This is a genomic window from Novosphingobium resinovorum (assembly GCF_001742225.1).
Classification (GTDB): Bacteria; Pseudomonadota; Alphaproteobacteria; order Sphingomonadales; family Sphingomonadaceae; genus Novosphingobium; species Novosphingobium resinovorum_A.
The window spans coordinates 690775-803489 of record NZ_CP017076.1 but is presented as its reverse complement, the minus strand read 5'-3'; the positions used below and the strand labels follow the sequence as shown (position 1 = coordinate 803489).

The window sequence follows — 112715 nt, the reverse complement described above, 5'->3', positions numbered from 1 at the left end:
AACGAGAACGTCCAGCTCTATCTCGACGCCAACAACCTTACCAACGAGGCAGGCATCCGCTACCAGGGCGTCTATTCGCGCCCGATCGAACATGAACTGTTCGGCCGCCGCTACCTCGCGGGTGTGCGCGTCAACTTCTGAGCGTGACACGGGGAGGCGTCGGCAGGCGTCTCCCCGCCGCAGAGCGGACCAGCATGAGCAAGACCAAGACCATCCTTGTCGTCGAGGACGACCCGGCCACGGCCGACTTCCTCGCCTCCGGCCTCGAGCAGGAAGGCTACCGCGTCGATCGCGCGGCCGACGGCCCGTGCGGGCTGGAACGGGCGCAGGCGGGCGAGTTGGACGCGATCGTGCTCGACCGGATGCTTCCCGGGATTGATGGCCTGACCCTGCTGGAGACGCTGCGCGCGCAGGGCTGCGATACGCCGGTCATCATCCTCTCCGCCATCGGCTCCACGGACGAGCGGGTGCGCGGCCTGCGTGCCGGTTCGGACGACTATCTGGTCAAGCCTTTCGCCATGCCCGAACTGCTCGCCCGCCTGGAAGTGGTCCACCGCCGCCGCGCGGGCTCGCCCGCAGTAACGACCCGGCTGATTTGCGAGGACCTGACGCTGGACCTGCTCACCTCCCGCGCCGAGCGCGCCGGGCAGGTGCTCCTGTTGCAGCCGCGCGCGATCCAACTGCTCGAATTCCTGATGCGTAACCAGGGGCAGGTCGTCACCCGCTCGATGATCTTCCAGAAAGTGTGGAACTACGACTTCGATCCCGGCACCAATGTGATCGACGTCTATGTCAGCAACTTGCGCAAGGAAATCGACCGCCCCGGCCTCGTCCCCTTGCTGCGCACCGTGCGCGGCTCCGGCTACCGGCTGGGAGCGGCGCGGTGAACCTCGCCTCGCTCTTCCCCCGGCGCGGACGGCGTGCGCCCTGGCGATCGACTGCGGGCCGTTTCCTGCTGCTGTACATGGCGCTGTGCTTTGCGTGCACGGTCCCGGCGCTGCTCTACGTCTATTTCGAGACCGACCGCATCCTGCTGTCGAACTTCCAGCGCCCGCTGGAGCATGAGCAGGGGCATCTGCTCAGCCACTACAATCGGGGCGGCATTCCCAACCTGAGCAAGGCGGTCGCCGACCGGGCAGGGCCGGAATACAAGGACGACACCGCGATCCTGCTCGTCGATGCGCGGGGGCGCAAGCTGGCGGGCAATATCGTCGCCTGGCCCCGGGGCGTGCGCGCGCCTGCGCAGTGGCAGACCAGCCTGCTGCACCGGCTGGGCCGGGTGCGGGGGGAAGAATTCCTCGTCCTGACCACGCGCTATCCCACCGGCGAGCAGCTCCTGCTGGGGGGGCTGCTGGACAACCGCATCCAGATGCAGCTGGCGCTGCTGCGCGGCCTTGCCGGGGCTCTGGCACTGGCGATCCCGATCGGCCTGCTGGGCAGCATCGTTCTGGTGCGCGAGATGAACCGCATGGTCGAGACGATCTCCCGCGTCGGCGAGCATGTCGGCGCCGGAGACTTGCGCCGCCGCGCGGAAACCGACGGCAGCGGCGATCCGGTGGACCGCCTCAAGGCGTCCCTCAACGCCATGCTCGACCGGATCGAGGCACTGGTGGAGGAACACCGCACCCTGACCGACGCTCTGGCGCACGACTTGCGCTCCCCGCTGACCCGCATCCATATTCAGGTGACCGAGGCGCTGGCGGCATCGCCTGACCCGGCTTCGCACGCGCGGTTCGAGGCCATCGCCCACGAAGTCGGTATCGTGCTGCACATGCTGGAAAGCGCACTGGAGATCAGCCGCGCCGAAGCAGGGGTGGGGCGCGGCACGTTCGAGCGGTTCGACCTGGGCGCGATGCTGGCGGACCTTCGCGAGATATACCAGCCTCTGGCCTGCGCCGGCGGGGTGAAGATCACCGGCACTTGCGCGCCCGGCCTCGATGTCCATGGCAATCGCGCTCTTGTGGCGCGGGCTCTGGCAAACCTCATCGACAACGCGCTCAAGTACGGCGCCGAGGGCGGCGTGATCGTGCTGGAGGCCGAGGCCGTCGGCGCCGAAGTGCATATCTGCGTCGCCGACCGTGCGGGCGGCATCCCGGCCGCGCGGCGGGATGAAGCAATGCGCAAGTTCGGCCGCCTCGACGCCGCCCGCAGCACGCCGGGCACCGGCCTCGGCCTCAGCCTGGCGAGCGCGGTGGCCTCGCTCCACGGCGGGCGGCTCGAACTGGAGGACAACGATCCCGGCCTGCGCGCCCGCCTCGTCCTTTTGCGCCAGTCGGCGCCGTTACCCGATCAGCAAGGAGCTTGATAATGACCGCCTTTCAAAAGACCCGCCGCATTCTGGCAGGAGCCGCCGCGCTTCTGCTTTCCGGCACCGCAAGTCATGCCGTGGCGCAGGAAGCGCGCAATGTGATCCTGTTCATCGGCGATGCGGGCGGCCTGCCCACGCTCAATGCGGGCGGCATTCTCGCCAATGACAAGCCGCAGTCGCTGTTCATTCATTCGATGCCCTATGTAGGCTTGTCCGATACCTCGTCGCTCAACCAGTGGGTGACGGACTCCGGCGCGGGCATGACGGCGATCATGACCGGCCGCAAGACCAACAACGCCATGGTATCGGCCGTGCCTACGGGACAGGCCGGGGCGGTGGCATCGGTCAAGACCTTCCTCGAATATGCCGAGCAGCGCGGGCTTTCCACCGGGGTCATGACCAACATGAAGATCTGGGACGCGACCCCGGCCGCCACTTTTGCCCATGTCGGCGCGCGCAAGGACAAGGACGAGATCTTCCGTCAGATGCTGAAGCCCCGCTTCGGTGACGGCGTCGATATTCTGATCGGCAAGGGCCGGGCAGACGCCGCCGCCTCCTTCGCCAAGCAGCAGACCACGCCTGAGCAGGCCTTCGCCGCAGCCGGCTATCGCTACGGCGAGGACACTGCGATCGTGCGCGACGCAGCGCGCGCGGCGGTGCTGCGCGATGCCGACTTCGCGCCGATCCCGGCCGTGGAGGCGACGATTGCGCAGCTGGCGCGCAATCCCAAAGGTTACTTCCTGATGGTCGAGTGGGACATGCACACCGACGATCCGAAGAAGGGCCTCGGCCACGTCAGGGAGATGGACGAGATGATCCGCCGTATCAGCCAGATTGCCGGCAAGGATACGCTGTTCCTGTTCACCGCCGATCACAGCTTCGGCCTGCGCATGAGCGGCGGCACGCGCGGCGAGCCTCTGGCGGGGCAGTATGACGCCGAAGTCGCCAAACCGGGCGTCACCGATACCACGAACGACGTCATCAGCGTCCATGGCGGCCATACGGGAGAAGAAGTGATCGCCGCGGCCTCGGGCCCCGGCGCGGACAAGGTTCACGGGTTCTTCCCGAACACCCGGCTGTTCGACGTCATGCTTTCGGCGATGGGCTGGAAGCCGGAAAAGTAAAGCGGAGCTGGCGAAGGGGAGGTCGCCGCAGATGCAGGTGACCTCCCGTCCTACGGATGACCTTGTGACCCAGTTGCACTTCCGGCGGTTACAAAGGGTTTTCGGGGACCTTCATGCGTTCACGATGATGCCGCCGTTGGGATGCAGCACCTGCCCGCTGATGTAGCTGGCGTCCTCGCACGCGAGGAACAGAAAGGCGGGTGGGACTTCATTGGGTTGTCCGGTGCGTCCCATCGGGGTTCCCTCGCCGAAGTGCTCGAGCTTTTCAGGGCTGGCGCCGCCGCTGGGGTTCAGCGGCGTCCAGATCGGCCCCGGAGCCACGGCGTTCACGCGGATGCCCTGCTCGATGAGGTTTTCGGACAGCGAGCGGTTGAAGGCGGTGATCGTCCCCTTGGTCGAGTTGTAGTCCAGCAGTTCCTTGCTGCTCCGGACATCGTCATACTGGTGCAATTGACGATGGCGGAGCCCTTCGAAAGGTGCGGGCGCACTGCCTGCGCCAGGAAGAACATGCAGAAGATGTTGGTCTGGAACGTGCGCCGCAGCTGCTCTTGGGAAATGTCGGCTATGTCCTTGTCGGGATGTTGTTCGCCGGTATTGTTTACGAGGATGCGGCAGAGAAGCATGGGCTGGGCGCCGAACAGGCCACCTTGTTTGGCGCCGGCTATCCCGGGCTTGCGGACATCGTCACTGCCGTCCTGTGGTCGACGATGGCCGATCGTTTCCCGTCGATCGCCCGTCTCCTCCCGGAACACGCGCCGCGAGTGGACGCCCTGACGCAGCGCATGCAGGCCGTGCCGAGCCTTGCGCGGCTGGCCAGCGACAGCAGGGAGGTATACGGCGATGCCTATTGCGGCGGCCAAATCGAACGATCGTTGCGCGAAGTCGCCTGCTGACCGCCAGCCTGCCAACGGTCAGCCATTGCGGCCGGGCTTCACGGCAGCGCGTAGGCGATTACCTGATCTCCGATCGGCGTTTCCATGAAGTGATGACCGCCCGGAGCGATAACCAGATACTGCTTGCCATTGACCGTGTAGGTCATCGGCGTGGCCTGGCCGCCGGCAGGCAATACGTCCTTCCACAGAACCTTGCCGGATTTCAGGTCGATGGCGCGAATCAGGTTGTCGGTCGCGGCGGCGACGAAGATCACGCCGCCTGCCGTCACCACCGAGCCGCCGTTGTTCGGCGTACCGATCGTCCAGGGCAGCATCGAGGGAATGCCGAAGGGACCATTGGTGCGCGCTTCGCCCAGCGGCTTGTCCCAGATCGTCTTGCCGGTCGCCATGTCGATGGCGCGGATGCCGCCATAGGGGGGCTGCTTGCACAGCATGCCCGTCAGCGGCAGGCGCCAGCCCGCGTTGACGTCGATGGCATAGGGCGTGTGCGCCTGCGGATCGCCAGCGCCTTCGGCCCCGCCGATCTCGCCGCGCGCCTGATCGCGCGGAGCCCAACCCTTGCGGTTGGCCTCGGCACGCGGCACGAGGCGGACGTAGTTGGGCATGTCGTTGTAGTTGGCGACGATCACGCCGCGGCGCGGATCGACCGCCACGCCGCCCCAGTCGGTGCCGCCGTTGTAGCCGGGATACTCGATCGAACGGCGGTCGCTTTCGGGAGGGGTGAAGAAGCCCTTGTAGCTCGCCTTGCGGAACTGGATGCGGCAGATCATCTGGTCGATCGGCGACATGCCCCACATGTCGCGCTCGGTCAGGTCTGGCTTGCGCAGGGTATGCCAAAGCGAGACGCGCTGCGTCGCCGCACGCTGGTCGGGCTCCACACCGCCGCCCGGCGCCTTGATCGAGCCCACCGGCGTCAGCGGCTGCCCGGTGCGGCGGTCGAGCACATAGATGTCACCCTGCTTGGACGGCAGCACCAGTGCGGGCTTGCCCTTGTAATCCACCAGGCTGGCCTGCGCGCCGAAGTCGTAGTCCCACACGTCGTCGCGCACGGCCTGGAATTTCCAGCGCGGCTTGCCGGTGGTCACGTCGAGCGCCACCAGCGAGGTCGCGAAATCGCGCTCCTGCGGGCGGCGCAGGCTGGAATAATAGTCCGCTGCCGCATTGCCCATCGGCAGGTAGACCAGGCCGAGCTGTTCGTCGCCGCTCGCGATCGTCCACATGTTGGGCGTGCCGCGCGCCCAGGTCTGGCCCTGTGGCGGATAGCCCTTCCAGTCCGGGTGCATCATGTCCCATGCCCAGCGCAGCTTGCCGGTTACGGCGTCGTAGCCCCTGATCACGCCCGAGGGCGCCCAGCGATCCTGCCCGTCGAGCACCTGATGGCCGGTTACGACGACGCCGCGCACAATGGTCGGCGGCGAGTTGATCGAGACGTAGCCCGGCGGCGTGTTGCCCATGCCGATCTTGGTATCGACCTCGCCATTGGTGCCGAAGGCGGCGCAGCGCGCGCCGGTACGGGCATCGATGGCGAACAGACGTGCATCGAGCGTGCCGTAGATGATCCGCTGCGCACAGGGCTGGTCGGCCGGTGTGCCGGGCACCACGAAGTAGCTCACGCCGCGGCAGGCAGCGGTGTAGGGGATGGCGTCGTCCGAGACCCTGGGGTCGAACTTCCAGCGCTGCTTGCCCGTTGCCGGATCGAGCGCGATCACCCTGTTCTTGGGCGTGCATACGTAGAGCGTGTCGCCGACCTTGAGGGGGGTGTTCTCGCCGCCGTACGTGCCCGCGATCTTTGCGGAAGAAGGCATGTCGCCGGTATGCGTGAGCCAGACGCGCTTGAGGTTCTTGACGTTATCCGGCGTGATCTGGCCGAGTGGCGAAAAGCGGCGTGCCGCATCGGTACCGCCGTAGGCGGGCCAGTCGTCCCCGACGGAGGCGAGCGAGGGGTCGCTCATCTCGAAGCGCAGGCCGGGCAGGCCTTGCGCGGGGCCGGTATCCGCCATGCTCCCGAAGATCATCGCGGAAACGGCCGTCAGCACCACAGCCGCTGCACTGGTGCCGAGCCCCAGCTTCCAGCGGTCCGGGCGAAAGGAGAGTGTCGGCATCACCAGCAGCGTCGCCACCAGCAGCACCAGCGGCGCGAAGATGCGCGGGACGAGCGCCCAGTTGTTGGCGCCCACTTCGGCAAAGGCCCAGATGACGGTCAGCACGAAGATCGCGCAATAGAACCAGCCGCCAAGGATGTTGCGGCGGATCAGCAGGCCGCCCGAAGCGAGCATCGCGATACCGGTGAGGACATAATAAGCCGAGCCGCCCAGCAGCGCGAGCCAGATGCCGCCTGCCGCCAGTACAAGGCCGATCAGCGCCATGATGGAGCCCAGGACCAAAGGCGCAAAAGGCCGCGCCCTCGATTGCAGGCTTGCCGGTTCCATCATTCACACTCCAGAAATATTTGGGAACTTCGCTGTCGAGAATGGTCCGGGAACCCGTTTGTTCCTCGACCGGGTGCAGCTTGCAGGCTGCGTGTTTTATGGGCTTATGCGGTTCCCGCCGAACCGGCGACGATAACGGGTCCGGAGCCGGGCACTTCAGTCCTTGTGCTCAGGAAGGCCCTTTCGTTTGGTCGCGGCGAAGTGCTCCAGTTGCGCTTCGCTCATCGTTGTTTCCATATCTTTGGAGGCTCCCTTGAGCTTCGATTTGGGGGTATCGCCGCGCTTGGCGGACAGGGCTGCCCCTGCGGCTTTCTGCTGAGCTTTGGAACGGGCAGGCATGCGTGCTCTCCATCATCGATCCATGTGCATGTATGTAAGGAAGGCGCTGCCGGTCGGGTTCCCGTTCGAACCTGCGAGCCGGTCCCGGCGCGATCATCCTCGACAATCGCAATGGGTTGCGCCGGGGATTGCACGGATTGACGAGGACTATCACCTCGTCGCCCGGATCGATCGTGGCCATGAAGGCCATGAAGGATGCCTGGGTCAGGCCGTTGGTGACGATGATCTGATCGGGAGAAACAGTCGTGCCGTTGTGGGGCTGCAGGCGTTCTGCAAGGGCAGAGCGCAGCTCCGGAATCCCTGAAAAATCGCTGTAGTGCACCTCTCTGTCGGCGGTAACGAGTTCTGCTTAACCCTGTCCCGGGTTCGCGGCGGGCCGGAACGAGAAACGCGGCGCTTCATCGGGCGGACCACCGTGTTCGAACAGCAGACGATCCACTAACGGACAGCGGGAGTCGATCCTGGAACGTCCGTTGTGAGGGCGCTGGTGACAACACGGACGTTTCGTAAGATCATGACCTCAATGGATTTGCAAACGATCTTCCGCGCGGTGCTGGCGCTGCTTTACGCGGTAGCTGGAGCGCTCCATCTGGCCGTGCCTGCGCCGTTCGTCGCGATCGTTCCAGGCTGGGTTCCCGCACCTGAAGCGGTTGTCATGTTGACCGGTATTGCGGAAATTGCCGGCGCTGCCGGTATAGGACAAGGATGGGTGCCTCGGCTTCGCGCTGCTGCGGCATGGGGACTTGCAGCCTATGCATTGTGCGTCTGGCCTGCGAACGTCCAGCATATGCTTCTCGATCTTGCAAGGCCCCGGCATGGACTGGGACTTGCCTATCACATACCACGCCTTGCCTTGCAGCCGGTACTCATCTGGTTGCCGTTGTGGGCGGCGAAAGTCACTGCTTGGCCGTTCCGGCCCCGCTGAGCCTTGCCATCCCGTTCCCGTGCACGCGTCAGGCGGGTCGGAACGTCAGCGCAGCCCCGTTCATGCAGTAGCGCAAACCGGTAGGCGGCGGTCCGTCGTCGAAGACGTGGCCCAGATGCCCGTCACAGCGCATGCAGCGCACCTCCTTGCGCACCATGCCCATCGAGCGGTCGGCGACGACCTTCACCGCGCCGGGGAAATGGTTCCAGAAACTGGGCCAGCCCGTACCGCTTTCGAACTTGGTGGTTGAGGAGAACAACGCGAGGTCGCAGCCCCCGCACAGAAAACGGCCCTTGCGATGCTCTTTCAGCAAAGCACTCGAATAGGGACGCTCGGTGCTTCCCTGGCGCAGTACCGCATAGGCCGGAGGGGATAGCCGCTTTCGCCATTCCGCGTCCGACAGCCTTAGGGGGGCATCCGGAGCGGCGACCGCTCGCCCGCCGATCAGGGCAGCGGTGCCTGCAGCGACCACCGACAAGGAGAAGCCGCGGCGGCTCATCGGGAAAACGTGCGGAATCATGGCTTTTGCATATCCTGTGGGTTGAGAGTGTGCCGATGTCGTGGTCAAAGCATCAGACCGGTATCGTATCAACGCTCCTGTGACGGACTGGCGCCTCGCCCGGAGACGAGGACGGGACTGCTTCGATAGAGCGCAGGAAACGTTGCCTTTAGTGCAGCGACCTTGGGCAGGTCGTTTCGGCGGATATAGGCCGAATCCGGATGCAAGGTCAGGTAGTCCTGATGATAGCCCTCGGCAGGGTAGAAACCCTTGAACGGTTCCACGCTGGTAACGATCGGGCGCTTCCAGGCGCCGGTCTTGCCAAGTTGGGCGAGGTATCGATCGGCCGTCGCGCGCTGGCCGGGCGAAAGGGGAAACAGCGCGCTGCGATACTGGGTGCCGCGATCCGGGCCTTGCGCATTGAGCGTCGTGGGATCCGCGACCACCGAGAAAAACACATGCAGGAGTTGCCCGTAACTGACCTGCCGGGCATCGTAAGTGACCTTCACCGCCTCGGCATGGCCAGTGCCCCCGCGCGATACCACCGCGTAGTGCGCGCTGCCCCGATCGCCGCCTGCATAGCCCGATACCGCGCTGCTCACGCCGCGGACATGCTGGAATACCCCCTGAACGCCCCAAAAACAGCCGCCAGCGAACACGGCAGTTTCGCGCCTGCCTGCCTCGGGCGTCTCGAATGCCGGTGGCGGGATGCGGAACACGGCCTGGGAGGAAGCGGCTTCGACGCTGCTCTCGCGGAGAAGCGCGGCGAAGCCGGCTACCGTCCCGGCAACGGTGACAACGATCATGGCGGTGTTGGCGATACGGTTCATGGGCGGGGCTTTCGGCTTGCGTCGTCTGTAAACAGGATACGACGAAACATGCCGAAAGGATGCAGGCGGTCGTCGAATTCGCCGTCAAAGAGCACTGCGTCGATCATTCATGCATCATTATGGTGCGCGGGAGTTTATGGATCGCAACACCAAACCCGCCCACGTACGAGAGCGGGGCGCGCTTCGGCATCTGCGGCAAGGCGACGACACCACATGATTCTCTTCCTGCTGGCTTATCTGGGGGGTGTGCTGACGATCATCAGTCCGTGCATCCTGCCCGTGCTGCCTTTCGTCTTTGCGCGCGCCGACGGGCCGTTCCTGCGCAGCGGGTTGCCGCTGCTACTGGGCATGGCGTTGACCTTCGCCGCCGTCGCGACGCTGGCGGCAGTCGGGGGTGGATGGGCCATCCAGGCGAATGCGTATGGGCGGATCGCGGCACTGGCCGTGCTCGCCGCTTTCGGGCTTCTGCTGCTGTTTCCTTCCCTCGCCGACCGGGTGACGCGGCCGCTGGTGGCATTGGGAGGAAGGCTGTCGCAATCGGCCGACCGCGCGGATCATGGCGCATCGAGCTTTTTCGCGTCGCTCCTGCTGGGTGTCGCCACCGGCCTCCTTTGGGCACCTTGCGCAGGACCGGTGCTCGGCCTCGTGCTTACCGGGGCAGCGCTGCAGGGTGCGAGTGCGCATACGAGCCTGTTGCTGCTGGCCTACGCGGCAGGGGCCGCGACTTCCCTGGCACTGGCCTTGCTGGTGGGCGGAAAAGTCTTCGCGGCGATGAAGCGTTCGATCGGCGTAGGCGAACGCATCCGCAAGGCGCTGGGTGTCGCCGTCCTGGTTGGCGTCGTCGCTATAGCGCTGGGGCTGGACACCGGGCTGCTGACCCGCCTGTCGCTGTCGGGCACGGCGCGTTTCGAGCAGGGCTTGCTGGACCGGTTTCACCAGGACGACGCGATGTCCTCAGCCGCCATGGGCAAGGGCGGGCAACTGGTGGAAGAAGGTCGGTTCCCTTCGCTTGCGGGAGTGACCGAATGGATCGGCTCCCCGCCGCTGACCCCGGAATCACTGCGCGGGAAAGTCGTCCTGGTCGACTTCTGGACCTACAGCTGCATCAACTGCCTGCGCTCGCTGCCTTACGTGCGGGCCTGGGCGGAGAAGTACCGCGACCAGGGGCTGGTGGTGATCGGCGTCCATACACCCGAGTTCGCCTTTGAAAAGGATCCCGCCAACGTCCGCAAGGCGGTAGGTGACCTCGGCATTGCCTATCCTGTCGCGATCGACAACGATCATGGCGTGTGGCGCGCGTTCCGCAATCGCTACTGGCCGGCGCACTACTTCATCGATGGCAAGGGCCGCATCCGCTACCATCATTTCGGCGAGGGCGACTATGCGCAGTCTGAAAGGGTGATCCAGCGGCTGCTCGCGGAGAACGGCAGCGCGGTGGGTAATGCGGGAACGGTCACGGTTTCGGCGACCGGAGCCGGAGCCGCCGCGGGGCAGGGGAAGGCGCGATCGCCTGAAACCTACCTCGGCTACGGCAAGGCGATGCGGTTCGCCTCGCCGGGCGGTCTTGTCCGAGATACCCGCCATGACTACGCGGCTCCCGCTAGCCCGCAGCGCGACGCCTGGGGCCTTGCCGGTGAATGGTCGGTCGGCCGCGAACAGGCTTCGCTCGACGCTGCAGGAGGACGCATCGTCTATCGCTTTCACGCTCGTGACGTGCACCTTGTACTCGGTCCGACGCGAGCGGGCCGGGCGGTACGGTTCCGGGTGACGATCGATGGCCAGGCGCCCGGAGCCGATCACGGCGCCGATGTCGATCCGCGCGGCAACGGGTCGGTCGATGGCCAGCGGCTCTATCAATTGGTCAGGATGCAGGGCGGCACGGCGGAGCGTACTTTCGCAATCGAGTTCCTCGACCCCGGAGTTCAGGCGTTTGCCTTCACGTTTGGCTGAGGTGCACCAGCGGTTGTGTGCACATTGGTGCACGGGCAACAAAACGTCATGGTAAAGCGGCGCAACTAACGGTTGCTCCTCGCAGTTTGCCCTTCCGACAGCGGCTGAGTTGGCCGTCTGATAAGGAGGATTTCCATGAGGGCACTGTACTTTGCGCCTTTGGGCGCGATGGCGCTCGCTCTTGCCGCGCCGGCTTTCGCGCAGGACGGGGATGCGGTGGACTGGAGCGGCCCGTATGTCGGCGGCTCGATCGGTTACACGTTCCAGCAGAATGACAGCAACGAGCATCTGCGCTTCGACACCAACGCCGATGGCAACTTCAACGACACCGTCACCACGACGACTGGCGCCAATGCCTTTTCTCCCGGCACATGCGGCGGTGCGGCGCGCGGCGCGACGCCTGACAGCGGCTGCCGCGGCGACAAGGATGCGCTGAGCTGGATGGGCCACGTCGGCTACGACCGGCAGTTCGGCAGCATCGTGGCGGGTGTGGTCGCCGAAGCGGGCAAGACGTACATCGACGATGCGGTGAGCGAATATTCGACGACGCCTGCCTACTACACCATGCGCCGTCAGATCGACTGGAACGGCAATCTGCGTGCCCGGCTCGGCGTGACAACGCGCAGCGGCATCATGCCCTATGTGACGGGCGGCCTGTCCTACGCCAAGGTGAGCAACAGCTTCACCACCAGCAACGGGGCGAACAGCTTCACCGAAGTCAACCGCAAGGAAGATGCCTGGGGCTGGAACGTCGGCGGCGGCGTGGAAGCCAAGGTCGCGCGGAACTTCTCGATCGGCGCGCGCTATCTCTATACCCGCTACAATGCCGACGATTACCGTGTCGATGTCGGCGCGGGCACGGCTCCGCCGACCAACCCCTTCCGCATAACGCCTTCCGGCGGGGCAAGCATCAATCGCGGCGACAAGTTCGATACCCAGAGCGTGATGGTGACCAGCAGTCTGCGTTTCTGATCAGTTCGATTGCAAGACATGGCCGCCGCGTTGAACTCTCGACGCGGCGGCTATTGCGACAGGAAAGGGGCGCAATGACGAATGGCGCTTCAACCTGATGGAGTGATCCGCCAGACCGTGTTCGACAAGTCGTCGGCGACCCCCAGCGTGGGGCGGACCGGATCGTAGGTCGCGCCCACCGCACACCCCCGGGACTTGCCGTCGAAGCCTATGAACCCGATCACGAATTCGCGCGGCTTGCCGGAAGGACGGCCGGTCGTGAAGGGAAACCATACCACCTTGTATCCCAACCAGTTGGCGGCGATGCCAACTGCCGTGCTCGCCTTCCGCCCCATCTCGGGCTTCTACGGATGGACGCGCGGGTCTGCGTGATTGCCGTAGTAGCTATAGGGCCAGCCATAGAACGCGCCCGGATTAACCGAAGTCATGTAGTCCGGCACGAGATCGGCGGCACGCAGATCGCGCAAGGCCGCGTCAGTCCAGCGGATCTCGTCGTTGCTGACGCGGGATGCAGGGTCGTCAGGCGCTTCGGAAGCAGGACCGCATGCCGCCAGCGCTCAAGTCACGGGCAGCAGCGAAGAAGCGATCGACCTATTGCGCACGGATATCTCTTTGGAAGACTTCGATTACAATCGGTTGTAGCGGCATATGTTGCTTGCGGCGCAAAACGATGCGTATCGACCGGCTGCGCGGGAGCAGCTCGAACGGCAGCGACAGCGCGCCTGTGAACTCGCCGCGACGCCCATTCGTGAACGATCTCGGACGAACGCTCGGTGGGGCGGGCAGCCTTGGCCTCAGGTGTCTCGGGACTGCCGGTCACGCCTGGCCGCTTTGGGGAGGCTCACGGCTTTCCAGCAGGCGCTTTAGCGCGGCGAGATCCTTCTCGACCATCGCGGCGTCCTGATCGAAATCGGCTTCGCTCATGCCCGGCTGCCGGAATAGCGTGAACGCCACCTGTGTGCCGGTCCCGTTCTCGATCATGCGCAGCGGGATGTAGATGACGGGCTTGCCCGGCAGCGTGACCCAATGGTCGAGCACGCCGAATTCATTGGGAGGGCTGAACCTGATCGTGGCCTCCCCCAGCGGTGTCTCTGCCCGCCACGTCTCGCCTTCACGGTGAAGAGAGGACGACATGCCTGCCGCCCATTCCGGAAAGTTTTCGGGCTGGCTGGCAAAGGCGTAGGCCTCTTTCATGGAACGATCGATCGTCAGGCCGATCAGGCGGGCTTCGAGACTTGCCATCGCACAACTCCTTTGCCGGTATTCCGCGCGCGCCTCTGGGGGCCGGGGCAAAGGCGCTGGCCGATCGTATCGTCAAAGTTTGCTGGGCGACATCGGGAAAGCTGCCGTCATGTCCCGATGAGCATGATCACGCGCCGGATGGCGAGAGCTGGCCGGCGTAGGCCACTATGATTATGACCGTGATCGCACAGGCAGTTTCCAGGGCCAGCGACCATTTGAGCATTGTGACAGCGCTCGGCGAGCCCGCGACAACCGATGGAACAAAACGCCATCTGTTGAGAGCGGCAAAGCCAAGCATTGCGCCGAAAAACAGGATTTTGGCGCCGATAAGCGAAAGCCAAGATCCGTATGACAAAGTGCCGAGGCCGTCTTTTGACGGATCAGCGATCAACCAGGCGTTAACGAGACCGGAGCCGATCAGCGCGGCGACGACAATGGTTCCGGCGTCGGCGAATTCGGCAAGATCGCATATCACCTGTGCGGGCTCCAACCCGCAGAACAGCCGCGTGGTGAACGACAGGAGCGCACCTAGCCAGAGCGCCGCGGCGAACAGATGGATGACGTCGCTGGCGTGAAGCAATGTTCCCGATGATCCTTCACCCGCGCCAGCGTGACCTGCCCAGGCCGATGTCGCAAGGGCGAGAAGCGCGAAGACGGAAAGTAGCCACGGAGTGGGACGCCATGCGAGCGCAGCGCAAAACAGCACCAGAAATGCCAGGCGTGTCTGCACTACGTTTCCCAACGGTGTTGCCCGCAGGACCATGAAGACGGTTTCGGTGTCGAGCTCGTGCAGTTCCACCCCTGCCATGGCTGCCACATTGACGATCGCCCATGCTGCGGAAGCGACGATGGCAATGACCGCTATGCACAGGAGAACGATGCGCCGGGCCGGATCGTATGGCGGCCTGCGCCGGATCGTCCCGTAAAAGGGTAGCCCCGCCGCTCCCAACAGAAACAAGTAACTTGTGAAACGGGCGACGACGAGGGCGTTCACGCAAGCGCCCTTAGCGAACCGTGAAAGTATAGGAGCCCTCGACCCGGTGCTGGTCGGCGGCTACGGCATGCCAGGACAGCATATAGCTCCCGGTCGGTAGGGGGCGGGGGAGGGCGACCGAAAGGATCTTGCCGTTTGCCTTGGCGGTAATGCCCTTGATCGGCATCGGCTTGTGATCGGCCATGCCCGGCATACCCGTCATGACGAGGTCGACACCTGATAGCGGCCCGACGAGATCTTCTGAAAACGTGAGCGAGATCGCATTGGCCTTGCCAACCGTCGCGTTTACCGCCGGCATTGCGTTCACGAGCTTGGGATGGGCGAATACGATGGAAGGGGCGGCGGCAACGGCAACGGCAAGGGCCAGGGCGGCGGCGGTGAGGGAAACCAGGCGCATGGAATGTCCTTTATCCAGTCGGGGAAGGATTCCGACCGACTTGCACCTGAAGATACGCGGCTGTCCGTTGCATCCCTCAAACACCGCTGGAGAATTTTCGCGCCTTCCGGCACTGAGGGATGTGCGCAGGCTTCGCGTATAAAGAGATGTGATGGATCATGGCGAGACTGGGCAGATGAACGACCTTGAGGATATGTTCGGCATCTTGCGTGACGAGCGAATGCCCGATGCACTGTCCTCTATCAACGGCGCCGTGCTGGCCGGGGTTGCGGCCGGGCAGCAGCGTCTGGCGGTTCGTCGTGGTCTGCTGACGGGGTGCGGCGTGGCGATCATAGTAGGGCTGTTTGGCGCTTATTCCCAGCAACCGTCCGTCCTCGATCTGGGGCGCAACGACCGCGACGCGTTACTGACGATACCCGATGCCGCGCCCTCCCGAATTCTGAAAGTCTGAGCATGGTGTCGCTTTATCGGTATTGCGTCGTAGCGGTTGCAACGGCCCTGATGACGCTGGCGGCGCTGTGGATCGGACAGAGCCTGCGGGCAAACATGTCGGGTGAAAGCGGTCTGCATGTTGTGCTTCATCACGATCTCACGCTGGATGCGGAACAAGGGCGTCGTATCGACAAGCTGGAGCAGGATTTTTCGGTACACCGCCGCAGAATCGAAACCGAGATGCGCGCCGCCAATGCCGATCTGGCCGCTGCGATCACCCGCGAACATGCCTATGGCCCCGATGTGGAAAAGGCGATCGACCGCTCGCACATGGCCATGGGTGAATTGCAGAAGGCGACGCTGCAGCATGTCTTCGCCATGCGCAGGGTGCTGCGTTCCGACCAGACCGGCCGTTTCGACAAGGCCGTGGCAAAGGCCCTGACGTCGCCGCCGCAGGACTGACGCCGCGGTGACGGGTTCCGCTTCCAAGGACGATTCCAGAGACGATGCAGCCGCCGTGGCGGCAGCGCTGGCGGGGAAACAGTTCGGGTTCGACGCGCTTATGGAGGCGCATCGCAGCGCGGTGTTCCGCATGGTGCGCGGCTATCTGGACCATGAGGCCGATGCGCTGGACGTCACGCAGGACAGCTTCGTGGCCGCGTTCCTGTCGCTGCATCGCTATGATCCGGCACGGCCGTTCCGCGCCTGGCTTCTGCGCATCGCGCTCAACAAGTGCCGCGACTGGACGCGGCGGCGCGCGGTGCGGCGGCTGTTCGCCTTCGCGCTACCGATCGAGGATGCCGCGCACGTGCCCGATGCACAGCCCGATCCGGAGGCGGCGTTGAAGTCCCGGCAGGAAGTCGCGCGGATTCACGCCGCCATCGCAGCCCTGCCCGATACGCTCAAGGAGCCGCTGCTGCTTTGCGCCATGGAGGGGCTGCCGCAGGACGAAGCCGCCGCGATCCTGGGCGTCAGCCGCAAGGCGGTGGAAACGCGCATCTACCGCGCGCGGCAGAAATTGTCGCACCTTGTCGAGGGATAGCGCGTCCGCTGACGTATTGAGAGGCATGACTTCGCCGGACTTCACCACCATCGCCCTCGATCGCCGCCGCCTTCTCGCCATGGGCGGGGCGCTGGCGGGTACTCTCGGCTTGTCCAGGCTGTTCCCGGCATGGGCGCGCAGCGGAACCGCCGGAATCGCCCATGCCTCTGCCGGATCGGGCGTGCTATCGGGCGAGAGCATCGCGCTGCAGATCGCCGAAAGCCACTTCGCCACCGGTAGCCGCTCGGGCCATACGGTGACCGTCAACGGCACTTTGCCCGCTCCGCTGCTGCGCCTGCGCGAAGGACAGACGGTGCGCATCGCCGTAACCAACCGGCTGCGGGAGCAGACATCGATCCACTGGCATGGCCTGCTGGTGCCGTTCCAGATGGACGGCGTGCCCGGGATCAGCTTCCCCGGCATCGACCCCGGCGAGACCTTCACGTACGAGTTCGCGCTGCGTCATTCGGGTACGTTCTGGTATCATTCGCATTCCGGCATGCAGGAGGCGATGGGCCTGTTCGGCCCGATCGTCATCGACCCCGCCGCATCCGATGCGTTGGCCTTCGAACGCGAACATGTGCTGGTCCTGAGTGACTGGAGCCCGATCCACCCGCACGAGCAGATGCGCCGCCTCAAGATGTTGAGCGGCTATTTCAACCGTCAGAAGCAGACACTGGAAGGACTGGTGGCGGGCCGCGACCAGTCGCTGTCCGATCGCGTTGCCTGGGGCCAGATGCGGATGGATGCCAGCGACATCTCCGACGTGACGGGGTCGACGTACAGCTTCCTGATCAACGGCCATGGCACGGCGGAGAACTGGACCGGGCTGTTCGCTCCGGGGGAGCGGGTACGCCTGCGGGTGATCAATGCGTCGTCGATGACCAATTTCAACTTCCGTATTCCCGGCCTGCCGCTGATGGTGGTGGCGGCGGACGGCAACCTGGTCCAGCCGGTCGAGACGGACGAAGTGCAGATTGCCATCGCCGAAACGTACGACTTCATCATCGAGCCGGGAGCCGAGCAAAGCTATGGCATCATTGCCGAGGCGCTCGATCGTTCCGGGCAGGTCCGCGCGACCCTGGCACAGCGTATGGGTCTGGCTGCGTCGGTGCCGCAGCTTCGCAAGCGCCCGCTCCTGACCATGCGCGACATGGGCATGGACATGTCCGGCATGGACATGGGGCAGGACGGCGAGATCGACCTGTCCAAGCCCGCGAACGAGAGCATGTCGGGCCATTCCATGAAGATGCGCGATGCTTCTGTGGCGCCGTCCGTGAAGATGGGACCGGGTGTCGCCACGCTATCGCCGATGCCGGTGGACCGGCTGGCGGATCGTCCCACCGGGCTGGAGAACGTCGAGCATCGTGTGCTGACGTATGCGGACCTGCATTCGCGCGATCCAAACCCCGATCCGCGCGTGCCGACGCGGCAGGTGGAGGTGCACCTGACCGCCAACATGGAGCGCTACATGTGGTCGATGGACGGCACCGCAATGTCGCAAAACCCAGCGCCGATCCCCTTCCGGCTTGGCGAGCGGGTGCGCGTCACCCTGATCAACGACACGATGATGCCGCATCCGATCCACCTGCACGGGCACTTCTTTGAACTGGTACAGGGCGATCCCGGACACCGCGCGCGCAAGCACACGGTCAACGTCCTGCCAGGCGGCAAGGCGGCGTTCGACCTGACGGCGGACGCGGAAGGCGACTGGGCCTTTCACTGCCACATGCTGCTGCACATGCATGCAGGCATGATGCGCGTGGTCACTGTACGGCGCGATTCGGCGCAGGGAGAAGGCTGATGGCGCTGCGCAAGGCACTGCTGCCGATCCTTCTCGCGGCCGCTCCCGTACCGGCTTGGGGTCAGGATCACGCGGGGATGGACCACTCCATGATGGACATGTCGGCGAACGAGGCGCCCGCGGATCAGCCGGGCGATGCGCCAGCGCCGCTGCCGCCGCAGGACCACGCCGCCGACCGCGTGTTCGCACCCGAACGGATGGCCGCATCGCGCAGCGCGATGATCGGCGAGATGGATTTCAGCACTTTCGCGCTCCAGATCGACCGGCTGGAATACCGGGCGGCCAACGGCAAGGATGGCTTCGGCTGGGACGGGCAGGCCTGGTACGGCGGCGATATCGATCGCGCGGTGCTTGCCAGCGAGGGCGAGGGCACTTTCGGCGACCGGGCTGAACGTATCGAACTCAATGCCTATTGGCGTCATGCGCTGGACCCGTGGTTCAATCTGCAGCTGGGCGTGCGCCACGATTTTCGCCCCGATCCCCGGCGGACTTACGCCCTGATCGGGATCGAGGGCCTGGCGCCTTACTGGTTCGACGTTACCGGGCAATTGCTGGTGTCCGAAAAAGGCGATGTCCATGCGCGCGGCAAGGCGGGCTATCAGCAGCGCATCACCCAGTCGCTGGTGGTGGAGCCCGAAGCCGAAGTCGATTTCGCGTTTCAGGATGCACCCGCACTGGCGGTCGGATCGGGGTTCGAGCGCCTCGAACTCGGCGCTCGGCTGAGGTATGAACGCAACCGCTCCCTCGCGCCTTATGTCGGTGTACACTGGGAGCGCAAGCTGGCCGGAACCGCACGACTGGCCCGCGCCGCCGGCGAGGATGTGTCCGGCCTCTCCGCCGTCTTCGGCTTCAGGGCGATGTTCTAGGGCGCGATGACTTTACCTTGAATGACCAACGGTCATTCAAGGTAAAGTCATCTCTCTTTAACGAAACGCAAGTGCCGACAAAAAGCCCAGCCCGGGATCGTCCGGGCTGGGCGTCAGGTGAGGGTTGTTCGCCTCAGTGCTTATGAGGAGCGGCCGGGAAAACGAGCGCCTGCATGTTCGGGTAGAACGCATGCAACACTTCGCTGTCGCCTTCGATGCGCTGGACGACCAGCGAGATTTCATGATGCCCTGCCGGAAGCGGCAGTACGAATGAACCGTCGGCGGACTGCCGATCGACTTGGTACTTGTCGCCGATCATGGTTTTGGCTGTGCCCAGGTTGACACGCTTGATGACGATCGGATCCTGCCCGTCGAACTGGATCGATACGCGGACCGAGCAAGGGCAGCCTTCGGGGGTCACGGTCGCAAGGCCGCTGGTGAACTGAACGAGCACGTTGGACGCCGTCTTGAGATCGACGGCGACTTTGCCCAGGGTGACGGGGTCGCCCTTGTTGATGAGCACATGCTTGCGGTTGGGCGTGTTGTAGAAAGCGATCTGCGGGGTCGAGATCGCATAGGAATCGGGCAGTTCTGCATCGGCATGGCCCGGATGCGCCGACGCGGTTGCTGAAATGGTCAGGGACGCGGCGGCGAAGGCGAACAGGCCGGCTTTAAGCGAATTCATGGATGCTGCTCCGATGCTTGTATTCGTGCAGGGATGTTACGGTCGGTCGCGCGGCGCACAATTCATTAGCGCTTCTCGATCCATGCGCAGGTGTTATGCATGCGCGGACAGGACCTCTTCGCGCATGCGGCGCCTGTCTTCCCAATGAGAGACGACGCAAGTGGCGATGGTGTCGCCCAGGACATTGGTGGCCGGGCGCCCCATGTCCATGAAATGATCGATCGCCAGCGAGAGCAGGCTTGTCACGCTGAACCATGCCAGCGCGCGGCCACCGATCCTTCCAAGCGCAGCGCCATTCCCCATGTGGGCAGATCCGGCCACTCGCTTTGCCTGCGCAACGAGCCGGCCACGCGGTTCAATACAATCGATGGTCGGGAACGGCGCCATGTCTGGATGTTATGCGGCCCGGCGTCGGGGGCTTTTCTCGATGAGGCGGCCACGCGCACCTTCCCTCATGGAAAGGAGCTAGCCCATAACGAAGGTTTATGGACCGCGAACAAGTCGCCAATTGAGGTCGCTGTCCTGACCCTGCATGGTGGCTTTCACGCAAGAGGACACCGATGAAGGATCTGACGCAACTCGTTCATCGCCCGCAGGTGGACCGGGCAGGCTTTTCCAGCCTTGCGGTGCCAACCCATCGTGCATCGACCATCGTGTTTCCGAACGCCGACGCCTATGCCCAGCGCCGTCTGCGCGAGCCTGACGGCTACGCGTACGGACTTGACGGGACGCCGACCACGCGCGTGCTGGAAGCGCAGATCGCTGCGCTTGAGCAGGGCGCGCGCTCGATCCTGTTGCCATCGGGGCAGGCGGCCATCGCGCTGCTGTTCCTGAGCGTGCTCAAGCCTGGCGACACCGTGCTGATCCCGGACACCGTCTACCCGCCGGTACGCGCCTTGTGCGCCGATGTGTTGGCGGCGCAGGGCATAAGGCACCGGATCTATCCTCCGCTCGCGGGCAGCGGGATAGAAGATTTCATCGACGACAGCGTTCGCTTGATCTGGACTGAGTCCCCCGGCTCCGCGACCATGGAAGTGGAGGACTTGCCCACTATAGTTTCCGTTGCGCGGCGGCGGGGCATACTGACAGGCTGCGATAATACCTGGGCGACCCCGCTGCTGTTCAAGCCGCTTGCGGCCGGGATGGATTTCTCGGTCGAAGCTCTGACGAAGTACGCGGCCGGCCATTCCGATGTCCTGCTCGGGAGCGTGACGGTGCGCGACCGGGACTGGCACGTCCGTCTGCGGGCGGTGGCCAAGGTCTTGGGGATCGGAGTATCGCCCGATGATTGTGCTCTCGTATTGCGCGGTATCGAGACGCTGGGCGTGCGCATGGCCCATATAGGCAAGGTTTCGACCGGCATTGCCGGGGCATTGTGCTCTCATCCCGCCGTATCGAGAGTGCTGCATCCGGCGCTTCCCGATTGTCCTGGCCACGCTTTCTGGAAGCGCGACATGACGGGCGCCAGCGGTGTATTCAGCCTTCTCCTGCAGCCGGAACTGGACGCCCTGCTGGACGACGCGCTGGCCGCGATGCGGATATTCGTGATCGGTGCATCCTGGGGGGGGACGCGCAGTCTCGTTGCGCCGATGACGGTGCGCGGACGGCTCGGCGGCAATCCCGAAGGGCGCCTGCTGCGCATCAGCATCGGCCTGGAGGATCCGGACGATCTTCTCGCCGATCTCCTTGGACTGCTCGACCGTCTGGGGGCAGCTAGCACCACGGCAGCGCCATGACCGTTGCCCGCGCATTCCTCTCCCTTGCGTGCCTGGTGGCCGGCAGTGTGCTGCTGGGGGCCTGCTCCGAAGGCCCGACAGCACCGGCCGCGGGTGGGCCCACGCTCGCCGAAGTTCGCGCGCGCGGATATGTGCGGTGCGGCGCGGGCAAGGACACCACCGGCTTCAGCGCTCCCGATTCGCACGGCCGCTGGCGGGGGCTGGATGTCGATACCTGCCGGGCGATCGCAGTGGCTGCGCTCGGCAGCCGGGACAAGGCGCGCTTCGTGCCGCTGACCGGCCAGCAACGGATCACCGCGCTGCTCACCGGCGAGATCGACGTGCTTCCCCGCACCACTACATGGACTCTGCAGCGCGACGCGGGCGGCATCAATTTCACGATACCCAATTATTACGACTACACCGCGTTCATGATTGGTGCCGACAGTGGCGCCAGGACGCTGCGCGACCTCGATGGTGCCACAGTATGCGTGCAGACCGGGTCGCTGACCGAGATCGTCTTCGCAGATGTCGCGCGGCGTACTCATGTCACGATGCATCCGGTGATCTTCGACAATGTGCAGAGCACGCGGCAGGCGTTCCTGGCAGGCCGCTGCGATGCGCTGGCGACCGACCAGTCTGCGCTGATCGCGCTGAGGGCGATGAAGCCAAAGCATCGTTTCGCCATCATTCCCGCCAGCGACGATATCGCTCCGCTGACCCCGGCCGTGCGGCATGGCGACGACCAGTGGTTCGACATTGTAAAGTTCTCGATCGAGGCGATGATCGTGGCCGAGCACCTGGGGATCAACCGCGCCAACGTCGAGGGCATGCGCGGTTCGCGCGATCCGGTGATCCGGCGCTTTTTGGGCGTGGAGCCGGGCAACGGGCGCGCGCTCGGCCTGCGCGACGATTTCGCCTATCAGATCGTGCGGCAGGTCGGCAACTACGCGGAAGTCTACGATGCCAACCTCGGCGCAGGCACCGGGCTGAACATCCCGCGAGGTCCCAACCGGCTGCGCCGCGACGGCGGGCTGATGCTGCCTATCGGATTCTACTGATGGACAGGAAGATCGCTTCTCGGGACCTGGTGCGCTGGTGGCTGCCGCAGGCGCTGTTCGCGGTCCTCGTGCTTGCGCTTGGGGCGAGCTTGCTGGCCGTAGCGGCACATAACCTGTCGGTCCGCGGCATGGTGCTCGATTTCGGTTTCCTCGGGAGCACGGCGCGTTTTCCGATCTCCGAAACGATACTCGCCTATTCGCCTTCGGACACTTTCGCGCGCGCGCTCGTCGTCGGGCTGGGCAACACGGTGCTGCTGGCGCTCGTCGTGATTGTCTTCTCGACCTTGCTGGGCATTCCGCTCGCCCTGGCCCGACGCTCCGAGCATCTTTTGGCGAGCGGAAGCGCGCGCGTCTTCATCGATGCCGTGCGCAATACGCCGCTCGTCGTGCAGTTGCTGTTCTGGTACGGTGTTCTCACGGTGACGCTGCCCGAGCCGGGCCGCGCGCTTCAGGCGGTTCCCGGCATTTTCCTCAACGATCGCGGTCTCTACGTCACCTCCTTCGGTATCACCGGCACGGCGCTGCCGCTTTTACTGGTAGTCGTCGGCGGGCTGCTGACGGTAGCCGTGCTAGCATGGCGGGGCCGCCTGCATCTGGCGAGCGTGGTGACGCTGGCGACCGTGATATCCGCGGGTGTTCTGTGGCTGTCGCTCGGCCTCGGCGTCGCGCCCGACGTGCCGCACCTGGATCACTACAATTTCGTCGGCGGGCTGAGCATTACGCCGGAATTTGCGGCGGTTGCCTTCGGCAGCGTGCTTTATGCGAGCGGCTTTGCCGCCGAGATCATCCGTGCCGGCATCGCGGCGGTGCCTTGCGGGCAATGGGATGCCTGCCGCGCCATGGGTCTTGGCGACCGCCAGAGCCTGCGCCTTGTCATTGTGCCTCAGGCCCTTCGGGTGATGGTGCCGCCGATGACGAACCAGTTTGCCGCCATCCTCAAGAATTCGACGCTGGCCCTTGTCGTGGGATATCCCGACCTGAACTCCATCGCGAATACGACGATGAACCATACCGGTCATGCGCTGGAATGCGTGGGGCTGGTCGCGCTTGTCTATCTGACGCTGGCGGCGACGATCTCGCTGGGGATGGGAACGCTGGAGCGACGCAGTGCGAGGTGGGCGCGTTGAACTTCGTGCAGACTATTCCCGAGCCGGCGCTGGCTCCCCCATCCGGCCGCAAAACCGCCGGCGGCTTTTCGACGCTTTTCGGCGGCGGCGCGAACTTGCTCGCCACGCTGGTATTCGTGGCGGCGATCGAGCGGGGACTACCGCACCTGATGGCTTGGGCTTTCGCGCATGGCGTATGGCAGGGCGATGGCGAGGCATGCCGCGATGCGGGGGCCTGCTGGGTTTTCCTGCGTCACAAGGCGCCGTTCATCCTTTTCGGCATTTACCCCGAGGCGCAGATGTGGCGGCCGATCGCCGTCGTTGCGATGCTGGCGGCGCTGACCTTGTGGACGATGCCTCGCGCTCACTGGAACCGGTCGACGCTGGCGGCCTGGGGGGTGGGGCTGGTACTCGCCGTCGCGCTGATGGCCGGCGGAATAGCGGGCCTGCCACCCGTCCCGGCGGCGTCGTGGGGCGGGCTTCCGGTGACACTGCTGATGACGGTGCTCTCGCTGGCGTTTGGCTTTCCGCTGGGTCTGGCGCTGGCTTTGGCGCGACGCAGTGCTTTGCCCCTGATCCGTTATGTTGCTGGCGGGCTGGTCGAAGTGCTGCGCGGCGTGCCGGTGGTGACATTGCTGTTTGCCGCCTCGTTCCTGGCGCCGCTGCTGCTGCCCGAGACGATCCGGCTGGAGAATCTCACACGGGCGCTGGGGGTGTTCACGCTCGTCAGTGCGGCCTACTTCTGCGAGGTCTTGCGCGGTGGCCTACAGGGAGTGGCGCGCGGGCAATGGGAATCGGCGCAGGCGCTGGGCCTTCGCTCCCGCGACGTGCTGTGTGTCGTGATCCTGCCGCAGGCCGTCCGCAAGGTACTGCCGCCGCTGACCAGCACGATCATTGTGGTCATCAAGAATACCAGCCTCGTCATGGTGGTCGGGCTTTTCGATCTCGTCAGCGCGGGCAGGGTGGTGCTCAACGATCCCGCCTGGCCGATGCCTTACGCCGAAACGTACCTGATGGTGGCGCTGGTCTATTTCGTGATCTGTTACGGGGTAGCGCGGTATTCGCTGCACCTTGAGGAGACGCTTGAGGAGGGCCGACGATGACGGCGCTGTCCCTTGTCGGCGTGCATAAATGGTACGGCGATTTTCATGCCCTGCGCAATGTCACGCTGCATGTGAAGGCGGGCGAGCGGGTGGTGATCTGTGGCCCGTCAGGGTCCGGCAAGTCCACGCTGATCCGCTGCGTCAACGGGCTGGAACAGCATCAGGCCGGGGAAATCCTCGTCGCCGGGCAGGCCTTGTCCGACGATCCGCTGGCCCTGCGCGCCATTCGGGCACGTGTGGGCATGGTGTTTCAGGACTTCAATCTGTTTCCGCACCTGACCGTGCTTCAGAATTGCACGCTCGCCCCGGTTCGGGTTCGGGGTCTGTCCGAACAGCACGCGCGCGAGATCGCATACACCATGCTGAAACGCGTGCGCATCGCGGATCAGGCGGACAAGTTTCCCGCGCGGCTTTCCGGCGGCCAGCAGCAGCGCGCGGCGATCGCGCGCGCGCTGTGCATGGATCCTGCATTGATGCTGTTCGACGAGCCCACCTCCGCACTCGACGCCGAGATGGTCAAGGAAGTGCTCGACATCATGAAGGCCCTTGCCCGTGGCGGCATGACGATGGTTTGCGTCACGCACGAGATGGCGTTCGCCCGCGAAGTGGCCGACCGCGTGGTCTTCATGGACAAAGGCCAGATCGTCGAGATCGCGGACGGCGAAACCTTCTTCACCGATCCCCGGCACCCGCGCACGCGGGCGTTCCTGGACAAGATACCCTTTTAAGGAGACCTCATGCTTCGCATCGCGAACAGGCTTGCCCAGCTCGGCATTGCCTTGCCCGAGCCATCGGCGCCCGTGGCCAATTACGTCCCGTACACGCGCTCCGGCCGGATCGTCCATGTCTCCGGGCAGTTGTCCAGGGATGCCGCGCACGAGGTGAAAGGCATTGTCGGCGAGGACGTGACGTCCGAGCAGGCCACCGGGGGGGCGCGGTTGTGCGCGATCAACCTCATCGCACAATTTCGCGCGGCGTGCGGCGGCGATCTCGACCGTGTCACGCAAGTGCTGCGCCTGGGCGGCTACGTACAGGCCGGGCCATCGTTCTTCGCAGTGCCGGCAGTCATCAACGGTGCCTCGAATCTCATGGTCGAGGTTTTCGGAGAGCACGGCCGCCATTCGCGTTCGGCGGTCGGCGTCTACCGGCTGCCGCTGAATTACGCCGTCGAGATCGACGCCGTCATCGAAATTCGCGCCTGAGCGGGCGCCTCATCCAGATCCAACGTTTCGGAGTGACAAGACATGACTAATCGACGGCAGTTCCTTGCCGGTGCCGGGGCGGTGTCCGCGGGCACGCTGCTGGCCGGACATGCTCTGGCGACGCCGGCTCAGGCAGGTGTGCGTGGCAGTCTGCTGGGGGGCGGACTTTCCTTTGCGCAGACCCAGCAGCGCCTTGCCGCGCTTTATGATATCGACAGGTCGATCGTGAACTTCGACGCGGCCTACTATGGTGCGATGACGAAGTCTGTGCACGCGGCCTATCTCGACAAGGTCGCATGGGTTAACCGCTATAATTCCACCTTCCTGCGCAGCGGCGTTCCCGACATGCCCCGCGACCAGGAACTCGACAAGTCCCGACAGGCCGTCGCCGACCTGATCGGCGCGTCGCTGGAGGAAGTGGCGCTCAGCGGGGGCGGCACCGAAGGGCTCTATGCCCTGATTACCAATTATGCGCTGCTCAAGGCCGGCGATGCGGTGATCTACTGCGATGCCGACTACGACGAGATGCAATACGCAATGGATTATCTCGAGAAGAGCCGGGGTGCGCGGGTCGTGCGATTTTCGCTGCCGGAACCGCATACTCGGGCGAATATCCTGGCTGCCTACGAGAAAGTGCTGAAGGAAACGCCGCGCGCGAAGCTGCTGCTCGTCACCCACGTGTCTAACCGCAACGGGTTGATCCCGCCGGTCAAGGAAATCGTCGCGATGGCCAAGGCACGCGGGATCGACGTGATACTGGACAGCGCGCAGGCGGTCGGTCAGATGCCGTTCAACGTCGCCGATACCGGCGCTGACTTTATCGGCTTCTCGCTTCACAAGTGGGTTGCGGCGCCGCTTGGTACGGGTGGCATCTACATCCGCAAGTCGCGCCTCGGCGACATCGAGCCGTGGCTGGGCAACCGGATATATTCGGCGGACGAGATTCGTTCGCGCATTCCCAGCGGCACTGTCGATTTTGCGGCGCGCCTGACGATCCCGGCCGCGCTGGAGGTTCAGGCTGCCATGGGCATCGAGCAGAAGTTCTCGCATCTCAAGGCTTTGCGGGACTACTGGGTCACGCGCGTGCGGGACGTGCCCGGCCTGCAGCTGATGCTGCCGGATGAGCCAGGCAATTACGGGGCCATCAGCGCTTTCAGGCTCCCCGGCATGGACAGCCCCGCGAAGGCTAAGGCGGCGCAGGCCTTGTTCGTAGAGAAGCACAAGCTGCTCGTGGTCGCCAAGGCGGGGCTGGCATCGGGCGCCGGGCTGCGCGTGACGCCGGCGTTGTTCAATACCACGGCCGAACTCGACCGTCTGGTCGCCGCGATCCATCAGGAGCGTCGCGCCTTCGACTGACGCTTGCGCGTCCCCGCCTATTGTCACCACAGTATCGGAGCATATCCATGACGCTTCTTCGCCTTGCGGCGACCTCATTCGTCTTCCTGATAGGCCTGGGATCCACGGCGGTCTCCGCCGACGAAGGTGCCGTCCTGTTCAAGCAGCGCTGCGCTGCGTGTCACAGCACCGAAGCCGGCAAGAAGTCCGGGGCGGGGCCGAACCTGTCCGGCATCGTCGGCCGTAATGCCGGTACGGGCGCCTATCCCTATTCACCCGCGCTCAAGAAGGTCAATGTCCGCTGGGATGCGCGTACGCTCGACAGCTGGTTGTCAGGCCCTTCGAAGATGGTGCCGGGAACGCGAATGTTCACCAGCGTACCCGTGCCGGACGATCGCAAGGCCATTGTCGCTTATCTCTCGGGCCTGAAGGCGCGCTGACGTCGCGGCCGCGCATGAAGAATGTGTCTCAGGGCAAGACCCATAAGTTTCATGCATGGACTCGTTCAAACCCGTCACTTGTCCCTTGGGAGGAGCCGGGCAAGATGGCGGGGACGAACCGGACAAGGGGTAAAGCTCCGGGGCATCGCAAGAATGTCCGCCGTTCGTCCGCAGGAGCGTGCAATTCTTTACCAGGGGGTAGCATGCATTTGAGATCGAACACGCCGCCAGCGCCATCCGGCGAACGCAGTGGCTGCGCTTGAACGCTACTGATGCTCGGGCGATGCTAGGGCGGCAGCGCCTGACGTAGCTGCCGGGCAGGCATTCAGAGATATCCGATCATCGCTGCCGGTCGCGGCGGCAAGGATTGTGTCCGCAAGTGACGGACCGATCTCACGCGTCTATCGATAAAACAGGGAAAACGAAGATCATGAGGCAACTTCGCAACATCGCCATGGCGTCTACCGGACTGGCAGTGCTTTCCTGCATCCTGCCGGCCACCGCAGCGTTCGCGCAGGAAGCCGGTGCGGACGGAGGTAGCGACATCGTCGTCACCGGTTCGCGTTTCGGCAGCCGATCGGCAGCGGAATCGGTCGTTCCCATCGATCGCATCAGCGTGGATGAACTGGCCCGCGGAGGGCGGACGGAAGTTCAGGACATGCTGAAGACTTCCGTTCCCAGTTTCAGCACGCCGCGACCCAATGCATCCGGGGCGGGCGAATTCCTCACTCCGCCGACATTGCGCGGCCTCTCGACCGGACAGCTGCTTGTACTGGTGAACGGCAAGCGGCGTCACTCGTCAGGTGATCTCAGCACCAGCAACGGTATCGGTCGAGGCGACGTCGCCTACGACTTCAATGCTATCCCCAGCATGGCGCTTTCCGGTGTCGAAGTCCTTCGCGACGGCGCTTCGGCTCAGTACGGCTCGGACGCGATCGCGGGTGTCATCAATCTCACCCTCGATAAATCGACCGGCATGAAGGGCAAGATCTCGACGGGCATCACTAACAGGCTGCGGAAAAAGGGTTGGCAGAGCCGGCCATTGGCCTCGCTTTCGCCGTTTTCTAGCCCAAGGCGTCAGTCATTCTGGGAGGTAACCTTCCAGAATCCGGTCGTTTTTGACCGGCCTCGGGCGCTATGAGGCGCAGGCCTAGGTTGCGCCCAGCAGTTTCGGCAGCCTGACGAGGTTGTAGGCGGCAGCGGTGAGCGTGAAGGACCATCCGACGCGATCTTGCCCACGGTGTCGGGTTTTTCGCATGGTGCCGCAGGTTTTTGCCCATCCGAACACTTCCTCGATCCGCTTGCGGATTTTCTGGGAGAGGCCGTAGCCGGGATGGCGTGTCGTACGCCCGTCAATGGCAGAACGGCGATTGGTGTTATTCTGGGCCACGTGCGGGGTGACGTCCATCTCGCGCAATGCCTCGACGAAGGCGGCGGTGTCGTAGTTCTTGTCCGCGCCCAGCGTGATCCGATGGCGCCCTTCCATCCGGCCCAGCATGGTCAGTGCGGCCTCGCGTTCGGCGGTGCCGGTCGCGTGGGTGAGGATCGCATCGACTACGAGGCCATTGCGGTTCTCCATGAGGACATGGGCCATATGGCACAGCTTGGCTGCCTGGCCCCGCGCTTTCTTGAATAAGCGGGCATCGGGATCAGTGGTTGATGCATGGGTCGCATTGCTGCGCTTCTCGCCCCGGAAATCGCGTCCGGCATTGCTCGGCGCTGTTTTCTGCTCGCCATGGCCGGAGACTGAACCACCGCCATCGTCATCCCCGGGGCCGCCTTCATCCTTGGGCCTGAAGCTCTTCACGCTGGCCCACGCTTCGACCAACGTGCCGTCCACCGAGAAATGATCGTCGGACAGAAGAGCCTGCACGCGGGCCTGGTTGATGATGGCGGACAGGAACCTGGCGGCAACGTCCCTGGATAGTAGCCTCTCGCGGTTCTTGGTGAAGACCGTGACATCCCAGATCGGCGCATCCATCGCCAGGCCGACAAACCAGCGGAAGAGCAGGTTGTAATCCATCTGCTCCATGAGCTGGCGCTCCGAGCGGATCGTATAGAAAGCCTGCAGGAGCAATGCGCGCAGCAGCTTCTCGGGCGGGATCGATGGCCGGCCAATGCGCGAATACATCGCATCGAAATCAGCCGACATCACCTCGAGAGCTTCGTCGACGATCGCGCGGATCGCCCGAAGTGGATGGTTAGCCGGAACCCGAGCTTCGCAGCTCACGTAGGAAAACAACCCTTCGCTCCGGTAATCGCCGCCCCGCATCTCAAATCCTTCAACCTCAGTTGAAGGCGTCTGAATCACCTCAAGCGGTTCAAGGAAAGAGCCTTTTTCCGCAACCTGTTACCGGCTATATCGGGAAGAAGGCTTGTCCGTGCGCCGACGGTGCGGCCGCAAGCGGGCCCAGGGCAGTCGGACGCCGGTGCAGGCGAGCGTGCCGGAATATTCAACCGTAAGACGCTCGTTATGAGCGAGGGACCGCCGGGGGGCAGGTCACATCGCTTCCGCGATCGATCGGGGTCGCTGTGTTGTAACGCAGTCCCGAATCCATTCAAATGGCTGTGCTCTGGCCTGGGTAGCGAGAAACCCATCACTTGGATTTCATCTGGCCGGAAGACGAACGAAGAGAAATCGGCCTTAATGGCATCGCGAATAATGACCTGGAATGACCTCGTAAAGGGCCGGAATGGCGGTTTTGCGGGCGATCACAGGTCAAGCAACTGTCGCAGCGATCCGACCGAAACAAGTCGGACCTGCAACCAATAACCAAACGAGGGCTAAACCTCGTTGCTCGGGAGAGAATAAATGAGGCGCGTATCAGTCAAGTTGGCTCTGTTTGCGACCACCACGCTCGCCGGAGCAGTACCGGCGATGGCACAGGATGCGGGGGGCGACATCGTCGTCACCGCTCGCCGTACCGAGGAACGCCTGCAGGACGTTCCCATCTCCATGGCCGTCTTCAGCCAGCAACAGCTGACCAACAAGAACATCGTGTCGGGTGCCGATCTGGCCACCTATACTCCGTCACTCTCGGCTAATTCGCGTTACGGTAGCGAAACGGCGACTTTCGCCATCCGTGGATTTACCCAGGAATCCTTTACGTCACCGTCCGTCGCGATCTACTTCGCGGACGTGGTGGGGCCGCGTGCGCAAGGCGGAACGCCGGGCGGCAACGGCGCTGGCGTCGGTCAGTATTTCGATCTCCAGAACGTCCAGGTTCTGAAGGGGCCGCAGGGAACGCTGTTCGGACGCAATACCACGGGCGGCGCGGTACTGCTGGTGCCGGAGCGTCCCACAGATGTACTGGAAGGCTATCTCGAGGGGTCCTACGGCAACTACGACATGTATCGTATGCAAGGCGTTGTCAACGTACCGCTGAGTGACACTTTCAAGGTTCGTTTGGGTTTCGATCGCCAGAAGCGGGACGGGTACCTCAAAAACCAGAGCACCCGGGGACCGGATGCTTTCGGCGACGTCAATTACTGGGCAGCGCGTCTGGGCATCCTGGCCGAGCTTACGCCGGACCTGGAAAGCTACACGCTCGCCCGCTTCAGCCATTCCGATACCAACGGAGTTGCCGGCAAGATGGTGACGGCGGCAGGTTGCCTGGGCAACATGACCACGCCCACGCCCGGGTCGACAGCTCAGTTCCTGGCGCCGCTCGGCTGCAAGATGATCACCGACGCCGCGGCCCGCGGCGATGGGTACTGGGATGTGGCGATGAGCGCGGCAAACCCGTTCCTGAAGATCGATCAGTGGGCCGTATCCAACACAACGACCTGGGTGGTAAACGATACACTCACCGTCAAGAACATAGCCAGCTATCAGGAATTTCGCCAAAAGCAGTCGTTCAACATCGGCTCTGACGACTATGCATTCCCGGCGACGACGCAATTTGGCGCCCCCAGCCCTTATGCCGGCCTGCCGTTCACATGGGTCGGGCTCAACCCCGATTCCAACTTCCCCAACGTCTCGCAATGGACCGCGACTGAAGAGTTGCAGATCCAAGGCCGCACAAGTGATGGCAAGCTGAACTACGTCCTTGGCGGCTATTACGAGAAAAGCGGACCGCTCAACCCGTTCCAGGGTTCGCTTTCGCCGATCTCGTATACCACCCAGATCCCGATCGCGCCCGGCATCTCGGTCCCGGTGCTGTCGAGCCTGTCGTGCACCGATATCGCGGCCTACCAATGTACGCCGATCAATTCGCTCGGCGTGGCGGGCATTCCCGGCCTGATTCAGAACTCCCTGACGCGTTACCGGTATCGCAACGCGGGCTTCTTCGGCCAGGGCACTTACAAGATCACCGACCAGTTCTCGGTAACGGCGGGACTGCGCTACACGATGGACAAGGTTGCGGGCCAGGGCGGCACGCGCCAGGCGTTCTTCTTCGCACCCAACACGCCGACCTTCGTATGCGCGGCTTACCCCGGTCGTCCTGCACCCAGCGGCGAGAATTGCCTCACCAACATCGCGCAAAAATCCAACAAGCCGACTTGGCTGATCGACCTGGATTACAAGCCGACGCCCGATATGCTCGTCTATGCCAAATACGCGCGCGGCTATCGCCAGGGTAATGTGAACGCATCGAATACGATCCCCATTTCGTGGGGTCCCGAAAAGGTAGAGGCCTACGAAATCGGCGTGAAGACCTCCTTCCGCGGAGCGGTCAGCGGATATTTGAACCTCGCGGCCTTTTACAACGATTTTTCCAACCAGCAGTTGACCGCGAACCTCATTCCCGACGCAAGCATCCCCAACAACACGAGCTCTCCGGCTCAAGCCATCGTCAATGCAGGCAAGTCGCGCATCCAGGGCATTGAGGTCGATGGCTCCATCAACTTCAGCGGTCTCTCGATCGCTCTGGGCTATGCCTATCTCGACACGAAGCTGAAGTCCTACAGCCCGCCGAATTTCCCGGGTTATCTCCCGCCCTCGACCGGCGCCAACGTCGGCGGGCCACTGCCGCAGTCGCCCAAGCACAAGCTGACGGTCACGCCGACCTACACCCTGCCGCTGGATGACAGTCTGGGCCGGATATCGATCAGCGGCACCTATATCTACACCGCCAAGCAGATTGCCCTGGCGGACTCTCCGGTGGGCGTGTTGCCGTCGAGCCAATTGGTCAACTTCAACCTGAACTGGAACGACGTGCTGGGAGGCCCGATCGATGCGTCGGCGTTCGTCACCAACGCGTTCAATGAAAAGTATCCGGTGTTCGTCAGCGGGTCTTTCGCATCGATCGGCTCGGAGAGTATCATTCTGGGAATGCCCCGGATGTACGGCATCCGGCTGCGCTATCGTTTTGGAGATTGATCAACCGATATAGGAATGCAGGTAATCTGCGAGCGCTATGCGCATGAGACGACCCCAATGGGGACCTATCAGTATAGCGCTCGTACTTTCTGCCCTTGGGCAATGCCATGGCGGCTGGTTATGCCGAACAACCTTCGGCCACAAAAACGTTGGCGGTGGCGGGGCCGATGCCGCTGGTCGCGCAGGTGATGACGGCAACCTTGCCGTTGAGGCGTTGGGACATGGCGAGTTCATTTGCTTTAACAGGCTGCGGAAAAAGGCGGCGCAGTGGCCGCCACCGCGCCGATTTCCAAGGTGCGGGGCGAGGACCTCGCTCATTCGAGGCTGAAATTCGGAGTTGCCTGCGGTGTTGGCGCGGTCTTGGTGATGTGAGCGGCACGATTAGACCGCAGCCAGCAGTTTCGGCAGTCTGATGAGGTTGTAGGCGGCAGCGGTGAGCGTGAAGGACCATCCGACGCGATCTTGCCCACGGTGTCGGGTTTTTCGCATGGTGCCGCAGGTCTTGGCCCATCCGAACACTTCCTCGATCCGCTTGCGGATTTTCTGGGAGAGGCCGTAGCCGGGATGGCGTGTCGTGCGCCCGTCGATGGCAGAACGCCGGTTGGTGTTGTTCTGGGCCACGTGCGGGGTGACGCCCATCTCGCGCAGCGCCGCGACGAAGGCGGCGGTGTCATAGTTCTTGTCCGCGCCCAGGGTAATCCGGTGGCGCCCGTCCATGCGCCCCAGCATGGTCAGCGCCGCCTCGCGTTCGGCGGTGCCGGTGGCATGGGTCAGGATCGTATCGACAACGAGGCCGTTGCGGTTCTCCATGAGGACATGGGCCATGTGGCACAGCTTCGCAGCCTGGCCACGCGCCTTCTTGAACAGCCGGGCATCGGGATCGGTGGTCGATGCATGGGTTGCATTGCTGCGCTTCTCTCCGCGAAAATCGCGTCCGGCATTACGGTCGGTCGGCGTTGCTGCCTGCTCGCCCTGGCTGGCGACCGCCCCACCGTCATCATCATCCCCGGGGCCGCCTTCATCCTTGGGCCTGAAGCTCTTCACGCTGGCCCAGGCTTCGATCAACGTGCCGTCCACCGAGAAATGATCGTCCGAGAGAAGAGAGTGTACGCGCGTCTGGCTGATGATGGCCGAAAGGAACTTGGCGGCAACGTCGCCTGCCAGCAGCCTCTCCCGGTTCTTGGTGAAGACCGTGACATCCCAGATCGGAGCATCCATCGCCAGGCCGACAAACCAGCGAAAGAGTAGGTTGTAGTCCATCTGCTCCATCAACTGGCGCTCCGAGCGGATCGAATAGAACGCCTGCAGGAGCAAGGCCCGAAGGAGCTTCTCGGGCGGGATCGAGGGCCTCCCGATACGAGAATACAGGCCGTCGAAGTCCGCAGACAGCACCTCGAGCGCTTCATCGACAATCGCCCGGATCGCGCGAAGGGGATGGTTCGCCGGCACCCGAGGCTCGCAACTCACGTACGAGAACAGCCCCTCGCTCCGTTCGTCACCGCCGCTAATCCCGATCCCTTCAACATCGCTTCTCGCGATCCTGGAATCAGCAATGTCACCTCGAGGCAAGCGCCTTTTTCCGCAGCCTGTTATGCTACTAAGGAGAACGCAGTACAGATATTTGCCTCGGGCAACGGGCAGAGACAACTGTAATTCCGTCTGCAAAGTGGTGCCTGGGCGACGTCACGGGTCTACAGCCGCTCGTAGCGTACAGAGCGCTTACATTTTGAACCGAATCTCGAAAGATTGCGAAGCGGGGCCAGGAACAAGGGACACTCCTTCCTGGCCCCGCCTCGCGTTCCCGCCGCTCCTGAATTCAGGAGCGGCGGGAACGGTCACCTCGTCAAGACTTAGAAATCGACCTTCGCACCGACGCGCAGGTAACGGCCCATGAAGAGACGGTCCTGCCAGGCCGGGTTGAACTGGTAGAGGCCATAGCCCGCGTTCGGATCGTACTTGGGCTTGCCGTCAAGAACGTTCAGCACGTCGAAGTACAGCTTGAAGCGGTCGGCGACCTTGACTTCGCCGTGTGCGTCGAGATCGAAGGTGCTCGGGCCGTGGCACTGCACCGGATCGCCGTTGCCGTACGTCAGCAGCTGACCGTTATCGCCGCTTTCCGCGCAGTTCTTGTAGACGCCGCCGGCATCCGCCGAAGTCGACGAATAGCCGCTGGTGTAGTTTGCTGTCAGGGTCAGGCTGGCCTTGTTGTTGAAGTCCAGCGTATTCTGCCAGGTCACGCGGAAGCGCGGGGCGCCCGAGCACGAGGTCAGGTTGCAGCCGCCCAGCGAACCGTCATAGCGCCAAATCGTGGTGCTGCCGTCGGCCTCCTGGTTCTCCTGCTGGAGACGGATCAGATACGAGGCGTTGGCCTTGCTCTGCCAGGTGATCTTGTCGCTGAGGTAGATGCGCGCATCGGCCGAGAAGTCGATGCCCGAACCCATCATCGCGTTCTGGTTCTTGAACGAGCTGACGACCTGGCCCAGCAGCGGCAGCGCATCCGGGTTTTGCGGATCCGCCTGCCCCGGAAGCACGGTGACGCCCGGCAGGTTCACGACGCCGTTGTTGGCGTAGTATTCCTGGATCGCGTCGCCGATGCTGACCGAGGTGATCAGGTTCTTGATCTTGGTGTGCCAGTAATCGAGCGTGAACGTGATGTTGCGGGTCGGCTGCAGCACTGCGCCCAGCGTGTACGAGGTCGACTTCTCCGCCTTCAGGTCGGGGTTGCCCGAATTGGTCGAACCCGGCGAATATGTACCTGCGTAATAGGCGGGGTTGCTCTTGTGAGCGTCGCAGAAGGCGGCATAGAGCGCCTGCGTGCAGTTGATTTGCGAGCTCTGGTAGCCGGTAGCGGGCAGCTGGAACGATTCGTTCAGGTTCGGGGCACGGAAGCCCTTAGAGAACGTGCCGCGCAGCTTGAGCTGGTCGACGGGTTTGAACTCCGCCTCGAACTTGGGCGAGAAGTTCTTCTGGCCGGTCGAGTAGTGGTCATACGATCCGTCGAACTTCATGCGGAACTGGTCCACGATCGGCACGGAGATTTCGTACGAGGTCGACCAGATATCGCGGTTGCCCTTCACGCCCACGGCATTGATGCCGTAGTAGCGCGCGTAGGGATTTTCGTTGTCCGGGGCGTTCGAGCTGGGGTTGTTGATCGACTCGTAGCGGTACTGGCCCGCGACGGCGATGTTGACCATGCCGCCCGGCAGTTCGAACACGTCCTTGCTGAGCGTGCCGATGACCTGCGCCAGCTTGGAGGTGGCGCGCTTGTTCTGGTCGGGGAAAATCTGCTGGCGGGCTTCAGCCGAATTCGCCGAAGGATCAACGAAGTTGTAGGTGCCCTGGGCGATGGCGTTGGCCAGGCCCTGCAGGTAGATGTAGCCGGTGTTCTTGACGTCCAGCGTGACTTCCGAAGCCGTCGCGCCGACCGAGTAGTTCCAGCCGTCACCGAAGCTGCCGTTGATGCCCGCCGCGATGCGATAGGTCTTGGCGTCGGTGTAGGTGCGGCGCGGCTGGTCGGGCATGCCGCTCAGACGAGCGAGCTGGCCCTGCGCGGCGTAGGGGTTGTTCGGGTTCAGCGTGCCGTTCGAGGCGTTGCAGCCCGTCGCCAGCAGGTTGCCGCCAACGACCGACGCGGTGCCGGTGGGGCAGACGTAGACCGGCAGGAATACGTTGGTCGCGGCGATCTGGGTGCCGCCCGCTGCGGTCTGGCCCGCCCAAGACGAGTTCACGTTCTCGTTGGCGGTCTTCACGTTGTAGTAGTTGAGCGCGATGAACGCCTCGGCATTGCTGCCGACCTTCACGGTGCCGCGCAGCGACGCGCCCTTGCGGGTCGTTGCGGCCGTGTACATGCTGTAGTCGTTGACGAGGTCCTGCTGGCAGACCACCGACGGCGCGTTGTTGACGCCGTTGTTCGCGTTCGCGGTCGAAGCCTGCTGGCCGGGGGTCAGCGTCTGCGCGGTCAGGCCACCGCAGCCGGCGCCTGCGTTGAGCAACTGATACGAGCCATTGTAGAGGATCGCGGGCTTGTCGCCGGTGCTGTAGACCGGAACGTAGTTGCCATTGGCGTCGATCGTGGTCTGGGTGGACTGGCCGAAGTTGACAGTGGTCGACTGGAAGCCATTGTAGCTGCCGTCGGCCTGGATGCCGTTGCGGATCGAGTTGGTCAGGCAGCCCTGTTCGGCGGTGCCGCAGATGCTGCTTTGGTCGGCAGTGCTCCAGGGCCCGCTGCGGTCGCGCAGATACAGCGAGTCGTTGTGCTGGTACTCGGCGCTGGCATAGATGTTGAAGCCCTGATCGTTCAGGTCGCCATAGCCGTAGGTCGCGTTGATGCGCTGCTCGCCGCCGTCGCCGCGCTGCGAGATGCCCATCGAACCGTCGAGATGCAGGCCCTGGACCTGGCGCTTGGTGATGACGTTGACCACACCGGCGATCGCGTCCGAACCGTAAGTCGCCGAGGCGCCGTCAAGTAGGGTGTCGATGCTCTGCACCGAGCTGCTGGGGATCGAGTTGATGTCGACGATGTTGCGCTGGGTGTCGTCCGCCAGCGGGTAGTACGCGGTGCGCATGCCGTCGAACAGGGTCAGCGTGTAGGCGTTGTTGAAGCCGCGAAGCGAAGGGGCGGTGGCGCCGGTGGTGAAACCGTTTGCCGACCAACTGGCGGGGATCGTGCCCGCATTGTTGGCGGTCAGCGACTGCAGTGCGTCCGATACCGTGGTGATGCCGCGCTTGCTCAGATCGTCGGCGGTGACCGATACTACCGGCGAGGCAGTGGCGGCGGCCGGATTACGGGTGATCGAACCGGTGACGACGATGGTGTTCTCTTCGCCTGCGTCGGCAGCCTGGGGGGCGGCGTCCTGGGCATAAGCAGTACCGCACAGCAACGCGAATGCGGTCAGGCAAGTCGCGCTGCGCAGCACGGCCTTCTGGGGGGGTGTCTTCAAGTCTACGTTCCTTGTCCTTTACCCCGGCAAGATGTGTGACCAAGCTCGCCGGAAGTGCGGTCGATGCCGCTCAGAGCGCGCGTGTTTACGCTCATGGGGAGCCCTCTAGCCCCGGCTCGCCAACGCTTTCAAAGAACATTTCCCAATGATTGCTTAATGTTGCAGTTAAGTTGCAATTTTACAACATAAATACAAAAAGTGTCATAAGCAGCTTGGAGGCCGTCTGAACCTAGCCAGAACGAAAATGCAAAAATGACCTGTTATCACCATCAGTGCGCGCACTTTGGATGCCGATTCCTGCAATCGGACGTATGATGATGCAACTGAGATGGTATCAGACAGGGTGCTCTCTACACCTATGATCTGTCGAGGCGATGAGCCTCTTGAGGCTTTCACGAATCTACGCGCACTCATCGATGCAAAGCGGCACAATGAGGCTACACTGGGCGGTAATCCTTCTGGGCAAGAATCCGCGTTGCTCGATCAGGAAGCGACCATTCTTGAAAATTTCAGGCGGCTCGGTTCCGGCGAGGGCACTGTTGATGGGAGCCACGACGAGCCATTTGCTCCGTGAGATTGGCATGGAACGTCGGGTGGTGCTCTCCCGGTAAGTGGCCCTTCGTGCAGCGTGCGCGCGCTAACGAACGATAACGGGCGTTCCGCAATGACCGCAGCCACAATCCTGCCTGTCATTCATCAACGGAGGTTGCGATGAAGCACGATGTGGCTTTCTCAAGTGCCGGCCGCTCGTCACAATCCTTGCCATCACCGTGGAGGGCGATGCCAATGGTGCGCCGCATCCCGATCCGGCTACCTACCGCGCGAAGTTTGCAGGACCTATGAGCACCGGCTGATCGCGAGTGGCGTCGGTCACAACCTGCCGCGGGAAGCGCCGGTGGCATTTGCCAAGGCAGTCCTCGATGCCGGCAGGATGGGCGCATGATCCGTATCTCGTGCTGCATTCTTGGCGCCTCATTCGTCTTGCTGGGTGCCTCCGGGGCGGCCGGAACTGTGCGGTGGGAAGCCGATGCCGCGCCGGTTTATGGCGTGCCTTCCCGCCGGATGCCGCGACTGGAAGCTCATCAGCGTTGCGCACGAGGCGGGGAAGAACGATGATATCCGGGCCACCCTTGGAAACGCCATCGCGGTGCGCGCCTATCGCAAGGGCATCCGCTCGTTCCCCGATGGCGCGGTGATCGTCAGGCCGGCGTGGCGTCACGAATCTTCGCCGCGCAACGATGCCGTGTTTCCTGCGCCGCAATCCTTCGTAGCGGGTGAACCCACCAATGTGCAGGTTGGCGTCAAGGATGCGCGCCGCTGCGCAGCTAGTGGTGGATGGGGTTACGGCCAGTTCGACAATGACATGCCTAACTCCAATGAAGCTCTGATCTGTTCCTGCGCCGCTTGTCATGCAAAGCCCGACGCGGGCGCCGATTGGGTCTTTACGGTATCTCGCGCTGCGGTCCGGCAAGCCGTGGGCGATTGACGCGCCGCTGGGCGGGATGGGGCACCGCATCGGCGCGCTCGATCAGTTGCGCCATGAAGTGCATGGCGGCCGGGGGAATGTTTCGGTCGGCATCGCCATAGACGAACCATGACGGCACATGCTTCCACGCCGGTTGGGCAGAGGGTTCGGAAAGTACCGCATCCATCACGGGAAGCTGCCCGGCGGCCATCAGTCGAGCCTGCGCCGCAGGCACGTCGGCGGCGAACTGGGCAGGGAAGAGCTTCTGCTGAATGCCGAAGTCGTTGGCTCCGCCCGACAGCGTGCTGCCGGGGAACCTGCCGGTCAGGCCGAGTGCGGTCTCGCCCGCCTCCGGAGCGAAAGCGGCGACGTAGACCAGCCCCTTCCCGTTAGCCGCGCCTTCCGCAACCTCGCTGATCACCGATCCGTCGTAGGAATGGCCCAAAAGCACGACTAGCCCGGCGGTCGCTTTCGTCACGCCCGCCACGATCTCGGCATCGGCATGCACGCCGCGCTTACCCTCGGCTGTTCAGGAACATTGGGACTTTATAACCACCCGAAGTCGGGCTTCTCGGTAATGCGAATTAATCGCATCAGGGAGGACGACGTGACGTACTGGAAAACGAGCGCTTGGGGAATTTTTGTAGCAAGCACCCTCGTGGCGGCGCCCGCTTGCGCGGATGAACCCCTGTTTGGTTACATCTACACGACTGATACCCTGCCGAAAGACCAATCGGAGGTAGAACAGTGGGTTACGCTGCGCGAGGGTCGTTCGCAGGGGGACTTTCACCTGCTGCAGACGCGCACGGAAGTTTCGCACGGCGTCACGGACAATTTCCAGTTGTCCGGTTACGTCAACCTGGCTTACGCGAACGTGAAGGGCAACACGCCCAGCGGCGATACAGTGCCGCCCGAAGTGTTTGCCGACTTCGCCTCGGACCCGGCTCGACGCTTCAGCAAGGCACGTCTGGAATCCGTTTCCGTCGAAGGAATTTACCGGATTTCAAGCCCCTACACGAACGGCGTCGGGGTGGCGCTCTATCTGGAACCCTCGATCGGTCCGCGCACGCGCGAGATGGAGGCGCGATTGATTCTTCAAAAGAATTTCCTGGACGACAAACTGGTCTTCGCGGCCAATGCAACGCTGGGCTACGAGTGGCGCAAGCTGCTCGGCGATTCAAGCGCAGATCCCACCTCGGAAGAATTCGTTACGCATTGGGACAAGGAAACCGACGTCAATTTCGGTTTCGCTGGAAGTTATCGTTTCACGTCGAACTGGTCGGTCGGCGGCGAATTGCAGAACGAGCGCGAATGGGCAGGGCTCAATCCTTTCAAGGCCTCCAGCCGCACCAACCAGGCCTGGTACCTTGGACCGACGATGCATTACGGCGGCCGGCACTTCTTTGCGACGTTCACGACGCTGTTCCAGATGCCGTGGGCGAAGGACTACGCTAATCCTGCTGCCGAGAGCTTTGTCGTCAACGGTATCACGAATGCCGACGACTTCGAAAAGTATCGTTTCCGTCTCAAGGTCGGATATTATTTCTAGGACCGCGCCATGGCACATTTTTCCTATCGCATCCTTCCGCTGGCGACGCTCGCCCTGGCTGCACCGGCGCAGGCGACCGTATACCTGACGGTCGAGCAGGCGCAGAACCAGATGTTCCCGCGCCAGGCCTTAACGCCGCAATTCCGCACGTTGACTGCCGAACAGGTCGCGGCGATCCGCAAGGCATCGGGGGAAAATCCCCTGTCGCACAATCTTCGCGCCTGGCGCGCGGCGGACGGCGGCTGGTTCATCGTCGATGAAGTGGTGGGCAAGCACGAGTTCATCACCTATGCTGTGTCGTTGGACGGCAGCGGGGCGGTGCGCGATGTCGAGATACTCGACTACCGCGAAGCGTATGGTGGTCAGGTCCGCGATCCGCGATGGCGACAGCAGTTCGTCGGCAAGCGGTCGGGTCAGTCGTTGAAGCTCGGCGGCGACATCAAGAATGTCTCCGGAGCGACCCTTTCCTGCAAGCATATCACCGACGGAGTGAGGCGCGTGCTGGCGACTTATGCCATCGTTCTTGCACATGCGTGAAGAAAATGCCCGGCGGTGCCGACCGATCCTGGGAACTTTCGTCGAGATCGCCGTCCCGAAAGTGGCGGCAGCGGCAATCGATTCCGCATTCGCCCGGATCGAGCACATCCACGCGCGGATGTCCTTCCATTCGGAGGGCAGCGATCTGGCCGCATTGCGTAAAGCACGCTCCGGCGCCAGCGTGGCGGTTGACATGGCGACGATAGAGGTCCTGCGGCTTGCGCAGGACCTCTATCGTCGCACTGATGGCGTGTTCGATGCGGCCGTGGGCACCCGACTGGTAGAATGGGGCTTCCTGCCCGAACCCTACGGGTATCGGGACAAGGAATGGGACGGCGGCATGCTCGACGTGGAAATCCTCGACGAAACCCACGTGTCAGTTTCCCGGCGCGTTTTGTTGGACCTTGGCGGCATCGCCAAGGGATATGCGGTCGATTGCGCCGTGGACGCTTTGATGGAAGCTGGGGCCTCGTCTGGAACCGTCAATGCCGGGGGCGATCTGCGGGTCTTCGGGGAATGGGAGGAAATCGTGCACCTGAGGGAAGCCGATGAAACGATTGGCGGCTCTCTTGCCGTTCGGAATGCGGCCCTGGCGAGTTCGAGCAATCTTCACGACCGCCGCCGGCATCACGCAGGTGCAACCAGTCCCCATGTCCTGCGGCAAGCCCCGGTACTGGCCGACAATGCCGTGACTGTCATCGCCGATCGGTGCGTCATCGCCGACGCCATGACCAAAGTCGCTCTTGCATCCCCGGCGATGGCCGAGCGCGTTCTTGCCGACTTGAATGCCGAACTGATCGACCGACGCGCCTTGAGGGTGCTCCACTGATGCTGCATCTCAAGACCGCCAAGCTCGCACGCTGGCAAGTCCGCCTCTTGTGCTGGGGCTGCGCTGCCCTCTGGATCAGTGGCGTAGCGTGGCTGCTGCTGCACAACTTCATCCAAGTGCAGAGCGACTTCGGCCCCGAAGCCAACCCGCTGGAACCGTGGATGCTGCGCATTCACGGCGCCGCCATGCAGATCGTACTGCTGGGGCTCGGAAGCTTGCTGGTCGTGCACGTCTGGCGCGGCTGGACATACAGGAGCCAGCGGGCGCTGGGCATTTCGTTGCTGAGCGTGGCCGGGCTGCTCATCGTCAGCGGCTTCCTGCTCTATTATGTGGGGGACGAGGATTGGCGAGGGGTGGCGAGCACCGTACACTGGATCGTGGGGATCCTCGCCTTGCCGATGTTCCTGCTGCACTACTTTCAGGGCAAGCGTATTCGACGGGGGTAAACGCTCTTTTCGTACGGCCTCGTTGTTGGCACACGGGGCTGGCGTGCGGGGCCCCGGTTAATCACCGCCGCAGGGTGAAACTGCAGGAGTTTGCTATCGTGCGCGCACTTCTGGCTGAAGACGATCCGGCAACGGCCGTTTTTGTCAAACGCGGCCTCGCCGCCTGCAGCATTGCGGTCCATATGGTCGAAAGCGGCCTGGAAGCAATCGAGGCCGGAACCGGTGAGAGTTTCGACATAGTAATCCTCGACCGCATGCTTCCAGGGCTGGAGGGGCTGGATGTCCTCAAAAAACTGCGCGAGGCGGGGGTATTGGCACCTGTCCTGGTGCTCACGGCCAAGGGCGGCATCGCGGATCGCGTAGCCGGGCTGGATGCAGGCGCGGACGATTATCTCGTGAAGCCTTTTGCTCTGGCAGAACTGGTCGCGAGAGTGAATGCCCTGCTGCGTCGCCCGCCGATCAACTCCGCGGTGACCCGTCTGGAAGTGGGCGATGTCGTGATCGACATGCTGCGCCGGGAAGTGACGCGTGGACGGCGTCCCATCCACTTGCAGCCGCGCGAATTCGGTATCCTGGAAGTGCTGATGCGCAACGCCGGCAAGGCGGTGACCCGGACCATGATACTCGAGCACGTATGGAGATTTCATTTCGACCCGGAGACGAACATCGTCGAAAGCCATCTCAGTCGGATGCGTTCCAAGCTTCGCGAAGGGTTCCATTGCGATTTGATCGAGACCGTCCGGGGCGTGGGATATCGCATGCGCATCGATGCCTGACATCCGCTCAAGCGCCGCATATCGGATTGCATTCTCCTACGCCGGGGCATTCGCGGCTGCGATCCTGGTCTTGGGCACGGCCGTCTATTTCGCCGCCGATGCGCAATTCCGGCATCAGCGCGACGGAGTGATCGCCGAAGAACTCGAAGATCTTGCGCAGGAAGGACTGGATGCCGCTCTTATCCGCGAGATCGAGCGACGCGAAGCGTGGCGAACCCGGCATGCCTTCAGCTACGCGCTGTTCGCAACCACAGGCCGACGGCTGGGAGGGCATGCTGCGTTCGCCAAGCCGGCGGTTGGTTTCACGACCGCCCGATTGCCGGGAATGCGCGATGAGGATGGCACGATCCGCATCAAGACGGTTACGCTTTCCGACGGCAGCAAGTTGGCGGTGGGGCTCGATTCAGTGGCGATCGCGGCGATCGATCGCACCATCCTCGCGCTGTTCGGCGGTGCATTCGTACTGGTACTTGCGACCGGAGCCATCGGCGCCATGCTGCTTGGCCGTTATCTGGTGCATCGACTGTCGGTCGTGACCGAAACCGCCAACGCCGTCGTCGCCGGCGATCTAACCCGTCGCATTGCCGTCAGCGGCCGACAAGACGAGTTCGACAGCGTCGCTTGTGCACTCAACGCCATGCTCGATCGCATCGCAGGATTGATGGAGAACTTGCGCCAGGTATCCAGCGACGTGGCCCATGACCTTCGCACCCCGCTGCTACGGCTGCGCGGCGAACTCGATCAGGTCGGGCAAACCGAAGGAGCCGTTGAACGGGCTATGGCGCAGGGCGACCATCTTCTTCGACTCTTCAGCGCCATATTACGCATAACCGAAGTGGAAGGCGGCGGCCTGAGTAGAGGGTTTGCGCGGATCGATTTGTCCGCGCTCGTCGAAGTTGTCGCCGATGGTTTCCAGCCCGCTTTACTGGACTGCGGGCAAGAGTTGATATGGGCGATCGAGCCCGATATTCACGTGGCTGGCGACCGTGAACTTCTCGCGCAGGCGGCCAGCAACATTCTCGACAATGCGCGTATTCATACGCCGCGAGGAACACAAATCCGCCTCGCGCTACGGCAATCGGCCAGTTTCGCCCTGGTTGAGATAACGGACAATGGTCCTGGCGTTTCCGACAAGGAACGATCGGCCCTGGTCCGGCGCTTCTACCGTGGCGAAGCGAGCCGGACGACGCCGGGTAACGGTCTTGGGTTGAGCCTGGCGGCGGCGGTTGCGAGTGCCCATGGCGGTGAAATCAGACTGGAAGATAAAATGCCGGGGCTGGGCGTAACGATAGCAATACCCATCGGCACCTTGTGATTGCGCGGCCATGGGAACCCAAGGCGCACTTTGCTGTCGTAGTTCAAAACGTATTATTCAAACGTCGATGAAGGTAGTTCTCGTCAAACCCGGCTATCTGAACGCGTTTTATCGGATCAATAATGTCCGGACTGCCGCGATTTAGCTCCGTCGCTCCGCGCAGCTGCAATTCCTTGAGCACCCTGTTAATGTGCACAGCCGTCATTCCGAGCGCATCCGCAAGTATCCGCTGGGATAAGGGAAATGCAAAACTGTCGTCGTCAGCCAAGCCGATACTCCTTGCGCGGACATAGAGTTCGCACATCAGGTACGCCGCGCGCTCGATGCTGCTGCGGCGTCCCATGCTGACGATCCAGGCCCGCATTGTCGCCTCGTCGATGGGCTGCGCTGCGTACATGGCCCGCGCGATGTTCGGATAATCATCCAGTATTTCCTGCATTTCGGATCGCGAGATAGTGGCGATCATCGCCGGGGAAATTGCCTGGATGCTGTGGTCCATCTCCGCCAGAATATTCACGTGAAGATCGCATGAGTGGCCAGGCATCAGGAATGCCATCACCTGCCGCGTTCCACTCGGCAGAATCTTGTAGCGGCAAGCCCAGCCTTCAAGCAATACGAACACCGGGCCGGGTCTGTCACCTTCGCAGATTACATCCTGCCGAGCGGCATATTTCCGACTTCGCGCCGTGACGGCTTCCAACATTGCGACATCATCGGGCGCCAGCTCGACCAGTTTACTGAGTTTGTTCACGAACCTGTTCGCATCCTCATCGCATACACGGACATTCCAAAATTAAACATTGATAAAAGTTATTGTCATTTGTTGATTTATGTGGTGGAATCTGGGCTGGCGTTTGTTATGCTGGCCCCATCGTCGAATGCCTGCGGGTGGGATTGTAGAAACGCTCGATACAATCGAACACATCGGCCCGAGCCTGGTCGCGGGACCGATACACCTTCTTTCGGACCCGTTCGGTCTTGAGGGAAGAAAAGGAGCTCTCCATCGCCGCATTGTCCCAGCAATTGCCCGATCGGCTCATGGAGCAGGTCACGCCATTATCCTGCATCGGGCGCTGGAACTGTTCACTGGTATATTGGCTGCCCTGATCCGAATGATCCAGCAAGCCATCGGATTTGCCCCGGCGCCAGTTGGCCATCATCATGGCATCCGGAACGAGTTGAGCCGTCATGGTCGCGCTCATCTACCCGCCCACGACGCGGCGCGAGAACAGTGAGGTGTCCCGCCTTCTTGGACAGTTTTGCGGCTGAGTTAAGCTAATCCCATTTGTCGTTCATGCCGCCATTTTGGTTATGAGATGATGGGGGGGCATGCCCCCCATCATCTGATTGCGCGATCCGCCCATAGGCCTCTGCCGAGGTTTGTCCGGCCAGACCCGAGTGCGGCCTCAAGGTGTTGTAAAAGGTAATCCACCGGGCAACACCAGTGCGAAACTCTGATCCGGTTTCGAAGGCATGGAGATAGACACACTCGTACTTCAGGGATCGCCAGAGGCGCTCGATGAAGACGTTTTCCATCCAACGCCCCCGACCATCCATGCTGTTGCGAACCTCGGCCTCGCGCAGTACGCTGGTGAAGGCCTGCGATGTATACTACCTGCCCTGATCCGGGTCGAAGATTTCGGGCTTGCCATATCGGGCCAGCGCCGCCTCCAGCGCCGCGACGCAGAAGCCATCATCCATCGTGTTCGACAGGCGCCAGGCCAGCACTTTGCGGGTCGCCCTATCCATGATCGTTACCAGGTATACCAGCTGCGCCGGCCGACCTGTGCTGATGCTGCTTCATCTGACATGGTTTCGCCTTTCGATCAGAGCTTGCGGGTGCCGAGCCATTTCACCATCGCCGGATCGCGATGGTCGAAGAAGCTGCTGGCCTTCTGGTCGAGCGTGGCGATCGCGGCGATATCCTCGTCATCGAGGGCAAAGTCGAAGATCGCGAAGTTCTCGGCCATGCGCTCCTTACGGACCGACTTGGGGATCGCGACGATACCGCGCTGGTTCAGCCAGCGCAGGACGACCTGGGCGGTGCTTTTGCCGTGCTTAGCACCGATCGAGGCGAGCAACTCGTTGCTGAACAGTCCGTTCTTGCCTTCGGCGAAAGGTCCCCAGGCCTCCGCCTGAACCTTGTATTCCTCGAGCAAGGCATGCGCCTCGTCTTGCTGGTGGAAGGGGTGAATCTCGATCTGGTTGACAGCGGGCGCGATCTCGTTGTGCAGCACGAAATCCAGAAGGCGATCGGGATAGAAGTTGCTCACACCGATGGCCCGGATGCGGCCTTCGCGGTGCAGGTCCTGCATGGCCCGCCATGCGCCGTAAACGTCGCCGTAGGGCTGATGGATCAGCCAGAGGTCAAGATAGTCGAGCTGCAGCTTGTTGAGCGAACGCTCGAAGGCCGCCTTCGCGCCGTCATAGCTGGCGTCCTCGATCCACAGCTTGGTGGTGACGAACAGCTCGCGGCGGTCGATGCCGTGCCTACGGATGGCGTACCCGACGGCTTCTTCATTGCCATAGGACGTGGCGGTATCGAGCAGGCGGTAGCCGACATCTATGGCGTCACGCACGCTGCGCTCGCATTCTGACGGATCGGGAACCTGGAAAACGCCAAAGCCGAGGCTGGGCATTTCCACGCCGTTGTTCAACGTGACGCTGGGAACGGATTGGGACATGGGAAATCCTTAGTTTCAAATCAGCGATTAACGAGGCTTTGCGCGGATGCCGGATAGCGCTCGCCCACCAGTTCGATAGCGGTCAACGCGTCGCGAATACGGGCCAGATCAGGCTCGCTCAGTTCCAGGGCGACAGCACCGAGGTTTTCTTCAAGCCGGTGCAGCTTGGTCGTGCCGGGAATCGGCACGATCGAGGGGCGCTGGGCCAGCAGCCAGGCCAAAGCCACCTGCGCGGGGGTTGCGTTCTTCTCGGCCGCGAGGCTCGTGACCAGTTCGACGAGAGCCCGGTTGGCCTCAAGGGCGTCGGTCTGGAAGCGCGGAACCGTGCTGCGGAAGTCATCCTTGGCGAACACCGTATCGGCGCTCATCTTGCCCGTCAGGAAGCCTTTGCCCAGCGGAGCGAACGGGACGAAGCCGATCCCGAGTTCATCGAGCACCGGCAGCAGTGCATTCTCCGGCTCGCGCCAGAACATCGAATATTCGCTCTGCAGCGCTGCCACCGGCTGCACGGTATGGGCACGGCGGATCGCATCTATCCCGGCCTCGGACATACCGAAATGCTTGACCTTGCCCGCTGCGATCAGGTCTTTCACGGTGCCTGCCACATCCTCGATCGGCACGTTGGGATCGACGCGGTGCTGATAGAACAGATCGATGCTGTCGGTGCGCAGGCGCCCCAGCGCCTCGTCGGCAACCTGGCGGATACGCTCCGGGCGGCTGTCGAGGCCCTGCGCCGGAACGCCGTTCACGAAGCCGAACTTGGTTGCGATCACCACCTCGTCGCGGATTGGCTCCAGCGCCTCGCCCACCACTTCCTCGTTGAGACCGGGGCCATAGGCTTCCGCCGTGTCGAAGAAGGTCACCCCTCGCGCGTGGGCATCGCGAATCAGCGTTACTGCTGCGCTGCGCTCCATCGGGGGGCCATAGCCGAAGCTGAGACCCATGCAGCCAAAGCCGATTTCCGAAACTTCGAGGCCAGTACGGCCGAGTTCACGTGTTTTCATGGGAACTGTCCTTTGTTCAAGCGGCGCCGGTGGCGCCCAAGGGTCTGGTTTGTGAGACTTTGTCTGCGGCGACGATCGTGGTGAGCACCACCAGCAATGCGAGAACCAGCATCACCGTCTCGGTATCGAACGCGGCGCCAATACGCCTGACGGCGAAAGCCTGTCCCTGAAGCCCAGCGCTTGCGACGCCCGCGACCGCGACGAGGACGCTTAAGCCAACGGAACTGCCGATCTGGTGCGCGACGTTGACGGCTCCCGAGGCAGCGCCTGCATTCGCCTTATCCACTCCGGCCACACCAGCGGACGTCAGCGGGCTGAGCGTCAGGCCCTGGCTCACGCCGATCAGCAGCATCGGCAGCGCGACCGCAATGATGTAGGGCGAGCCCGCGTCCGCGAAGCTTAGCCACGCCATGCCCGTGATTCCGATCACGATACCCGCAACCATCAGGCAGTTGGCACTGAATGTCTTGACCAGTCTGGGAAATGCGATGGCGAACGGTACATGGAGGATGGTCGCCGGGATGAACGCGAGACCGCTTTTTGCCGGGCCGTAGCCCTTCACATCCTGCAGGTAGAGGGTCGTGAAGAAGAAGAACCCGACCATCGCGGCCAGATAGAGTACCCGGGCAGCATAAGCGCCCGAACGCACCCGGCTGGAAAACAGGTCAAGCGGCAGGATCGGTTGGGCAGCGCGACGTTCAATCATCATGAACACGGCGATGAGCGCAGCCGCTGAAGCAATCGACACGATCGTGATCGGGTCACTCCATCCGTTTTGCGCAGACCGGATGAAGCCGAAGACGAGGCAGCCAATGCCTAGCGTCGAGGTCAGGGCTCCAAGCAGATCGAAGCGACCCGTGTGCTTCGGGGTCTCCTGGATATAGCGATAGGACGCGATGATCAGGCCGATGCCGACCGGCAGGTTGACGTAAAATCCTGCACGCCAAGACACCCATTCGGCGAGCACACCGCCAAGGACCAGCCCGACTGTAGCTGAGGCGCCTGCCGCTGCTGCATAGTAGGAAACGGCGCGAGTGCGTTCATGACCTTCCGCGAAATTGGTCTGCAGCAGGGCCAGCGTCGATGGGGCCAGCACGGCGGCGCCAAAGCCCTGGATCGCACGCCATGACAGCATCCATGTGACCGAAGGCGACGCGCCGATCGCCAATGAAGCCAGCGTGAAGATGGCAAGGCCCGTCACGAACATCCGCCGCCGTCCGAGGATGTCTCCCGCGCGCGCGCCCAGCAGCATGAAGCCCCCGAAAGTCAGCGTGTAGGCGCTCTGCACCCAGGCGAGGTTGGCCTCGCTGAAGCCAAGCTGGTCGTGGATCTTGGGCAAGCCGGTTAGCACGACCGAGATGTCGAGAACGATCATCACGTAGCTCACGAGGATGATCGCCAGAATGGCGCTCTTGTGCGGTTCGCCGGAAGGTTGAAGGCGCTGCGTCATTGTGAGGTCGATCCGAAGGTTCGTCAGGCTGCCCGGCAATCCGGCACAGGCAGCACGGGGAATTGTCGGTTTGGATATAGCCTCAGCACCGGAATGCGATTAGGCGCCATAATCGGCATGTCGCCATAAGGTGGTCTAATCAATGGCAGGCGAGAACTACAATGAGCTGGCGGCTTTCGTGATGGTAGCTCGCGAACGCAGCTTCACGCGCGCGGCGGCTCAGTTGGGTGTTTCTCAGTCGGCGCTCAGCCAGACGATTAGGGGGCTCGAGGAAAGACTGGGCCTGCGCCTGCTGACCCGAACGACCCGCAGCGTCTCACCAACCGAAGCGGGTCACCGCCTGTTCGATACTGTGGCGCCGCGTTTTGAGGAGATCGCACAGGAACTGGCCTCGCTCAGCCAATTACGCGACAAGCCTTCGGGCAAGATCCGCATCAATGCCGGAGAGCATCCCGCAGTGTCCGTACTCCAGCCGGCGTTGCGCAAGTTGCTGCCTGACAATCCCGATATCAGCGTAGAGATCGTCGTCGATTATGGACTGACCGATATCGTCGCCGGGGGGTTCGATGCCGGGGTGCGCCTGGGCGACCAGCTGGCCAAGGACATGATCGCGGTACGCATCGGTCCAGACCTGCGCATGGCCGTCGTCGGCTCGCCCGACTATTTCACCCGCTATCCCGCGCCGTGTTCACCCCAGGATCTGACCGCTCATAACTGCATCGGCATCCGGCTGCCGACCTATGGCGGCATCTTTCCCTGGGATCTCGACAAGGACGGGCACGAGGTCAATGTCCGGATCGAAGGGCAGCTGGTTTTCAACAACATCAGTCTGCGCCTCAACTCGGCACTCGATGGGCTGGGACTTGCCTATCTCCCGGAGGATCAGGTGATGCCCCACATCGAGCGTGGAGAGCTCATCCGGGTGATGGAAGACTGGTGCGAACCCTTTCCCGGCTACCACCTCTATTATCCCAGCCGTCGCCACGCATCGCCGGCTTTCGCGCTGTTCGTGGAGACTTTGCGCTATCGCGGCTAATGGCCGACCGCGTCCGCGTACTGGGCATCGCTGACAAGCTCATCCCATGCGACGGACTGGCCATTGCTGCTCTCCGTCAACGCAACGTGGGTCATTGCTTCGTCGGGCCCTGCGCCGTGCCAATGCTTGATGCCGGGGCCGATCCAGACGACATCGCCCGGTCCGAACCGCTCGGCCGGCTGCCCCCATTGCTGCACGAAACCGTGACCGCGCGTAACCACGAGGGTCTGGCCGAGCGGATGCGTGTGCCACGCGGTATGCGCGCCGTGCGCGAAGGTTACGGTGCCGCCGCCGATACGTGCCGGCGCCTCGCGCTGGAAGCGGCCCTCGACTTGCGCGGTCCCCGTGAAGTTGGCGGCCGCGCCAATGGATTTATCGCTCGAGCCTTCCCGGATGACGGAAACACCCGATACCGTTCCTTGGTTGTCGCCAGCCACGGCAGGCATCGGCAGACATGCCGCGCCGATGGTCATCGCCGCTTTTCTCAGTCCGCGCATCATTCAGCCTCGCTCTTGGGATGAAACACCTCACGTGCGACGCCGACGGCGTTGATCGCATTGGGCCAGCCCGCATAGAAGGCGAGCTGCGTGATGGCCTCGACGATCTCTGTCTCAGTGACGCCATTGCGGCGTGCGAGTTGCATATGTGAGCGCAACTGTTCGGGGCGATTGAGGGCGATCAGCGCCGCGACAGTGACGAGGCTACGGTCCCGCTTGGCGAGGCCAGGCCGTTCCCATACATCACCGAGCAGGACTTCGTCCGTCAGCTGAGCCAGCTTGGGATCGATGTCGCCCATCAGTTGCTGCGCGCGCGACGGCTGGCTGGCGGTCTTCGCTGCGGGGGTCTGAGCCTGGGCCAAACCCGGTATCCCTAAACCGAGCATTGTGCCTGACATGAGGATGAGGCTGCGCGTGATCGTCTTCATACCGATAATCCATCCTTCTCGAAAATGACGCTGCCGTGGGAGGGAACGCGGGTTACCTGACCGCGACCCTTCAGGCGCTCAACGTGCGCGAAAAGAACGGCACCAGCTTGCTGAGCGCGAGCTCGACGTACTCAGGCACCCAGTAGGTCTCGATGTGCCGGGTACCAGAGATCTTGAAAAATTCCTTGTCGCTGGTGCCGGTTGCCTTCGGGAAGGCGTCCTCTGAGAGGTAGAGGGTGTCCTCTTGCTTCGAGGCAGAGGTTAGCGCGACAGCCTCTTAGCGATTAGACGGCCAAGTACGTATGTCGCGATAAGCTGAGCTAATCAAATGGGGTGAGTTGGTCAGCAGCAGCCCTCTCCATTTTGCGGGCGGGAATGGCGGCGAACCTCTGTACATCGTCCAGCACCTGCCGGTCTCGTTACGGCCAGCGTTACACGTATAGGATGGGACGCTGCCAGTCCGCACCTAAGGAGCGGAAATCGGCGGCTAAATGGCCGAGAATGGTAGGCTGCCGACTCCCTGCGATCGTCAGCTAGCCCCGCGAACCGGCTCCGATCCGAACAGTCGCCTATCGCCCAGTGTAGGTGATCCAAAAGAGAGGAGGCGGACGGACCTCACTGGGGAGCGTGCAATTGGCTGCTGGAGGGCGGGAGAAGGTCGCTGCCGGCGAGGTCAGGCCGCTCGCTGCAAGTGACGGTTCGCTACATCGACTTCGGGGCAAGGTGCGTCAGTGCGGCTCGCAAAAGGCTGACCAGTCATTCATTCATCAGCAATCGGCGCTTTTCGAGCAAGTTTCTGCGTCGATACGCAGCGTCAGTTTTGCCCTTCACAACGTGAGAAAGTGCTGCCTCGGCCACTTCGCCGGGATGCTCAGTCTCTTCGCTCACCCAATCGCGAAATGCCGACCTAAAACCATGTGCCGTGTAGGGTTCCTTCATTTCACGCAGAAGCTTCGTCAACGTCATGTCTGACAGCGGGGGTGTTCCGTTTCGCTCCAGGGAAGACGAGGGGTCAATCACCCAGCTTGAGGGCGGCTGCTCTTTCTATGATCCGAATTGCGCTCCGCGTGAGGGGAATGATATGCTCGCGGTTGGCCTTCATTCGCTCCTTCGGCACCGTCCAGAGGCAGTTCTCCAGATCAAATTCCTCCCATCGCGCGCAGCGAACTTCCCCCCAATCGTGAAGCGCAAAGGATTGCAAACTCGAGGGCCATCCGGATGAAGGAGCCTCGTTTCCTGAGGCTGGCAACAAATGCGGGTACTTTAGTATAGGGCATCGCCGCGAAATGCCCGTCATTCTTCGGCTGCTTCGGCAGACCTTTGGTCACCGCACGCATCGGCGCCTCTAATTCTCGAAAGCCGGAGGCAAAGGCCCAGTCGAGCACTGCTCCAATACGCTGTCGGACCCGCCGTACGGTCTCAGGCTTGGATAGCCAGATTTCGGCCAGGACATAGCGGATCATCGGGTCGGTGATTTCCGAGACCTGGACATTGCCAAGTTTTGGGAAGACATATGTCTCCAGCGTACGAAGCCACTGACCTTCATGTTTCTCATTGCGCCAAGTCTTGCGCTGGGCTGCTAGGGCCTAGGCAGTGGCATCCTTGAAGGTAGGCACGCCGTCAGCCTTACGCGGTTCGAAAACGGGGTCGAGGCCGAGCTCCCCCAGCTCCGAATCTCCCGAGCGCGCTCCCTTGCCTGGGCGAGCGACACCTTCGCCGCGCTGCCGACGCCAAAGTCGCGGCGGGTTCCATGCTTCTGAACGCGGCAGCCCCAGTTCTTGCTGCCACCGGGTTGAATGATGAGAAATAGTCCATCACCATCGCCAAGCCGGCTCGGCTTGGTGGCATTCCTGACAGCGGTCGCGGAGAGCTTTCCCATCCGAAAATTATCCCACATTTTATACCACACGACGAATCGGTTGCAGGCGAACAGGGATAAATGCGGGTGGACGCGAATCACCCGAAAGACCTGATTTCTCAGGGCCTTATCGGATGGTCGCGAATGGGGCTGGACAAGCCGGTGGCGGAGACGCCGGGATTCGAACCCGGGGTGCCCCCTTAAGGGCACGACGGTTTAGCAAACCGCTGGTTTCAGCCACTCACCCACGTCTCCGGATGCGGCTTGGAGCGGTGCCTATAACGGGAGCATTCGGGGGCGGCAAGGGGGCAAGCGTGCAAGAATGCAGATTTATTCAACACTCGCTTCACCGCGAGTTTCAAGTTCGACCTGCCGCAAAACCGACTCGGATCGTCGCCCGTTCATTGCTAGGTCAGGCGCGGTGGATTCTTGTGCGATGATACCAGTTTTGACCGTGCATGGGGCGCGGGGGACGTGGGAAGCGCCGGGAGCGGCGTGGAGAACGCAAGGTAATCACGCCATGAAGGGTCATTCTATGCAAGATCGCACGCAAACTGTTCGGGGGGCGCGTCGCAGGTCGGTCATCGGGCTGGCGGCGGCGTTGCTGGCGCTCGCCACCTCGGCCGCCCCGGCATTCGCGCAGGTCACGACCGTCGATCCCGATGCGGCGATCGACGGCGACCTCAATCGCGGCACGACTTATTCGCCGGTGCCGCCCGCAACCGATCCGGGCAACGGCACGCCTGTCGAAGGGCCACCCGCCACCGACTGGAACGGCGGGCAGCCGGCCTATCCTGCTCCCACGCCCGCGCCGACCTATCCCGCCGCACCGGCCGTCGCGACGCAGGACAATGGTTCGACCTACCGCGAGGACGACCTGATCGGCGCAGCCGAAGGTGTATTCGGCAAAGGCGCCAAGGGCCTCGCGGACATCATCAAGGACCTGCTCGCCAAGCAGGGCGAGCCCAACGCATACATCATCGGGCGCGAGGCAGGCGGCGCCCTTGCCGTGGGCCTGCGCTACGGTTCGGGCACGCTCCATCACAAGGTGGAAGGCGAGCGCCCGGTCTACTGGACGGGGCCGTCGATCGGCTTCGACGCCGGCGCGAATGCCGGCAATGCCTTCGTGCTGGTCTACAACCTCTACGACAGCCAGGACCTGTTCCATCGGTTCGGCGCGGGCGAAGGCCAGGCCTATCTCGTGGGCGGCTTTACCGTCAGCTACCTGCGCCGCGGAAACACCGTACTGATTCCCGTACGCGCGGGCGCGGGACTGCGTCTGGGCGCCAATATCGGCTACATGAAGTTCTCCGAAAAGCAGAGCTGGCTGCCCTTCTGACGCAACGATATTGCGCATCGACGCAGCCGTCCAACTAGGTGGTTGCGTCAAGCGGCGGGCGGGGTTAAGGGCCGCCCGCCATGCTCAACGATCTCAAGCAACAGCCCGCTGACGCGCTCCTTGCGCTGATCAAGCTCCACAACAACGATCCGCGCGCGGACAAGATCGACCTCGGTGTCGGCGTCTACAAGACCGCCGACGGCGACACGCCGGTCTTCGCCGCGATCAAGGCGGCCGAGAAGAAGCTGGTCGAGGAGCAGGACTCCAAGGCCTACCTCGGCCCCGAGGGTGACATGGGCTTCGTCGAGAAGCTGATGCCCTACGTGTTCGGCAAGGCCAACCCGACCATGGGCGGCCGGATCGAGGGCATGCAGACACCCGGCGGCACCGGTTCGCTGCGCCTCGCGCTCGCGATGGTGAAGCGTGCGGGCTACAAGCGCGTCATCGTCGGCAAGCCCAGCTGGCCAAACCACAACCAGATTTGCGCCGATCTCGGCCTCGAAGTCCTCGAGTTCAACCACGCGACCGGCGCCGGCGCCGACATGGACGCCCTGCGCGGCGCGATCGCCACGGCGCAGGAAGGCGATGCCATCCTGTTGCACGGCTGCTGCCACAACCCGACCGGCATCGACTACACCAATGCCGAATGGGACGAGATCGCCGGACTGCTGGCCGCTTCGACCATTCTTCCGGTACTCGACCTTGCCTACCAGGGCCTCGGCCAGGGCATGGAAGAAGATGCCTACGGCCTGCGCCGCGTTCTGGCATCGGTTCCGGAAGCACTCATTTGCTATTCGTGCGACAAGAACTTCGGTCTCTATCGTGACCGCGTCGGGGCGCTCTACGCAATGGTCGCCGATCCGGCCGATCTTGCCAAGGTCATGTCGAACGGCCACTCGCTGGCCCGTGCCAACTGGTCGCAGCCGCCAGATCACGGCGGCGCGGCGGTTCGCGTGATCTTCGAGGACGAGGCCCTGACCGCGCAGTGGCTGGCCGAACTCGACGAGATGCGTGAACGCATGCGCGGCGTGCGTGCGAAGTTGCAGACGGCCGGCAAGACCGGCGGCGTCGACCTGACCCCGGTGGGCTCGCAGAACGGCCTGTTCTCGATCATCCCCTTCACTCCGGAGCAGGTGCAGGCGATGCGTTCGGAATACGGTATCTACTTTGCCGCTTCGGGCCGCATTAACGTCGCGGGTCTGACCGACGGCAACATCGACCAGTTCATCGCCGCCGTCGCGGCCGTGACGGCCTGATCATGGACCGTCAGCCGGTTCTCGAAGGGGACCGGCTGACGCTCAGGCCCCTGCTTGAGGCGGATTGGGATGCGCTGTTCGCAGTCGCGTCCGATCCCGACATCTGGGCCGTGCATCCCTCGCACGATCGCTGGCAGGAGCCGGTGTTCCGCGGCTTCTTCGACGAGGCGTTGGCGGGTGGCGGCGCCCTTGCGATCCTCGATCGGGAGAACGGCGCAATCGTCGGCTCCTCCCGCTACGGAGCGCCCGAAGTCGAGCAACCCGGCGAAATCGAGATCGGCTGGACGTTCCTGGCACGCCGCTACTGGGGCGGCGGGTACAACGCCGAATTCAAGCGCATGATGCTTGCGCACGCACTCCAGCATTTCGAGCGTGTCATCTTCCAGGTGGGCGCGGACAACGTCATCTCGCGCAAGGCGATGGCGAATATCGGCGGCCGTCTGGTCGAGGGCCGTTCGCGCAGCTACGAGCGCTGCGGCGTGATGGTCGAGCACGTCATCTTCGAAATCACGCGCGAGAGTTTCACGGCAGGCCCGCTGGCCTGACCGGGTATCGTCCGCCTGTCGATCAACCGCCCAGGCGGTGATGGACGGCGGGTGAAGATATGGGCCTCGTCAGGCCTTTCCCGCCTGACGTTACGTGGAGCCTGCATGACAATCGATCGACCCATCGGGATCGCCCTCGTCGGCTGCGGCCGGATTGCGCCGCTGCATCTCAAGGCGATCGCCCGCAGTCCGGAGTATGCCCGACTGGTCGCCGTGGTCGATCCCGATCCCGCCCGCGCCGCCGAGTTCGCGCAAGAGTATTGCGCCGAACACGCCTGCACTTCGCTGGAAGAGGCGCTGGCGCTGGATGCTGTCGAAGCAGTGGTGCTGTGCACGCCTAACGCATTGCACGCGGATCAGGTGGAGCAGGTGCTGCGCGCCGGGCGCAACGTGCTGGTCGAGAAGCCGTTCTCCGAAACCGTCGCCGATGCCGAGCGGATCGCTGCACTGGCGGACGAAACCGGGCTGGTCCTTGCCGCCGGGCACACCTTTCGCCATGTCGAGGCGGTGCGTACGCTGCAGGACCGCCGCGCCGGGTTCGGCCGTCTGCGGGCGGTCAGCATCTCGATGTGCGTGTTCTGGGACGGCCCGCAGGCACCCTGGTGGGCGACCCGCACGCGCGAGGAAGGATTGGTCCTTACCCTGTTCGCCCCGCACGCGATCGATTTCCTGCAACTCGTCGTCGGCGAGATCGATCCGCTGCGCATCCATGTCGAGGCGGCGCGCTTCCAGCCCGACTGGGCGGCAGAGGACGAGGCGATGATCCTGCTGCGCTATCCTGACGACGTGCTCGCCTCAATCCACGTTTCGTACAACCAGAAGCGCACGATGAACCGCAAGGTCGCGCACTTCGAGAACGCCACCGTGCGGGTCGAGAACGGCGATGAACTCTGGATCGACGACGAGCCCGTCGTCATGCCCGAGCGGGCGCCGGTGGATGACGATGCGCTCTTCAACGACGGGATCACGCACTATTTCGCGACGCAGGTTCGCGAGTTCGCTCTGGCGGTGAGGGGGCTGCCGAACCGCAGCGTGCTGCACCCCTCCGCCCTGCGCCAGACCCGCCTCAACCGTGCGATCGTGGCGGCGGCGCAGCACGATAGCTAGTGTGCCAGCGCTGCGCCTCCGCGTGCGGGGACGCAGCGCCAGATGATCAGCGCGGCAATGCACATCAGCGCGGCCGGGACGATTCCGAAGGCGTAGCGGATCGCGTCGATGGCCTCAGCGCTCTGGGCGATGCCGCGCTTGGCGGCGGCTGAATCGAAGCCGCCGATCGCCAGGATCGAACTCGCGATCAGCGTGCCGCCGAGCGCGATTCCGGCCTTCTCGATGATCGACCAGATCGCGGCGAACGAGCCGGCGGTATCGCGCCCGGTCTCCGCGCGGGCCTGTGCCATGGCGTCGGTGAGGAGCGAGAGCGCGATCAGGCCCCACCCGGAGTTGAACAACCCGACGCAGCCCGAGCACACATAGGTCACCCAGATCGGCCCGGCGCCGGCATTGGACCAGACGAGCAGCGTGATCACATGGCCGAGCGCGCCGACGAGGTACGCGTTGCGCTTGCCCAGCACTTTCGCCGCCGCCACCCAGAGCGGCGAGACGGCCATGACGACGCAGCCCGCAATGGCGACGAGGATGCCGAGCTGCACCAGCGCGTCGGTCCGCCCCATGTTGTAGGTGATGAAGAACGCCATCGCCGCCGAGCAGGTGCCTGCCGCCACCGTCATGGCGGCGGCGGAAAGGCACAGGACGCGGAATGGGCGGAAGGTCAGCGTGGCCAGCAGGCCGCGCAGCGAGAGGTCGCGCTCGAGAGGCGTGACGACCTGCACCTTGCGCACCGCGTTCCAGGCGGTGACGAGGCTGATCGCGGTGATCCCGCCCAACAGCGCCGCGCCGGTGACGTAGGCGCCGCGATCGGCACCCAGTTCGTGGATGAGCCATGGCACCAGCGCCGAGCCGAGCAGCAGTCCCGCGCCGGTCCAGGCGTGCTTCCACGCCATCAGTACCGTACGCTCCTGCGGATCGCTGCTGATTTCCGAGAAATGCGCAAGGAACGGCACGGAGAAGCTGGCGAAGGTCACCATGTAGAAGCTGAAGGCGACGACGACGTAGCCGACTTGCGTGCTCATCGCGGCATTGGGCACGAAGAACGTGGCGATCATCGCGAAGGGCGCCAGCACCGCGCCGACGAGCAGCCAGTTTCGCCGCGCGAAGCGATGGAGGTTGCGGTCGGAAACGACGCCGACGGTGAAGTCGCTGAGCGCGCCGACGATGACCTTGGGCACGAAGATCGCCGCGCCCGCGATCGCCGGCGGGATACCGACGATGCTGGTGAGGTAGTAAAGCAGGAGGATCATCGGCGCGTCGCGGAACAACTGGTTCCCGACGTTGCCAAAGCTGTAGAGCGCCTTGGTCCGGGTCCGAAGCAAGCCGCCTTGCGGCGCGGCTCCATGCATGCCGTAGTCTCCAAATGATGCCGTAGCCGCCAGCCTAGGGGCAGGGGGGCGGATCATCGGGAGAAAGACGCAAAGTCACCGACACGCGGTGACTTTGCAGCGACCCGCAGGCCGATCAGCTCCGCAGCGACTGCATGCGCTGGAGATAGCGGGCCAGCACGTCGATCTCCAGATTGACGCCGTCGCCTGCGTGCATCGCGCCGATGGTGGTCACTTCCGCAGTGTGGGGGATGATGTTCAGGGCGAAGTGGCAGGTGCCGTCCGGCTCGTCGCTCACTTCGTTGACGGTGAGGGAGATGCCATCGACGGTGATCGAACCCTTGGGGGCGAGGTAAGGGGCCAGTTCCCTGGGGGCGGCGATGACGAAGCGGCGCGAATCGCCGACCGGCTCGATGCTGACCACGGTGCCGACGCCATCGACGTGGCCGGTGACGATGTGACCGCCCAGTTCGTCACCCAGCTTCAGTGCCGGCTCAAGGTTCAGGTGGCGGCCTTCCTGCCAGCGGTCGGAGACGGTGCGGGCCACGGATTCGGCCGAGATGTCCACCGCGAACCAGGCGTCACCGGCCACGCCGCCCTTGTCCACCACGGTCAGGCACACGCCCGAGCAGGCGATCGAGGCGCCCATGGCGATGCCCGCCGGATCAAAGGGGCAGGCGATGACGGCGCGCAGGTCGCCGGTCTTGCGGGCTTCGCGGATGGTGCCGACGGCAGTGACGATTCCGGTGAACATGAGCTAGCCTTCGTGAGAATTTCGCGCGTCGTAGACTTCGAGCGTGTCGCTGCCAAGCTGCCGCCGCTCGATCATCCGCCAGCGGCCATGGGCCTGCGCCAGCGAGGACAGGCCGAAGTCGCCAAGGCCCGGCCTGCCGCCAAGCAGCACCGGTGCGCGGTAGATCAGCAGGCGATCGACGAGCCCCGCCGCGAGGAAAGCCGTCGCGGCATGGGCGCCGCCCTCGACGAAGAGGTGCAAGACGCCTTCCATCCCGGCGATGGCCTCGGGTGAGGGCAGCGTATGCCAGCCTTCGGGAGCGGAGCCGCGTGTCAGCACCCAGCGTTGCGGGCTGCGGTCCTCCAATCCCGGCAGGCGCACGTCGAGGCGGGGGGTGTCGGCCCGCAATGTGCCGCCGCCGACGAGAATCGCATCGGCGCGGGCGCGCATGGCGTGGGTGTGGGCGCGGGCTTGGGCGCCGGTGATCCACTGGCTTTCGCCGCTCGCCAGTGCGATGCAGCCGTCGAGCGACAGGGCGAGCTTGAGCGTCACCTCGGGGCGACCGAGGCGCTTGGTGGTGAGATAGCCGGAAAGGCTCTGCTCGCAGGCCGTCGAAGGCAGGTATTCGGCCGCGATTCCGGCGGCGCGGATGCGGCCGATCCCGGCGCCCGAGGTGCGCGGGTCGGGGTCCATGCAGCCGATCACCACGCGGGCGAGGCCGGACTGCGAGACGAGGTCGGCGCATGCCGGGCCGCGCTCCGACTTGTGGGCGCAGGGTTCGAGGGTGACGTAGATGGTGCCCCCGCGCGCGGCCTCTCCGGCGGCGGCGAGCGCCATCGCTTCGGCGTGAGGGCGGCCGCCGGCTTGCGTCCAGCCGCGCGCGATCACGCGGCCGGCCTTCACGATGATCGCGCCGACGCCCGGATTCGGCCTGCTGAGCGGACGGGCGCGCGCGGCGAGGGCCGCGGCGGCGGCGAGCCAGCGCGCGTCTTCGCTCCCCCCCCTGTCGTTCACTGCTGGGCGGCGTCCGGTGCCAGCTTGGGGTTGGCGATGCCGCCTGCCTTCAGATTCTGTTCGATCCGCTCGCGATCGGCCTTGGCCTTGGCGGCTTCCTCGGCGTCGGCTTCGCGCGCGATCTTGTCGACGTCCATGCCGGAATAGCGGCCGATCGTCTTGTAGAGTTCGCGTACGTCCTTGTCGCGGCGCGCTATTTCGCGGGCGTAGGCTTCTTTGGCCTTCTGGTTGGCGAGGTTCTCCGCCTCGATCTCGGCGTCGGTGCGGTGTTCCTTGAGGACGGAGATCCAGGTGACCTTCGGCGGCGGGTGCGGGGCGCTGCCTTCCTGCGTAAACATCAGATAGAAAACGCCGAAAGTGCAGGCGGCCGACACCGCTGCGATGCGCCAGCGGTTGTGTCCGGCCTGCTTCCAGACCAGCTTGAAATCCGCGACCATCCCGGTCGGGTTTGCGTCTTTCCAGATTCCACTGCGCTTCAACATGGCACTCATGTAGGCCCTAACGGCACCCAACGCTACCCAAACGGCACATAGAGCGACCGGCCATGCGCCTTCAGCCATCGATTGGCCTCATGAATCGACCCCTCGAAGATCGTCTTGAGGACATGATGGAACGCGGGCGAGTGATCGAAGTGGACGAGGTGGGCAACCTCGTGTGCGACCACCGAGCGGCGCACCGGATCGGGCGCCATGATGAGCCGCCAGTTGATCCGGATCGTCCCGTCATGCGCGCAGGAACCCCAGCGCCGCCGCGCGCTCGACAGGCCGAGGGCGGGGCAGGGCTGGGCGGCGCGCTCGCAATATTCGGCGAGGTCGGCGGCGAGGAGGTCCTTCGCCTCCGTCTGCAGCCAGCGCAGGACGCGCGGGGCAAGCGAATCGGCAGGGCCGCCGAGGCGCAGTTCGCCGTCGTCGACGACCGGGCGTCGCGGCGCGGTGATGTCGTGGACCACGGCGAGGGCGTCGCCCCGGAAGGTGATCGTTGTTCCGTCCGCCATCGGCGCGGCGGCGGGGAGGGCGGCGAGCTGCTTCGCCAGCCAGTCGCGGCGGCTTTGGGCGAAAGCGACCGCCTCGGCCGTGCGGGTCCAGCGGGGGACGGAGATGCGCACCTCGCTGCCGTCGGGCGCAAGGCGCATGGTCATCCGGCGGGCGCGGTCGAGGTGGCGGACCACCACGGGAAGGGCGCGGTCGCCGACCTCGACGACCAGCTCTTCGCGCGGATCGCGCCTCAGCCAGTCGAGCATCGCATTCAGCGCTTTTGCTCCGGCAGGACGTCCCACGGCGCGCTGCCGTCCTCGACCTCCCACTCCTCCTCATCCTCGTCGCCGTAGGGCCAGACGATGTGCTGTTCGAGCGGCCCGGCCACCGTCTCCGAGATCACCTTGCCCGCGACCGAGATGCCCGCCTCGTGCACCGTGTCCCGGCTGCCGCTGACGAGGTAGTGCCATTCGGGCAGCGGGTCGCCGTCGGCACGCAGGCGGTAGGCGCAGCTCGGCGGTAGCCATGCGTAGCGGCCCGCGCTCTCGGGCGTCAGCTTCAGGCAGTCGGGCACGAAGCTGCGGCGGTTGGCATAGTCGCTGCACTGCGCGGTCTTGAGGTTGAGCAGCTTGCAGGCGACATTGGTGTGGTAAATCTCGCCGGTGTCATCGTCCTCGACCTTGTGCAGGCAGCATTGGCCGCAGCCGTCGCACAGGGCCTCCCACTCATCGCGGGTCAGGCGGTCGAGGGGCAGTTCCCAGAAGGGCTTCTGGCCGCTCACTTCACCCACTTTTCAAGCTCGGCCTCGACCGCCTTGCGGCCCTGGTCGGAGGGCAGCATGGCAATCGGCTTGCCATCGGGGTCGAACAGGTAGGTGATGCGAACGTGATCCATCAGGTAGCCGCCGGGCGTGTCGGAGCCCTTCTTGTAGTAGATCGCGAAGGCCTTGGCAGCACTTTCGATCTGCTGCGGGGTGCCGGTGAGGCCGAGCAGCCTGGGGCCGAACGCCGAGGTCCACTGGCCGACGATCTCGGGCGTGTCGCGCTGCGGATCGACGGTGATGAAGATCGGCTGCACTTTCGCCGCCTTGGCCGGTTCGCGCTTCGCAAATTCGGCGAAGCCGCGCATCGTTTCCTGCATGTCGAGCGGGCAGACGTCGGGGCAGAAGGTGTAGCCGAAGTAGACGATTCGCCAGCGGCCCTTGAAGCTGTCCCAGGTGACCGGCTTGTTGTCCTTGTCCACGAGCGTGAACGGCCCGCCGATGGCCGCGCCTTCGAGCGGCGGACGCTTGACCGCAGGCTGCTTTGAGCAGGCGGAAAGCGGCAGCCCCGCCAGCAATACGAGTGCAAGGGGAGCGAGACGACGTGCAAGGTATGTCATGGCGCCCACGCTCATGACCTGCTAGACGCCTCCATGCAAGGCGCGGATGGCGGGGCGCGCGTAAAGACCTGTGGTGGAAGGACGTTAGAAGTGCTGAAGATGACGATACGCCGCGTTGTGGGCCTTTCTCGCATGGTCCTCAAGGTGGCTGTTCCCGTGTTCGCGATGAGCCTGCTGATGACCTCGCCCGCCCGCGCCGACTTCTCGGAAGGGTACAAGTTCCTCGAAGCGGTGAAGAAGAAGGAAGGCGACAAGGTCGAGGAGGCGATCATGAAGTCCTCCCAGATCATCAACGCCAAGGACGTCACCACCGGCGAGGGCGCGCTGCACATCGTCACCGCGCGCCGCGACCTGACATGGCTCAGCTACCTCATCGCCAAGGGCGCCAACGTCAATGCCACCGACGATCGCGGGCGCAGCGCACTGGAACTGGCGGTGAACCTCGGCTGGCGCGAGGGCGCGCAGCTTTTGCTTGATCAGAAGGCCAGCCCTGACACCTCGAACGACGCGGGCGAGACGCCGCTGATCTTCGCTGTCCACCGCAAGGACCTGCAACTGACCAAGGCGCTGCTCGAAGCGGGTGCCAATCCCGACCGCTCCGACAATTCGGGCCGCAGCGCGCGGGACTATGCCAAGATCGAAGGCGGCAGCGCGCAGCTGATGTCGGTCATCGAGACCTACGGCAAGAAGGGCGCGAAGACCGCCAAACCGGTATACGGCCCGACCTTCTGAGGACGTTGGAAATGACGCAAGAAGCCGCCTCGCTCGACGAACTGCGCCTGCAACTGGCTCCGCTGGTGGCCGATGCCGCCGTGTTCGACGGCTGGACTGCAGACGCGGTCGCCTCGGCTGCCGCGTCGGCCGGTGTCGATCCCGCGCTGGCGGCTTATGCCTTCCGCGACGGGGCGATGGCGATGATCTCGGCGTGGATCGGGCATGTCGATGCGACGATGACGGCCTCGGTCGGAGGGGGCGCGTTGTCGAACCTTTCGATCCGCGAGCGTATCCGCCGCCTCGTCTGGGCGCGGCTGGAGGCCGTGGCGGGGCGCGAGGAAGCGCTACTGCGGGCGCTGACGATCATGGCGATGCCGCAGAACATCGCCGCTTCGACGCGGCTGGGCTGGCGCAGCGCCGATGCCATGTGGCGGCTCGCGGGCGATACCGCGACCGACTACAACCATTACACCAAGCGCGCGATCCTGGGCGGCATCTATGCGGCCACGCTCCATGCCTTCGCGCGTGACACCAGCGAGGACAAGGCCGAGACGCGCGCCTTCCTCGACCGCCGCATCGCCGGGATCATGCGCTTCGAGAAGGCCAAGTCGCAGCTGCTGCGCAAGCCTGACGAGCGTTTCAGCATGACCCGCCTGCTCGGCCGGATGCGCTACCCGGCGCGCTGACCGTGGCATCCTCCCTGTCGCGAAGCGATGGGGAGGGGGACCGCCCGCGCAGCGGGTGGTGGAGGGGTAAGGGCAGACAGCCCCCTCCGTCACCGACTTCGTCGGCGCCACCTCCCCATCGCTGCGCGACAGGGAGGATTGGCAGGTATCGTTTCAAATCCTTTCCCCTGCGAAAACCCTTGGTTCCGCTATTGCGATCCGGTTGCAATTAAGGGTGTTATCTGGCACCGCGCCACCATGACTCTCGATATGCTTCCTATCGGCCGGTCCGCGCGCATCGTCGCCGTGCACTGGCCCGCGCTCGTCCAGGAAGAGGCGCGGCGGCTCCGTGCCCTGGGCTTGGAGGAGGGCGCCAGGATTGCGGTGTCGCATCGCGGCATCCTGGGCGGGCGCGACCCCATCGCCATTACCGTGGGCCGCATGACCGTGGCCGTGCGCCGCGCCCATGCCGCCGCGATGGAGGTCGAGGAACTGTGAGCCGTCAACGCAAGGTCGCGCTCGTCGGCAACCCCAATGCGGGCAAGAGCGCGCTATTCAATGCGCTGACCGGCGCGCGCCAGAAGATCGCCAATTATCCCGGCGTTACCGTGGAACGAAAGTCGGGCCGCTTCGTCCTGCCGACCGGCGAGCCGGTGGAGATGACCGACCTTCCCGGCGCCTACGGCCTCGACCCGACCAGCCCGGACGAGGAAGTGACCGCCAAGGTCATCGCCGGGCACTTCCCCGGCGAGGCCGCGCCCGACGTGCTGGTGGTGGTGCTCGACGCATCGAACCTAGAGCAGCATCTCGTCTTCGCGCAGGAACTGCTGGCGCTGGGCAAGCCCACCGTCGTCGCGCTCAACATGGTCGATCTGGCGGAGCGTGACGGTCTCGTCCTCGACGCCGCCGTGCTGGCCGAGGAACTGGGCGTGCCGGTGATCCCGACCGTCGCGGTGCGCCGCCGCGGCCTTGCCGAACTGGGCGAGGCGATCGCGAACGCGGGCGAGCGTCATCCGGGGCCGGGCCTGACCGCCCTCGGACAGACCGAACGCCGCGTCGCCGCGCATGCCATGGCGGATGCGGCGATCCTTTCGGAATCCAAGCGCCACCGTCTTCACGCCAAGCTCGACCAACTGCTGCTGAACCCGTGGGTCGGCCCGGTGATCCTGCTGGCGATCCTCTTCGTGGTGTTCCAGGCGGTGTTCGCCTGGGCGACTCCGTTCGCCGATGCGCTGGATGCGGGCGTCAGTGCGCTGCACGACGGCGTCAAGGCCGCGCTTCCGCCAAGCCTGCTGCGCGACCTGCTGACGGACGGCGTGATCGCGGGCGTCGGCTCGGTGATCGTGTTCCTGCCGCAGATCGTCATCCTCTTCGCCTTCATCCTCGCCATGGAGGCATCGGGCTACATGGCCCGCGCCGCGTTCCTGATGGACCGCATGATGGCGAGCGTGGGCCTGTCCGGCCGCAGCTTCATCCCGCTGCTCTCCAGCTTCGCCTGCGCCATTCCGGGCATCATGGCGACGCGCTCGATCACCGACCCCAAGGATCGGTTGACCACGATCCTGATCGCGCCGCTGATGACCTGCTCGGCGCGCCTGCCGGTCTATGCGGTGATCATCGCCGCGTTTATCCCGCATACCAGCGTGTGGGGCGGGATCGGCCTGCAGGGGCTGGTGCTGTTCACGCTCTATGTCGTGGGCGTGGTCGGGGCCATGGCGGTGGCGCTGGCGCTGCGCAGCTCGATGACCAAGGGCGCCGCTTCGGGCTTTATCATGGAGCTGCCCAAGTACCAGATGCCGCGCCTCAAGGACATGGCGATCGGCCTGTGGCAGCGCGCGTGGATCTTCCTGCGCCGCGCGGGCACGATCATCTTCATGGTCACGGTCGTGCTGTGGGTCATGCTCAACTTCCCGAAGGCCGGCCCGGGCGAGAGCCAGGTCGATGCCTCGATCGCGGGCAAGGTGGCGAACGGCCTCGCCTTCGTGGTCGAGCCGATCGGTTTCAACCGCGACATGGCGCTCGCGCTGATCCCGGCGATGGCCGCGCGCGAAGTAGCGGTGTCCTCGCTGGCGACGACGTACGCGGTCGATGCGGGCGACAACGAGGACGAGCAGGCGCTCGAACTCGGGGACCAGCTCAAGCGGCGCTGGACCTTGCCGATGGCGCTGGCGTTTCTGGCATGGTTCGTGTTCGCGCCGCAGTGCATGTCGACGATCGCGGTGACCCGGCGCGAGACCAACGGCTGGAAGTGGCCGACGTTCATGCTCGCCTACCTGTTCGGCCTCGCCTACATCGCGGCGGGCGCGACGTACTGGGTCGCGGTGGCGGCGGGGCTGTAGCGTTTCAAGGCCCACCCCCGGCCCCTCCCGCAACCGGGAGGGGAGAAAAATAGGCCTTACCCTCCCGCTTGCGGGAGGGTCGGCAGGCTTGGCGATTTATCGCCTAGCCGAACGGGGTGGGCACTCTCCGGAACATTACAATTGTAGAAAAGGCGGCCTGCCGGACTCGCATCGGTGCCCCGGCTTGGGCTAACCCATCCGCCAGATTTCGAAGGAAAGCGATTCCCGCATGGCAGGCAGCGTCAACAAGGTCATCATCGTCGGCAACCTCGGGGCCGACCCCGAGGTCAAGTCGTTCCAGAACGGCGGCCGCATCGCCAATCTGCGCATCGCGACCTCCGAAAGCTGGAAGGACCGCGCCACCGGCGAGCGCAAGGAGCGTACCGAATGGCACTCGGTCGTACTCCAGTCCGACGGCCTCGTCGGCGTCGCCGAGCGGTTCCTGCGCAAGGGCTCGAAGGTCTACATCGAAGGCCAGCTGCGCACCCGCAAGTGGCAGGACCAGAACGGCAATGACCGTTACACCACCGAAGTCTCGGTCGGCGGCGTCGGCGGCGTGCTGACCATGCTCGACGGTGCGCCGGGCGGCGGCAGCGGTGGTCAGCGCAGCGGCGGGGGCGGCTGGAGCGAGGGTGGTTCCTCGGGCGGCGGCTTCGGCGGCGGCCAGCGCTCGGGCGGAGCATCGCGCGGCGGTGACGAATGGGGCGGCGGTTCCTCCGGTGGTTCTTCGGGCGGCAGCGAATGGGGCCGCACTGGCGGTTCCTCGGGCGGCTCGTCCGGCGGTTCCGGCGGCGGCTTCGGCGACGACCTCGACGACGATATCCCGTTCTGACCATCTCTCGCCGCACGTCGGCGAGAAGTTGGCAGTTGTTACGAACCGCCCCGGAAGCATGCCGCTTCCGGGGCGGTTTCGTCATGTCATTCGCGATCTTTCGAGGTCCGCCGGACGAAATTCGAAAAAAGTCCTTTACGTAACAGTCAAGCTGCGCAATTGCCCTTTCTGCTAATGCATACGATTCGCATTAGCGAAGGGGAAACAATTATGCTTCGTAGTTTTGCCGCCCGCGCGCTTGGCGGGGTGTCCGCCATTGCCTTCTTCGTCGCCGCTCCGGCCCATGCGCAGGACGCTGCCGCCACCGACAAGAACACGCAGGCCGGTGAATTCCTCGGCACCATCGACATCGGCGAGAGCACCCGCGCCATCCAGACCGACACCGCGACGCCGATCACCGTGATCGACCGCAAGGAGATCGAGGACCGACAGGCCTCCACCATCGCCGAACTGCTGGACTCCGTGCCGGGCGTCACGCTCATCAACGGATCGACCCCGATCGGCTCGGGCATCAACATCCGCGGCTTCGGCGCCAACGGCACCTATGGCACCGACCAGAAGGTCGCTTTCGTCGTCGACGGCGCCACCACGGGCTCGGAAGAAATCTATCGCGTCGGCACGCAGCTGTTCACCGACCCGCTGCTCTACAAGCACGCGCAGGTGATCCGCGGCACCGTGGGCAGCTTCGAGTGGGGCTCGGGGATCATCGGCGGTGTCGTCCTGCTGGAAACCAACGATGCGGCCACCGTCCTCCACGGCAAGACCGGCATCACCGCCAGTCAGACCGTCTCGGGCCAGACCAACGGCAACGGCTTCGCGACCTCCACCACCGTTGCGGCAATGCCGACCGAGCAGTTCGAGTTCCTCGCGAACTACACCTGGCGCACCCAGAGCACGCAGCAGGACGGCCACGGCGACGACATCGGCAACAGCAGCTTCAAGCTGCCCAGCTTCCTGGTGAAAGGCGCATTCCACTTCGGCGCCGACAACGCCCATACCATCGCCGCCAGCTTCAACCAGACCACCACCAGCGACCGGGACGTCCCCTACGACAGCTTCGGCACTACGGCGGGCGTGTTCGGCAACGTCGACCGCGACACCAAGAGCCAGGTGCTGACGGTGTCCTACGCCTACAAGCCGGTCGACAACGACGCGGTCAATCTCCAGCTGCTGTACACGTACGCCAATCAGGAGATCGACCAGAGCGCCGTGGGCGTCGCGATCTCGCCGGTGCTCAATGCCGACCACCGCTACGAGACCTCGAAGATCACGCTCAAGAACGCTGCGCTGTTCTCGACCGGGCCGATCCATCACAACCTGCACTTCGGCGTCGAGTACATCCACAAGAAGCGCGCCGACGCCAGCAGCGCGCCGGGCGGCACCGACAACCGCATGGCCGCCTTCGCGGTGGACGAGATCGGCCTGTTCAAGGGCTTCACGCTGAGCCCGGCGATCCGCTGGGAGACCTCGAACGTCAAATCCAACCGCACCGGCACGCCCGTATCCTACAACAATACGGCGTGGATGGGCGGCGTCTCCGCCCGCTACGAGCTGCCGTTCGGTCTGGCTGCGTTCGGCAGCTGGGCGCGCACGCGCAACCTGCCGATCATCGACGACCTCGACAACGCCACGTACATGAACCAGCCGGAAAAGAGCCGCACCTGGGAAGCGGGCGGCTCGTTCGATCGCACCGATCTGCTCGGCAAGGGCGATCACCTTGCGATCAAGGTCAACTACTACGACACCGAGCTGACTGACAACACCGCCTACTCGGGCGTGCGCGAGGTCTATCTCGACGGCTTCGAGATCGAGGCGTCCTACGCCACCGCCAGCGGAATCTACTTTGACTTCAACGCCACCATCCCGGACGGCCAGCGTTTGCGCACCACCGGCGTGATCGACGACTGGACCAACCTGCCGCAGAAGACCTACATGCTCTCGGCGGGCAAGCGCTTTGGAAAGCTGCTGGACGTGCGCTGGGAGACGACCCTCGCCGAAGATCTCGATATCAACGGCACCGAGCACAAGGGCTTCGATGTCCACAATCTGCGCGCCACGATCACGCCGAGCGGCGGTATCTTCGAGAACGTCGCGCTGCGCCTGAGCGTCGAGAACATCTTCGACACCTATTACCAGTCGGCGCTGTCCACGCGCCCGGCGGTGGGGCGCAACTTCAAGGCCGCCCTCTCGAAAATGTTCTAAGGGGGGCGAGGCGGACATGGCTTACTGGATGGGCAGATCCGAGTTCGGGACAGGTCCGTTTGCGCGGATCGACCTGAACGCCATGGCCGCCTCGGTCACCGCGCACGCGATCGTGGCGGCCCTGCTGGTCTTCACCTGGGGTGAGACGGTGCTGGTGGAAGGGGGCACCCGCTCCCGCCTCGTCAGCATCGATCTGTCCATGCGCGAGGGCGGACCAGGCCCGAAGATGCAGCCGCTGGCCGAGGCACAACAGCCTCAGGAACGCGCGGTGACGCCGCCTGCCGAAGTTCCTTCGCAGGCGGTAGTCGCAGAGGCTCGGCCCGCTGCGCAGCCCCTGCCGCAACCGGCGGCGCAGGCAGGCGGCGGCGGGCAGGGGCGCACGGGTGAAGGTACGGCCGCGACGACGACGCGGCAGTTGCCTGTGGCCAAGCTGATCCCCGCAGCCGCGTTCGTCACTCCGGCCGCCACTGCACCCGGTCCGCAGGCGCGGGCGGCGGAAAGCGCGGCGGAGGCTCAGGGGAAGGGCGGCAGCGGCGGCGGCAACACCGATCAGGCGGGCAATTCCGCCGTCAGCAATTTCAGCGGCCGCGTCTACCAGCATCTGAAACGCTACCAGCGCGGCAACACCATCGGCGCCGGCGAGGCACTGATCGCCTTCACCGTCGAGCCCGGCGGCGCCGCGCGCGCGATCCGCGTGGCGCGCACATCAGGCTCCTCGCGCTTCGATCACGAGGCGATGGCTCTGGTCCGCCGGGCATCGCCTTTCCCGCGCCCGCCGGACGGCGAGGCGCACAGCTTCACTTTCGAGATCACCGGACAATGATGAGGACTGCTTCGACCATGACCAGACTTGCCCCAGGCATCGCCGCGCTGTTGTGCGCCGTCAGCATCGCTCCCGGCGCCGCGCTCGCGCACACCTCCTACCTCCTGCCCAAGTTCTTCGCGGGCAACACCGAGAAGATGGTGACGGTGGAATCGGCTTTCGGCGAGAAGTTCTTCCGTCCCGAAGTGCCGGTCGATGCCAGCGACTATCACGTCATCCTGCCGGACGGATCGCGCGGCAGCTTCCAGTCGATCACCCCGCTCAAGCAGATGGTGGTGCTGGAAAGCGCGCTCGATGCCGAGGGGACTTATCGCTTCACCACGGGCGTGCGTCTCGGCCGGGTGGGCAGGAGCGCGTTGGTCGGCGGCAAGTGGCAGCCGGTCCACGGCGAAGTGCCCAAGGACGCCGCGCAAGTCCGCACCAGCCAGACCGAGACCGTCGCCGACGCCTATGTCTCCAAGAAGCAGCCGACCCGCGCGCCCGTCGACGTCGCGATCGGGCGCCTGCGCATCCAGCCGGTGACGCATCCCAGCGAACTCTATCTCGACACCCCGTTCACGCTCAATGTACTGTTCGACGGCAAGCCGATGGCCGCGCAGGAACTGGAGCTGGACCGGGGCGGCGCGGACTATGAGGAGGCGGTCAGCCACCGTCAGGTCAGGACCGACGCGCAGGGCAAGGCCGTCATCAAGTTCGACCGCCCCGGCACGTACGTCCTGATGACCCGCCACCGCGCCGAGGCGCCCGCCGGCTCCGGCACCGACGAGCGCAGCTACACGACCTCGCTTACGTTCCAGGTCGAAGAGTGATCCCGATTTCCAGTTCAACGGAGAAGACCATGACCAAGACTCACTTTATCGCAGGGCTCGTTCTCGCCCTCACAGCCAGCCAGGGCGCGCTTGCCCAGTCTACCGAAGAGCGCCGCGCCGCGCCCGGCCACGGCAAGGAAGCCTTCCTGCGCGAGAACGACGCCGATCACGACGGCCGCGTCACCGCCGCCGAGTTCGCCGCTGCCCGTGCCGCCAAGTACCGCACCTTCGACCTCGATGGCGACGGCAAGGTGAGCGAGGCGGACTACGTCGGCGAGTTCACCGGCCGCTTCAGCAAGGACAAACCGGCACCGGACGGCCAAGTCAAGCAGGCCCACGTGCGCTTCGGCGTGCTCGATACCGACAAGGACGGCAACCTGACGCTGGAAGAGTTCAATGCCTCGGGCGAGCGGATGTTCGAGCGGCTTGACACCAACGGCGACGGCGTCGTCGATGCGACCGACACTTCGGGTTCGTATTGATACTGAGCGTATAAAACACTTTCGTCATCCCCGCGAAGGCGGGAATGACGAAGGTAAGTTCGGCGACGATCAGGCGTTGGCGGTAAGGCTATCCGCCAATCCGCGCTCAAGCACCTCCGCCAGCTTGTCGAGCGCGATCGCCAGCCGCTCGTCCAGCAGCGCGAGCAGTTCGGTCCAGCCCGACATGCCCTCCAGTTCGTCCGCGCCGTCCGAGACACCGCGCAGGCCGATCATCGGCACGCCGAACCGCTGGCATGCGCGCAGCACTGCGTAAGTCTCCATGTCGACGAGGTCGGCGTCGATCCGCGCATAGTCTTCGCCGCCTATGACATCGCCGCCGGTCGACAGCGAGGCGCGGGGCAGGTCGGGGAGCAGCATGGGCAACTGCAGAACTGCCGGATGGTCGGCGAACGGTGTGACGCCCCTTGCGAAGCCGAGGCGCGATGCGTCCATGTCGCGCCATGACACGCTTTCGACCTGATAGACTTCCCCCATCCGGCAGCGCCGCGATCCGGCAGAGCCCAGGGTCACGACCAGATCGGGCAATTGCCCCGAGGCCTCCAGACGCTGCAGGCACGCGGTCGCCGCGATGGCGGCCTCGACGGGACCAACGCCGGTCATCAGCGGCGTCATCCGCGCACTGAGATGCGGGCCGTACTCATGGTCGATGGCCATGACGAACAGCACCTGCATTCCCGCTATCGACGTCGGCTTCACAACTTGCTCCTGCATCGCCCGGCCCTGATTCCTGCCGTAGCGGCGCGATCTTTCGCAAAGGTGACGCCGGCGCGCAATCGGCTTGTCGCAGGCCACCTTGATTTCAGTAGCCGCGACGTGTCAGGCATTCATCATGCTAGCACATACCCGTTCGATGATCGCTGCGATCGCCTTCGCCGTCCTGACCGGCAAGAAAGTCGCCGGACTCTACGACCATTCTCTTGGCCGCGACCTGCAGATCGCCGCCGAGTTCCGCGACGGCCGTTTGCAGGGGTTCGACGGCGCCCGGAGTGTAAAATTCGGCGGGACGCTGCCGGAAATCCACGACGCCGGGGACAAGAATTTCGTGTCGGTCGAGATCGATGGCGCGCAAGTCAAAGGCTACGATCGCGCCTCATCCACGTTCTTCGCAGCCCGGGTCGAGGATGGGATGGTGCAGGTCTATGACTACGGGCAGAAGGCGTGGTTCGCTTATGACGTGCAGGACCCGCAGGCGGCGAGCGAGTACCACCGCGCGGCCGGCCCTGCCTAGGATTTTCCGGGTGCGGCCTTGGGTGCGACCGGTGCTTTCCTGGCTTCCCGCTTTTCCATGTGCTTCTTGAGCGCGTAGCCGCCCACCGCCGCGGCAACGAGCCCGACCGGCCCCAGTCGTCGCAGCACGCTCGTCGCGGCTACGCCGAGGACCGCACCGCCGGTGCCGTCGATACCGCGCACGTGTTGCGCTACCTGACTGCCTGCGACTGCACCCAAAATCTTGCCGAGCATATTTCTGTCTCCTTTGCAGGAGGAAGGGACGGGATCGGCCTTTGTTCCGGCTATCGCGCCTTTGCGCGTGCGCAAACCCGGGGGATCAGTTCTGCGCCGAACAGGCGGGCGTCGGGGATCGGGTCATAGCCGCTGACGATGAACCGGGAGAACCCGGCTTCCCGGTATTCCATCAGCGCATCCGCGACCTGATCGTGGCTGCCCACCAGGCATCCCAACGCCGGCCGACCGGTGGGAACGCGGGTGATGCCTGCCCAGAGCAAACCCTCCAGCGCATTCTCGTTGGCGGCTTGCCTGGCCCGGTCGATTGCCGCCCGGCGGCCTTCACCCGGATTGGTCGGGAAGCGGCCGTTATCGACGACTTCCTCGATCAACCGGTCCTGAATGGCATGGGCGCGTTCCCACGCCTGCGCCGGGGTGTCGGCGACGAGGACGCGCAGGGAGGTGAGCAGGGCCGGTGAACGGCCGATCGCGCGGGCGCGGGACAGCACGTCGCGCGCGGGCTCTTTCAGGGCCGCGGCAGGGAAGCCGGGGAACGCATAGACGTCCGCCGCGCGCGTGCCGTACTCGATCGAGGCTGGCGAGCTGCCACCCCAGAAGACCGGGATGCCCTTGTCCGGCCGAACGTGGGAGAAGGCGCCCTCCACCTGGTAGAATTCCCCCTCGTGATCGAAAGGCGCCTCGCTCGACCAGACCTTGCGCATGACTTCGACGTATTCGTGGCTGCGGCGATAGCGGTCGTCCTTGGTACTGTAATCGCCGTCCGCGTGGAGTTCTTGATCGTCGGCACCGGTGATGATGTGGACACCGCAGCGCCCGCCGCTCATCCGGTCGAGGATGGCGAACATGCGCGCGGCCATTGTCGGCGCGATGAAGCCGGGTCGGTGCGCGATCATGAAGCCGAGCCTGCAGGTCGCTGCCGCTGCCCATGTCGCTATGGGCAGGCTGTCAGGCCGATGGGCCGAGTTGGCGATGAGCACGCGATCGAACCCTGCGTCCTCATGAGCGCGGGCGCAGGCTGCGATGAACTCGGAATCCACTTCGTCAAAGGGCCTCGGCCTGGCTTCGGAATAGTCGTTCCAGTGCAGGATGCCGAAGAATTCGGTCGTGTCGTCGGTCATGGATGTGCGCGCCTTACCGCTTGGCAGGGTCCGGCGCGACTGGCCGGTAGGGGGTAACGTCGAAGAGGAAGCTGTCGAGGATGTCGGCGAAGCGACCCGGCACTTCCAGCGGCGGATAATGTCCCACGTCCGGCAGGATCAGCGTCGATACCTGAGCATGGACCAGAGCATCGCGGAGGACCGCTGCACTCTCGACCGGCAGGACCGGATCGCGGGCGCCCCAGACAAGCAGCACCGGCGCAGTCACCTTCGCCAACGCGTCGGCGGTCAGCGCCGGATCGTCGAGCGCTGCGACGATGGCCAGCCTGTCGGGCGCGGCGGGGCGGCGGTTCATGTCGTAGTATTCGTCGACGAGCCGGTCGTCCGCGCGGCCGGGCTCTCCGGTGTAGAAATCGAAGTAGGCCCGCCAGTAGGAGCGCGGGCGGAAGATCTTGCTCTTGCGTCCGGTGGCCGGAGTGGAGGCGGCGATTTCCATCGCCAGCGCGGCGCTGAGCGCCATGCCTTTGCCGTCCGCGCGGCCAGTGGGCGTGTTGGACAGGATCAGCCGCTCGACCCGCGCCGGATTGCGCGCCGCGTAGTAGAACGAGATTGCACCGCCGCTCGATACCCCGGCAAGGTTGGCGCGTTCGATCTTGAGGGTGTCGAGCAGCGCCTCCAGCACCAGTACGGGATAGAGCGGGCGGTCGTAGAGTACACGTGGCGGGGCGCCCGACAGGCCCATGTTCGGCTCATCCCACGCGATCACGCGGTAGCGGCGGCTCAGACGCTCGATCATGGGCGCGAACGTGCGCAGCGACGAACTCGACCCATGCGTGAGGACCAGTACGGGGCCGGAGCCGACATCGACATAATGGATGCGCGTGCCGAGCAGGTCGATGAACTTCGATTGCGGAAGGCGGTAGCGGCTTTCCAGTTCGGCGACCGGGATCGGGTCGGGGCTGGTGATGGTTTCCTGCGCGCAGACGGGGGCGATCGTGAGCGAGAGCGCGCAGAACGCGCCGAGCACGGCGTGTTTCATCGTGTGCAGTCCTGTACTGTGCCGGCAGGCGGACGGGCGGCCTTGCCGCTGTCGGCATCAAGGAACCAGGCGATGTCCTCGGCGGCGTGCGGGGCCTCGATCGGCAGGAAATGGCCTGCACCGGGAAAACTGACCATTAGCCGGCGGGAGGCGCCGACCGTGCGTGTCACCTCGCAGCCCACCGAAACCGGGAGCATGGACCCGGCCCCGCCCCAAAGCACGAGCGTCGGTACGCGGACCGAGCCCAGCTGCTGCGCGGTCGTCTGCGATCGCTTGCCGTAATCGCTCGCTTCAAAGCGCAGGGCGCTGGTGAACTGGTCCAGCGTCGCCCCATTGCCGGGCTTGCGGTGCATGTCGTAGGTCTGCTGCACCAGATCGTCGGTGAGGACGGACTTGTTGGCGATCAGGCGGTTCAGGAGGTAGCGGTAGAACGCCTTGGGCCGGTAAATCGGCCGGAACAGGGTGTTCTCCAGAAAGCCCAGCATGGCCGAGGTCTTCGGCTGCAAGCCGGGTGGGATCGGCACCAGCGGCGCGTTCACCAGGATAAGGCTTTCCACCTGATCGGGATGCGCCAGCGTATAGCGCATGGCGATCGCGCTGCCGGTAGAGATGCCGCCGATACTGAAGCGCTTCAGGTGTTCGTGCCGGGCTAGGAGGGCGATCAGCTGCTCGACGCGGCGGGGGCTGTACTGGCCGGTGCGGTCGGGGCCGGAGAGGCCGTAAGGCGGCATGTCGATGCGGATCACGCGGTGGTCGCTGGCGAGCCGCTGCGCCCAGGCATCCCAGATACGCAGCGACTGGTAGTGCCCGTGGATGAGCATGATGACAGGCCCGGAGCCCCGGTCGTCGATGTGAAGTTGCACGCCGCCCAGCGTCACGTAGCGGGAATGCGCGGTCTGGTAGCGGTGGCGCAAATCCTCCAGCGAAATAGCGAAGGCGCCGGTCCGCGCAGCGAGGGCGAAGGCGCCGAACCCCACTGCAAGCAGTGCCAGCGCCGCGATCCCGGCCATGACCGGACGTTTCAGCATGTCCCGTGTTTCCCCGCCTTCATGCCCCGGACTATGCGGAGGACACCGGCCATCGCCCAATCGAAAGCGCGCGCGCAGTCATGTCCAAACCGTATGGGAGCCTGGCGTCACAGCGCCTCGTGCAGCCGCTTGATCACCACGCGCAGGGCGCCGCTCATGTAGGTCCGCCGCCGGGTGATGACGCAAAGCGTCGCCTCGACGCGGCGCATGTCGGCGGGGACTTCCTGCAATCGCCCGTCGGCTAGGCAGTCGGCGATCTCGGTACGGGCCATCAGGCCGATGAGGTCGGCGTGGAGCAGTAGCTGGCGCAGCATCGCGGGCGAGGAACTGCGGACGCGGATGTTGTGGTCCTCGTCCTCCAGCCCCAGAAGTCCGCGGTAGAATGCCTCGGCATTGGGCTGGTTGAAGATCGCCCAGGGCCACCGGGCGAGTTCTCGCGCAGGCGTCACGCCGCACTCGAGGATCGGGTGCCTGCGTCGCGCGACGAGCACCAGGTCGAGCCGGGTGAGCGGCCGGAAGTTGAGGTCGCCGCTGTCGAGGTCGGGGCGCAAAGTGTCGATGATCGCATCGAGTTCCCCGCGCCGAAGCCGCGCGAACTGCGTCTCGGGCACGTCGAAGTCCAGCGAAAGCGTGATGTTTTCCGCCGAAACCGCCATTTCCGCGCAGGCCTGCGCGATGCGCAGGTCGGTCGCGGTGGAGCCGATGCCGAGGCGGACATGGCCCAAACCGCCCGCCCGCATGGCGCCGACATCCTCGATCGCCTGGTCGAAGCCGTGGAGGATCGAGCGGGCATGGGCCGCCAGCAATTCCCCGTATCGGGTGGGCAGGACGCCGCGATGGCCGCGCTCGAACAGGTCGACGCCGAGCTGCTCCTCCAGCGTGCGGATACTGCGCGAAAGCGTGGGTTGCGTGATGTTCTGCGCAGTCGAGGCGAGGGTCATCGAGCCTGTCTCCACCGCCGCCAGGAAGTGGCGCAATTGCCGGATCTGCATGGTCTTCCGATTCCCCGAGCATACGTTTTGTGCATGGAAGAAGCCGTGCTTTCGATTTCCCGGGCCAGCGCCGTGTCCGTAGTCTCCGGCTGGTAGGCAGTCCGTGGCGGACCTGCGAGGCGGGGGCGCTCTTGACCGAAATAGCGGCACTCAACGGCACCCAGAGTGTACCTAACCGCACCGGGCGCATACCGATTGCGACCAAAGTGGGCTGGGCGTTCGGTTCGGCGGGCAGCACGACCGTGCTTTACGTCGTCAATGTCATCCTGATGTATTACCTGGTGACCGCGACCGGGATGGACCCCGCGCTCGCGGGCTCGTTCATGCTGGCCGGGCGCATCTACGACGGCATCGCCGACCTGCTGATCGGACAGGGCAGTGACCGCACCCGCAGCCGCTGGGGACGGCGGCGACCGTGGATGGCGGCGGGTGCGCTGCTGAGCGGCCTCGGCATGGCCTGGCTGTTCTCGGGCAGCGGGGCGGGCGGTTCGCAGGCGGTCATGGTGATGGGCGCGCTGCTGCTGACCTTCACCGGCTATTCTGCTTTCGCGATTCCCTCTTCCGCCATGCCCGCCGAGATCACCGACAGCCCGCAGGAGCGGACCTCGCTGATGGCCTGGCGGACGTTCTTCATCCAGCTTGCCGCGCTGGCGGGGGGAGCGTTGGCTCCGGCGATGATCGCGTGGGGCGGCAGTTCCGCCGATGCCTTCGCGCGGATGGGCTATTGCATGGCCGCCTTCATCTTCGTGAGCATGGCCGTCGCGGTCGTCGCGACCGGTGGCCTGCGCGAGCGCCCTGTCGAGCATGAGCGCGGCTCCGCACTCGCCGGGTTCGCGCAGCTTTTCGCCAACCGCCCGTTCATCGTCCTGCTGGGCGTCAAGTTCTGCGGCTTCATCGCCTCGGCGGCGGTGGGGGCGACGGGGCTGTTCTTCATGCGCGACATCCTTGCGCGCGGAGAGACCGGCATGGCGCAGTTCGCGCTGGCGAGCGGCGTGGTCGGCACCATGAGCGTGCCCCTCTGGCGCCAGATCGCCCGCTTCGCGCCCAAGCCGGTGATCTGCGCCGCGGCGCTGGTGCTTTCGGCCGCGATCAGCCTGAGCTGGCTCGCGGCCTCCCCGGCCGAGGGCGATGCCCTGTTCCTGCTGCGCGGCGGCTTTGCCGGTTTCGCGACGACGGGAACGCTGCTGATGACGCTGTCCATGTTGCCGGACACCATCGCCTTCGGGGTGCGCCGCAGCGGGCTGCGCAAGGAGGGGCTCTACGCCGCCTTCTTCGAGTTCTTCCAGAAGGCCGCCTTCGCCCTCGCGCCGTTCCTCGTCGGACTGTTCCTGCAGGCCAGCGGCTACCGTTCCGGGACCGGCGCCGCGCTGGTGCAGAGCGAGGCCGCGCGCGAGGCGGTGCGCCTGTCGATGGCGCTGATCCCGGCGGTCGCGCAAGTGGCCGGTATCGTCCTGCTCCTGTTCTACCGGATGCCTGCTGAGAATTTGGCTGAACCGGCACCCGCACCGCACGAGGAAAACTGACGCGTCATGTCGATCGAGATCATCGGGACTTTCAACCATCGCGAATCCTCGGAGGCGAGCCCGCGTCCGATGGGCATCGTCGAGCCCGACTTCATCGCCCGCCTCGCCGCCGCGTTCGAGGCGGCGGACTTCGACCGCGTGCTGATCGCGCAGGCGGCGACGTGGCCCGACGGCGTGGTCTTCGCCACGCACCTTGCCGGGATCACCAGGCGGCTCAGGTTCATGATCGCGCACCGCCCCGGCTTCGTCGCGCCGACGCTGGCCGCGCGCCAGTTCGCCACGCTCGACCGGCTGAGCGAGGGGCGGGTGGGCGTCCATGTCATCTCCGCCCCCAGCGACACCGAGACGCAGGCCGACGGCGATTTCCTAACCCGCGACGAACGTCACGCCCGCAGTGCCGAATATATCCCGCTGCTGCGCAGGACGTGGAGCGGCGAGCGGTTCGATCACGACGGCACCTTCTATACCTTGCGCGGCGCGCGCTCCGAAGTGGTGCCGGTGCAGGGGGGCGGCATCCCGGTGTTCTTCGGCGGCCAGTCCCCGCGCGCACTGGAAGTCGCGGGGCAGCACGCCGACGTCTACGCCTTCGGCATAGACCGGCTGGACCCCAGCGCCGCACTGATCGCATCGGTACGTGAAGAGGCGCGCAAGGCCGGTCGGACAGTCGATTTCTGCATGTCCACCCGGATCATCGTCGGCCGTACCGAGGGCGAGGCATGGGACAAGGCGCAGGCGGTGCTGGAGGATGTGCGCCGGGGTGTCGAGGACATGGCGCAAAAGGGCGGTCAGCCCGGCGTCCTCGGCAAGAACGAACTGGCCGAAGCGCGCGCCCGCGAAGGCGACGTGCTGGACGAGCGGCTCTGGGTGGGCATCGCCCGCGCCACCGGGTTCCAGAAGGCCGCCAGCACGATCGTCGGCACGCCGGACTCGGTCGCCGCCAGCCTGCTCGCCTATCACCGGCTTGGCGTGAACCGCTTCCTGATCAGCGGCTTCGATCCGATCGCCGACGTCCTGCACCTTGGCGAGCACCTGGTGCCGCGCCTGCGCGCTTTCGCCGAGCTGGCCGCCTGAGCCGGTGCGCGCGCACTCATCCCGGAGGTTTGGAAAGTTCGCGGCGCAGCAGGTTGGCGAATTCCATGACGATCGGACGCAGCGGAATATCGGGGCGGTAGAGCAGCCCGGTCGCGCGCGGGACGGGCATGCCCTCTACTCGCAGCGCCTGCGCCCGGGCGCCGCTCATGTAGTCGTCGGGCATGATGCCGAGGCAGCCTTCGTCCTCGATCATTGCGCGCATCATCCTTGGGGAATCGGTGCGGAAAACCTGATCGGGAAAGCCCATGCCGCCATTGGCGAAGAAGCGATTCATGTCGAGATCCGCGTGGAGGCAGTTTAAATAAACCCAGCGCTCGCGCGTCAATTGTTCAAAAGTAATGACATCATCTATGGCGCATAGGTGGTGCAGTTGTGCTGCATATAGATGGGTTGTTGTAGTAAAAAGTCGCTCATAAGCGATGCCCGCCTGCATGCGGTCCGTCGGGACCATGCTGGCGATCAGTTCGACCCTGCCCTCCAGCACCATCGGCACCAGATCCTCGATCATCCCGATCTTCAGATTGATCGACAGGTGGGGATAGCGCCGCGCGAACTCCGAGAGGATTTTCGGCAGTGCGAGGTCGGCCAGATGTGTGCCGATTCCGACGTTCAGCGCACCCCCCAGACCCTTCGCCAGCCGAGCGATGTCGGCCCTGGCATTGTCCGCTGTGGCGGTCAGCAGGTTGGCGTATTCGTAAAGCACGGAACCTGCCGAAGTCGGCTCAATTCCGTTGTTTCTGCGCACCAGAAGCGGCGTTCCAACGCTCGCTTCGAGGGCGTTCATGCTGCGCGTCAGGGCAGGCTGGGTGAGGTGCACCGCCTTGGCCGCGGCCGAGAACGAACGCTCCTCGATGATGGCGATCAGGTGGCGCAGCTGGCGAAGGTCCATCGTGCTCTCCGGGCGGCGGGACTCAGGGGTCCGGCCTCTGCAGTTTCATAACTGATGGTTATGGGCGGACAACCCAAATTCAATTGAATATCCGATTTTATCCTGAAAACTTCCGTTCCGAAGTCGTGCGATGAATCGAAGTTCATTGACACGCAAATTCCGAAAACAGGGAGAATACCAAGATGCGTTCGAAATCGAAATGCTATGACTTTGGTGCATGCTGCACCGCGCTCATGCTCGTCATGGCCGCCGCGCCTGCCGCGCAGGCCCAGGAAACCCCGGTTGCGCCGTCCGCTCCGCAGGCCGAAGCGGGCACCGACGGCGGGGTGATCATGGTCACTGCCCGTCGCCGCGAGGAGTCGCTGCTGGAGACCCCGGTGACGCTGTCGGTCATGACGGCGGCCAACCTCGCCAAGCTCAACGTCAACAACGTGCTGGACCTGCAGGCATTCACGCCGGGCCTCTATGCGCAGCAGACCAGTTCGGGCCGCGTCGACCGCAGCTACAGCCAGATCGTCATCCGCGGCATCGCCGATCCGCTGAACCCCACCGTCTCGGTGTTTCTCGACGGCACGCCGGTAAACTTCGACGTCATCAACAACCTCGGCAACGAAGTGTCGCGTGTCGAAGTGCTCAAAGGTCCGCAGAGCGCCGCCTTCGGCCGCCAGTCCTTCGCCGGCGCGATCAACGTGGTGACGCGTGATCCGGGCGATGCGTTCCGGTGGAACTTCGACGGCACTGCGGGCAGCTATTCGCTCTATGACATCAAGGCGAGCGTCGAGTTGCCGATCGTCAAGGACGCCATCGGCCTGCGCATCGGCGGGCGCCGCTACGGCTTCGACGGGCAGTACACCAACCCCTACGACGGCAGCCGCCTCGGTGCGCAGCAGACCGAGACGATCAACGGCACGCTGGTGATCAAGCCGTTCGACGGCCTGCGCCTCAAGGCTTTCGGCATGTATCTGGAGGACCATGACGGCGCGGGCGCGGCGGGCTTCTCCAGCCGTCTGCCGGTCAACACCTTCAACTGCAACGCGGGCGCCGCGCCGACCAACGTGAACAACTTCTACTGCGGCAAGATCCCGCAGTTCCCAACCAGCCAGATGGGCCAGAACCCGGCGACGCCCGCGTTCATCGACCAGGTCGTCAACAACTCGCTGGGACGCCTGAACCCGACCTACAAGGCGATCAACGACCACGCGGGTCTGGAGCGCCGCGAGATCGTGACGAACCTTGCGGTGGACTTCACGATCCCCGGCACCGACATCGTGCTCTCGTCGCTGACCGGCTATAACAAGACCCGTTTCCAGAGCAATCAGGACCTCGACGGGCGCGATACCAGCGGCATTCCCAACACCACGGTATCGACGATCCCCGGTTTCGTGGGCGATCCCTTCATCAACTACCCGACCATGGCGATGTACAAGGAAAGCGCCGTCAGCCAGGAATTCCGGGTCACTTCCGGCGCGAACCAGCCGCTGCGCTGGATGGTGGGCGCCAACTACTTCAAGGTCAGCAACCGCAGCTATACGGTCGCGCTCTATCCCAATACGATCCAGGTGTTCGGCGACGGCTCGCTCAATACGCTCGTCGACAAGAGCGTGTTCGGCAGCGTGTCCTACGACTTCTCGCCGCGCTTCACGCTGAACGCCGAAGGGCGCTACATCGAGGAGGAGCTGAAGGTCTACTTCCGCGATCCGCAGACCCTGCGCACCAGCGGCAAGTACAAGCGCTTCGTGCCCCGCGTGTCCGCGCAGTACAAGTTCACGCCGGACCTCATGGGTTACGCGACCTATTCGCGCGGGATGAACAAGGGCGGCTTCAACCTCTCGGTCCTGCCGCTGACCGCCGCTCAGCGCGCTTATCTGGAAGAGCGTGCCTCGGTCACCAACATCTACAAGCCGGCCGTCATCGACAACTACGAACTGGGCCTGAAGGGCACCGTGGCGGATGTGTTCTCCTTCAGCGCGGCGGTCTTCTACGCCAAATGGAAGGACCAGGCGATCACCAACAGCATCCAGGTCCCCAACGCCACCCCGGGCGCCAGCGACATCGGCGTCGGCGTGACCCAGAACACCGGCAGGAGCACGGTGAAGGGCGCCGAGATCGAGGGTAACCTCAAGGTGACCCATGCGCTGTCGCTCAACTTCAACGCCGGGTACAACAAGGTCGAGCTGGACACTTCGATCCCCTGCGCCTCGTGCGTGGCGATCACCGGCAACTCGACGGTGGCGGCGGGCGCGCAGAACCCTGCGGCTCCGGTGTTCACCAGCAACGTCGGCGCGGAATACGGCGTCGATATCGGCGACGGCTACCGCTGGTTCCTGCGCGGCGACTATGCACACCGCAGCCGCATCTACACGACGTACGAGAACATCTCGTGGATCGGCGATGCCAACAAGGTGAACGTGCGCACCGGTATTAGCAGCGAGCATCTCGACGTGCAGTTCTTCGTCAACAACGTGTTCAACGACAAGAGCTACACCGGCGTCCAGACGACGACGAGCCTGCTCGGCGGCAATGCGGTGGTGCTGTCGATGCCGGTCAAGCGCAACGGCGGCATCCGCGTGCGCTTCGGGTTCTGATCCTTCGAACATGGCATGATCGAAAGGCGTCCGGGAGCGAGCTATCGCTTCCGGACGTCGCTTTTTCAGCGAAAATCCGCAGATCATACGCAAATACTATGCGGCCGCGGATTTGTTCGTCTCGAATTCCAACGCCGCGCCATCCTAATGGCTCTGCTGCATTCGACTCGTCCCGCAGCCTTTGCGAGGCGAGCTTGCAGGAGCATTACCCATGCAGGACATCCTCTGGATCGGCCTGACCCTCGCGTTGCTGGCGGCCAGTCTCGGCTACGTCGGCCTGTGCAACAAGGCGTGAGGGGCGCGACCGACATGACCATCGATCTGTGGCTGGCGGGTTTCACCGCACTTGGCCTTCTTGTCTATCTCGTTGCCGTGCTCGCACGGCCCGAGCGGTTCTGAGGGGGCGCCGTCATGACCTTCCAGGGATGGCTGTATATCGCAGCTTTCGTCGGCGTTCTGCTGGCGCTCACCAAACCGATGGGGCTGTGGCTCCACGCGCTGTACGAGGGCCGCCGCACGCCGCTTCATCGTGTGCTCGGACCCGTGGAGCGCGGGTTCTACAGGCTCTCCGGCGTGAACCCGGACGAGGACCAGCCGTGGCATCGCTATGCGGTGCACATGCTGGTGTTCAACGCCGTGCTGCTGCTTCTGACTTATGCGGTGCTGCGCCTGCAAGGCGTGTTGCCGCTCAACGGCCTCGGCTATGCGGGCATCGGCGCGGACGGGGCGTTCAACACCGCCGTCAGCTTCACCACCAATACCAACTGGCAGTGGTACGTGGGCGAGGCGGTGATGAGCAACCTGTCGCAGATGTTCGCGCTGACGATCCATAACTTCCTTTCGGCGGCCACCGGCATCGCGCTGGCCTTCGCGCTGTTCCGTGGGTTCGCGCGCCGCAGCGCTACCGGAATCGGCAACTTCTGGGCCGACATTACGCGCGTGACGCTCTACCTGCTGCTGCCCGCCTGCGTGGGCTACACGCTGTACCTGATTGCGGCGGGCGTGCCGCAGACGCTGGCGGCATCGGTGGACGTCGCCACGCTGGAAGGCGTGAAGCAGACGCTCGCGCTCGGCCCCGTCGCCTCGCAGGAAGCGATCAAGATGCTGGGCACCAATGGTGGCGGCTTCTTCAACGCCAATTCCGCTCACCCCTTCGAGAACCCGGACGCGCTGACCAACTTCGTCCAGATGCTGTCGATCTTCGTGATCGGCACCGGCATGACCTGGTGCTTCGGCAAGGCGGTGGGCAATACCCGCCAGGGCTGGGCGATCCTGGCGGCGATGATGACGATCTTCCTGATCGGCACCGCCGTGGTCTACTGGCAGGAAGCGGCGGGCAACCCGGTGCTCCATCACCTCGGCGTGGGCGGGGGGAACATGGAGGGCAAGGAAGTCCGCTTCGGCGTGGTCGCCTCGGCGCTGTTCTCGGTCGTCACCACGGCGGCGAGCTGCGGCGCGGTCAATGCCATGCATGACAGCTTTACGGCGCTGGGCGGCATGATCCCGCTGTTCAACATCCAGCTGGGCGAAGTCGTCGTCGGCGGCGTCGGCGCAGGGATCTACGGGTTCCTGCTGTTCGCCATCCTTGCCGTCTTCGTCGCGGGTCTGATGGTGGGCCGAACGCCCGAGTACGTCGGCAAGAAGATCGAGAGCCGCGAGGTCAAGCTGGCGGTGCTGGCGATCGCGGTGCTGCCGCTGGTGATCCTGGGCATGACCGCCGTGGCCTCGGTGCTGCCTGCGGGCCTTGCCGGGCCGCTCAACAAGGGGCCGCACGGGTTCTCCGAGATCCTCTACGCCTTCACCAGCGCCGTAGGCAACAACGGCTCGGCCTTCGCGGGGCTGAGTGCGGGCACGCCGTTCTACAACGGCATGCTGGGCGTCGCCATGTGGCTCGGCCGGTTCTTCGTCATCGTGCCGATGCTGGCGATCGCGGGCAGCCTCGCCGCCAAAAGGTACACGCCGGAGACGGCGGGCAGTTTCCCGACCACCGGGCTGCTGTGGACCGGCCTGCTGATCGGCATCGTGCTGATCCTGGGCGGCCTGACCTTTCTTCCCAGCCTCGCCCTTGGCCCTGTCGCCGATCATCTCGCGATGATCCGTGGCCAGCTTTTCTGAGGACCCGACGATGTCCCGATCGCAAACCAAATCCCTGTTCACCGCAGACCTGATCGTTCCGGCGATCGGCGATGCCTTCCGCAAGCTCAATCCGAAGGAGCTGATCCGCAACCCGGTGATGTTCACCACCGCCGTCGTCGCGGTGCTGCTGACGGTGCTGCTCATCGTCGGCCGCGACGGCCTCGACGCCGGGTTCAAGATCCAGCTGGTGCTGTGGCTCTGGTTGACCGTCCTGTTCGGCACGTTCGCCGAGGCGCTGGCCGAAGGGCGCGGCAAGGCGCAGGCCGCCAGCTTGCGTGCGACCAAGGCGGAACTCACTGCCAAGCGGCTGAAGGGTGACGGTAGCCGCTACGACTCCGTCCCCGCCAGCCTGCTGAAAAAGGACGACGTCGTCCTCGTCCAGACCGGCGACCTCATCCCCTCGGACGGCGAAGTCGTCGCCGGTGTCGCCTCGGTCAACGAGGCCGCGATCACCGGCGAGAGCGCGCCCGTGATCCGTGAGGCGGGCGGCGACCGCTCGGCGGTGACGGCGGGCACCCGCGTCATCTCCGACGAGATCCGCGTGCGCGTCACCGTCAATCCGGGGCAGGGCTTCCTCGACCGCATGATCGCGCTGATCGAAGGCGCCGAGCGCCAGAAGACCCCCAACGAGATCGCCCTGACCCTGCTGCTGGTGGGCCTGACGATCATCTTCCTGATCGCCGTCGCCACCATCCCCGGCTTTGCCAGCTATGCGGGCGGTTCGGTGCCGGTGGCGATCCTTGCGGCGCTGCTCATCACGCTGATCCCGACGACGATCGCGGCGCTGCTTTCGGCCATCGGCATCGCGGGCATGGACCGGCTGGTGCGCTTCAACGTGCTGGCGAAGTCCGGCCGCGCGGTGGAGGCAGCGGGCGACATCGACGTGCTGTTGCTCGACAAGACCGGCACCATCACCGTCGGCGACCGTCAGGCCAGCGAGTTCCGCACGGTGGGCGGCGTGGGCATGAGCGAACTTGCCGAAGCCGCGCTGGTCGCCAGCCTTGCCGACGAGACGCCCGAGGGCCGCTCGATCGTCGTGCTGGCGCGCGAGAAGTTCGGCCAGACCGCGACAGCGCTTCCCGAGGGCGCCGAGGTCATCCCCTTCACCGCGCAGACCCGCATCTCCGGCGTCAACACCGGCGGGCGCGTGATCCAGAAGGGCGCGGTGCAGGCGATCCTTGCCGCCAATCCCGGCGCGGGGGCGACTGCCGCCGCCACTGAACTGCGCCGCATCGCCGACGAGATCGGCCGCGCGGGCGGCACGCCGCTGGCGGTTGCGGTCGATGGCAGGCTGCTGGGCGCGATCTTCCTCAAGGATATCGTCAAGGCCGGCATCCGCGAGCGCTTCGGCGAACTGCGCGCGATGGGCATCCGCACCGTCATGATCACCGGCGACAACCCGCTGACGGCGGCCTCGATCGCGGCGGAATCGGGGGTGGACGACTTCCTCGCCGAAGCCACGCCGGAGGACAAGCTGGCGCTGATCCGCAAGGAGCAGCAGGGCGGCCGCCTCGTCGCCATGTGCGGCGACGGCACCAACGACGCCCCCGCGCTGGCGCAGGCGGACGTCGGCGTCGCCATGAACACCGGCACCCAGGCCGCGCGCGAGGCGGGCAACATGGTCGACCTCGACAGCGACCCGACCAAGCTGATCGAGGTCGTCGGCCTCGGCAAGCAACTGCTGATGACGCGCGGCGCGCTGACGACGTTCTCGGTGGCGAACGACGTGGCCAAGTACTTCGCGATCATCCCGGCAATGTTCGTGGCGCTCTACCCCGGCCCCGGCGTGCTCAACGTGATGGGCCTGTCGAGCCCGCAGAGCGCGATCCTTTCGGCGATCATCTTCAACGCGCTCATCATCCCCTGCCTCGTGCCGCTGGCGCTGCGCGGCGTCACGTACAAGCCGATGGGCGCGGGACCGCTGCTGGCGCGCAACCTTGCGGTCTACGGCCTTGGCGGGCTGATCGCGCCGTTCGTCGGCATCAAGCTCATCGATCTCGCGGTCGGCGGGCTGGGACTGGCGTGAGGATGACGGCGAACTGAACCTTCTCTTTCCCGTCATTCCCGCGAAGGCGGGAACCCATCTCGTGAAGTAGCCGATCGCACGGCCATCAGATCGGTCCCCGCCTTCGCGGGGATGACGGGAAAAAAGGGTAAACCTCTCAACACCGCTCAGGCTGAGCTTGTCGAAGCCCCCGAGGCGAAGCGCAGGCTCACAGGAGACAGACAAATGACCAACGATATTTCAAGCTCGCTGCGCCCCGCGCTCGTGATGACCGGGCTTTTCGCCATTCTGCTCGGCCTTGCCTATCCGCTGGCGATGACCGGGATCGGGCAAGCGCTGTTCCCGCGTCAGGCGAATGGCAGCCTCGTCACCGAAAGCGGCAGGGTGATCGGCTCCACCGTGGTCGGGCAGGCCTTCACTTCGGAGCGCTACTTCAACACCCGGCCTTCGGCGGCGGGCGCTTCCGATCAGGGGGGCTACGACGGCCTTGCCTCCTCCGGGTCCAACCTCGGCCCCGCCTCACAGGCGCTGCACGACCGGGTGCAGGCCGATCTCCAACGCATGCAGGCTGCGACACCAGGGCGTCCCGTTCCGTCCGACCTGGTGACCACCTCCGCCTCGGGGCTCGACCCCGATATCAGCCCCGAGGCGGCCTTGTATCAGGTGGACCGCGTGGCCCGCGCGCGCGGGCTCGAACCCGACGCGCTGCGCCGCCTCGTCGCGGGCAGCATCGAGGAGCCGGTGCTCGGCTTCATCGGCGACCGCCGCGTCAACGTGTTCGAACTCAATCGACGACTGGATGCATTGCGCGCTAAGCCGGTCCCGTGAACGAGCGCGTGAACGATACTGGCCGCCCATCGCCCGAAGCCCTCCTGCGCGCCGCCGCGCGGGAGGGGCGCGGCCGTCTCAAGATCTTCCTCGGCGCCGCGCCCGGCGTCGGCAAGACCTGGGAGATGCTGACCGAAGGCCACCAGCGCCGCGCGGCGGGGGTGGACGTGGTCGTCGGTGTCGTGGAAACGCACGGGCGGCGAGAGACCGGGGCGCTGGTGGAGGGGCACGAGGTGATCCCCCGCCGCACGGTGGACCACGTCGGTCACTCGCTGGGCGAGATGGACATCGACGCCATCCTCGCCCGCGCGCCTGCCCTGGTGCTGGTCGATGAACTCGCGCATACCAACGTACCCGGCAGCCGCCATCCCAAGCGCTATCAGGACGTCGAGGAATTGCTCGACGCCGGGATCGACGTCTGTTCCACGCTCAACATCCAGCACGTCGAGAGCCTGAACGATGTGGTCGCCTCCTTCACCCGCGTTCGCGTGCGCGAGACGGTGCCCGATTCGATACTCGAACAGGCCGAGATCGAAGTCGTCGACATTCCGCCCGACGAACTGATCGAGCGGCTCAGGGACGGCAAGGTCTACGTGCCGCACGAGGCGACGCGCGCGCTGGGGCACTTCTTCTCCAAGTCCAACCTCACCGCGCTGCGCGAACTGGCGCTGCGCCGTGCGGCGCAGGCGGTGGACGCGCAGATGCTGGAGCACGTGCGCGCCCATGCGCTGGCGGGCAGCTTCGCGGTGGGCGAACGCATCGTCGTCGCCGTCAGCGAGCACCCCCATGCCGCCGGACTGGTGCGGGCGGGCAAGCGCATGGCCGACGCCCTGCGCGCGCCTTGGACCGCCGTGCACATCGAAACGCGGCGCGACCAGCACTTCTCCGATCGCGAGCGCCGACAGCTGGCCGATACCCTCGCGCTGGCCTCGCGCCTCGGTGCTTCCACCGCCAGCATTCCGGCGGTGGGCGTGGTCGAGGGGCTGGGCGGCTTCGCGAAGGATGCCCGCGCAACGCAGATCGTCATCGGCAAGTCGCACCGCTCATGGTGGTTCGAGGCGCGGCACGGCTCGGTGGTGGACCGGCTGGTGCGCACGATCGGCGACGTCGCCGTGCACGTCCTGCCTTCGGGCGAGCCGGTTGCCAGTGGCCGCAAGCCCGAAAGGAGGCGAGGTCAACGATGGGGGCAATGGGGCCATCCGGGGCATTACCTGGGGGCGCTGCTGATGGTCGCGGCAATGACCGTGCTCGGCCGTCTGCTGGTCGAGGTGATCGACCTTGGCAACATCGCGCTGCTCTACCTGATCCCGGTGATGTTCGCGGCGGCCTCGTTCTCGCTGCGGGCGGGGCTGTTCGCGGGGCTGGCCTCCAGCCTCGCCTACAATTTCTTCTTCCTGCCGCCGACCGGCACGCTGACCGTTGCCAATCCCGAGAACGTGATCTCGATCCTGGTGCTGCTGGGCGTGGCGGTGGTCACCAGCCAGTTCGCCGCGCGGGTCCGCGCGCAGGCCGACCTCGCAGGCGCCAGCGCACGCCAGAACGCCGCGCTTGCCAGCTTCTCGCGCCAGTTGACGGCGGCGGCCACGCAGGACGAGCTGATGCAGGCGATCTGCGCCGAAGTCGCCCGTCTGCTCGACGTGCGCGCGGTGCTGCTGCTGCCCTCGCTGGCAGGCCCGGACCTCGCCGCCGCCTATCCGCCCGAGGACCGGATGGATCAGATCGAACTGGCCGCCGCACAATGGGCGATCGATAATGAGCAGCCCGCCGGGCGCGGCTCGGCGACGCTGACCGCCTCCGACTGGCTATTTCACCCGCTGCGTGCGTCCGCCGCATCCGGCCGAGGCGTGATGGCGGTCCTCGGCATCGCGCGCGCGGATGCCGGCGACCCGGTGCGATCGGACGAAGTGCCGCTGCTGATGAGCCTGCTCGATCAGGCCTCGATCGCCTTCGACCGCATGGCGCTGGAGGAGGAGAACCTCAAGGCGCAAGCCGTGGGCGAGCGCGACCGGCTACGCGCGGCGTTGCTCTCGTCGGTCAGCCATGACTTGCGCACGCCGCTCACCACGATCCTGACGGCGGCGCGGGAGTTCAGGACGCACCCGTCGCCCGACCTCGTCGAGACCATCGATGCCGAGGCGCAGCGCCTCAACCGCTTCGTCGCCAACCTGCTCGACATGGCCCGCGTCGAGGCGGGCGCGCTGCCGATGAAGCCCGAAGCGACCGACCTGTTCGACGCGGTTGCCAGTGCCGTCCACGATACCCGCAATGCGCTGCAAGGGAGGCAGATCGACCTCGACATTGCGCCGGACATACCATTGGTGCGGCTTGATCCGGTGCTGCTGCACCACTGCCTCATCAACCTGCTCGACAACGCCGGGCGCTATGGCGAACCCGGGACGCCGATCCTGGTGCGCTGCCGTCGTTCGCCGGGCGCCTTGCGGTTGTCGGTGATCGATCGGGGGCCGGGCATTCCGCCGGGTCAGGAAAAGCGCGTGTTCGAGACGTTCACCCGGCTCGAAGGCTCCGACCGGGTGCGCCATGGCACCGGGCTCGGCCTCGCCATCGTCAAGGGTTTCGCCGAGGCCATGGGCCTGTCGGTCGAGGCCGCCAACGCCGAGGACCCCTTCGGCGCCTGCTTCACCATCCGTATTCCCGAGGCGCTGATCATCCGGCACCTCGACAATGAGGACATGCCATGAAGACCCGCCACAAGGTGCTCATCGTCGATGACGAGCCGCATATCCGGCGCCTGATCCAGACGGCGCTCGGAAGGGCCGACTATGCGACGGTCGAGGCAGGCAACGCGCGCGAGACGATGGAGCGGCTGCGCGAGGAGCGCCCAGATCTCGTGCTGCTGGACCTTGGCCTGCCCGATCGTGACGGGCTGGAACTGGTGCCGCTGATCAAGAAGGAGACCGATGCGACGCTGATCATCGTCTCGGCGCGCGATGCCACGGACGAAAAGGTGGCGGCGCTGGATCTGGGGGCAGACGATTACCTGACCAAGCCGTTCGACACTGACGAACTGCTGGCGCGCCTGCGCGTGGCGCTGCGGCACCGGATGGCGCGGGGCGGCGGCGTGTCGGCCGTGACTGCGGGTGACGTGTCGATCGACCTGATGGAGCGGCGCATCACCAAGGCGGGCAGGGAAGTGCACCTCACGCCCAAGGAATATGCCGTGGTCGCGCAACTGGCGCAGCATCCGGGGCGGGTCATCACGCACCACCAGATCATGATGCAGGTCTGGCCGTCCGAGAACGAGCGCCACGTCGAATACCTGCGCGTGCTGGTGCGCAGCCTGCGGCAGAAGCTGGAGGACGATCCGCAGCGCCCGCAAATCATCGGCAACGAGATCGGCGTGGGCTATCGCCTGCACGTGTCGCCGGAGTGACGGGCGCGCGGGCTCTCAGATCTCCACTTGCGAGCCGAGTTCGACGACACGGTTCGTCGGCAGGTTGAAGAACTCCATCGGCGTCGCCGCATTGCGGATCATCCACGCGAAGAGCTTCTCGCGCCAGAGCGCCATGCCGGGCTTCTCGGAGGCGATCAGGGTCTGGCGGCTGAGGAAGTAGCTCGTGTCCATCGACCCGAACGGCGCGCCGCAGGTGGTGACGGCCTTGAGCGAGGCGGGAATGTCCACGTCCTCGAGGAAGCCGTGGCGCAGGCGCATGCGGTAGAAGTTTGCGCCGTGATCGGCGATGGTGATGCGGCCTTCCTCCGGCATCGACGGCACCGCTTCGGTCGTCACCGTGAGGATGACGATGCGCTCGTGCAACACCTTGTTGTGCTTGACGTTGTGGAGCAGCGCGGGCGGCACACCATCGCTGGTTGAGGAGAGGAAGACGGCCGTACCCGCGACGCGGCGCACCGATCCGGCGGTGGACTTGATGAACAGGTCGAGGTCGATGGCCCCTTCCGCAAGATAGCGGCGCATGACCTTGCGGCCCGTGGACCACGTGGTGAGCATTACGAAGACGATCGCGGCGACCAGCAGGGGGAACCAGCCGCCGTCGGGGATCTTCGTCGCGTTCGACAGGAAGTAGGCGCCATCGATGATCAGGAACAGTCCGGTGACAGTCCCCGCCACCACCGGCGGCCAGCGCCAGACGCTGAAGGTGAGGACACCCAGCATGCAGGCGGTGATCACCATCGTCCCCGTCACCGCGATGCCGTAAGCCGCCGCCAGACTGCTCGAGGAGCGGAACGATAGCACCAGCAGGACGACGAAGACCAGCAGCGCCCAGTTGACGATCGGCACGTAGACTTGCCCCTCCGCCGAAGCGCTGGTGTGGAGGATGCGCAGCCTCGGCAAGAAGCCGAGCTGCACCGCCTGGCGGGTGATCGAGAACGCGCCCGAAATCACCGCCTGGCTGGCGATGACGGTGGCCAGCGTCGCGAGGATCACCAGCGGCAGTCGTGCCCATTCCGGGGCGAGCAGGAAGAAGGGATTGCTCGCCGCCTCGGGATGGTCGAGCAGCAGAGCGCCCTGTCCCATGTAGTTGAGCATGAGGCAGGGCAGCGCGGCGTAGAGCCAGGCGATGCTGATGGCCTTGCGGCCGAAATGCCCCATGTCGGCATAGAGCGCCTCCGCGCCGGTCACCGCCAGCACCACCGACCCCAGCGCGAGGAACGCCAGCCTGGGATCGAGCGCGAAGAAGTGCCAGGCCCAGTACGGGTTGACGATGCCGATGATCTGAGGATGGACGATGATGTTGGTCACGCCCAGCACCGCGAGAACAACGAAGTACACCGCCATGACCGGCCCGAAGAATGCGCCGACCCGCTCGGTGCCGTGCTTCTGGATCAGGAACAGGCCGAGCAGGATGACGATCGCGATCGGCAGCACCAGTTCGCCCAGCGACGTCTCCACGACGGTAAGTCCCTCGACCGCCGACAGCACGGAGATGGCGGGGGTGATGATCGCATCGCCATAGAACAGCGCGGTCGCGATCACGCCCAGCATCGCGATCACCGGCGTCCAGCGCGTTTCGCCCAGGCTCCGCCCGATCAGCGCGAGGAGGGCCATCGAGCCGCCTTCGCCCTCGTTGTCGGCGCGCATGACGATGAAGACATACTTGAACGTCACGATCAGCGTCATCGTCCAGAAGATCAGCGAGAGCACGCCGAAGATGTGAGCGTGGTCCACCGCCAGTGGATGGTGCCCGACGAAGCTCTCCTTGAGGGCGTAAAGCGGGGACGTGCCGATGTCCCCGAACACCACGCCCAGCGCACCGAGCGCGAGCGTCGGTAGCCGCCCGTGAGGCCCGCTGCCGTGGCCCGAAATCGCACCGGTCTGGTCGCTGCTCAAGTCATGCCCTCTTGGTTGCTTTGCCCGATGCCCATGCCATGGAACCGCATTTGATCTCCATATCGGCAAGATGGCGAACACATATGATCGGCATATGATTTGCATTTTTCCGGCGCGAGTTCCGGCGTGATCTTATGCAATCTCAATGCGGAGCCACAGGTTCCCCTCTCGAATTGCTATGCGAAGGTGCGTAGCTGAAGCGCCTCCTCAAGGGAGGTGATGTATGATCCGTTGGCATGAAACTCTGGCGGCGCAGATCGGCTTGCGCATCGGCGGCCTCGCTGTCCTGACGCTCGCGGCGATGACGGTGCGCGTGCTGTACACGCGGGTGCACGCCCATCCGCCCGCACCGGCCGGCCTTGCCGATCTTGGCCTGTGCGCGATCGTCGTCGTGCTCATGGTCGTGGGCGATGCCCTGCTGTTCGCGGGGCCGGCCTTGTGGAAGCAGGTGATGGTCCCCGGGCGCTGGTCGGCTACGGCCTAGCGGAGATCGAACTCGATCGGCACGGTCAGTTCCACGGTATCCGGACGTCCCGCATGAATGGCGGGCAGGGCCGGATAGCGGCGGAAGCGCCCCAGGTGAGCGAGCACCGATGCTTCCCAGTCCGGCCGGGTATCGCTGGACAGCCGGAGCGCTGCCGGAGCGGCGATGGCCTTCGGTGCCGTCGTCTGGGGCATCGGCGGGCCGGGATCGACGATCTCCACCGGCTCGGAGGCGAGGGGCTCGTTGGCCGGTGCGGTGACGAGCACGACCATCGGCTGGGGCGGAATTTCCCGGTCCGGCTGCGGCCTGGCCTCCTGCCTCTCGACGCGGGTTGGCCCCGGAGCGACGTCGCGTTCCGGTTCTGGCGGGGGCGCCAGCGACTGCAATTCGACGGTCAGCGGGGAGAGTTCGGCATGACCACGCGCTGCGGCGTCTGCCATGTGAACAGCGCGGCCAGCAGGGCCAATACCGCAATGCCGGTCGTCCCGGAAAGCCCCGCCAGACGCGCGGGCCAACTGGTGGGCTGATCGCAATAGCGCTGGCTCGAGGTCGTCGAAGCCGCCATGGGAAAGGCGCGCGTGATCTCAGCCGAGGCAGTCGTTGCGGGCGTGCATGATCGCGCTGTTTATGATGATCGGGTCCGCGACCGAGGCCGAGTTCGGGAAGCCGCCGGCACTGTACGTGTCGCTGACGGTGTCGTTCGCCCAGGCGGTGGCGCGGACATCGATCCAGCGGCTGCCGGGCTGCCACTTGTACTCGGCGTTATAGGCTTTCGCATGGACCTTGCTGAGCGGACACTGGACGTTGCCGAAGTAGTTGCCGCGTTTCCGGAAAGCGTCGGCTCCCATCAGGTCCACGTCGCCGAGATGGGCGGCGGCTGCGAGACGGATCGCGCGGTCTCCGGCGAAGAAGCTCTCGTTGTCGTCGGAGGTACACAGATTCACGCGCAATGAAGGGTCGCAATAGGGGAACGTGGGTGAGCCACCGGTCGAGCACAGGAAGTCCGGCACGTCATTGTAATTCTGGCCGGTCAGCAGGGTGGGCAGGCCGCGCGGACTGGCAGAACAGTTTTTGCGAACCAATCTCGAAAAGGAGGTTGCGAAAGTTTCCCCCTTGCGCGACGTTCGATTGTCGCCGGAGCCCTCAGGACATCGCGAACAGAGCTTGCGCCGCCAGGGCGTCGGCCGGCTTGCCGAAATAGTATCCCTGAATCTTCCGGCAGCCGAGCTTGCGTACCATATCGACTTCCCGGCGGGTCTCGACCCCTTCCGCCGTCGTGCTCATGCCCAGACTTTCCGCCATCGTCACTACCGCCTGCAGGATGGCCAGGCATTCCCGGTTGCCGCCCGCCGCGCCATTGACGAACGACCGGTCCAGCTTGATGGTGGAAAAGCGCATCCTGCGCAGGTATCCCAGCGACGAATAGCCAGTGCCGAAGTCGTCCAGCGCCACTGTGCATCCCACCGCCATGACGTGCTCCAGAGCGGTGCAGGCGCGCGTCGCATCGCTCAGGAAGATGCTTTCGGTCACCTCGATCTCCAGGCGCTCGGGAGCAAGGCCGCTCGTCGTCAGGGCGCCGATGACACTGGACACGAAGTTCGGGTCCAGCAACTGCTCTCCCGATACGTTGACGGCGATGCGCACGTCTCCGGGCCAGCTTGCGGCTGCCTTGCAGGCTTCGTGCATGATCCATTCGCCGATCGGCACGATGAGGCGCGTTTCTTCCGCGATCGGGATGAATTTTTCCGGGCTGACGGGACCGTACTCGGTGCTCCGCCAGCGCAGCAGCGCCTCGAAGCTGACGACCGCTTCCGATTGCGCATCGACCACGGGCTGGAAGGCGAGGTGCAGTTCGTCCCGCTTCATGGCGCTTCGCAATGCGATCTCCAGCTTGCGGCGCTCCTCGGCCTGCGCGTGGAAGCTGCGCTCGTAGCGGCAGTGCGAATTGCTGCGGGTTTCCTTGGCACGATATAGCGCCAGATCGGCGTTGCGCATGATCGTCTCGGCGGTGGAGCCGTCATGCGGGCCGACCGCCCAGCCGATCGATGCGCCCACGAATACCGTATGCTGGCCGATCTCGTAAGGCTGGATCAGGCGGTCCGTGATGCGCCGGACCAGCAGCCTTACCCGATCGAGGTCGGATGCCTCGGGAATGACCACCGCGAAGGCGCCGCCGCTGAAGCGACCGCACATGTCGCTGTCGGCGATCTGCTCCCTGAGACGTTCGGCGACGCGCGCCAGCAAGGTGTCGCCGACGTCGTGGCCGAGCGTGTCGTTCACCGCCTTGAAGCGATCGAGATCGATCATCAGGAACGCGCAGGCATTACGCCGCCGCAGCCCGCTGCGATCGAGCGCCGCAGCCAGTACTTCAGTGAGTTTTGCCCTATTCGGCAACCCGGTCAGCGCATCGTAATGCGCCAGCCGGGTCATCATTTCGAGAGTTACGCGGCTTTCGGTAATGTCGCAGCCGGTGCCGCGATAGCCGGTGAATATGCCTTCCTGGTAGTGCGGCTCGCCTGAAAGTTTCCACCAGCGCGGGCGGTCGTCCACTCTGACCTGCATGGCAAGGCCAGAGAAATCCTCACGGCGTTTCATGCGCTCGGCGAGTTCGGTCCCATCGGAAGGCGCATCTCCGGCACGTGCTCCGGCGATCAGTCTGCGCAGCGAAATGCCTTTCAGATCGGATGGATCGCGCCCGGTCGCCAGTGCGAACCCGCGTGATACCTCGGTCAGACGCCGGGTCGCATCGGTTTGCCAGTGCCAGTGTGCATCGTCGTGTCCGAACTCGCATTGGAACGGCAGGGTAGCCGCATCATCGCTGGACGGTTGCGCGCCGGGTGCCGAGGCGGGCCGTATCGAGCGCCGCCGCTCTACGATCACGGTGGAGGTTGTCGCCATGAACAGAAGCGCGATGGCCGCCATGCCCGGATTGGTCGCATAGAGGAACCAGGCTGCGCTGGAGATGCCGACGATGCCGGAGAAAAAGAAAGTGGTTATCGGCGCCGAGGTCGCGCGAAGTGCCGAGGCTGCCATCATCACCGCGAGCACCGCCCACAGTTGCGTCGCCGCTTCCGTACCGATCTGCGATCCGAAAGCCCACAAGGGAAAGACCCATGCCAATGCCGAAAGCACGGCGCCGAGGTAGAACGACGGCAAGCTCGAAGATAGCTCGTGCCGCGAGCGTTCCAGCCGGACGGCGTAAAACTGGGCGAGTGCGACTGCGGCAAGCCATGCGACGATCACCGCAGGCGCGGCTTCCCCCGCCAGCAGAATAGCGACGGCCATTGCCGCGAAAGCGTGCATGATCGCGTCCCTTATGATCGGCGCAGAACCGGTCGGGGCTCCGGTAACGGGGGCCGACGCGGTCGCGGTGATCGTCAGTGGGGGATCCTCAGGCAGCATCTTGTTTGCTTCATGCCTTTCTCGTGCTTTCCTTCTAAGCGATAGGATCGTAAAAGTTAGCGGCACGTAAATGCTTGTTAGCGCGATGAATTGATGCGCATCGAAGATGGCGTTCCGAAGAGAATTCGGCAGTACTATTGATGGGGTTTCTGTCTTCCTAGCCCGATCCACCGGGCATCCCGTGCGGTATCGCAACCGATCCGACGCTACCCCTCTGCCCCTGTTCTGCCTGCGATTTTGTATTCCCTGGCCCCGTTTGCGTAACGATCGAGACGGTTTTCCAAGGGTCGCGCCTTTCTTGCTTGCGGGACGGACGGGATTCTGGCGAGCGGCGGCTTTTTGCCAATGTGGATTGCGTGCTCGATACCCTCGAAGCGGCTGCGATTGGGCGTGAACGGCTGGCATCGCTTCGTAACCTGCAGGCGGGCAACTTCCGCATCGCAAAGCGGCACAAGGCAGGCAGCCGAAGATCATGAGGGCAATTCCCGAACGCGCGCGGCACAGCGCGAAGTGCAGACCTGCAATCTCCGGAGCGATCCGGCGTGGTCTGCTTGCCGTGGGGGCGGCTTTGACGCTTGTTGCTCCGCATGCGCTGGCGCAGGGCTCGACCGTGCTCAACCAGTCACCGACCATCGATCGCGACAGGCTCGACCGTCAGGATCCGGCGATCCCGCGCGCCGCGCCGCCGACGGAACTTCCATCCGCCCCCGTGAGCGTGGATACTGCAGCCTCTACCGTCGCGTTGAAGGAGGTACGCTATCTTGGTTCCACGCTCGATCGCAAGGTGCTGGACGCGGCGACCGGTCCCTTCATTGGCGGCCCGCTGGACCGGGACACACTGCAGAAACTGGCGAACGCGGTCAGCGGGGCCTATGCCAAGAGCGACATCGCATTCTATGCAGTGAGCATCCCGGCGCAATCGGCGTCCGGCGGTGTGCTGACGGTGCGGGTGCTCGAAGGACGGATCGTGCACTATGCTCTGGCGGGCGAGACCAGCAGCACGCCGAAGCGGCTCATCGACGCGCATATAAAGCGCCTGATGCGTGAGACACCGACGCACAAGTCCACGATCGAGCGGACACTGTCCCTCCTGCGGGACATTCCGGGGCAGACCGTACAGGCCAAGTTGCGCGGCACGGCGACACCCGGCGAACTTGCGCTGGACCTGGACGTGAGCCGCAAGCAGGTCGAGATCACCGTCAATCTCAACAACCGGGGCGTCTTCAACGTGACCACCGGGGCGCAGGCCCAGGTCGGGGTGGCATTCAATGGCCTGCTCCGCGAAGGCGACAGCACCCGTCTGTCAGGCTACGTTCCGTTGCAGCCACGGCGCTACCAGCTCTACTCGGCAAGTCACCAGACGCCGATCGGATCGAGCGGCACCACGATAGGCGTGAGCGGTGCCTACGTGCGCACCCGGACCCGCGATCTCGACATATTGGGAGAAGCCAAGCAGGTCGGCATCGTCGTCAGTCATCCGCTGGTCCGCAGCTATCAGCGCAACCTTACGCTGACCGCCTCGCTGGACGGGACCAACAGCGACAACTATTATCTCGACACCGCCTTTGGCGGTTTTCGTACGCGCGCCGCCCGTCTGGGCGCAAGCTGGTCGGCGATCGGGAAGACGAGCGGCTACGGCATCTCGCTATCGCTTAGCCATGGCTTGAGCGGACTGGGCGCGCAGGCGATCGAGGGATATTCGCGCACGGCGTTTCGAAAGGCGAACGTTCAGGCCACCTTCGTAACGGAACTCGATTCCAGACTTGCCGCGAAAGTTAACTTGCGAGGCCAGTACAGTCCCGATCGCCTGCCCACGACCGAGCGCTTCGTTTTGGGCGGCGAGGGGGCGGGCCTTGCCTACCGTGACGGGTTCCTGACTGCGGACAAGGCTGTGGCCGGAGGCGCGGAGCTATCCTGGCGTGCGCTTGGCGGCAAGTCGAGCGCGAGAGCGCTAACATTATTCACGTACGTCGATGGCGCGCTCGCGCATTCGCGGGCGCGTCCGATTTATGGTTTGATCAGCCAGGACTACTCGCTGGCGTCCGCCGGAGGAGGCATCCGCATTACTCCGCTCAAGGGCTGGACGGCGACCGGACAAGTTGCCGTTCCGGTCAAGAAGCCCTTCGATGGAATGAGCAGCAAGGCACGGTTCTTCTTCAGCGTGTCGCGAACACTCTGACCACCCGTTTTGCGTACACGCAAAAATTGCGCACAGACAGAAATACAGGGGCTCATTCATGCAGAACGTGTGGGAAGCATGGTCCGGCGCGCTGTCGCCGGCCGAATGCGACAAGATCCTTGCGCGCGCCAGGAAATATCCGGAAGCGGATGCGACGATCGGTTTCTCCGATACCTTGCGCAGCGATCTTGGGTATCGCAGCTCGACGATCCGTTGGCTCGATGCGATTCAGGAGCGCGACATCGTGGCGCGCCTCATGACCCTGGTGCGTTCTTCGAACCGAACCAACTTCGGCGTGGATATAGATCTACCTTACGAAATCCAGTTCACCGAATACCGGGCCACCAACAACGGGCATTATGACTGGCATCAGGATGTCTGGCTGGAATCCACCCGTCCCTACGCACGCAAGCTATCGGTCGTGGTGCAGTTGTCGGCACCGAATGAGTACAAGGGCGGCGAATTCGAGTTCTTCGGTATCCAGAGCCCCGGCGAGACGTTTGCCGGAAGGGGCAGCGTCCTGATCTTCCCGTCCTTCCTGCAGCATAGGGTGCTACCGGTAACCGAAGGGTTGCGCCGCAGCCTCGTAACCTGGGTCGAAGGCCCGAACTGGCGCTGACTCCGGGCGGTGCGCAGGAAGGGCGTGCAAGAAGGGCGTGCTCTCGCTCCATATTTCCTTCCATCGACCATTGGCCCTTCCTTCGATTGCCTGCTGCTACTGGCACCGATGTGATCCCTTTTGTTCGGGTAGCCCGCAAAAGCGCAAAACGGCATGCGAGCGCTCGGGAAGGCTGGGGTCGCGAGCCCAACCGGCGGGCGAGGCGCGCAAATCCAGTGTCGATGTATGGAAAATGGATCGAGACAGGCTTTTGCGGGAAGGTCCCGTAGCGAGGGCAGTTCGACTGGCCAGGTGTACGCACCGACTTAAGATCATGGGCAAAGTTCAAGGCGATCAGAGCCTTGCAGCAACAGCGGAGGAAATGAACTTGCGCCACGTAATTCCCGGCTCGGCGACGCGCCTTGCAATCGGCCTCGCGGCATGCGCTGTCACTTTCGGCATTCAATCCGGATCGGCCTTCGCGCAGAACTACGAAGCCGATGCGACCACGCCCGGCCAGGCGGCAGTAGGCGGCGCGCTGGACGCGGTCGCTCCTTCCGCGGCGAGCGGCTACGCAAGCATTCTCGATGCCATCGACGCTTTGCCGAACGCGGCTGCGCGGGCCGAGGCGCTGGGGCAGCTTGGTGCGGCGGCCTATCGTTTGATGCCGCGACTCTCGATCCAGTCGATGGACGCCACCGATCGTGAAATCCGGGGCTATCTTGCCCAGCGCCGCGAACTGGCGCTCGATGCCTCGCCGGGCGTGCCAGCAAGCGGTGACCGCACCATCAACGTGATGGTCAGTTACGGGCTCAAGCAGGGCGACTATCACGCCAGGCCGGACCGGCCCCGCGCCAATTTCGATAGCCGTTCCATCCGGGCCGGCTTCGACATCTCGCCGGTGCCGGGCCTGATCCTGGGTACGTCGATCGGCATCGACGGCATCGACGCCAACCTCGACCGCAGCGAGCGGCCACGCAGCACGCTCTTCAATGCGAACATCACGCCTTACGCCAGCTATACCAGCGGTCCATATTACGTGGATGCGACCGCGGGCTATACCCGCAGCTGGTATCAGCTGCGTCGGCAGGTCGGCTTCACTGGTTTCAGCGACCAGCTTCAGTCCGGGCCGAACGGCGATAACGCCGCGGCCACGGTCGAGGGCGGTGGCATCGTCAAGCTCGGCGTCCTTCGGGCGCAACCTTTCGCCGGGCTTCACTACCGTTACGCGGACCTCGGCGGCTTCGTCGAAAGCGGCGGCGCGGCTTCGCTGGCGGTCGCCAAGTTCAAGACGGAATCGGTACGCACCAGTCTGGGCCTGAGGGCGTCGGCATCGCTGACCAGGGGCGCGTGGACCTTGCGGCCCAGCGTGGAAGCACAGTGGCAGCGCGAATTGCGCTCGCGGCCGGAAAGCCGGATCGAGGCGATCTTCCTTCAGGGTGGCACGCCGATCTTCACGCTGCCGTCCACCCGCTATGACCGCGATGGTGCGGTCGTCGGGGCGGGCATCAGCGCAGTGCACGGCGAGCGGACGGCGCTGCGCCTATCCTATTCGGGCGAGTTCGCAAACGACCGCCGGATCCACGGCTTCGCGGTCACGGCCAACCATCGCTTCTGAGGCGAAAGGTTTTCGCGGCGAAATGGAGCCGATCTGAACCTAGTTCGCCGGGCGGCGGAGCCATTCCTTTCGCTATGTAAGGCCCGGGTTCGGCCCGATCGGATCATAGCAGAGAAGGGGACGCACGGTGGGGAGCTTTGTTCGCGATATCTTGACGACGCTGTCGTACGAGCCGGAACCGGCGGAGGCCTTGCGCTTCGAGAGCGAGGAGCTTTCGCGCCTGGACCAGCGGCTGGCTGGCGTCGCGCAGGGAGGTGGCAGGGGACGGACGGCGATTTCGATCCGCCCGTCGGATTGTTCGGTGTGGGACGGTAATCCGCGCGACGTTCCGGGCCTTTCGGCTGAAAGTTGCCGTTCCTTGATAGAATCTATCGCGCAGGAGGATGGCAACCGCATTCCGGTGCTGGTCCGCCATAATGCGCCGGGGGCGGATTGTCCTTATGAGCTTCTGGTCGGCAGTCGGCGGCGTTTTTGTGTCGAATTGCTGAACAACAACGGGCGGCCTGAAATCCGCCTCAACGCGATGATCGTCGATCTTACCGACGAGGAAGCGTTTCGCCTTGCCGACATCGAGAACCGCGAACGTGAGGACATCACCGAACTCGACCGTGCGCGCAGCTACCAGAGCGCCGTCGATCGCTTCTATGGCGGCGTACAATCCCGCATGGCAGAGGCGCTGAACCTGTCTAACAGCCAGCTCAGCCGGCTGTTGTCCCTGGCACAGATGCCGGACGAGGTCGTCGACGCCTTTGCCACGCGTGAGGAACTGCGCGTCCGCCATTCCGAAGTGCTGACGCCGCTGCTTCGCCGCGCCGAGCAGCGGGAGCGCGTGCTGGTTGCGGCTCGGGCGATCGGTCAGGAACAGCAGCGTTTCGCCACGGCGGGCGAGAAGATGATTTCCGCCGCGACCGTCCTGTCCCGCCTGAAGCATGCGGCGGGCGAAGGGGCTTCCTCACACGGCAGCGAAACGGTGCTGATGGTGGGAGATGCGCGGGTAGGGCGCGTCCGCTCCGTCAAGGACGGCTTGTCGGTGGAGCTGACCCTGTCGCTCGACGCGGACCTCGATCAGGCGCTGGCGATCGTCCGCGAAGCCGTTCTGGACAGCCGGGCGCGACTCGCCCGGGAGATCGACGCGGCCGCGGATTGAATCGCAGCGGCCCGGCGTCTGAAAACCAGCAGGCACGGATATAAATAGCCTTCATTCCGGCTGCATCTTCCAGCCCGCGCGCAAACTGGGGTTTGCACGCGGGCTGTCGTTTTTTGCGGGTTCTTGCCGGAGTTGAAGCGCAGGATTTCGTCCGATGAGCGCCTTGCGCAAGGTTTTGCGCGGCGCCCGGCGCGGTTTGCGAAGCGCCCCGAACGCGCCGTGCGGCGATGTTTCCTTCCTCGCACCGGGGCGGCTTCTTCTGGACGCGATGTCTTTCCCGACAGTGTCTTAGCCTTTGCGGACTGGGCATTTCATGGAGGACAACAAGATGCCGCGAAACAAGCCGCGCAAATCCACAAGGCACATGTTGCTTTGTGCGAGCGCAATTCCCCTTCTCCTGCTTGGCGCCTGCGCCGACGGCGTAGGCTTCCGCGTGGGTGCCGGCGGCGGTGGCACCCCGTCAGGCCCGAGCGGCCCAAGCGGCCCCTCCGGTCCGAGTGACCCGTCAGGCCCCGGCGGTCCGACTGGCCCCGGCGGTCCGACCGGCCCTGGCGGCCCGACCGGCCCTGGCGGTCCGACTGGTAGCTACACCGGTCCTGTGGCCGGCGTCGGGATCGGCGGCACGCCCATCCTGGGGCCGAGCGGGTCCGGCACGCTCATCGACGTGAACGTGGCGCCGAACGCCGCCACGGGCAACGGCGGCACTATCGCCGTCGATGTGCTCACTGGCAATGGCCATGTCGTCAACGTCGCTCTGCCGACGACCCCTCAGCAGACGCAGGAGGCTCTTGCTCCTGTCGGTTCGCTGGTCGGGTCCCTGCTCGGCGAACAGATCGGCTCGACCGTCACGCAAGTCACCAACGGGCTCTCCCCGACGGTGTCGGTGGTGACCTCGACCGTCAGCCAGGTGACCACGCCGGTACTCGGTACCGTCGATGCGATACTGGCACCGGTGGTGGGACAAGGCGGCGTCCTTGGTCCGCTCACCGGACAACTGGGCGGCCTGCTCGGCGGCGTCACCGGCAACTTGCCCGGCGGCGGTTCCGGCACGGCACCGACCTATACCGGACCGTTGGTCGGGCTGGACCTTGGCAACAATGTTCTGACCGGACCGAGCACGAGCGGCACCCTGGCCGGTGTCAACGTGCTGTCCAACGCTCCGGGGCTGGTGTCCGGGCAGCTGGTTACGGCCGACGTGCTGGCGGATGGGAACGTCCTTGACGTGACCCTTCCGACGACGGCGGCAGGCGTGGCACAGGGGCTTGCCCCGGTAGGCAACCTCGCCGGCGCGGTGCTGGGAGCACAAGTCGGCTCCACGGTGACGCAGGTTACCAACGGACTTGCTCCGGTGGTGGCTCCGGTCACGAGCGCGGTGGATAGCATCGTATCGCCGGTGCTCGACACCCTGAACGGCACCCTTGGCCAAGCCATCGGCGGCGTGGGTTCGGGCCAGACCGGTGGGACGGTCCTTGCTCCGGTAACCGGCGTTGTCGGCGGTCTGCTCGGCGGTACGGGGCCGGGTTCCGGTGCAGCAGGCCTGCTCGCTCCCGTCACCGGGGCTGTGAGCGGCGTGCTGGGCGCAGCCGGCTCCGGCACAGGCACTGGCAATGTCCTCGCACCGGTCACCGGACTGGTCGGGGGACTGCTGGGGGGCGGCACGGGCAACTGAACTGAGGCCGGCGTGTCCACCGCCTTGTTGCCCTCCCCCTGGTTGGACACGCCGCAGCCCGACCTCGGATAACGAGGTGGGGGGAGGGGACGGCCCTTGCCGTGGGTCGTCCCCTCTAACTGCCGGGCAAATAGAAAGGATTTTCCGATGATGACTACCGGATCCCAATCTGCAGGTGACCTGCTTCGTACCGCGCATCGACTGCTTGAGGACGAGCAGGCGTTCACCGCCGCCGCCATGGTCTGCGGAGCCATCGATCTTCTCGAAGGCGGCCTTTCCAGACCGATCGTCATGCGATCCGCGGCACGCCGCTTCGGGCACGCGCCCGTCAGGTCGAGCGCCTATCGAAGCTGCGCCTGAGAGGGCAACCGGATAGCCCGGTACGGGTCTGGTGATAACTGATCGATTTCTACGGATATATATGGGGCGTTATTGATTTGGAAACGTAATGCCACCTAAGTGAATGCAACTAGCACCGGATCGACGAAGTTCGGGCAGTGGGAGTGACAAGCTGGATGGGCAACGATCAGGCTTTGGTACTGTTGATTGATGACATTGACGCGATCGTCGAGGAACTTCTGACGTTCATGGCGCTGCATGACATCTGCGCCGTTGGTGTACCCGATCTCGATCAGGCAATGGCCATGCTCGAGCAGCACGCGTCGATCCGCGTTCTCGCCTGCGATGTGCGTCTTGGAGGTGAATCGGGCTTGTCGATCGTCTCTCGCATCCGGGATCACGTCGGGCTTCGCGAGCGGGATTTTCGCTATCTTTTCATTACCGGCGACCAGCTCCGGCCGGATCCCGACCTGGACTTGCCTGCCCACCTGGTGCTCACCAAGCCGGTGCAACCGCAATTGCTGATCAATACGCTGAACATGATGCTTGGCGACTTCGACGAAGTGTACGCAAACGAGGAAGGCCTCGAATGAAACCGAACGAGATCACCCAGCGCGATGTCGAGACCTGGGGGCGCTGCACGCCTGCCAACCAGCTCTGTCGACCTGCCGATCGCTCGGCGGTTCAGGACAGCTGCGATATCGATCAGGCCGAGATTCAGCACTTGTTCGAGGGGATGGCGGCGAAAGCCCGTCTCGCCGATCTGGGCGAGCAGAGTTCCGAACTGGCACACGAACTGCGTCAACCGCTGTTCTCCATTGCCATCGCCAACGAGAACCTGCGGCTCCTGCTCGAGCGCGGGGATGCGATGCACCCTCAACTCGGCAAGGCGATCGAACGGATAGCCGAACAGGTGCAGCGCGCGCAAACGATCATCGATCACACGCTGGCCTATGCCTCGGGGAACAGCCGCGGGGTGGTGAGTGCCGATTTCGGCTGCGCGGCCCGGGATGCCGTGCGGTTTCTCGCGCCGTTGTTCGACAAGACCGAGATCGAGGTCGAACAATGCCGCACGCCCGTGCCCGCCAATGTCGGCCTCTGTCAGATCGAAGCGGAACAGGTGCTCGTCAATATCCTGCGCAATGCCGCCGAAAGCATCGAGGCGCGCCGGGAGACCGGCTGGCAGGGCAGGGGGCATATCGCGATCCGTCTCGATATCGCGGAAAACACACTGCGCTGCGTCATTTCGGACAACGGCGCCGGGCTCTCAGGAGATCTGGCGCGGGTAGCGTTCCAGCAGTTCTTCACCACCAAGCCGCGCAACGGCACGGGGCTCGGCCTGCATATCTGCCGACAGGTCCTGGCCAAGATCGGCGGTACGGTGGAGCTTTCGCCCGGTGAGGTCGAGGGTGCCCGGGTGACGATCGAACTGCCGTTGCTCGGCGGGAGCTGACACTCCCGCCCTTCAAGGCCCGCCCTTCAAGGCCCACCTTTCAAGACCGGCGTTCAGATGTCGTCGCGGCCGAGCCGGATGACGAACCGCAGCGGCTTGTGGTTGCGCAGGACGCAGCGGAACTCCCCGGATGCCTCCTGCGCGACCTGCTCCACCAGCCAGAGCGTGGCGCCGTCGATCGGACGGGCGGGCATCGGGTTGCCGTCCTCGTCGATGCAATCGACGGTGATCACGACATGGGCCGGGGTGAGGCTGGCATTCAGCAGGACCTCGCCCTTGTGCTTCCTGCCGTCCTTGCCCAGAAAACTGGAGAAGGCGCTGAGCAGGGCCGCCACCGCCATCATTTGTAATGCGCCGTACTGACCGGGCACGAGGTGGGTCAGGGCGGCGCCGCGTACATGTATCGCCACGCCGTGGTGCCGCACGTTGGAGCGGGTCGTGGCGATCGCGCAGTCCAGCGCGCTATGGACGGTCAACGGCGCGTCACCTTCGCGGCCGTCCCGGCCGAACCAGCGGAACAGGCTGAGAATATGCGCCGCGCCTTCGGTATGGGTGGCGATGCGCCCGACACGCTCCTGGATCTGCTGGCGGCTCGCTTCGTCCATGTCGAGGTGGCTGACGATGTAGTCCATGTTGGCATTGGCCATCGAAATCACGTTCAGCGGCTGTGCCAGGTCGTGCAGCATACCGCTGGCGATGCGGCCGAGCAGGAGGTCGCGGGTGACTTCGGCCATGCCGCCGTCGCCCCACGCCAGCAGCCGGGCATCGACCATGGCGAGATGGCGGGCGATCCCGGCGCCGATGAATGCCGCACAAAGCGAGGCGACGATGCCCAGGATCGGACCGACGATTGGCCCGGCAAGGAAATAGAGGAACAGGCACAAGGCTCCGGTCGTCATGGCGGCAGGCCACGACCAGCGGGGAACACGCAGCAGCATGGTCGTAAAGTGCCGGGGCAGCAGCGCAGTCCCGCAAAGGAGCACGAGATCGATCCAGAACATCGACGACGTCACCGCCGCAGGAACCGGAATGGCTCCGAGCCCCAACAGCCCGGCGGCGGCGAGAGACAGGCGCGGGCGATGCAGGACGTAGAGCGCTCCCGACGACGCGGCCGAGATTGCTCCGGCGCCCGGTGAATAGGGCGCGACCAGGCCCAGCACCATCGCGGCTAGCGCGGTTGTCACGGCATAGAGGTGAGTGCCGTCGCTCCATCCACGCCCCTTGCGGGAACGCCTGGGCTCCCGGATTGCCGCCGGAACTTCCGCATTGTCGCCGATCGCTTCCTGGACGGGGATCACTGCCCGTCCCTCATTGATGCTGCATTCGTCAAGGTCGTGCCTCATCGTCAAATCGAGGGCCGGGAACCGCGATCGGCGTTCCGGTTCCTGCCCCTCTGGGCAAGCAAGCCTAGGCTTGCATTGGAGAATTCCTCAGAAGATTCCCGGAATGTCCGTGTCGATGGTGCAGCGGTGCAGGGTCGGTCGGGACGTTCTGGGGCATAGTGTTCTTATTGCCTCGGCTATCGGCGCAAGTCACGAAAAGAACCGAAGTGGGGGTTACTTTTCGTTAATTCCGTAAGGCTCGCATCGCGAATTACGGGCATGTTACGCTTTACACCGATCTACCGGTCCACGCCGCGTAGCAGGCAGCGGGAATCGGCCGCTACGTATCCCCTCGTATCGGCTCCTTCTCCATGAGGGCGGGAATCCAGTCCGGGTTACCATTCACGAATGGAAACGAACCTGTCCCGGCAAGGAACGGTTCGGGTTTTTCCGCGGAGTGCAGGGGCAGCACTCCGTTTGCGTAAGCGCAATGGCAAAGGGGAATTGCATGCGCCTGGGTTCAAAAGCGAAGCTGACGATCACTGTCGGGCTCGTTGCGGCCGCAACGTTCGGCTTCCTGGGCATCAGGGAGCTGGGACGTTCGGCCACGCCGCGCGCCGTGCCGGTATCGGGCATGGCAGCCGGGACTTCGCAGGTCGAGGGGGCCATCCTCGCCGTCGCCACGCGCGACGTGAAGATCGGGGAGACGATCACGGCGGACATGATCCGCAATGCTTCCCTCGATCCCGCACGCGTCCCCGGTGCCGCGACGCCGGCCGAAGTCGTCGGCCGCGTCGCCACCCGCGACATTCGCGCCAACACGCCGATCCCGCGCGAAGCTCTGCAACAGGAGGGCAAGCTGGCCATCCGGGTGCCGGTCGGCATGCGCGCGATCAGCATCGACACCACGGCGGAGATCGCGGTGGCCGGGCTCGTGCGTCCGGGCGACCGTGTCGATGTGCAGGTGGTCTATCCCGGCGAGGATGCGATCGGAGGAGCGCGCGGCAACGGGCGCAGCCGGTCCACCACGCTGCTGCAGATGGTCCCGGTGCTGGCGGTCGGCGAAGTCGTCGTCGGCGAGCCGGTCAAGGACGGCGTGACGGGCGCGGTATCCGCGCCGCCGCCTCCCGCGCGCAACCTGACGCTGGCCCTCGATCCGCAGCAGGTGTCCGAACTCTCGCTCGCGAAGAGCACCGGCGCGCTCTACCTCTCGCTGCGCAATCCCGAGGACAAGCAGGAAGTCGCGACGGCGCAGGTCGCATCCATTCTCGAGGCTCCCTCGGCGGCGGCAAGGCCGACGCCGGCGTTTGCCGCCGCGCCTCCCCCTCGCGCGGCGGCAGCGCCTCCCGTCAGGACGGCCCAGCCTCGCCGCGCTCCCGCCCCCCATGCGATCGAACTGGTGGTCGGCGGCAATCGCGAAACGATTTATTCGGGGAGTGGCGCGCAATGAAGCCGCCGTATTCAACTGCACTGCTCGCCTGCGTCGCCGTTCTGGCGCCGGGTGTCGCTCATGCGCAGGATCAGCGCACACTCCAGGTGGACGAGGCGGAGACGCTGCGCTTCACGCGCTCGATCGCCCGCATCGAGGTGAACCGGGACAACGTGATCGCCGTCTCGGCGCCGACCTCGCAGTCGCTGCGGGTCAGCGGGCAGGGAGCGGGCGAAGCGACCCTCGCGGTCTATGCGGCGGACGGCTCGATCATCGGACAGACGCAGTTCCACGTCGATCCGCCTGCGCCGACTTATGCGACTGCAAACGGGCCGCTGCGCGCGGGCGAGAAAGTGGTCGCCGTCGACGTGCAGTTCGCGGCGGTGTCCTCTTCGACGCTCAAGGCGCTGGGCTTCAGCTTCGCCAAGCTGTCGGGCGACATCCAGGGCGCTCTCGTGCCGTCGAGCAGCCTCAACGGCTATTCGTTCAATGGTTCGGGCAGCGGCGGCACTTCGACGCCCGGTCTCAACATCGACGCCTCGGCGCCTATTCAGAGCGCCTTCAACCTGTTCCTGAGCAGCCGCAATCGCGGCATCGGTGCCGTCCTCTCGGCGCTGTCCTCGAACGGCCTCTCGCAGCTCCTCGCGCAGCCGACGCTGCTGGTGCGCTCCGGTGAAAAGGCGAGCTTCCTGGCGGGCGGCGAATTTCCCGTGCCGGTTCCGCAGTCGACCGGGGGCAACGGCAACACGATCTCGATCCAGTACAAGGAATTCGGCGTGCGCCTGTCGGTGACGCCTTATGTGCTGAACGAGAACAGCATCGTCCTGAAGCTGGCCCCCGAAGTCAGCGAGCTGGACTACAACAACGGCGTCCAGCTTCAGGGCTACACGGTGCCCGGCATTCGCCGCCGCTCGACCGAGACGACGGTGGAACTGGGCAGCGGCCAGAGCTTCGTGATTGCGGGGCTCAACTATTCGAACAGCTCGGTCACCAAGGACAAGGTGCCGTTCCTCGGCGACCTGCCCGTGCTCGGGGCCTTCTTCAAGCGGCAGCAGAACCAGAAGGAGCGGCAGGAGCTGATCATCGTCGCAACGCCCCGGCTCGTCGAGCCCGAGGCCGTGAAGCCCATGCTGGCGACCGCCAACAAGTCGGTCGATCCCACCATCGGACAGATGATCGTCGGCAACGACGGGGTCGAGCAAGGCATCCGGACCTTTGGCGTGGTGAGGCGCTGACATGGCACGCATTCATCTTCTTTCGATCGACCGCGCCTTGGCGCAGCGCATCTCCGACGCGATGGGCGCGCACGTGGCGGTCGAGATGGTGCAGTCGCTTGACGGCGCCGAATTCGACGGACCGGGCATCGTCGTCATCGACCATGCGTCGATCCCGGCCGAGCGCGCCATGGCCTCGGTCATCACCGAAGTCTCGCAGGCGGCGGGCGGACGCTCGATCGTGCTGGCGACCGAGGACATGTATGCAGGCCACGTCCTGCAGGCGATCCGCGCCGGTGCGACCGACGTGATGCCGCGCGGCGCAGTGGCTGCGGAAGTCAGCGAAATCCTCTCGCGCGTGCTCAACACCTCGCTGGCGAGCCATGGGCGGCTCGGCCGCTTCACGCTGGTTCTGGGCACCGATCGCGACGCGACGGCGGTGATCGCGACCGACATGGCGCTGGCCCACTGCCTCGACGGCACCTCGACGCTGCTGATCGACTGCACCCTGCCGTCCAGCACGGCCGAGGCCTATCTCGACCTCAAGGTGGACTACGGCCTGGCCTCGGCCATTTCCGACATCGATCGTATGGATGCCAGCCTGCTCGGCGATGCGCTGGCCCATCACGATCGCTCGGGGCTGTCGCTGCTGACGCTTGATGGCGGCACCGGCACGGAGCCGGTCGGCATCGGCCCTGCCGATATCGTGGGATTGATCCAGCTGCTGCGCACGAGTTGCGGCCACGTCGTGCTTTGCGGCGGCTCGCTGCGCAATGGCGGGCTGCTGCGCGAACTGGCCTCGCAGGCGCAGAGCGTCGAAGTGGTCTGCAGCCAGTCGATCCGTGAACTCGACGCGACCCGTCGCCTGCTAGACCGCGTGGCGATGGACACCGCCAGCGCGCAGCGGCTGCGGCTGCTGGTGTGGGAGCATGATCCGCGCATCCTGCTCGACGGTCGCCGTATCGCCGATGCGCTCGACATCGACACCGTGCTCGGCGTGCCGGTTGACCACGTGCAGCAGCGCAACGCGCTCAACGCGGGCCGGCCGCTGATGATGGAGCGCGACGCGGGCAGCTATGCCCAGGCGATCCGCCGCGCCTGCGGCATCGCCACGCAGTCCAAGAGCACGAACTTCGGCATCGACCGGATGCGCCGCGCCATCCTGCGTTCGGTGGAGCGTAGCGCATGAGCCTGCTCACCAACGATTTCGTCCCCGAGGAGGCGCTGTCCGAACCCAAGCGCAAGGCGCCGATCGCCCAGCCTGCGGCCCAGCGGATGAGCGACAGCTACCAGGCGGTCAAGGCGCTGACCTGCGCCCAGGTCATCGAACAACTCGAGACGCAGGGCATCACTGCCGAGGCGCTGGATCGACGCACGCTGCGCCAGGAGATCGAGCAGGTCATCAGCAGCCGCAGCCGCCGCGGCCAGCTTGCGCTCAACAGCGCCGAGCGGTTGCTGCTGATCGAGGATATCGAGGACGAG

Annotated in this window: 108 protein-coding genes, 1 tRNA gene and 9 pseudogenes (2 of these 118 only partly in view); 69 read left to right on the top strand and 49 right to left on the bottom strand. The window is 64.7% G+C overall.

Going from position 1 to position 112715, the window contains the following annotated elements:
• The 4 genes in view from BES08_RS21130 to BES08_RS21115 are tightly spaced (at most 53 nt apart) and all read left to right on the top strand, a layout consistent with a single transcriptional unit that may run on beyond the window.
• Window positions 1-141 carry the 3' portion of a TonB-dependent receptor gene (locus BES08_RS21130; protein ID WP_197524492.1) on the top strand. Its footprint begins 2826 nt before the window's first position, so only the last 141 of its 2967 coding nucleotides appear in the window; its start codon lies off the left edge, out of view; its stop codon occupies window positions 139-141.
• 53 nt (window positions 142-194) lie between these two features.
• Window positions 195-887, top strand: a complete 693-nt coding sequence (locus tag BES08_RS21125) for a response regulator transcription factor (protein ID WP_069709432.1) — start codon at window positions 195-197, stop codon at window positions 885-887.
• A complete protein-coding gene (locus BES08_RS21120; protein WP_156799946.1) occupies window positions 884-2305 on the top strand; it encodes a sensor histidine kinase in 1422 nt (473 codons plus the stop codon). Before BES08_RS21125 ends, BES08_RS21120 begins: the two co-directional genes overlap by 4 nt.
• 2 nt (window positions 2306-2307) lie before the next feature.
• Complete coding sequence (locus BES08_RS21115) at window positions 2308-3432, top strand: alkaline phosphatase (RefSeq protein WP_069709431.1); 1125 nt, start codon at window positions 2308-2310, stop codon at window positions 3430-3432.
• 111 nt (window positions 3433-3543) lie between these two features.
• Here the strand turns inward: BES08_RS21115 and BES08_RS21110 are convergent.
• A pseudogene (locus BES08_RS21110) lies at window positions 3544-4040 on the bottom strand (SDR family oxidoreductase); the annotation flags it as partial.
• Between BES08_RS21110 and BES08_RS34755 the strand changes: the two are divergent.
• On the top strand, window positions 4011-4325 hold the full coding sequence (locus BES08_RS34755) for a hypothetical protein (protein ID WP_420873468.1): 315 nt from the start codon (window positions 4011-4013) through the stop codon (window positions 4323-4325). The pseudogene BES08_RS21110 and the gene BES08_RS34755 sit on opposite strands and share 30 nt — an antisense overlap.
• Window positions 4326-4363: 38 nt before the next feature.
• On the opposite strand, the gene BES08_RS21100 is transcribed toward BES08_RS34755, so the two are convergent.
• From BES08_RS21100 to BES08_RS34135, 3 genes and pseudogenes are all read right to left on the bottom strand, one after another.
• Entirely contained in the window at window positions 4364-6757 is a 2394-nt protein-coding gene (locus BES08_RS21100; RefSeq protein WP_197524491.1) for a membrane-bound PQQ-dependent dehydrogenase, glucose/quinate/shikimate family, read from the bottom strand.
• Window positions 6758-6910: 153 nt separating this feature from the next.
• On the bottom strand, window positions 6911-7093 hold the full coding sequence (locus BES08_RS21095) for a DUF3008 family protein (protein ID WP_069709429.1): 183 nt from the start codon (window positions 7091-7093) through the stop codon (window positions 6911-6913).
• A 157-nt stretch (window positions 7094-7250) separates the two neighbouring features.
• Window positions 7251-7415: pseudogene (locus BES08_RS34135) on the bottom strand (aminotransferase class I/II-fold pyridoxal phosphate-dependent enzyme); the annotation flags it as partial.
• 192 nt (window positions 7416-7607) lie between these two features.
• On the opposite strand from BES08_RS34135, the gene BES08_RS32035 reads away from it, so the two are divergent.
• Window positions 7608-8018 carry a DoxX family protein gene (locus BES08_RS32035; RefSeq protein WP_420873471.1) on the top strand — a complete coding sequence of 137 codons (411 nt, stop codon included), beginning with the start codon at window positions 7608-7610 and terminating at the stop codon, window positions 8016-8018.
• A 28-nt stretch (window positions 8019-8046) separates the two neighbouring features.
• Here BES08_RS32035 and msrB read toward each other — a convergent pair whose 3' ends face one another.
• Together msrB and msrA are read right to left on the bottom strand one after the other, a co-directional pair.
• Window positions 8047-8538, bottom strand: coding sequence for a peptide-methionine (R)-S-oxide reductase MsrB (msrB, locus tag BES08_RS21090; RefSeq protein ID WP_083274781.1), 492 nt, complete (start codon window positions 8536-8538; stop codon window positions 8047-8049).
• 68 nt (window positions 8539-8606) lie between these two features.
• Window positions 8607-9347 (bottom strand): peptide-methionine (S)-S-oxide reductase MsrA, encoded by a 741-nt coding sequence (msrA, locus tag BES08_RS21085; protein WP_069709427.1) that lies wholly within the window; start codon window positions 9345-9347, stop codon window positions 8607-8609.
• Window positions 9348-9560: 213 nt separating this feature from the next.
• Here msrA and BES08_RS21080 point away from each other — a divergent pair, with 213 nt between their 5' ends.
• A complete protein-coding gene (locus tag BES08_RS21080) occupies window positions 9561-11297 on the top strand; it encodes a cytochrome c biogenesis protein DipZ (RefSeq protein ID WP_069709426.1) in 1737 nt (578 codons plus the stop codon).
• A 135-nt stretch (window positions 11298-11432) separates the two neighbouring features.
• Window positions 11433-12269 (top strand): outer membrane protein, encoded by an 837-nt coding sequence (locus tag BES08_RS21075; RefSeq protein WP_069709425.1) that lies wholly within the window; start codon window positions 11433-11435, stop codon window positions 12267-12269.
• A gap of 89 nt (window positions 12270-12358) precedes the next feature.
• Here BES08_RS21075 and BES08_RS21070 read toward each other — a convergent pair.
• The 4 genes and pseudogenes from BES08_RS21070 to copC all read right to left on the bottom strand — a co-directional run.
• Window positions 12359-12715 (bottom strand): annotated as a pseudogene (locus BES08_RS21070) (sorbosone dehydrogenase family protein); the annotation flags it as partial.
• Between the two features lie 370 nt (window positions 12716-13085).
• Window positions 13086-13511, bottom strand: coding sequence for an SRPBCC family protein (locus BES08_RS21065; RefSeq protein WP_069709423.1), 426 nt, complete (start codon window positions 13509-13511; stop codon window positions 13086-13088).
• 127 nt (window positions 13512-13638) lie between these two features.
• Entirely contained in the window at window positions 13639-14505 is an 867-nt protein-coding gene (copD, locus tag BES08_RS21060; protein ID WP_083274780.1) for a copper homeostasis membrane protein CopD, read from the bottom strand.
• Between the two features lie 10 nt (window positions 14506-14515).
• Entirely contained in the window at window positions 14516-14902 is a 387-nt protein-coding gene (gene copC, locus BES08_RS21055) for a copper homeostasis periplasmic binding protein CopC (protein WP_036528859.1), read from the bottom strand.
• Window positions 14903-15077: 175 nt separating this feature from the next.
• Here copC and BES08_RS21050 point away from each other — a divergent pair, with 175 nt between their 5' ends.
• From BES08_RS21050 to BES08_RS21030, 5 genes are read left to right on the top strand one after another with little or no spacing between them, the layout of a single operon-like run.
• Window positions 15078-15353, top strand: coding sequence for a hypothetical protein (locus tag BES08_RS21050; protein WP_155986424.1), 276 nt, complete (start codon window positions 15078-15080; stop codon window positions 15351-15353).
• 2 nt (window positions 15354-15355) lie between these two features.
• Window positions 15356-15796: a periplasmic heavy metal sensor gene (locus tag BES08_RS21045; protein WP_008831487.1), complete on the top strand. Its 441-nt coding sequence runs from the start codon at window positions 15356-15358 to the stop codon at window positions 15794-15796.
• A 7-nt stretch (window positions 15797-15803) separates the two neighbouring features.
• Window positions 15804-16376: an RNA polymerase sigma factor gene (locus tag BES08_RS21040; protein WP_051587110.1), complete on the top strand. Its 573-nt coding sequence runs from the start codon at window positions 15804-15806 to the stop codon at window positions 16374-16376.
• A 25-nt stretch (window positions 16377-16401) separates the two neighbouring features.
• Entirely contained in the window at window positions 16402-18180 is a 1779-nt protein-coding gene (locus tag BES08_RS21035; protein WP_036528866.1) for a copper resistance system multicopper oxidase, read from the top strand.
• Window positions 18180-19046 carry a copper resistance protein B gene (locus BES08_RS21030; protein ID WP_197524490.1) on the top strand — a complete coding sequence of 289 codons (867 nt, stop codon included), beginning with the start codon at window positions 18180-18182 and terminating at the stop codon, window positions 19044-19046. The genes BES08_RS21035 and BES08_RS21030 overlap by 1 nt, the downstream gene beginning before the upstream one ends.
• A 133-nt stretch (window positions 19047-19179) precedes the next feature.
• Here BES08_RS21030 and BES08_RS21025 read toward each other — a convergent pair whose 3' ends face one another.
• Complete coding sequence (locus BES08_RS21025; protein WP_008832317.1) at window positions 19180-19731, bottom strand: hypothetical protein; 552 nt, start codon at window positions 19729-19731, stop codon at window positions 19180-19182.
• Window positions 19732-19824: 93 nt separating this feature from the next.
• Window positions 19825-20052, bottom strand: a complete 228-nt coding sequence (locus BES08_RS34510) for a hypothetical protein (RefSeq protein WP_155986425.1) — start codon at window positions 20050-20052, stop codon at window positions 19825-19827.
• Window positions 20053-20291: 239 nt separating this feature from the next.
• On the opposite strand from BES08_RS34510, the gene BES08_RS21015 reads away from it, so the two are divergent.
• The 9 genes from BES08_RS21015 to BES08_RS20975 all read left to right on the top strand — a co-directional run bounded on the left by BES08_RS21015 (window position 20292) and on the right by BES08_RS20975 (window position 28834).
• A complete protein-coding gene (locus BES08_RS21015) occupies window positions 20292-21467 on the top strand; it encodes a trans-sulfuration enzyme family protein (protein WP_036528870.1) in 1176 nt (391 codons plus the stop codon).
• Window positions 21464-22507, top strand: coding sequence for an amino acid ABC transporter substrate-binding protein (locus BES08_RS21010; RefSeq protein ID WP_069709421.1), 1044 nt, complete (start codon window positions 21464-21466; stop codon window positions 22505-22507). Before BES08_RS21015 ends, BES08_RS21010 begins: the two co-directional genes overlap by 4 nt.
• A complete protein-coding gene (locus tag BES08_RS21005; protein WP_036528876.1) occupies window positions 22507-23634 on the top strand; it encodes an ABC transporter permease subunit in 1128 nt (375 codons plus the stop codon). The genes BES08_RS21010 and BES08_RS21005 overlap by 1 nt, the downstream gene beginning before the upstream one ends.
• The gene (locus BES08_RS21000; protein WP_231958312.1) at window positions 23622-24716 is read left to right on the top strand and encodes an amino acid ABC transporter permease; all 1095 of its coding nucleotides are present in this window, start codon (window positions 23622-23624) and stop codon (window positions 24714-24716) included. The genes BES08_RS21005 and BES08_RS21000 overlap by 13 nt, the downstream gene beginning before the upstream one ends.
• Window positions 24713-25444 (top strand): amino acid ABC transporter ATP-binding protein, encoded by a 732-nt coding sequence (locus BES08_RS20995; protein ID WP_036528878.1) that lies wholly within the window; start codon window positions 24713-24715, stop codon window positions 25442-25444. The genes BES08_RS21000 and BES08_RS20995 overlap by 4 nt, the downstream gene beginning before the upstream one ends.
• Window positions 25445-25453: 9 nt before the next feature.
• On the top strand, window positions 25454-25918 hold the full coding sequence (locus BES08_RS20990) for a RidA family protein (RefSeq protein ID WP_008830614.1): 465 nt from the start codon (window positions 25454-25456) through the stop codon (window positions 25916-25918).
• A gap of 42 nt (window positions 25919-25960) precedes the next feature.
• Window positions 25961-27274 carry an aminotransferase class V-fold PLP-dependent enzyme gene (locus tag BES08_RS20985; RefSeq protein WP_036528881.1) on the top strand — a complete coding sequence of 438 codons (1314 nt, stop codon included), beginning with the start codon at window positions 25961-25963 and terminating at the stop codon, window positions 27272-27274.
• Window positions 27275-27321: 47 nt separating this feature from the next.
• Window positions 27322-27693, top strand: coding sequence for a c-type cytochrome (locus BES08_RS20980; RefSeq protein ID WP_008830612.1), 372 nt, complete (start codon window positions 27322-27324; stop codon window positions 27691-27693).
• A 430-nt stretch (window positions 27694-28123) separates the two neighbouring features.
• Complete coding sequence (locus BES08_RS20975; protein WP_069709420.1) at window positions 28124-28834, top strand: TonB-dependent receptor plug domain-containing protein; 711 nt, start codon at window positions 28124-28126, stop codon at window positions 28832-28834.
• A 9-nt stretch (window positions 28835-28843) separates the two neighbouring features.
• On the opposite strand, the gene BES08_RS20970 is transcribed toward BES08_RS20975, so the two are convergent.
• A complete protein-coding gene (locus BES08_RS20970) occupies window positions 28844-29965 on the bottom strand; it encodes an IS5 family transposase (protein WP_036531299.1) in 1122 nt (373 codons plus the stop codon).
• A 79-nt stretch (window positions 29966-30044) separates the two neighbouring features.
• Between BES08_RS20970 and BES08_RS34750 the strand changes: the two are divergent.
• Both BES08_RS34750 and BES08_RS20965 read left to right on the top strand, forming a co-directional pair.
• Window positions 30045-30167 (top strand): annotated as a pseudogene (locus BES08_RS34750) (IS3 family transposase); the annotation flags it as partial.
• Between the two features lie 338 nt (window positions 30168-30505).
• A complete protein-coding gene (locus tag BES08_RS20965) occupies window positions 30506-33016 on the top strand; it encodes a TonB-dependent receptor (protein WP_036527979.1) in 2511 nt (836 codons plus the stop codon).
• A 130-nt stretch (window positions 33017-33146) separates the two neighbouring features.
• Here BES08_RS20965 and BES08_RS20960 read toward each other — a convergent pair.
• The 3 genes and pseudogenes from BES08_RS20960 to BES08_RS20950 form a co-directional block, all read right to left on the bottom strand.
• Window positions 33147-33239: pseudogene (locus tag BES08_RS20960) on the bottom strand (short-chain dehydrogenase); the annotation flags it as partial.
• A gap of 158 nt (window positions 33240-33397) precedes the next feature.
• Complete coding sequence (locus BES08_RS20955; RefSeq protein WP_036528019.1) at window positions 33398-34525, bottom strand: IS5 family transposase; 1128 nt, start codon at window positions 34523-34525, stop codon at window positions 33398-33400.
• 341 nt (window positions 34526-34866) lie between these two features.
• Entirely contained in the window at window positions 34867-37956 is a 3090-nt protein-coding gene (locus tag BES08_RS20950) for a TonB-dependent receptor domain-containing protein (RefSeq protein ID WP_036527976.1), read from the bottom strand.
• Window positions 37957-38720: 764 nt separating this feature from the next.
• Between BES08_RS20950 and BES08_RS34125 the strand changes: the two are divergent.
• Both BES08_RS34125 and BES08_RS20945 read left to right on the top strand, forming a co-directional pair.
• Window positions 38721-38899 (top strand): annotated as a pseudogene (locus BES08_RS34125) (alpha/beta hydrolase); the annotation flags it as partial.
• Between the two features lie 84 nt (window positions 38900-38983).
• Window positions 38984-39442: a cytochrome P460 family protein gene (locus BES08_RS20945; protein WP_236727411.1), complete on the top strand. Its 459-nt coding sequence runs from the start codon at window positions 38984-38986 to the stop codon at window positions 39440-39442.
• 46 nt (window positions 39443-39488) lie between these two features.
• Here the strand turns inward: BES08_RS20945 and BES08_RS20940 are convergent.
• Window positions 39489-39935: pseudogene (locus BES08_RS20940) on the bottom strand (alpha/beta fold hydrolase); the annotation flags it as partial.
• On the opposite strand from BES08_RS20940, the gene BES08_RS20935 reads away from it, so the two are divergent.
• From BES08_RS20935 to BES08_RS20910, 6 genes are all read left to right on the top strand, one after another.
• Window positions 39924-40970: a DUF6662 family protein gene (locus tag BES08_RS20935; RefSeq protein WP_231958310.1), complete on the top strand. Its 1047-nt coding sequence runs from the start codon at window positions 39924-39926 to the stop codon at window positions 40968-40970. The pseudogene BES08_RS20940 and the gene BES08_RS20935 sit on opposite strands and share 12 nt — an antisense overlap.
• Before the next feature lie 9 nt (window positions 40971-40979).
• Window positions 40980-41507, top strand: coding sequence for an FMN-binding protein (locus tag BES08_RS20930; RefSeq protein WP_036527974.1), 528 nt, complete (start codon window positions 40980-40982; stop codon window positions 41505-41507).
• Window positions 41482-42336, top strand: coding sequence for an FAD:protein FMN transferase (locus BES08_RS20925; RefSeq protein WP_081799127.1), 855 nt, complete (start codon window positions 41482-41484; stop codon window positions 42334-42336). Before BES08_RS20930 ends, BES08_RS20925 begins: the two co-directional genes overlap by 26 nt.
• Window positions 42336-42782 (top strand): hypothetical protein, encoded by a 447-nt coding sequence (locus tag BES08_RS20920; RefSeq protein WP_036527972.1) that lies wholly within the window; start codon window positions 42336-42338, stop codon window positions 42780-42782. Before BES08_RS20925 ends, BES08_RS20920 begins: the two co-directional genes overlap by 1 nt.
• 98 nt (window positions 42783-42880) lie before the next feature.
• Complete coding sequence (locus tag BES08_RS20915) at window positions 42881-43558, top strand: response regulator transcription factor (RefSeq protein WP_069709575.1); 678 nt, start codon at window positions 42881-42883, stop codon at window positions 43556-43558.
• On the top strand, window positions 43551-44873 hold the full coding sequence (locus BES08_RS20910) for a HAMP domain-containing sensor histidine kinase (RefSeq protein ID WP_036527971.1): 1323 nt from the start codon (window positions 43551-43553) through the stop codon (window positions 44871-44873). Before BES08_RS20915 ends, BES08_RS20910 begins: the two co-directional genes overlap by 8 nt.
• A gap of 43 nt (window positions 44874-44916) precedes the next feature.
• Here the strand turns inward: BES08_RS20910 and BES08_RS20905 are convergent, their stop codons facing one another.
• The 6 genes and pseudogenes from BES08_RS20905 to BES08_RS20880 form a co-directional block, all read right to left on the bottom strand.
• Window positions 44917-45624 (bottom strand): Crp/Fnr family transcriptional regulator, encoded by a 708-nt coding sequence (locus tag BES08_RS20905; RefSeq protein WP_036527970.1) that lies wholly within the window; start codon window positions 45622-45624, stop codon window positions 44917-44919.
• A gap of 106 nt (window positions 45625-45730) precedes the next feature.
• Window positions 45731-46105: pseudogene (locus BES08_RS20900) on the bottom strand (DDE-type integrase/transposase/recombinase); the annotation flags it as partial.
• A gap of 60 nt (window positions 46106-46165) precedes the next feature.
• Window positions 46166-46640, bottom strand: a pseudogene (locus BES08_RS34120) (transposase); the annotation flags it as partial.
• Window positions 46641-46699: 59 nt separating this feature from the next.
• The gene (locus BES08_RS20890) at window positions 46700-47557 is read right to left on the bottom strand and encodes an aldo/keto reductase (protein ID WP_008828043.1); all 858 of its coding nucleotides are present in this window, start codon (window positions 47555-47557) and stop codon (window positions 46700-46702) included.
• 20 nt (window positions 47558-47577) lie between these two features.
• Entirely contained in the window at window positions 47578-48561 is a 984-nt protein-coding gene (locus BES08_RS20885; protein ID WP_036527969.1) for an aldo/keto reductase, read from the bottom strand.
• A gap of 16 nt (window positions 48562-48577) precedes the next feature.
• Window positions 48578-50011: an MFS transporter gene (locus BES08_RS20880; RefSeq protein WP_036528007.1), complete on the bottom strand. Its 1434-nt coding sequence runs from the start codon at window positions 50009-50011 to the stop codon at window positions 48578-48580.
• Window positions 50012-50153: 142 nt separating this feature from the next.
• Between BES08_RS20880 and BES08_RS20875 the strand changes: the two genes are divergently transcribed.
• The gene (locus tag BES08_RS20875) at window positions 50154-51047 is read left to right on the top strand and encodes a LysR family transcriptional regulator (protein WP_036527968.1); all 894 of its coding nucleotides are present in this window, start codon (window positions 50154-50156) and stop codon (window positions 51045-51047) included.
• Here the strand turns inward: BES08_RS20875 and BES08_RS20870 are convergent.
• The 6 genes from BES08_RS20870 to BES08_RS20860 form a co-directional block, all read right to left on the bottom strand.
• Window positions 51044-51547 (bottom strand): (R)-mandelonitrile lyase, encoded by a 504-nt coding sequence (locus BES08_RS20870; RefSeq protein WP_081799125.1) that lies wholly within the window; start codon window positions 51545-51547, stop codon window positions 51044-51046. The genes BES08_RS20875 and BES08_RS20870 overlap by 4 nt on opposite strands.
• Window positions 51544-51972 carry a carboxymuconolactone decarboxylase family protein gene (locus BES08_RS20865; protein ID WP_036527967.1) on the bottom strand — a complete coding sequence of 143 codons (429 nt, stop codon included), beginning with the start codon at window positions 51970-51972 and terminating at the stop codon, window positions 51544-51546. The genes BES08_RS20870 and BES08_RS20865 overlap by 4 nt, the downstream gene beginning before the upstream one ends.
• 756 nt (window positions 51973-52728) lie before the next feature.
• Window positions 52729-52932: a hypothetical protein gene (locus tag BES08_RS34115; protein ID WP_231958307.1), complete on the bottom strand. Its 204-nt coding sequence runs from the start codon at window positions 52930-52932 to the stop codon at window positions 52729-52731.
• A 179-nt stretch (window positions 52933-53111) separates the two neighbouring features.
• Window positions 53112-53495, bottom strand: coding sequence for a tyrosine-type recombinase/integrase (locus tag BES08_RS34110; RefSeq protein WP_413783100.1), 384 nt, complete (start codon window positions 53493-53495; stop codon window positions 53112-53114).
• Window positions 53496-53551: 56 nt separating this feature from the next.
• Window positions 53552-53851: an Arm DNA-binding domain-containing protein gene (locus BES08_RS34105; protein WP_231958305.1), complete on the bottom strand. Its 300-nt coding sequence runs from the start codon at window positions 53849-53851 to the stop codon at window positions 53552-53554.
• A gap of 142 nt (window positions 53852-53993) precedes the next feature.
• Window positions 53994-54085: transfer RNA gene (locus BES08_RS20860), tRNA-Ser, on the bottom strand.
• A gap of 280 nt (window positions 54086-54365) precedes the next feature.
• Between BES08_RS20860 and BES08_RS20855 the strand changes: the two genes are divergently transcribed.
• From BES08_RS20855 to BES08_RS20840, 4 genes are all read left to right on the top strand, one after another.
• Window positions 54366-55169: a DUF1134 domain-containing protein gene (locus BES08_RS20855; protein WP_051587005.1), complete on the top strand. Its 804-nt coding sequence runs from the start codon at window positions 54366-54368 to the stop codon at window positions 55167-55169.
• Between the two features lie 80 nt (window positions 55170-55249).
• The gene (locus BES08_RS20850; protein WP_036527963.1) at window positions 55250-56425 is read left to right on the top strand and encodes an amino acid aminotransferase; all 1176 of its coding nucleotides are present in this window, start codon (window positions 55250-55252) and stop codon (window positions 56423-56425) included.
• Between the two features lie 2 nt (window positions 56426-56427).
• Window positions 56428-56970, top strand: coding sequence for a GNAT family N-acetyltransferase (locus BES08_RS20845; protein WP_036527961.1), 543 nt, complete (start codon window positions 56428-56430; stop codon window positions 56968-56970).
• 105 nt (window positions 56971-57075) lie between these two features.
• Complete coding sequence (locus tag BES08_RS20840) at window positions 57076-58077, top strand: Gfo/Idh/MocA family protein (protein WP_036527960.1); 1002 nt, start codon at window positions 57076-57078, stop codon at window positions 58075-58077.
• On the opposite strand, the gene BES08_RS20835 is transcribed toward BES08_RS20840, so the two are convergent.
• From BES08_RS20835 to BES08_RS20805, 7 genes are all read right to left on the bottom strand, one after another.
• Entirely contained in the window at window positions 58074-59426 is a 1353-nt protein-coding gene (locus BES08_RS20835) for an MFS transporter (protein ID WP_036527957.1), read from the bottom strand. The genes BES08_RS20840 and BES08_RS20835 overlap by 4 nt on opposite strands.
• Window positions 59427-59541: 115 nt before the next feature.
• Complete coding sequence (locus BES08_RS20830) at window positions 59542-60159, bottom strand: riboflavin synthase (RefSeq protein ID WP_036527955.1); 618 nt, start codon at window positions 60157-60159, stop codon at window positions 59542-59544.
• Between the two features lie 3 nt (window positions 60160-60162).
• Window positions 60163-61152 (bottom strand): bifunctional diaminohydroxyphosphoribosylaminopyrimidine deaminase/5-amino-6-(5-phosphoribosylamino)uracil reductase RibD, encoded by a 990-nt coding sequence (ribD, locus tag BES08_RS20825; RefSeq protein ID WP_036527953.1) that lies wholly within the window; start codon window positions 61150-61152, stop codon window positions 60163-60165.
• Window positions 61149-61643: a hypothetical protein gene (locus BES08_RS20820; RefSeq protein WP_231958304.1), complete on the bottom strand. Its 495-nt coding sequence runs from the start codon at window positions 61641-61643 to the stop codon at window positions 61149-61151. The genes ribD and BES08_RS20820 overlap by 4 nt, the downstream gene beginning before the upstream one ends.
• 23 nt (window positions 61644-61666) lie before the next feature.
• The gene (locus BES08_RS20815) at window positions 61667-62392 is read right to left on the bottom strand and encodes a M48 family metallopeptidase (protein ID WP_036527949.1); all 726 of its coding nucleotides are present in this window, start codon (window positions 62390-62392) and stop codon (window positions 61667-61669) included.
• Window positions 62393-62397: 5 nt separating this feature from the next.
• Window positions 62398-62916 carry a YcgN family cysteine cluster protein gene (locus tag BES08_RS20810; protein ID WP_069709418.1) on the bottom strand — a complete coding sequence of 173 codons (519 nt, stop codon included), beginning with the start codon at window positions 62914-62916 and terminating at the stop codon, window positions 62398-62400.
• Window positions 62904-63521, bottom strand: a complete 618-nt coding sequence (locus BES08_RS20805; RefSeq protein WP_036527945.1) for an SCO family protein — start codon at window positions 63519-63521, stop codon at window positions 62904-62906. Before BES08_RS20805 ends, BES08_RS20810 begins: the two co-directional genes overlap by 13 nt.
• Window positions 63522-63596: 75 nt before the next feature.
• Between BES08_RS20805 and BES08_RS20800 the strand changes: the two genes are divergently transcribed.
• The 9 genes from BES08_RS20800 to BES08_RS20760 all read left to right on the top strand — a co-directional run bounded on the left by BES08_RS20800 (window position 63597) and on the right by BES08_RS20760 (window position 72372).
• Window positions 63597-64238: an ankyrin repeat domain-containing protein gene (locus BES08_RS20800; RefSeq protein WP_370424662.1), complete on the top strand. Its 642-nt coding sequence runs from the start codon at window positions 63597-63599 to the stop codon at window positions 64236-64238.
• An 11-nt stretch (window positions 64239-64249) separates the two neighbouring features.
• The gene (locus BES08_RS20795) at window positions 64250-64906 is read left to right on the top strand and encodes a COQ9 family protein (protein ID WP_036527940.1); all 657 of its coding nucleotides are present in this window, start codon (window positions 64250-64252) and stop codon (window positions 64904-64906) included.
• Between the two features lie 237 nt (window positions 64907-65143).
• Window positions 65144-65383, top strand: a complete 240-nt coding sequence (locus BES08_RS20790) for a FeoA family protein (RefSeq protein WP_008829840.1) — start codon at window positions 65144-65146, stop codon at window positions 65381-65383.
• Window positions 65380-67224: a ferrous iron transporter B gene (gene feoB / locus BES08_RS20785; RefSeq protein WP_036527938.1), complete on the top strand. Its 1845-nt coding sequence runs from the start codon at window positions 65380-65382 to the stop codon at window positions 67222-67224. The genes BES08_RS20790 and feoB overlap by 4 nt, the downstream gene beginning before the upstream one ends.
• 229 nt (window positions 67225-67453) lie before the next feature.
• Window positions 67454-68056, top strand: a complete 603-nt coding sequence (gene ssb, locus BES08_RS20780) for a single-stranded DNA-binding protein (protein ID WP_008829842.1) — start codon at window positions 67454-67456, stop codon at window positions 68054-68056.
• A gap of 210 nt (window positions 68057-68266) precedes the next feature.
• The gene (locus BES08_RS20775; protein ID WP_036527934.1) at window positions 68267-70258 is read left to right on the top strand and encodes a TonB-dependent receptor plug domain-containing protein; all 1992 of its coding nucleotides are present in this window, start codon (window positions 68267-68269) and stop codon (window positions 70256-70258) included.
• 16 nt (window positions 70259-70274) lie between these two features.
• A complete protein-coding gene (locus BES08_RS20770; RefSeq protein WP_051587004.1) occupies window positions 70275-71081 on the top strand; it encodes a TonB family protein in 807 nt (268 codons plus the stop codon).
• 17 nt (window positions 71082-71098) lie between these two features.
• Window positions 71099-71890, top strand: a complete 792-nt coding sequence (locus BES08_RS20765) for a DUF4198 domain-containing protein (RefSeq protein ID WP_036528001.1) — start codon at window positions 71099-71101, stop codon at window positions 71888-71890.
• A 29-nt stretch (window positions 71891-71919) separates the two neighbouring features.
• Window positions 71920-72372, top strand: coding sequence for an EF-hand domain-containing protein (locus tag BES08_RS20760; RefSeq protein ID WP_008829846.1), 453 nt, complete (start codon window positions 71920-71922; stop codon window positions 72370-72372).
• 69 nt (window positions 72373-72441) lie between these two features.
• On the opposite strand, the gene BES08_RS20755 is transcribed toward BES08_RS20760, so the two are convergent.
• Window positions 72442-73104: a 5'-methylthioadenosine/S-adenosylhomocysteine nucleosidase gene (locus BES08_RS20755; RefSeq protein WP_036527932.1), complete on the bottom strand. Its 663-nt coding sequence runs from the start codon at window positions 73102-73104 to the stop codon at window positions 72442-72444.
• A gap of 118 nt (window positions 73105-73222) precedes the next feature.
• Here BES08_RS20755 and BES08_RS20750 point away from each other — a divergent pair, with 118 nt between their 5' ends.
• Window positions 73223-73621 (top strand): hypothetical protein, encoded by a 399-nt coding sequence (locus tag BES08_RS20750; protein ID WP_036527930.1) that lies wholly within the window; start codon window positions 73223-73225, stop codon window positions 73619-73621.
• Here BES08_RS20750 and BES08_RS20745 read toward each other — a convergent pair.
• From BES08_RS20745 to BES08_RS20725, 5 genes are all read right to left on the bottom strand, one after another.
• Window positions 73618-73854, bottom strand: a complete 237-nt coding sequence (locus tag BES08_RS20745; RefSeq protein ID WP_036527928.1) for a hypothetical protein — start codon at window positions 73852-73854, stop codon at window positions 73618-73620. The genes BES08_RS20750 and BES08_RS20745 overlap by 4 nt on opposite strands.
• A 50-nt stretch (window positions 73855-73904) precedes the next feature.
• Entirely contained in the window at window positions 73905-74975 is a 1071-nt protein-coding gene (locus tag BES08_RS20740; protein ID WP_036527926.1) for an LLM class flavin-dependent oxidoreductase, read from the bottom strand.
• A gap of 13 nt (window positions 74976-74988) precedes the next feature.
• Window positions 74989-75993 (bottom strand): alpha/beta fold hydrolase, encoded by a 1005-nt coding sequence (locus BES08_RS20735; RefSeq protein WP_036527924.1) that lies wholly within the window; start codon window positions 75991-75993, stop codon window positions 74989-74991.
• A complete protein-coding gene (locus BES08_RS20730) occupies window positions 75990-77021 on the bottom strand; it encodes an alpha/beta fold hydrolase (RefSeq protein WP_036527922.1) in 1032 nt (343 codons plus the stop codon). Before BES08_RS20730 ends, BES08_RS20735 begins: the two co-directional genes overlap by 4 nt.
• A 107-nt stretch (window positions 77022-77128) precedes the next feature.
• Window positions 77129-78013, bottom strand: a complete 885-nt coding sequence (locus tag BES08_RS20725) for a LysR family transcriptional regulator (RefSeq protein WP_036527921.1) — start codon at window positions 78011-78013, stop codon at window positions 77129-77131.
• A gap of 131 nt (window positions 78014-78144) precedes the next feature.
• On the opposite strand from BES08_RS20725, the gene BES08_RS20720 reads away from it, so the two are divergent.
• On the top strand, window positions 78145-79536 hold the full coding sequence (locus tag BES08_RS20720) for an MFS transporter (protein ID WP_231958302.1): 1392 nt from the start codon (window positions 78145-78147) through the stop codon (window positions 79534-79536).
• 6 nt (window positions 79537-79542) lie between these two features.
• Window positions 79543-80607 (top strand): LLM class flavin-dependent oxidoreductase, encoded by a 1065-nt coding sequence (locus BES08_RS20715; RefSeq protein ID WP_036527916.1) that lies wholly within the window; start codon window positions 79543-79545, stop codon window positions 80605-80607.
• 16 nt (window positions 80608-80623) lie between these two features.
• On the opposite strand, the gene BES08_RS20710 is transcribed toward BES08_RS20715, so the two are convergent.
• The gene (locus BES08_RS20710) at window positions 80624-81517 is read right to left on the bottom strand and encodes a LysR family transcriptional regulator (RefSeq protein WP_008829856.1); all 894 of its coding nucleotides are present in this window, start codon (window positions 81515-81517) and stop codon (window positions 80624-80626) included.
• Window positions 81518-81699: 182 nt separating this feature from the next.
• Here BES08_RS20710 and BES08_RS20705 point away from each other — a divergent pair, with 182 nt between their 5' ends.
• From BES08_RS20705 to BES08_RS20675, 7 genes are all read left to right on the top strand, one after another.
• On the top strand, window positions 81700-84102 hold the full coding sequence (locus BES08_RS20705) for a TonB-dependent receptor (RefSeq protein ID WP_036527914.1): 2403 nt from the start codon (window positions 81700-81702) through the stop codon (window positions 84100-84102).
• A 309-nt stretch (window positions 84103-84411) separates the two neighbouring features.
• Window positions 84412-84501, top strand: a complete 90-nt coding sequence (locus BES08_RS20700) for a potassium-transporting ATPase subunit F (RefSeq protein ID WP_008829858.1) — start codon at window positions 84412-84414, stop codon at window positions 84499-84501.
• 12 nt (window positions 84502-84513) lie between these two features.
• A complete protein-coding gene (kdpA, locus tag BES08_RS20695) occupies window positions 84514-86217 on the top strand; it encodes a potassium-transporting ATPase subunit KdpA (protein WP_036527911.1) in 1704 nt (567 codons plus the stop codon).
• Between the two features lie 10 nt (window positions 86218-86227).
• Window positions 86228-88264, top strand: a complete 2037-nt coding sequence (kdpB, locus tag BES08_RS20690; protein ID WP_069709417.1) for a potassium-transporting ATPase subunit KdpB — start codon at window positions 86228-86230, stop codon at window positions 88262-88264.
• 204 nt (window positions 88265-88468) lie between these two features.
• Window positions 88469-89071: a potassium-transporting ATPase subunit KdpC gene (gene kdpC / locus BES08_RS20685; protein WP_036527908.1), complete on the top strand. Its 603-nt coding sequence runs from the start codon at window positions 88469-88471 to the stop codon at window positions 89069-89071.
• 8 nt (window positions 89072-89079) lie between these two features.
• Window positions 89080-91770, top strand: coding sequence for a DUF4118 domain-containing protein (locus tag BES08_RS20680; RefSeq protein ID WP_036527999.1), 2691 nt, complete (start codon window positions 89080-89082; stop codon window positions 91768-91770).
• Window positions 91767-92462, top strand: coding sequence for a response regulator (locus tag BES08_RS20675; protein WP_036527905.1), 696 nt, complete (start codon window positions 91767-91769; stop codon window positions 92460-92462). The genes BES08_RS20680 and BES08_RS20675 overlap by 4 nt, the downstream gene beginning before the upstream one ends.
• A 15-nt stretch (window positions 92463-92477) precedes the next feature.
• Here the strand turns inward: BES08_RS20675 and BES08_RS20670 are convergent, their stop codons facing one another.
• On the bottom strand, window positions 92478-94379 hold the full coding sequence (locus BES08_RS20670) for a potassium transporter Kup (RefSeq protein ID WP_413783099.1): 1902 nt from the start codon (window positions 94377-94379) through the stop codon (window positions 92478-92480).
• 223 nt (window positions 94380-94602) lie between these two features.
• On the opposite strand from BES08_RS20670, the gene BES08_RS20665 reads away from it, so the two are divergent.
• Window positions 94603-94863: a hypothetical protein gene (locus BES08_RS20665; protein ID WP_008830870.1), complete on the top strand. Its 261-nt coding sequence runs from the start codon at window positions 94603-94605 to the stop codon at window positions 94861-94863.
• Here the strand turns inward: BES08_RS20665 and BES08_RS33055 are convergent.
• The 4 genes from BES08_RS33055 to BES08_RS20650 form a co-directional block, all read right to left on the bottom strand.
• Window positions 94860-95303 carry a hypothetical protein gene (locus tag BES08_RS33055; protein WP_155986371.1) on the bottom strand — a complete coding sequence of 148 codons (444 nt, stop codon included), beginning with the start codon at window positions 95301-95303 and terminating at the stop codon, window positions 94860-94862. The genes BES08_RS20665 and BES08_RS33055 overlap by 4 nt on opposite strands.
• Window positions 95258-95428 carry a hypothetical protein gene (locus tag BES08_RS33050; protein WP_155986369.1) on the bottom strand — a complete coding sequence of 57 codons (171 nt, stop codon included), beginning with the start codon at window positions 95426-95428 and terminating at the stop codon, window positions 95258-95260. The genes BES08_RS33055 and BES08_RS33050 overlap by 46 nt, the downstream gene beginning before the upstream one ends.
• 19 nt (window positions 95429-95447) lie before the next feature.
• Window positions 95448-95945, bottom strand: a complete 498-nt coding sequence (locus tag BES08_RS20655; protein ID WP_197524488.1) for a hypothetical protein — start codon at window positions 95943-95945, stop codon at window positions 95448-95450.
• A 61-nt stretch (window positions 95946-96006) separates the two neighbouring features.
• Window positions 96007-98166, bottom strand: coding sequence for a putative bifunctional diguanylate cyclase/phosphodiesterase (locus tag BES08_RS20650; protein WP_051587003.1), 2160 nt, complete (start codon window positions 98164-98166; stop codon window positions 96007-96009).
• 667 nt (window positions 98167-98833) lie between these two features.
• Between BES08_RS20650 and BES08_RS20645 the strand changes: the two genes are divergently transcribed.
• The 8 genes from BES08_RS20645 to BES08_RS20610 all read left to right on the top strand — a co-directional run bounded on the left by BES08_RS20645 (window position 98834) and on the right by BES08_RS20610 (window position 107268).
• Window positions 98834-100444 (top strand): ShlB/FhaC/HecB family hemolysin secretion/activation protein, encoded by a 1611-nt coding sequence (locus tag BES08_RS20645; protein ID WP_231958301.1) that lies wholly within the window; start codon window positions 98834-98836, stop codon window positions 100442-100444.
• A gap of 58 nt (window positions 100445-100502) precedes the next feature.
• Window positions 100503-101063, top strand: coding sequence for a 2OG-Fe(II) oxygenase (locus tag BES08_RS20640; RefSeq protein WP_036527898.1), 561 nt, complete (start codon window positions 100503-100505; stop codon window positions 101061-101063).
• 367 nt (window positions 101064-101430) lie between these two features.
• Window positions 101431-102660: an autotransporter outer membrane beta-barrel domain-containing protein gene (locus BES08_RS32005; RefSeq protein WP_231958299.1), complete on the top strand. Its 1230-nt coding sequence runs from the start codon at window positions 101431-101433 to the stop codon at window positions 102658-102660.
• A 127-nt stretch (window positions 102661-102787) separates the two neighbouring features.
• Window positions 102788-103807 (top strand): ParB/RepB/Spo0J family partition protein, encoded by a 1020-nt coding sequence (locus BES08_RS20630; RefSeq protein ID WP_069709415.1) that lies wholly within the window; start codon window positions 102788-102790, stop codon window positions 103805-103807.
• 598 nt (window positions 103808-104405) lie between these two features.
• Window positions 104406-105476, top strand: a complete 1071-nt coding sequence (locus BES08_RS20625; RefSeq protein WP_231958297.1) for a hypothetical protein — start codon at window positions 104406-104408, stop codon at window positions 105474-105476.
• Window positions 105477-105623: 147 nt separating this feature from the next.
• Window positions 105624-105836: a hypothetical protein gene (locus BES08_RS20620; protein WP_036527894.1), complete on the top strand. Its 213-nt coding sequence runs from the start codon at window positions 105624-105626 to the stop codon at window positions 105834-105836.
• A 155-nt stretch (window positions 105837-105991) separates the two neighbouring features.
• On the top strand, window positions 105992-106408 hold the full coding sequence (locus tag BES08_RS20615; protein WP_036527891.1) for a response regulator: 417 nt from the start codon (window positions 105992-105994) through the stop codon (window positions 106406-106408).
• Window positions 106405-107268 (top strand): sensor histidine kinase, encoded by an 864-nt coding sequence (locus tag BES08_RS20610; protein ID WP_036527889.1) that lies wholly within the window; start codon window positions 106405-106407, stop codon window positions 107266-107268. The genes BES08_RS20615 and BES08_RS20610 overlap by 4 nt, the downstream gene beginning before the upstream one ends.
• Before the next feature lie 53 nt (window positions 107269-107321).
• On the opposite strand, the gene BES08_RS20605 is transcribed toward BES08_RS20610, so the two are convergent.
• Entirely contained in the window at window positions 107322-108611 is a 1290-nt protein-coding gene (locus tag BES08_RS20605; protein WP_231958295.1) for a sensor histidine kinase, read from the bottom strand.
• Between the two features lie 487 nt (window positions 108612-109098).
• Here BES08_RS20605 and cpaB point away from each other — a divergent pair, with 487 nt between their 5' ends.
• The 4 genes in view from cpaB to BES08_RS20585 are tightly spaced (at most 1 nt apart) and all read left to right on the top strand, a layout consistent with a single transcriptional unit that may run on beyond the window.
• On the top strand, window positions 109099-110040 hold the full coding sequence (cpaB, locus tag BES08_RS20600) for a Flp pilus assembly protein CpaB (protein ID WP_036527886.1): 942 nt from the start codon (window positions 109099-109101) through the stop codon (window positions 110038-110040).
• Entirely contained in the window at window positions 110037-111254 is a 1218-nt protein-coding gene (locus tag BES08_RS20595; RefSeq protein ID WP_036527884.1) for a type II and III secretion system protein family protein, read from the top strand. Before cpaB ends, BES08_RS20595 begins: the two co-directional genes overlap by 4 nt.
• 1 nt (window position 111255) lies before the next feature.
• Window positions 111256-112422 carry a CpaE/TadZ family protein gene (locus tag BES08_RS20590; RefSeq protein WP_036527881.1) on the top strand — a complete coding sequence of 389 codons (1167 nt, stop codon included), beginning with the start codon at window positions 111256-111258 and terminating at the stop codon, window positions 112420-112422.
• A protein-coding gene (locus tag BES08_RS20585; protein ID WP_036527879.1) for a TadA family conjugal transfer-associated ATPase crosses the window boundary here: on the top strand, window positions 112419-112715 show its beginning. 1056 nt of this gene lie beyond the right edge of the window; 297 of the gene's 1353 nt are visible here — the first part of the coding sequence; its start codon is at window positions 112419-112421; the stop codon falls past the right edge of the window. Before BES08_RS20590 ends, BES08_RS20585 begins: the two co-directional genes overlap by 4 nt.

Excerpts from the sequence above, each read along its gene's own strand:
- BES08_RS21125 (WP_069709432.1), top strand. The coding sequence starts at position 195 with ATGAGCAAGACCAAGACCATCCTTGTCGTCGAGGACGACCCGGCCACG.
- BES08_RS21115 (WP_069709431.1), top strand. The coding sequence starts at position 2,308 with ATGACCGCCTTTCAAAAGACCCGCCGCATTCTGGCAGGAGCCGCCGCG.
- BES08_RS34755 (WP_420873468.1), top strand. The coding sequence starts at position 4,011 with ATGTTGTTCGCCGGTATTGTTTACGAGGATGCGGCAGAGAAGCATGGG.
- BES08_RS21100 (WP_197524491.1), bottom strand. The coding sequence starts at position 6,757 with ATGATGGAACCGGCAAGCCTGCAATCGAGGGCGCGGCCTTTTGCGCCT.
- BES08_RS21095 (WP_069709429.1), bottom strand. The coding sequence starts at position 7,093 with ATGCCTGCCCGTTCCAAAGCTCAGCAGAAAGCCGCAGGGGCAGCCCTG.
- BES08_RS32035 (WP_420873471.1), top strand. The coding sequence starts at position 7,608 with ATGACCTCAATGGATTTGCAAACGATCTTCCGCGCGGTGCTGGCGCTG.
- msrB (WP_083274781.1), bottom strand. The coding sequence starts at position 8,538 with ATGATTCCGCACGTTTTCCCGATGAGCCGCCGCGGCTTCTCCTTGTCG.
- msrA (WP_069709427.1), bottom strand. The coding sequence starts at position 9,347 with ATGAACCGTATCGCCAACACCGCCATGATCGTTGTCACCGTTGCCGGG.
- BES08_RS21080 (WP_069709426.1), top strand. The coding sequence starts at position 9,561 with ATGATTCTCTTCCTGCTGGCTTATCTGGGGGGTGTGCTGACGATCATC.
- BES08_RS21075 (WP_069709425.1), top strand. The coding sequence starts at position 11,433 with ATGAGGGCACTGTACTTTGCGCCTTTGGGCGCGATGGCGCTCGCTCTT.
- BES08_RS21065 (WP_069709423.1), bottom strand. The coding sequence starts at position 13,511 with ATGGCAAGTCTCGAAGCCCGCCTGATCGGCCTGACGATCGATCGTTCC.
- copC (WP_036528859.1), bottom strand. The coding sequence starts at position 14,902 with ATGCGCCTGGTTTCCCTCACCGCCGCCGCCCTGGCCCTTGCCGTTGCC.
- BES08_RS21050 (WP_155986424.1), top strand. The coding sequence starts at position 15,078 with ATGAACGACCTTGAGGATATGTTCGGCATCTTGCGTGACGAGCGAATG.
- BES08_RS21045 (WP_008831487.1), top strand. The coding sequence starts at position 15,356 with ATGGTGTCGCTTTATCGGTATTGCGTCGTAGCGGTTGCAACGGCCCTG.
- BES08_RS21035 (WP_036528866.1), top strand. The coding sequence starts at position 16,402 with ATGACTTCGCCGGACTTCACCACCATCGCCCTCGATCGCCGCCGCCTT.
- BES08_RS21030 (WP_197524490.1), top strand. The coding sequence starts at position 18,180 with ATGGCGCTGCGCAAGGCACTGCTGCCGATCCTTCTCGCGGCCGCTCCC.
- BES08_RS21025 (WP_008832317.1), bottom strand. The coding sequence starts at position 19,731 with ATGAATTCGCTTAAAGCCGGCCTGTTCGCCTTCGCCGCCGCGTCCCTG.
- BES08_RS21015 (WP_036528870.1), top strand. The coding sequence starts at position 20,292 with ATGAAGGATCTGACGCAACTCGTTCATCGCCCGCAGGTGGACCGGGCA.
- BES08_RS21010 (WP_069709421.1), top strand. The coding sequence starts at position 21,464 with ATGACCGTTGCCCGCGCATTCCTCTCCCTTGCGTGCCTGGTGGCCGGC.
- BES08_RS21005 (WP_036528876.1), top strand. The coding sequence starts at position 22,507 with ATGGACAGGAAGATCGCTTCTCGGGACCTGGTGCGCTGGTGGCTGCCG.
- BES08_RS20995 (WP_036528878.1), top strand. The coding sequence starts at position 24,713 with ATGACGGCGCTGTCCCTTGTCGGCGTGCATAAATGGTACGGCGATTTT.
- BES08_RS20990 (WP_008830614.1), top strand. The coding sequence starts at position 25,454 with ATGCTTCGCATCGCGAACAGGCTTGCCCAGCTCGGCATTGCCTTGCCC.
- BES08_RS20985 (WP_036528881.1), top strand. The coding sequence starts at position 25,961 with ATGACTAATCGACGGCAGTTCCTTGCCGGTGCCGGGGCGGTGTCCGCG.
- BES08_RS20980 (WP_008830612.1), top strand. The coding sequence starts at position 27,322 with ATGACGCTTCTTCGCCTTGCGGCGACCTCATTCGTCTTCCTGATAGGC.
- BES08_RS20975 (WP_069709420.1), top strand. The coding sequence starts at position 28,124 with ATGAGGCAACTTCGCAACATCGCCATGGCGTCTACCGGACTGGCAGTG.
- BES08_RS20970 (WP_036531299.1), bottom strand. The coding sequence starts at position 29,965 with ATGCGGGGCGGCGATTACCGGAGCGAAGGGTTGTTTTCCTACGTGAGC.
- BES08_RS20965 (WP_036527979.1), top strand. The coding sequence starts at position 30,506 with ATGAGGCGCGTATCAGTCAAGTTGGCTCTGTTTGCGACCACCACGCTC.
- BES08_RS20945 (WP_236727411.1), top strand. The coding sequence starts at position 38,984 with ATGCCGCGCCGGTTTATGGCGTGCCTTCCCGCCGGATGCCGCGACTGG.
- BES08_RS20935 (WP_231958310.1), top strand. The coding sequence starts at position 39,924 with ATGCACGCCGCGCTTACCCTCGGCTGTTCAGGAACATTGGGACTTTAT.
- BES08_RS20930 (WP_036527974.1), top strand. The coding sequence starts at position 40,980 with ATGGCACATTTTTCCTATCGCATCCTTCCGCTGGCGACGCTCGCCCTG.
- BES08_RS20925 (WP_081799127.1), top strand. The coding sequence starts at position 41,482 with ATGCCATCGTTCTTGCACATGCGTGAAGAAAATGCCCGGCGGTGCCGA.
- BES08_RS20920 (WP_036527972.1), top strand. The coding sequence starts at position 42,336 with ATGCTGCATCTCAAGACCGCCAAGCTCGCACGCTGGCAAGTCCGCCTC.
- BES08_RS20910 (WP_036527971.1), top strand. The coding sequence starts at position 43,551 with ATGCCTGACATCCGCTCAAGCGCCGCATATCGGATTGCATTCTCCTAC.
- BES08_RS20890 (WP_008828043.1), bottom strand. The coding sequence starts at position 47,557 with ATGTCCCAATCCGTTCCCAGCGTCACGTTGAACAACGGCGTGGAAATG.
- BES08_RS20885 (WP_036527969.1), bottom strand. The coding sequence starts at position 48,561 with ATGAAAACACGTGAACTCGGCCGTACTGGCCTCGAAGTTTCGGAAATC.
- BES08_RS20880 (WP_036528007.1), bottom strand. The coding sequence starts at position 50,011 with ATGACGCAGCGCCTTCAACCTTCCGGCGAACCGCACAAGAGCGCCATT.
- BES08_RS20875 (WP_036527968.1), top strand. The coding sequence starts at position 50,154 with ATGGCAGGCGAGAACTACAATGAGCTGGCGGCTTTCGTGATGGTAGCT.
- BES08_RS20870 (WP_081799125.1), bottom strand. The coding sequence starts at position 51,547 with ATGATGCGCGGACTGAGAAAAGCGGCGATGACCATCGGCGCGGCATGT.
- BES08_RS20865 (WP_036527967.1), bottom strand. The coding sequence starts at position 51,972 with ATGAAGACGATCACGCGCAGCCTCATCCTCATGTCAGGCACAATGCTC.
- BES08_RS34105 (WP_231958305.1), bottom strand. The coding sequence starts at position 53,851 with ATGGGAAAGCTCTCCGCGACCGCTGTCAGGAATGCCACCAAGCCGAGC.
- BES08_RS20855 (WP_051587005.1), top strand. The coding sequence starts at position 54,366 with ATGCAAGATCGCACGCAAACTGTTCGGGGGGCGCGTCGCAGGTCGGTC.
- BES08_RS20850 (WP_036527963.1), top strand. The coding sequence starts at position 55,250 with ATGCTCAACGATCTCAAGCAACAGCCCGCTGACGCGCTCCTTGCGCTG.
- BES08_RS20845 (WP_036527961.1), top strand. The coding sequence starts at position 56,428 with ATGGACCGTCAGCCGGTTCTCGAAGGGGACCGGCTGACGCTCAGGCCC.
- BES08_RS20840 (WP_036527960.1), top strand. The coding sequence starts at position 57,076 with ATGACAATCGATCGACCCATCGGGATCGCCCTCGTCGGCTGCGGCCGG.
- BES08_RS20835 (WP_036527957.1), bottom strand. The coding sequence starts at position 59,426 with ATGCATGGAGCCGCGCCGCAAGGCGGCTTGCTTCGGACCCGGACCAAG.
- BES08_RS20830 (WP_036527955.1), bottom strand. The coding sequence starts at position 60,159 with ATGTTCACCGGAATCGTCACTGCCGTCGGCACCATCCGCGAAGCCCGC.
- BES08_RS20820 (WP_231958304.1), bottom strand. The coding sequence starts at position 61,643 with ATGAGTGCCATGTTGAAGCGCAGTGGAATCTGGAAAGACGCAAACCCG.
- BES08_RS20815 (WP_036527949.1), bottom strand. The coding sequence starts at position 62,392 with ATGCTCGACTGGCTGAGGCGCGATCCGCGCGAAGAGCTGGTCGTCGAG.
- BES08_RS20805 (WP_036527945.1), bottom strand. The coding sequence starts at position 63,521 with ATGAGCGTGGGCGCCATGACATACCTTGCACGTCGTCTCGCTCCCCTT.
- BES08_RS20795 (WP_036527940.1), top strand. The coding sequence starts at position 64,250 with ATGACGCAAGAAGCCGCCTCGCTCGACGAACTGCGCCTGCAACTGGCT.
- BES08_RS20790 (WP_008829840.1), top strand. The coding sequence starts at position 65,144 with ATGACTCTCGATATGCTTCCTATCGGCCGGTCCGCGCGCATCGTCGCC.
- ssb (WP_008829842.1), top strand. The coding sequence starts at position 67,454 with ATGGCAGGCAGCGTCAACAAGGTCATCATCGTCGGCAACCTCGGGGCC.
- BES08_RS20775 (WP_036527934.1), top strand. The coding sequence starts at position 68,267 with ATGCTTCGTAGTTTTGCCGCCCGCGCGCTTGGCGGGGTGTCCGCCATT.
- BES08_RS20770 (WP_051587004.1), top strand. The coding sequence starts at position 70,275 with ATGGCTTACTGGATGGGCAGATCCGAGTTCGGGACAGGTCCGTTTGCG.
- BES08_RS20765 (WP_036528001.1), top strand. The coding sequence starts at position 71,099 with ATGACCAGACTTGCCCCAGGCATCGCCGCGCTGTTGTGCGCCGTCAGC.
- BES08_RS20760 (WP_008829846.1), top strand. The coding sequence starts at position 71,920 with ATGACCAAGACTCACTTTATCGCAGGGCTCGTTCTCGCCCTCACAGCC.
- BES08_RS20755 (WP_036527932.1), bottom strand. The coding sequence starts at position 73,104 with ATGCAGGAGCAAGTTGTGAAGCCGACGTCGATAGCGGGAATGCAGGTG.
- BES08_RS20750 (WP_036527930.1), top strand. The coding sequence starts at position 73,223 with ATGCTAGCACATACCCGTTCGATGATCGCTGCGATCGCCTTCGCCGTC.
- BES08_RS20745 (WP_036527928.1), bottom strand. The coding sequence starts at position 73,854 with ATGCTCGGCAAGATTTTGGGTGCAGTCGCAGGCAGTCAGGTAGCGCAA.
- BES08_RS20740 (WP_036527926.1), bottom strand. The coding sequence starts at position 74,975 with ATGACCGACGACACGACCGAATTCTTCGGCATCCTGCACTGGAACGAC.
- BES08_RS20735 (WP_036527924.1), bottom strand. The coding sequence starts at position 75,993 with ATGAAACACGCCGTGCTCGGCGCGTTCTGCGCGCTCTCGCTCACGATC.
- BES08_RS20730 (WP_036527922.1), bottom strand. The coding sequence starts at position 77,021 with ATGCTGAAACGTCCGGTCATGGCCGGGATCGCGGCGCTGGCACTGCTT.
- BES08_RS20725 (WP_036527921.1), bottom strand. The coding sequence starts at position 78,013 with ATGCAGATCCGGCAATTGCGCCACTTCCTGGCGGCGGTGGAGACAGGC.
- BES08_RS20715 (WP_036527916.1), top strand. The coding sequence starts at position 79,543 with ATGTCGATCGAGATCATCGGGACTTTCAACCATCGCGAATCCTCGGAG.
- BES08_RS20710 (WP_008829856.1), bottom strand. The coding sequence starts at position 81,517 with ATGGACCTTCGCCAGCTGCGCCACCTGATCGCCATCATCGAGGAGCGT.
- BES08_RS20705 (WP_036527914.1), top strand. The coding sequence starts at position 81,700 with ATGCGTTCGAAATCGAAATGCTATGACTTTGGTGCATGCTGCACCGCG.
- BES08_RS20700 (WP_008829858.1), top strand. The coding sequence starts at position 84,412 with ATGACCATCGATCTGTGGCTGGCGGGTTTCACCGCACTTGGCCTTCTT.
- kdpA (WP_036527911.1), top strand. The coding sequence starts at position 84,514 with ATGACCTTCCAGGGATGGCTGTATATCGCAGCTTTCGTCGGCGTTCTG.
- kdpB (WP_069709417.1), top strand. The coding sequence starts at position 86,228 with ATGTCCCGATCGCAAACCAAATCCCTGTTCACCGCAGACCTGATCGTT.
- kdpC (WP_036527908.1), top strand. The coding sequence starts at position 88,469 with ATGACCAACGATATTTCAAGCTCGCTGCGCCCCGCGCTCGTGATGACC.
- BES08_RS20675 (WP_036527905.1), top strand. The coding sequence starts at position 91,767 with ATGAAGACCCGCCACAAGGTGCTCATCGTCGATGACGAGCCGCATATC.
- BES08_RS20665 (WP_008830870.1), top strand. The coding sequence starts at position 94,603 with ATGATCCGTTGGCATGAAACTCTGGCGGCGCAGATCGGCTTGCGCATC.
- BES08_RS33055 (WP_155986371.1), bottom strand. The coding sequence starts at position 95,303 with ATGGCAGACGCCGCAGCGCGTGGTCATGCCGAACTCTCCCCGCTGACC.
- BES08_RS33050 (WP_155986369.1), bottom strand. The coding sequence starts at position 95,428 with ATGGCGGCTTCGACGACCTCGAGCCAGCGCTATTGCGATCAGCCCACC.
- BES08_RS20650 (WP_051587003.1), bottom strand. The coding sequence starts at position 98,166 with ATGCACGCTTTCGCGGCAATGGCCGTCGCTATTCTGCTGGCGGGGGAA.
- BES08_RS20640 (WP_036527898.1), top strand. The coding sequence starts at position 100,503 with ATGCAGAACGTGTGGGAAGCATGGTCCGGCGCGCTGTCGCCGGCCGAA.
- BES08_RS20620 (WP_036527894.1), top strand. The coding sequence starts at position 105,624 with ATGATGACTACCGGATCCCAATCTGCAGGTGACCTGCTTCGTACCGCG.
- BES08_RS20615 (WP_036527891.1), top strand. The coding sequence starts at position 105,992 with ATGGGCAACGATCAGGCTTTGGTACTGTTGATTGATGACATTGACGCG.
- BES08_RS20610 (WP_036527889.1), top strand. The coding sequence starts at position 106,405 with ATGAAACCGAACGAGATCACCCAGCGCGATGTCGAGACCTGGGGGCGC.
- BES08_RS20605 (WP_231958295.1), bottom strand. The coding sequence starts at position 108,611 with ATGAGGCACGACCTTGACGAATGCAGCATCAATGAGGGACGGGCAGTG.
- cpaB (WP_036527886.1), top strand. The coding sequence starts at position 109,099 with ATGCGCCTGGGTTCAAAAGCGAAGCTGACGATCACTGTCGGGCTCGTT.
- BES08_RS20595 (WP_036527884.1), top strand. The coding sequence starts at position 110,037 with ATGAAGCCGCCGTATTCAACTGCACTGCTCGCCTGCGTCGCCGTTCTG.
- BES08_RS20590 (WP_036527881.1), top strand. The coding sequence starts at position 111,256 with ATGGCACGCATTCATCTTCTTTCGATCGACCGCGCCTTGGCGCAGCGC.